Origin of the sequence: uncultured Kocuria sp., from assembly GCF_947500125.1 — a bacterium.
Classification (GTDB): Bacteria; Actinomycetota; Actinomycetes; order Actinomycetales; family Micrococcaceae; genus Kocuria.
Map to the genome: position 1 here is coordinate 1 of NZ_CANMRA010000017.1, position 90210 is coordinate 90210.

Consider the following 90210-nt stretch of genomic DNA (forward strand, 5'->3'; position numbering starts at 1 on the left):
TGCCGTTGCCGTTGCCGTTGCCGTTGCCGTTGCCGTTGCCGTTGCCGTTGCCGTTGCCGTTGCCGTTGCCGTTGCCGGAAGAGTGTGCCGCGGTCATGGCCTCATTCTGGCAGGAGCCGCGCTCAGATCTCCGCGGTGGCCAGCACGGGCAGCGTGGGTGTCTCGGAGCCGCCGGCGGGCTCCACGGTCATGGCCACGGCCCCGGCGCGGTCGACGTCGCCGTCCAACCAGACCTGCACCTGTCCTCCGCCGAAGTGCACGTCCGGCACCGGGGTCTCGTCCTGCAGGAGCCACAGCTGGTACTCCTGCCCCTCCCCCGGTCCCGCGAGGTCGGAGGCGACGAACAGGGCGGCGTCCTCCTGCGCCGAGACCACCAGGGTGGCGGGGCGGCCGTCCACCTCGAGCTGGCGGGTGGTGACGTCCGGGGCGCTCAGCAGCCGGTTCTGCCGGTCCTGCTCCTGGGCGACGAGCTGCTGCTCCCGCTGCTCGGTCTGCGTGCCCACGGACCAGCCGCCGAGGGCGGCGGCGGGCAGGAGCACGGCGGCCGCGGCGGCGGTCAGCCACCGGCGCCGTCCCCGGCGCCGGTCCGCCAGGGACACGACCGTGGCCCCGGACGCGTCCCCGGCCCGGTGCTCCGCCGGGTTCTCCGCCCGGTGCTCGGACTGCTGCTCGGGCTGCTGCTCGGGCCGCGTCCCGCGCACGGCGGCGAGGACGTTCTCCCGCAGCGCCGCCGGCGGCGGCTCGGCGACGGCGGAGGCCAGGTGCGCCCCGACCTCGCCGAATGCGGCCACCTCCTCCTGGCAGGCCGCGCAGCCGCGCAGATGGAGCTCGAACGCGGCTCGCTCGCCGGGCTCGAGGGCGTCCACGGCGTAGAGCACCGCGTCGGCGTGGACGTCGCCGGTCCGGCCGTCCCCCTGGATGTCCTTCACTGCCGCACCCCCAGTGCCGATCTCAGATTGTTGAGCCCGTCGCGGATCCTGGCCTTCGCCGTGCCCAGCGGGACGTCCAGGTGCTCCGCGACCTGGCGGTGACTGTACCCCCGGTAGTACACCAGGCAGACGGCCTCCCGCTGGATCGGGCTGAGCGCGCCGAGCTCCGCCCGCACCTCCCCCGAGTCCAGGGACTGCTCCACCTCGCTCCAGGTGGAGTCGGACGGGGTCTCCGCCTGGCGGAGCTCGTACTGCTGGTCCCGGTCCCGGTCCCGCTGGTTCTGCCGGATCCGGTCCACCGCACGGCGGTGGGCCATGGTGCACAACCACGCCAGCGCCGTGCCGCGGCCGGCGTCGAAGCGCTCCGCCTGTTGCCAGGCCATCAGGTAGACCTCCTGCACCACCTCGGCGGCCAGCTCCGGGGAGCGGACGAGCCGCACCACGAGACCGTGGACCGTCGCCGAGGTCGCGTCGTACAGCCGGGCGAAGGCGTCCTCGTCCCCGTCCACGACACGGCGCAGCAGCTCGGCCTGTTCCTCGCTCCGTCCGGGGGCGGGAGCCGGGGTGCCGGCACCGCCGCTCCGGCCGGTCGGTCCTTCGCTCACACCATCTCGCAGTTCACTCGGGGAGCAGCACCTCGCCCGGGACCCGGGCGAGAGCAGTGTCGAACTGCACCCTGCCACACCGGGCCGATGTCTTGCCATCGACACACTCGCCGTCTCCATGACTCCTGTTCGTCGCGGGACCGGCACCGGACGGGTCCACGGGCCGTCCCGGCGCGGCGAGAAGTTCTTCGCCTCCGCACCCATCCGGGAGCCGACCGGCGGCGAACTCCTCGTGCACACACCGAAAGTGCGCACACGGCACGACCCCCGGTACGACACAGGAGAGAATCTGATGCGCAAGTCCATGTTCCTCACGGTCCCCACCCTGGCCCTCGGCGCGCTCACCATGGCGGCGGCGCCCGCCGCGGCCCACGAGTCCGACATGTGGTCCACCCAGGCCACGCTGAGCGCCCTGAACGGCTCCGGCACCACCGGTGACGTCATGGTCGACGTCCACGGCTCCGAGGCCACCGTCACGATGAACGTCTCCGGCGCGGCCGAGACGTTCATGGACGGCCCGTTCCCGCACGCCCAGCACATCCACATCGCCGCCCAGGGCGTGTGCCCGCCCGCCGACGCGGACACCGACGGCGACGGCGTGGTCTCCACCCCGGAGGGCCACCCGTTCTACGGCATGATCGGCACGTCGCTCACCACCGAGGGCGACAGCAGCCCCGACTCGGCCCTGGCCGTGGAGCGCTTCCCGGGCGGGTCCGCCTACACCTACGAGCGGACCCTCCAGCTGGACGGGGCCACCGCCGAGGCCCTGCAGAACGGCACCGCGGTCGTGGTCGTCCACGGTGTGGACCCGGCCAAGATGCCGGCCGCTGCCGCCGAGAAGATGAGCCCGTTGAACGAGGAGCTGCCCCTGGCCGCCACCCTCCCGGCGGCGTGCGGCACCCTGACCGCCTCGCAGATGGGCGCGATGCCGGAGGGCGGCGCCGACACCGGCGTGGCCCAGGAGACGGGCTCCGGCACCGAGGCCGTGGCGCTCGGCGGCGGTCTCCTGGCCGCCGTGACCGGCGCCGCCTGGACCCTGCGCCGTCGCGCCGCGCGCGCCTGATCCGGCGAGGACGGCTCCTGCCATGACGGGATCGACCCCCGGTCGCCGCGGAGGCCTGCTGGTCTCCGCGGCGACCGCCGTCCTGCTCGCCACCGGCTGCGTCGCCGGCTCCGGTGGCGGCTCCGGTGGAGGGACCCCGGCCGCTCCCGGCGCCACGCCCCCGGCCGCGTCGGCCGCGGCGCCGAGCACTGCCCCGTCCACGCGCCCGAACACGGAACCGGACGCGGGACCGGACGCGGCACCGAGCGCGGGACCGACCTCGCAGCCGCCCGTGCTCGACTCCTCCGCCCCCGTCTCGCTGACCGTCCCGGCCATCGGCGCCGGGTCCGAGCTGCTGCACCTGGGCCTGCGCGAGGACGGCTCCCTCGAGGTCCCGCCCGAGGGGCCCGGCGCCCCGGCGAGCTGGTACACGGCCTCTCCCACCCCGGGAGAGCGCGGACCCGCGGTGCTGCTGGGGCACGTCAACGCCACCGGCGGCGGCCCCGGGGTCTTCGCGGGCCTCCGCGCCCTGGAACCCGGGGACCGGATCGAGGTGGCCCGCGCGGACGGCACCACCGCGGTCTTCGCCGTCGAGCGCGGGGAGCAGTACGGCAAGGACGACTTCCCCACCCTCGAGGTCTACGGCAACACGGAGGAGGCCGAGCTGCGGCTCATCACGTGCGACGGCTACGACCCGGCCACCGGGGAGTTCGACGACAATTACGTGGTCTACGCCGCCCTGGTCACCTGAGCGGCGGGGCCGCCGGCGGTCATGGCGGCCCGCACGAGCACCTCCGCGGCCCTGCGCGCCTGCGCCGCGGCCTCGGGGTCCCGGCGATCGCGGCGTTCGTCCGGGCGCCCTGCGCGAGGAGGCACGGCCGGGGAGGGAGTCCTCGGCGAACCGGTCCGCGTGGTGGTCGTGGACCGCCTGCCGCCGCGCCCGAGGGGTGGCCGCGCGGTCGACGCGCTCGCGCGGGGAACGACCGTTCCCTAGGCTCTCCAGCAGAGAACGACCGTTCTCTGCAGCCATCGCTCCAGCGAGAGGAAGCACATCCATGGGTCACATCACCGTCGGCACCGAGAACAGCACCGACATCGAGCTGTACTACGAGGACCACGGCAGCGGTCAGCCCGTCGTCCTCATCCACGGGTACCCCCTGGACGGCTCGTCGTGGGAGAAGCAGACCGACGCCCTCCTCGGGGCGGGGTACCGCGTGATCACCTACGACCGCCGCGGGTTCGGCCGCTCCAGCCGCCCCACGACCGGCTACGACTACGACACGTTCGCCGCGGACCTCGACACGGTCCTGAGCACCCTCGACCTGAACGACGCCGTGCTGGTGGGCTTCTCGATGGGCACGGGGGAAGTGGGGCGCTACCTCGGCACCTACGGGTCCGCCCGGGTGGCCAAGGCCGCCTTCCTGGGGTCGCTGGAGCCCTACCTGCTGCAGACCGAGGACAACCCCACGGGAGTGCCGCAGGAGGTCTTCGACGGACTGACCGCCGCCGTGACCGCCGACCGCTACGCGTTCTTCACCGAGTTCTTCGGCAACTTCTTCAACACGGACACGTTCCTGGGCACGGACCGGCTGAGCCAGGAGGTCGTGGACGTCAGCTGGAACATCGCCAGCCGCTCCGGGGCCGTGGCCTCGGTGGCCGCCCAGCCCACCTGGCTGACGGACTTCCGGGCCGACATCCCCAAGATCGACGTGCCGGCCCTGATCCTGCACGGCACCGCGGACAACATCCTGCCCATCGACGCCACCGGACGGCAGTTCCACCAGGCGCTCCCGGAGGCAGAGTACGTCGAGATCGAGGGCGCCCCGCACGGGCTGCTCTGGACCCACGCCGCGGAGGTCAACGAGGCGCTGCTGGACTTCCTCGCCCGGTAGCCGCGACCGTCCCGAGCGGCACGGCCCTCCGCCGCCCGGGACGACGACGAACCCCGCCGGCCGCGCGCTCCACGCGCGGCCGGCGGGGTCCGGTCCTGTCCTGGGGCTCGGGAACCGTCAGTGGCGGGGGCCCCGGTCCGGCTCCCCGGTGCCGGGCACGTCACCGGGGCGGTCGGTCGCGGCCGGTCCCCCCGGCTGCCCGTCCGGGCGCTCGCCGGCGGCGGGGCCACCCGTGGTCGGGCCGCTCGGAGCGGGCCCGCCCGGAGCCGGGTCGCCGGCCGTCCGGTCACCGGGGGCGTGGCCCCCGCCGAGGAACCGGCGCGCCTTCTGCTGGACCGAGTCCACGTGGCGCTCGTACTTGCGCCCGGTGCGCTTGTCCACGAAGCTGCCGGCCTGGTCGAGGACCTTGTCGACCTTGTCCGGGTTGCGCTGGGCGAGCTGCTTGGCCTTGGCCGTGAGCCCCTTGAAGTTCACCATCACGTCTCCTTCCGAGAGAGGTCACCGCGCGCGGAACCGCCGCGGTGCTGCCACGAGTCCATCATGCGGAGCTGTCCGCCGGCTGGCCGCCGGGACCCGGGCGCTCCTGCCCCACCACGTGCTGGAAGCGCAGCAGGTTCTCCGGGTCGTAGAGCGCCTTGGCCCGGACCAGGCGGGCGTAGACCTCCTCGGACCACGCCCGGGCGTGCTCGCTCTCCCCGCCCGGGACCCCGTGCATGTTCACGAACGCCCGTCCCGTGGACCACGGGGCCATGGCCTGCAGGATCTCGGCCAGCGCCCGGGGCGTCGCCTCGGCCACGTGGGGCGCGAGCCAGCCGATGAGCTCCAGGAAGAACGCCGCGTCCCGTCCCGAGACCGCGTCCTGGGTGCCGTCCGCCCGGGCGAACGCCCCGCCCATCAGGCGGATCCCCACCTCCGGCAGCGGGCACCGGCTGCCGGGCCCGGCGCGCTGCAGCAGCGTCATGACCGCGGCGGCGTCGAACTCCCTCAGGAACTCCCCCGTGAGCACGTAGAGCCCCGGCTCGGTGGCGTCCATGTGCACCTGGTCGATGTCCCGGTAGTCCATGGGCCCCACGAGGTCCAGGACCGGCCGCGAGACCTCCCGCATCGGCGCGAGGACCCGGGCCCCCTCCTCCTCCGGACCCACCCAGCAGAAGCGCAGGTGCACCAGCATCCGCTTGTGCAGCTGCTCGGGGACGGTCGGGTCGTGCGGCATCCAGCGCAGGGCCACGGACGTCGAGGCGTGCTCCGGCAGGGTGGGCGCCCACCGGCTGAACGCGCTCAGCACCTCCTGGGCGTCGCTGCCGGGGTAGAAGATCCCGCCGCCGTAGAGGTCCTCCAGCGGGACGAGGTCGAGGGTCATGGCGGTGACGAGGCCCAGGTTGCCCTTGCCCCCGCGCAGGAGGGCGAACAGCTCCGGCTCGTGCCGGGCGTCCACGTGGCGCAGCCGTCCGTCGGGGGTGACCACGTCGAGGCACAGGAGGTGGTCGGCGGCGAAGCCGAAGACCCGCCCGAGCACCGGCAGACCGCCGCCCAGGGTGTAGCCCACCGCCCCGGCGTCGCTGGCCGAGCCGTTGAGGACCGCGAGCCCGTGGGGCGCGACCGCGTCGATCACGCGGCGCCACCGCACGCCGGCGCCGATCCGTGCCGTCCGGCGGCGGGGGTCGACCTCCAGCTCCTGCATCCGCTGGGTGGTCACGAGCAGCCCGCCCTCCATGGGCTGGTCCGCGCCGTGGCCCGTGGACTGGATCCCCACGGGCTCGTGGTGGGCGGCGGCCCACCGCATCGCGGCCACCACGTCCGCGGTGTCGGTCACGCCGACCACCACGTCCGGGTGGTGCACGCCGGCCAGGTTGAACCCGGCGACCTCCTGCGCGAAGCCGTCGTCGTCCGGCAGCAGGACCGGGCCGCGGACCTGCCGGCGGAGTTCGTCCACGTCCGTTCTCGTGATCATGGCGGGCCCCCTCGGCACCGACGATCCGCGGTGCGGGGCCGGACGGTCCCGCACGCGCCACCGAACGGGTCCATTCTCCCACGCGGACGCGCCGGTGCACCCTCGGAGCGGACACCGGATCGTGCGCCCGACCGCCCCGGAGCGCTTCGGACCGCCTCGCACGGCCAGGCAGGACGGCGAGGCCGGGCGAGGCCGGGCGAGGCCGGGCGCGGCCGGAGCGGCGCCGGCGGACCGGTGCCGCCGGGAGGATCAGTCGCGCTCGAGCGGCAGGGAGGGCGCCAGCCGGCGCAGGGACGTGAACGTGGGCACGAGCGCCTCGTAGAGCTGCTCGAACACCGGCTGCAGGGACGCGTGGACCGCGGCGTCGGCGGGGTCCGGGCGCACGGTGGACTGCACCTCCACCAGGTCCGCGGCCACGTCGACGGACTCGATCAGCCCGAGCGCCTGCATCCCGAGCAGCGCGGCGCCGAACCCGGAGCCCTCGTGCCCCGAGGCGAAGGAGATGTCCGTGCCGAGGACGTCGGCGAGCAGCTGCCGCCACAGCGGGCTGCGGGCGAAGCCGCCGGTGGCGCGGATCTGCTCCACGGCCAGACCGGCCGAGCGCATCGACTGCAGGACCAGCCCGAGCTGCTGGCACACCCCCTCCAGGGCCGCGCGCACCAGGTGCTCGCGGCGGTGGGCGCGGGTCAGCCCCACGTAGGCGCCCTTGGGCAGGGAGCTCCAGTGCGGGGCGCGCTCGCTCAGCAGGTAGGGCAGCATGAGCAGCCCCCCGGAACCGGCCGGGACGCTCGCCGCGAGCGCGAGCAGCTCCTCCTCCGGCTCCTCCCCCAGGTCCGGGGCGAGAGCGTCCCCGGCCCAGCCCAGGACCACGCCGCCGTTGTTGATCGCCCCGCCGACCACCCAGCGCCCCGGGGTCAGGGCGTAGCAGAAGACCCGACCCAGCGGGTCCACCACGGGACGGTCGACGACGACGCGCAGCGCGCCGCTCGTGCCGATCGAGCAGGCCGCCACCCCGGGCCGGACCGCACCCAGCCCGAGGTTGGCCAGCGGCCCGTCACTGGCCCCCACCACGACCGGCGTGGTGGTGGGGAGCCCGGTGGCCCGGGCGCCCTCGTCCGTGAGCCCGGGCAGGACGTGGGTGGTGGGCACGAGCTCGGGCAGCTGCTCGGGCAGGATCCCGGCGTGGGCGAGGGCCTCGCCGTCCCAGGCGAGCTCGTGGATGTCCATGAGGCCGGTGGCCGAGGCCACCGAGTGGTCCACCACGAGCGCGTTGCACAGCCGCAGCAGCACGAACTCCTTGATGCCGGCCCAGAACGCGACGCGCTCGCACAGCTTGGGCTCCTGGTCGTGGAACCACACGAGCTTGGGCAGCGGGGACATCGGGTGCACCGGGGTGCCCGTGCGCCGGTGCAGGGCGAGCCCGCCCGCGCTCGCCCGCAGCCGTTCGGCCTGGACGCTGGCCCGGGTGTCGGCCCAGGTGATGAGCGGGGTGAGGGGCTCGCCCTCGGGCGAGAGGCCGAGCAGGCTGTGCATCGCGGCGCTGAAGGACAGCCCGGCCACCCGGTCCGCGCCGACCTCCTCGACCACCGCGCGGACGGTGTCCAGCACGGCCTGCAGGATCAGCTCGGGGTCCTGCACTGCGTGGCCGGGGTGCGGCTCCTCCAGCGGGTAGCCGGCCGAGGCGGCGGCGAGCTGCTGCCCACCCACGGCGAAGGCCACGGCCTTGGTGCTCGTGGTGCCGATGTCGACGCCCACCACCACGGGATCCGGGTGCCCGGTCGCGGCCCGCCCCGGCATCAGTGCCGCTCCCCGGCCCGCAGGGACACGAGGACCTTGCCGGAGACCGCGGAGTCCCGGGCCGTGGCGAAGGCCTCGACGGCCCGGTCGGCGGGGAACTCGTGCGTGACCACGTCCTCGATCCCGGGGCGCGCGGCGAGCAGCTCGATCGCCTCGTCGATCTCGTCGTCGAAGCGGAAGGAGCCGCGCAGCTGGAGCTCCTTGGAGACCAGCGGGGCCAGGTTCACGGGGCGGGCCTGGTCCGGCACCATCCCCACCTGGACCACGACGCCGCCGCGGCGGGCGCCCACCAGCGCGGGCCCCACGGCCGCGGGCACGCCGGAGCACTCCAGCACCACGTCGAACGCCCCGGACGGGACCTGCTCGGTCCCCACCCGGACGGTGCCGTGCACGCCGAGCCCGCGGGCCCGCTCGAGCGGGCCCTCGAGCACGTCGGTGGCCACGACCTCGGCCGCGCCGCGGGCCAGGGCCGCCGCGGCGGTGAGGAGGCCGATCGGTCCGGACCCGGAGACGAGCACACGCCGGCCGGTCACGTCCCCGGCCACGGTGAGCCCGTGCAGGGCCACGGCCAGCGGCTCGGCGAGCGCGGCCCGGCGCAGCGGCAGACCGGCCGGGAGCAGCCGGACCATGTCCCGGCGGACCAGCAGGTACTCGCTCATCCCGCCCTGGGTGTGCGGCCGGGTGGAGGCGCTGCCCAGGTAGGCCCCGCCGGGCCACAGGTGGCGCCGGTCCTCGATCCCGGGCTGGGGCGTGCCGAACGTGGCCGGGTGGACCGTCACCGGGGTGCCGGGGGCGAGCTCGCCGGCGGGGTCCAGGTCCACCGTGCCGGAGACCTCGTGGCCGGGCACGAGGGGCTCCCGGACCACGTACTCGCCGTTGGCGCCCTCGGCCCAGTAGTGCAGGTCCGATCCGCACACCCCGCCGTAGGCGATCCGGAGCCGGACCTGCCCCTCGGCGGGTTCCGGGGTGGGCACCTCCTCGACGCGCAGGTCGTCCTTGCCGTGGATCACGATGGCCTTCATGAGCTCTCTTCCTGGTGCGTCCCGGGGCGCCGCCGCGGTGCTGCGGGGCGCCGCCGGGCGGTGCTGCGGTGCGGTGCGGTGCTGCAGGTCCGGGTCAGAGGACGGAGGTCATGCCGCCGTCGACCAGGACGTTGTGGCCCGAGACGAAGCTGGAGGCGTCCGAGCACAGGTAGACCAGCGTGCCCACGAGCTCCTCGACCTGTCCCCAGCGCCGGGCCGGGGTGCGCTCGACCACCCAGTGGTTGAACGCCTCGTCCTCGATCAGCGCCTGGTTCATCTCGGTGGCGAAGTAGCCGGGCGAGATCGCGTTGACCTGGATGTTGTGCCGGGCGAGGTCCGCGGCCATCCCCTTGGTGAGCATGACCACCCCGCCCTTGGTGGCCGAGTACGGGGCGATCGTCTGCCGGGCGAGCACCGACTGCACGGAGCCGATGTTGACGATCTTGCCCGAGCCGCGCTCCTGCATGCCGGGGACCACGGCCCGGGACACGTGGAACACGCTCGAGAGGTTCGCCGCGACGATGTCCTCCCAGTCCTGGGCTGCGAACTCGGCGAAGGGGGCGCGGCGCTGGATCCCGGCGTTGTTCACCAGGATGTCCGGGACGCCGTGCTCGGCCAGGACCGCGTCGATCCCCGTCCGCACGGCCCCGGCGTCGGTGAGGTCGAAGGCCGCCGTGACCGGGTCCGTGCCCGTGCGGCCGGCGATCTCGTCGCGCACCCGGGCGAGCGCGTCGCCGTCGCGCCCGTGCAGGACCACGCGGGCCCCCGCCTCGGCGAGGCCCGTGGCCAGGGCCCGCCCCAGTCCCCGGGAGGAGCCGGTGACGAGGGCGAGCCGGCCGGTGATGTCGAAGACGTTGCGCACGGCGGCCTCAGGCGATGTAGAAGATGACGAGGACGATGGCGAAGCCGACGACGGACTCGAGGGCCTGCTGGACCGTCCAGGTCTTCAGCGTGGTCTTGACGTCCATGCCCATGAGCCGGCCGACGAGCCAGAAGCCGGAGTCGTTGACGTGCCCGGCGAAGACCGAGCCGGCGGCGGTGGCCAGGACCACGGCCGCGACCTCCACGGAGTTGAAGCCGCCCGCGGCCACGGCCGGGGCCATGAGGCCGGCGGCGGTGACGAGGGCCACGGTGGCCGAGCCCTGGGCCAGGCGCAGGACCACGGCGATGATGTAGGCCGCGAAGATGACGGGCAGCCCGATGCCGTCCAGCGAGGACGCGAGGGCGTCGCCGATGCCGGAGGCGCGCAGGATGCCGCCGAACATGCCGCCGGCGCCGGTGATGAGGATGACGGAGGCGACCGGGCCCAGGGAGGAGTCGATGACCTTCTCCAGGGCGGTGCCGTGCTCGCCGCGGCGGGTGCCGAGGACGAACAGGGCCACGAGGACCGAGATCAGCAGGGCGACCGGGGACTCGCCGAGGGCGGAGAGCACCTGGAACCATTCGGCGTCCGCCGAGACGGTGCCGGCGGCGCGCAGGAAGTCCAGCCCGGTGTTCATGAAGATCAGCACCAGGGGCAGCAGCAGCAGGGCGATGATGGTGCCGACCCGCGGCGGGTTGGTGGGCTGGTCGGGGTCGACGTCGCCGAAGAAGCCCGGGACGGGCAGGACGTACTTGGTGCCCACGCGCTTGCCCCACAGGTACGCGGAGACGTACCAGAGCGGGAAGGCCAGCAGCAGGCCGATGAGCAGGACCATGCCGAGGTCGGCGCCGTAGAGCTCGGTGGCGGCCACGGGCCCCGGGTGCGGCGGGACGAAGACGTGCATGACGGAGAACGCGCCGGCGGCGGGGATGCCGTAGAGCAGCACGTTGTTGCCGCTCACGCGGCGGGCGACCGCGAAGATGATCGGCAGCATGACCACGAGGCCGGCGTCGAAGAAGATCGGGAAGCCCATGATCAGGGAGGCGATGCCGAGCCCGAAGGGCGCGCGCTTCTCGCCGAAGACGTCCACGAGCTTGTCGGCGAGCGCCCGGGCGCCGCCGCTGTGCTCCACGAGCTTGCCGAGCATGGCGCCCAGGCCGATGAGCAGGGCCACCGAGCCGAGCGTGCCCCCGAAGGCGGTGACCGCGGTGTCCACGATCAGGCCCGTGGGGATGCCGGTGGCGAAGGCCGTCAGCAGCGCCACGAGGATCAGGGTGAGGAAGGCGTGCAGCTTGAACCTGATCACCAGGACCAGGATCAGTGCGATGGCGGCTGCTGCGATCGCCAGCAGTGGCGCGGTGCCGAGGGTCTGTGTCCAGTCTTCCACTGAGCTTCTCCGTTGATCTCGTGCCTGCGGACAGGCCTTGGGGTCTCGTCGTGAGCCACGACACACGCTAGGCTGACAGAAAGATCATACTTTTGGCAACAGGGTGCGGCGCGTCGGGGTCGCACAGGACGGACGGAGCGGCCATGCACGGGGTGGAGCAGCACAGCGGGGTGCTGGACCGGCTCGGCGAGAGCATCGCCTCCGGGGCGCGGGCGCCGGGCACCGTCCTGACGCTCGCGGCCCTCGAGGAGGAGTTCGGGGTCTCCCGCACGCTCGTGCGAGAGGTCGTGCGCGTGCTCGAGTCCATGGGAATGGTGGAGTCCCGCCGGCGGGTGGGCGTCACCGTCCGTCCGGAGCGGGACTGGAACCCGTTCGACCCCCGGGTGATCCGGTGGCGGCTCGGCGGGCCGGGACGGGACGAGCAGCTGCGCAGCCTCACGGAGCTGCGGGCCGCGATCGAGCCCGTGGCCGCCCGCCTGGCCGCGGGCCGGGCCGACGGGTCCACCCGGCGGCGCCTCGTGGAGCTCGCCGCCCGGCTGCGCGAGCTCGGCGAGGCCCGCCGCGGCACGGACCCCGAGTACCTGGAGGTGGACACCGCCTACCACGCGCTGCTGCTGGAGGCGAGCGGCAACCCGATGCTCGCCGCCCTGCAGGACGTGGTCGCCGAGGTGCTGTCCGGGCGCACCGCGTTGGGGCTCATGCCCCGCTCCCCGGCCCCCGGGGCGCTCGAGGACCACGAGGCCACGGCCGCCGCCGTCGCCGCCGGGGACGCGGCCGAGGCCGAGGCCCGGGCCCGCTCCGTGGTGACGGAGGTGCTCGAGGGGGTCGTCGAGGGGACGGACCGACGGGACGAGCGAGGGGACGGGCCGACGGAACGGGCAGCGGTGACAGGGAGCGGGACCGGACCGGTGCCCTGATGCTTCCCGGCGTGCTCCGGTGCGCCGCCGCCCCGGCCCGTAGGCTGGAGCCATGGGCATCTCGGAGACCGACCGCGGACACCTGCGACGCTGCGTGGAGCTGGCCCGCGAGGCCCTCGACGCCGGGGACGAACCGTTCGGTTCGGTGCTCGTCTCGGCCCGGGGAGAGATCCTCTTCGAGGACCGCAACCGGGTGGCCGGCGGTGACGCGACCCGGCACCCCGAGTTCGAGATCGCCCGCTGGGCGGCCGCCCACCTGACCCCGGAGCAGCGCTCCGCGGCCACGGTCTACACCTCGGGCGAGCACTGCCCCATGTGCGCGGCCGCCCACGCCTGGGTGGGGCTGGGCCGCATCGTCCACGCCTCCTCCTCGGCGCAGCTCGGACGGTGGCTGCACGAGCTCGGCGCCCCGCCGGCCCCCGTCGCGGCGCTGCCGGTCTCCCGGGTGGCCCCGGGCGTGCCGGTGGACGGGCCCTGCCCCGAGCTGGCCCCGGCGGTGCGGGAGCTGCACCAGGAGCTGCACCGGGCACGGCAGCGGGCGCGGCAGCGGAACTGACCCGCGAGGCCGCGGCTGACGGCCACCGCACACGGCCGCGTCGCCGTGTGCCGCATCCTCGGCGAGGGGTGGCCAGGGCCCCCGTCCGGGGACCAGGATGGAGGAGTACCTCCGGCGGGCGGCGCCCGCCGGAACCGCTCGACGAAAGGAAACGGACATGGTGGACATGGGAGGATTCGCGGACAAGGCGAAGAACCTTGCGGACCAGCACCCGGACCAGGTGCAGCAGGGCATCGACCGGGGCGGCGACGCCGTCGACGAGCGCACCGGCAACAAGTACGAGAGCCAGGTGGACCAGGGCCAGGAGAAGGCCGGGGACTTCCTCGGCACCGGCGAGCAGGACCAGAAGGACCAGCAGCAGAACTGATCCGCAGCGCCTCTCGCGCAGCCCCCGCCCGCCGTCCGGCGCGCGGGGGCTGCCCCGTTCCGGGACACCCGCCCCGCGAGGTCGCGGCTGACGGCGACCCGTCCGTGCCCGGTCGCCGTCAGCCGCGACCTCGGCGCAGGAGGGGAGCGCAGGAGCGCGGCGCAGGAGGACGGCGCAGGAGGGACGGGGGTCAGGCGAGGGCGTCGGCCAGGTAGGGGGCCGTCCGGCTCCGCGAGCACCCGGCCACGTCCGCCGGGGTGCCGGCGCACACGATCCGCCCGCCGGCCTCTCCGCCGGACGGGCCCATGTCGATCACCCAGTCCGACGCCGCCACCACGTCCATGGCGTGCTCCACCACCACCACGGTGTTCCCGGCGTCCACCAGGCGGTCGAGCTGGCGCAGCAGCAGCTGCACGTCCTGCGGGTGCAGCCCCGTGGTGGGCTCGTCCAGGAGGTACAGGGTGTGGCCGCGCCGCGCCCGCTGCAGCTCGGTGGCCAGCTTGATCCGCTGCGCCTCGCCGCCCGAGAGCTCGGTGGCCGGCTGGCCGAGCCGCAGGTAGCCGAGCCCCACCTCGAGCAGGGTGCGCAGGCTGCGCGCGGCGGCCGGGACGTCCGCGAGGAACTCCGCGGCGGTCTCGACGCGCATGCCCAGGACGTCGGCGATGCTCCGGCCCCGGTGGGTCACCTCCAGCGTCTCGGGGTTGTAGCGGGCGCCGTGGCAGTCGGGGCAGGGTCCGTAGGTGCCGGGCAGGAACAGCAGCTCCACGGCCAGGAACCCCTCGCCCTGGCACGTCTCGCACCGGCCTCCGGTCACGTTGAAGGAGAAGCGTCCGGCCCCGTAGCCGCGGGACCGTGCCTCGTCGGTGGCGGCGTAGAGCTTGCGGACCGCGTCGAAGAGCCCCGTGTAGGTCGCCAGGTTGGAGCGCGGGGTCCGGCCGATGGGCCGCTGGTCCACGCGGATCAGCCGGTCCAGGTGCTCCAGGCCCTCGACCGCGCCCACCCGCGCCCCGGCCGCCGGTGCGGTCGCGGCGGCGCCCTCCGGCTCGGCCGGCGCCGCCCCGCCGTGCACGTGCCGGCCGACCGTCTCGGCGAGGACCTGGCTGACCAGCGTGGACTTGCCCGAGCCGGAGACCCCGGTGACGGCGGTGAGCACGCCCAGGGGGACCTCCGCGTCGAGGTCCACCAGGTTGTGGCGCGAGACCCCGCGCAGCCGCAGCCACCGCTCGACCGGTCGCGGCGTGCGCTCCGCCGTCGTGCTCTCCCGGGAACCGTCGCCAGAGCCGTCCCGGGAACCGTCCCGGGCGCCGTCCGGGAACAGGAACGGACGCGTGGCGGACTCCGCCACCTCGGCCAGGCCGGGGACGGGCCCGCTGTACAGCACGGAGCCGCCGCGGTCCCCGGCCTGGGGCCCCACGTCCACGACCCAGTCGGCGCGCCGCACCACGGCCATGTCGTGCTCCACCACGAACACCGAGTTCCCGGAGGCCTTGAGCTCCTCGAGCACGGCGAGCAGAGGTTCGGCGTCGGCGGGGTGCAGGCCCGCCGAGGGCTCGTCGAGCACGTAGACCACCCCGAAGAGCCCGGAGCGCAGCTGGGTGGCGATCCGCAGGCGCTGCATCTCCCCCGGGGAGAGCGTGGGCGTGGACCGGTCCAGGCTCAGGTAGCCCAGGCCCAGGTCCAGCAGCACCTGCAGCCGCGCGAGCAGGTCCTTGGCGATGGTCACCGCGGCCTCGCTGCGCTCCCCCGAGGACACGGCCCGCGAGGCGGTGCCGGCGTGCTCCAGGGCGGCCGTGGGCCGGACCACCTCGGCCAGCTCGCCCAGGGACGCCCCGTTGAGCTCGGCGATGCTCCGGCCCGCGAAGGTCACGGCCAGGGCCTCGGGGCGCAGGCCGCTGCCGGCGCACGCGGGGCAGGGACCCGTGACCACGTACTGCAGGACGCGCTCGCGCATCTGCTGGCTCGCGGAGTCCGCGAGGGTGTGCAGGACGTAGCTCCGGGCGCTCCAGAACCGGCCCTTGTACGGCTTCGCCACCCGGTCGCGCTGCGGGGTGATCTCCACGACCGGCTGCTCGTCGGTGAACAGGATCCAGTCGCGCTCCTCCCGCGGCAGCTCGCGCCAGGGGACGTCGACGTCGTGGCCGAGGTGGCTCAGGATGTCGCGCAGGTTCTTGCCCTGCCACGCACCGGGCCACGCGGCGATCGCGCCGTCCCGGATGCTGAGCGCCGGGTCCGGGACCAGGGACGACTCGGTGACGTCGTGCACGGTGCCCAGGCCCGAGCACTCGGGGCACGCCCCGGCGGCGGTGTTGGGCGAGAAGGCGTCCGAGTCCAGGCTGCCCGCGGCGGACTCCGGGTAGGTGCCCGCCCGGGAGAAGAGCATGCGCATCGAGTTGGACAGCGTGGTGAGGGTGCCCACCGTGGAGCGCGAGCTGGGCGCGCCGCGCCGCTGCTGCAGGGCGACGGCCGGCGGCAGCCCGGTGATCGCCTCGACCGCAGGGTTGTGCCCCTGCTGGATCAGGCGCCGGGCGTAGGGCGCCACGGACTCCAGGTAGCGCCGCTGGGCCTCGGCGTAGATGGTGCCGAAGGCCAGGGAGGACTTCCCCGACCCGGAGACGCCGGTGAAGGCGACGATCGCGTCGCGGGGGACGTCCACGTCCACGTGGCGCAGGTTGTGCTCGGAGGCCCCCCGGACCCGGACCATGCCGGTGCGGGTGACGTCGGAGGTGGGGGCCGGGGTGGTGTCGGGGTGGGTGCTCACCGCCTCCACCCTAGCCATCGGCCGGGCCGGGCGTGGACTCAGCCGGTGCGGTGCCGCTCCCGGCCGACCGACCACGCGGTGTCCGCGGGGGCGGGGTCCACCGCCCAGGCCGACCAGTCGTCCAGGCCGGTGAACCAGCGGGCCCCCTCCCGGCCCGCGACCACGAGCGCCGTGGCGAGCACCCCGGCCAGCCGTGCGTCCGGGCCCACGACCGTCGCGGACCGGGCGCCCGCGGCGGGCCGGCCCGTGCGCGGGTCGACGATGTGCGCCGGGCGCTCGTAGGTGCCCGAGGTCGACACCGCGCCGTCGCCGGGCAGCACGGTCCACGTGACGGCACCGGCGTCGTCGGGGTGACGGATCCCGACCGTCCAGGGCTCCCCGGGGGCGGCGGACCCGCGGGTCACGACGTCCCCGGCGGCCTCGACGCAGACGTTCGCGCACCCGGCGCGGACCAGGTCGTCGGCGATCCGTTCCGCGGCCCACGCCGTGACGTAGCCGGAGGGGTCGAAGCCGCCGCGCACGGCCCACGGGTCGAAGCAGCCGTCGGTCAGCTCCCGGCCCTCCCGGCAGCGCTGGAGCACGTCCAGCACGGCGCCCTGGGCGGCGTCCCACCGGCTGAGCCGGCGCTCGTCCAGCAGACCGGACCGGAGCGCCGTCACGAGCGAGTCGGGGCGGTAGGTGGAGAAGACGGCGTCGACCCACTGCATGTTGGCCACGGCCGTGTCCAGCGCGTGCTGCACGGCGCGCTCGGGCGGCAGGCCCTCCTCGCCGGCGCGGACGTCGACGGTCACGGAGGTGCCCCAGATCATCTCCCGGTGGCGGTGCCACCGGCCCTCGGGGCGGCGCAGCTCGACGGCGGGGGCGCTCACAGCCCGGCCCTCTCGAGCAGCTCCCGGCAGGCCGTGCGGTAGCCCTGCACGGCGGGGTCGGCTCCGCTCACGACGTCGACCCGCGCCGGCCGTCTCGTGAGGGTCTCCTCGTGGAGGACGGGGACGGCGCGGTCGTCGAGCCGCTGCGGGGGGCGTGGGGGGAGGTCTGTGCGATCGATGCCTTCGACTATAGATCTGGGGGTGGTCCCGGGCACTGGACTTTCGGACAGAGTTCCCCGGCCGGGTGCGGGGCGCGGAACGGCCCCGTCCCTGCGCCGGCGCTGGGACGGGGCCGTTCCGCGGTCCTGCTAGTCGGTGATCTCGATGACCTGCAGCGGCAGGTTGGTGCCCGTCCCGCAGAACTCGGTCTGGCACTCCTGGATGAACCCCGAGAGCACGGCCGGCCCCTCGTCGAAGGCCATGTTGAAGGCCACGGCCTGGTAGTCCAGCTCGACCTCGCCGCCCTCGCAGACCCACTGCTTGAAGTAGCTGCCGTTGGCGATCCGCCCCTCGGAGACCCGCTGGGTCACGTTGAGGGAGACGAAGATGTTGGTTCCCGCCGTGCAGGACACCGTGTAGGTGCCCTCGACGGCCGCCCCCTCGGCGAGCCGCGTGGCGTTGCTGATGTCGTAGATCTCCATCGCCTGCGCCGGTGCGGCGGCGACGAGGCCGACTCCTGCGGCGAAGGCGGCGGCCGTGACTGCCCTGGTGGTTCTTCTCATGGTTCTGTCCCATCCGGTGGAGAAGCGAGGACCGCTTCGCGACTGGTGCCGGCCCGCGGCGCGGTCCCCCGAACGCCCACGAGCCCCGTGTCTGGTGCGACGTCACCAACGTAGGCGCAGGTCAGGGGTCATCGGCCACCGTGCGCGAAGATGACGGACACGATTCGGACACGGACACGGACCCGGACCCGGACGCGGACCCGGTGCCCGGCGGGCGGGCACCGGCGCGGGACGGGCGCCGCTCAGAACGCGTCGTCGATGGGCACCGGGCGGCCCTGCCGGTCCAGGTAGTAGACCCCCAGAGTCTCCGGCGCCTCGTCGGCGAGATCCTCGGGGGGCGCCGCCAGGAGCGGATCGCCGTCCTCCCGGGCGCCCACCGCGAGCGCGCCGGCGGCCACGAGCAGCAGGAGCACCACCGCGACCAGTGGTCCCACCGGCACGGCACGGACGAGGACGGCCAGGACGAGGGTCAGCGCGAGGAGCAGGAGCAGGACGCCGGTCGCCGCCGGCTCGAACGCGCGGGCTGCGCGCGGCGTCCCCGCAGCGGCCGGGGACTGCCCGGAGAACTCCGGCAGCTGGGGCAGCTCGGGAACGAGTGGGGTGGTCACGGCAGGCCTTTCGCGTCCGGCTCTCCCCGGAGACAGGGTCCCGATGGCGAGCGGCTCCGGGAGCGACCTCGACCGGGGGGTCCCCCGGTCGCTCCCGCGGGAGTTGCTCCCAGCCTGGACCTCCGCACGCTCCGGGGCCTGCCCACTCTTGTGGGGCTGGTGGCACCCGATACCGGCGTTCCGGCGCGGAGGGGTGCGGGAGCCGGTCCGGCTCAGCGGGCGGGAACGGCTCTGCCGACGGGCCCGGCCCGGCGGGTCACGGGTGCCGCACCGTCCGGGGGCGCCCGATCCGGGTCCGGACGCCCGGCGAGAACAGCACCGACTCAGGCGGGCCGCCGACGTCGAGGCCGGCCGAGGCCAGCAGCCCGTCCTCGAGGTGCGTGACCGTGGCGGGGTGCAGCGGCCACGGCTCGTGCGAGATGGGGACGTACGCCGTCCGGCCGGCGAACCGGCTGTGCAGACCGAAGCGCGCGGTGAGCTCCACCGACAGCTCGTCCTCGGCCAGGGCGGCGCGGTCCGGGCGCACGGCGAACGAGGACCGCGTCCGTCCGCGGCGCCGTTCCACGTCGTAGCCGTAGCCCGGGTCCGCCCCGTCGGTGACGACGGCCCGGCACCGCGACCACACGTAGGGGATGCCGGCGGCACGGGCGCCGAGGACCACCGCGAGCCGCGGGGCGTCGAGGGACAGGAACACCACCCCGCGCGTGCCGTCCCGCTCGCGCGAGTACAGGCGCACGTTGATCTCGGGGAAGCTCCCGAGCCAGGGCAGGGGCACCGCGGCGCCGAGCCGGATCCGGTGCATGCGGAACCCGACGAGACCCACCCAGGCGGAGCCGTCGACCACGTCGGCCCGGACCCCCGGCGGCATGCGCGCCGCCGCCGCGGCCACGGGGATCCGCCAGTGCAGGAGGACGGCGTCCTCCCAGCGCTGGTCCATCAGGTGGGGACGGGGCAGCCCCGGCGCCGCCGGCCAGGGGCCCGCCGGCTCGGCCGCCGTCGTCCTGCTCAGCGGGATCCTCGCCTTCTGCGGGGCTCTCGCCCTCGGTCGTGGCGTCGTCGCCACCGGTTCTCGCCCGCCACCGCCGCCATGGCCCCTCCTCGCTGGTTCCGCACGGACCATCACAGGCAAGCACGCGTCCCGGACCGGTGCAACGGACCGGTGCCATAGAGGGGACAGGATTGACGGAACATGTTCGGACGATTCCCAGGGCGGCGCCGGTACGGTCGAGGTCGGGACCGGCGCCGTCCGCCGGGGCGTTCCGCCCAGCGTTCCCGTCCGTCCGGGAACGAAAGGCCCACCGTGCGCACGAGCTCTCGAGAGGCCCGAACCGGCCGCACCGCGGTGCTGGGCCTCGCCCTCGTCCTCCTGCTCGGCGCCTGCGGCGGGACCGGGGAGGTGACGACCGCCGCCCCGACGGCCGAGGCCGCCGCCGTGGACCTGGAGCGGAGCCTGGAGGATCTCGCCGACGAGGTGCCCGGGGAGCTCGGGGTCGTGCTGCTCGACCCCGAGGGCCGGGAGGTGGTGGCCCGCGAGGCCGACCGTCCGTTCACGAGCGCGAGCCTCTACAAGCTCTTCCTCGCCCACGCGGTCCTCGACGAGGTCGAGCGGGGCGCCCTCGCCCTCTCGGACGCCGTGCCGGAGCTGGGCCTCACGGTCGAGCAGGCCCTCGACGTGATGATCAGCTGGTCGGACAACGCCTCCGGCGCCGCACTGGGCCGGTGGCTCGGGTGGACGGACGTCGAAGCCTTCGCGCACGAGCAGGGCTTCGAGGCCACCACGTTCGACCCCGGCACCGGGTCCGAGGACATCGTGGCGATGACCACCACCCCCGACGACGTCGCGGACTTCCTGGACCGCCTGCGCCGGGGCGAGCTGCTCTCCGGCTCCTCCACCGCCCTGCTCCTCGGGTACCTCGAGGAGCAGCACCTCGACTACGCCCTGTCCACGGGCTTCTCCCCGGACGTCGCGTTCGCGCACAAGACCGGTCTGCTGCAGGACGTCTCGCACGACGCCGGGATCGTCGAGCTCGGCGGCCACGACTACGTCGTCGCCGTGCTGACCGACGGGTGGTCCGACTACGAGGAGTCGGCGCCCTGGTTCGGGGACGCCGGACGGGAGATCGAGGCGTACGTGCGCGAGGACGCCGCCGCCTCTCCCCGCCCGGCGGCGGCACCGTAGCCGGGCGCCGGGGCCCTCAGTCCGTCCCGGGCCGCACCGGGAGGACCCGGCCCCGCCAGCGCCGCCGGGCCCACCGGTCGTGCGTGGCCAGCACCACCGTGCCCGGGAAGTCCTCCAGGGCCCGCTCGAGCTCCTCGGCCAGGGCCAGCGACAGGTGGTTGGTGGGCTCGTCCAGGAGGAGCAGCGGGGCGGGCTCCGCGACCAGGGCCGCGAGCGCGACCCTCCGCCGCTGCCCGGGGGAGAGCTCCCCGAGGGGCCGGGCGGCCTCGCCGTCCCGCAGCAGACCCAGCTCCTCCAGCGTCGGGGCACGGTCCCCGGCGCGCAGCCGGGAGCGGAAGGCCGCCTCGGCCGTGCACGTCAGGTCCGGCCAGGAGTCGTCCTGGGCCAGGCGGCCGACGACGACGGAGCCCTGCCGCTCCACGGCCCCGCCGTCCGGGCACAGCTCCCCCGCCAGCACGGCGAGCAGCGTCGACTTCCCGGCGCCGTTCGGGCCCTCGACCAGCAGCCGGTCCCCGGCGCGCAGCTCGAGATCGGTCGGCGCCAGACGTCCCGCGACCCGCACCCCGGTCAGCCGGACCAGCGGGTGGCCGGCGTCGAACGGGGCGACCGCGTCCCGGGCGAACCCCGCGAGGCGCAGGGGCTCCGGCGGGGCGCCCACCGCGGTGCGCTCGAGCTCGGCCAGCCGGTGGCGGGCCGAGCGCACCCGGCCGCCGACGGTCTTGGCGGCGCGGTCGCTGTAGAACTTCCGGGTGATCCGTCCCTCGGACTTCGGGGCCGTGGTGTGGAAGATCTCCCGGCCGGAGACCTCGGCGATCTCCTGCAGCCGCTCCCACTCCTGCGCCTGGGCGGTGAAGCGCTCGGCCCAGCGCCGGCGGGCGAGCTCCCGCTGCTCGAGGTAGGAGCTGTAGCCGCCCGTCGTGGAGGTGCCCTGCCGTGGCGGTCCTCCGGCGGACTCGTCGGGCCCCAGGGCGGGGTCGAGGTCGACGAGCCCGGTGGCCACGTCGTCCAGGAACCAGCGGTCGTGACTGGCCAGGAGCACCGGACCCCGCCAGGCGGCCAGCTCGCCCGCCAGGAAGTCGACGGCGTCGTCGTCGAGGTGGTTGGTCGGCTCGTCGAGCAGCAGCGCCGTGGGCCGGGCCAGCAGCAGGGCCGCGAGCGCGAGCCGGCGGCGCTGCCCGCCGGAGAGCTCACCGACCGGCCGGCCCCTCGGCAGCCGGGCCAGCCCGAGACCGCCCAGGACCGTCTCGACGCGGGCGTCGAGGGTCCACAGCCCGTGGCGCTCGGCGTCCCGCAGCACGGCGTCGTAGGCGTCCGCCGTCGCGGGGTCGTCGGGTGCCCGGGCGATCGCGGCGGCGAGCCCGGTCAGCCGGTGCTCCAGGGCGCGGACCTCTCCGACGGCCTGCTCGACGACCTGCCCCAGCGTGGTCGCGGCGGGGAGGTCGAGCTCCTGGTGGAGCAGCCCGGTGCGCTCGGGCCGGTGCACGGTGCCCGTGCCCGGCACCAGGAGTCCGGCGGCCACGTGCAGCAGCGTGGTCTTGCCGGCGCCGTTCTCCCCGATCAGGCCGATGCGCTCACCGGCGGTGACGGTCAGCGACACGTCGGTGAGGACCCGGCGGCCGGGGTGGCTGACGCCGATGCCGTCCAGGCGCAGGTGGACGGGGCGGCGCGGGGCGGCGGTCGCCGCCCAGGGAGCGGCGGAGGAGAAGGTGGAGGGGGAGGTGGAGGTCACGGTGCGGTCCTGTCGATGCTGGGGATCGGACCCGCCGGGCCGGTGCGGCACCGGATGCGCGGAGCCCCCTGGGCTCGGCTCGACGGTGCCGGCCGCGGACGCGGGCCGGGGCATCAGGACAAGAACATGGCCACCAAGCTACGCCCGCCCGGGCGCTGCGGGCAAGGGTCGCGCCGGCCGGGGCGCCCGCCCGTCGCGGATCCGGCGCGCGGGAAGCGGTGGGACGCTCTCCCGCGACCCGCCCGATCACGCCGCCCGCAACAGGGGGTACCTGATGTCGACTCCGTCCGCGCTCGCGCGTAGCCTGCGAACCATGGACTCCCAGGTGCGACGGTCGGTGTTCACCACCCGGGACCCGGCGGAGGGCATGGCGGTGCTCGACGAGGTCTTCGCCATCCGAAGCGTGCGCAGGGCCCCGGAGGGCGCGTTCGACATGCGACTGGCCGCGACCGGCCTCGGTCCCGTGGCGTACGAACGCGTGCGGCTGCGGGGCTCCTCGTGCGCCGGCCGGACGGACGGCGCCGACGTGCTGCGGGTGTGCCACGTGACGTCGGGCGTGCTGAGCGCCACCAGCGCCGGCGACCGCTTCCCCCGCACCGGGCCCTTCCTGTTCCCCCAGCGCACCTTCACCAGCTGCTGGGACGAGCTCGAGGCGATCACCGTGTCCCTGGACCCCGCGGCGGTGGAGGACCACGCCCGGCGGCTGCTGGGGGACGAGACGTTCCGGCTGGCGTTCGCGGGGACCCGCCCGATCTCGACCGCCATGACCCGGTACTGGCTGGGCACGGTCTCCCACCTGGCCCGCGACCTGCTGCCCGACGACCAGGCGATGAGCAGCCCCCTGCTCCGGTCCGAGGTCGCCCGCTCCCTCACCACCGCCCTGCTGCACGCCTTCCCCAGCACCTTCCTGACCCGCGGCGAGGCACCGGCCGGGCAGTCCCGTTCGGCGCCGGCGGGGGTGCGACGGGCGGTCGCCTTCATCGAGGAGCACGTGGACGCCGACATTGGCCCGGCCGACATCGCGGCGGCCGCCAGGATGAGCGTGCGCGGGCTCCAGGCGGCCTTCCGCCGGGAACTGGACACCACCCCCACCGCCTACCTGCGCGCCGCCCGGCTCGACGCCGTCCACCACGACCTGCTGGCGGCCGACCCCGTCACCGGCGCCACCGTGGAGGCGGTCGCCGCGCGCTGGGGCTTCGCCCACCGAGGACGCTTCGCCGCAGCCTACCGGGAACGGTACGGCCAGGCCCCGGCCACGACCCTGCGGAGCTGAGACGGGATGCCCCAGGAACCGGAGACCCCGATCGACCTGCACGTGGCGACCACCGACCCGGAGGTGGCCAACGAGGCGCTGCAGCAGGTCTACACCAGCGCGCGCATGGGCACGGTCGCCGACCGGTCCTCGTTCCTGTACCGCCAGGACGTGCACGGGGACGCCGACCTCAATCTGGGGCGGCTCACCTTCCGCGGCAGCATCGCCGGCCGGATGGTGCTGGACGAGGTCTTCTCGGTCGTCGTGCCGCGCGCCGGAGGCGTCGACTGGACGATCGACGGCCGGTCGGGCACCGGGCTCGGAGTGTTCCTGCTCCAGCCGGAGCAGGAGTACTACGGCGAGGTGGACCAGCTGCTGGTCGACTCGGTCAACATCGGCCTGACCACGATGCAGGAGACCGCCCGGTCGGTCTACGGGCACGAGACCCTCGAGGTCGCCTTCCACGACCCGCGCCCGCGGTCCCCCGCTCAGGAGAGGTACTGGAGGAGCACCTTCGCGTTCGTGCAGCAGGTCCTGGCCGATCCCGAGCTCTCCTCCCTCCCGCTGCTGCGCGCCGATCTGCGGCGGCGGATGGCGGTGGCGACCCTGGAGGCGTTCTCCCTCGCCGGGGACCCCGAGGCCCGGCGGGCGTCACCCGCCGGGCAGCACACGGCCTACCGGCGCGCCGTCGAGTACCTGCACGCCGCCGCGTCGTCGCCGATCACGGTCGAGGACGTCGCCCGCCACGTGGAGCTCAGCACCGTGGAGCTCACCCGGGCCTTCCGCTCCCACGCCGGGACCACCCCGGGCGCGTACCTGCGCGAGCTGCGGCTGGTGGCCGCCCACGACGACCTGGTGCGAGGGGACCCCGCCCGGGGCGACACCGTGCGCGGCATCGCCCGGCGCTGGGGCATGGCCCACCCCGGTGACTTCGCGCGCCGCCACCGGCAGGCCTACGGCGAGAACCCGGCCACCACGCTGCGCCGCTGAGCCGCACTGCGGACGCCCGTGCGGCGCAGGCGGGCCTGTCGACAGGGGGCCGCGTGGTGGTGCGGCGGACGGCTCAGGCGGGCTCGTCCTCGTACTCGGTGACGCCGGCGGCGTCCCGCCCGGCCACGTAGCCGAAGGTCAGGGCGGGGCCGAGGTTGATCCCACCGGCCGGGTAGTGGCCGCCCATGACGTTGACGTGGTCGCTGCCGGCCGCCCAGAGGCCGGGCACGGGCTCGCCGCGGCGGTCGAGCACCCGGGCGCGGGGGTCCGCGGCCAGCCCGGCGAAGGTGCCGAAGCTGCCCGGGACGATGCGCACGGCGTAGAACGGGCCCCGCTCCAGCGGGGCGAGGGACGGGTTGGGGCCCACCCGGGGGTCCCCGCCGCAGCGGTTGAACTCGGTCTCCCCGCGCCCGAAGTCGGGGTCCTCCCCGCGGCGGGCGTGCTCGTTGAACCGCCGCACGGTCTCCCGGAGGCCCACGGGGTCGATCCCGCACTCGCGGGCGAGCTCCTCGAGGCTGCGTCCCTTCTTCAGGTAGCCCGAACGCACGTAGGGGAACAGCGGGACGGGCCGGGGCTTGGCCATGCCCAGCGGGTATCGGCGCACGAAACGGGAGTCGGCGATCTGCCAGGCCTGCACGGGCTCGTCCTCCGGGGTGGCCCGGATCATGGCCGCCACGTAGTCGTGGTAGCCGTCGGCCTCGTTCACGAAGCGCCGGCCGTCGGCGCGCACCCCGATGCTGCCCGGCTTGGCGCGGTCCATGATGTGCGGGAACGTCCCGACCCGGCCGCTGCGGTAGGGCACGAGCGAGACCGGGCACCAGGCGGCGGGGGACGCGACGTCGGTCCGGAAGTCCGCACCGACCTGCTCGCCGAGCCGGATGCCGTCCCCGTCCGCCTCCCGCGGCGCCAGGGTCCGGTGCTCGCGGCCGGTGGGGGTGCGGGGGAACAGCGTCCGGCGCCGCTCGACGTCCTGCGGGAAGCCGCCCGCGGCCAGGACCACGCCGCGGCGGGCTCGGACGGTGCGCTCTCCGCCGGCGCCCTCGACGACGGCGCCCGTGACGCGTCCGGCCCCGTCGGTCACCAGCCGCCGCGCCGGGGTGGACACGCGGATCCGCACGCCGAGGTCGTCCGCGGACGTCAGCAGCCGCCCGGTCAGCGCGGTCCCGTTGACCAGCTGCATGTTCCGGCGGTGCACGAGCAGATCCAGGAGGTGCAGGCCGAAGCGCCGGGTGGCGTGGACCAGGCCGCGCGGGTCGCCCCGGGACGCGGAGAGGAACCCGGCGAGGTCGGGCCCCGCCATGATCCCCATGCCGAGGAACGACGTCTCGTAGAGCTGGTGGCGCATCAGGGCCCGGATCGCGGGGCGGATGCGGCGGGCGTTGATCGGCCGGGGCCCCACGGAGCGGTGGCCGGTGCCGGCGCCGGGGACCGTGCCGTAGACGTCCTTGATCCTCGCCCCCGGCACGAACTGCAGGGAGGTCCTCCCGGAGAAGAAGCCCACCATGTGCGGGGCGGCCTCCAGGAAGGCCTCGACCTTGTCCGCCCGGTAGTCCGCGCCGAGGCAGTGGCGCAGGTAGGTGCGGAAGAGCTCCCGGTCCTCGTCCACCCCGTCGGCCGCGGCGAGCGGGTTGCCGGGGGCCCACGCCCAGCCCCCGGACCAGGAGGTGGCCCCACCGCACACGGGGGCCCTCTCGACCACGAGGACGTCCAGTCCGTGGTGGGCCGCGGTGACGGCGGCCGAGAGCCCGCCGGCCCCGGAGCCGACGACCAGCAGGTCGCACTCCTCGGGGACCGGGCCGTGGCCGGCGTCGGCCGGGGTGTTCTGGTGGGGGTTCATGCTGCGTCTCTCTCCGGTGTCCGTGGGTCGGTGGGTGTCAGGGGTGGCTCAGTGGCCGTCCGCGTCCGGGTGCACGGGGGTGCCCGGGTCGGCGACGTCCCCGGCCGTGGTGGTGCGGGCGGTGCTGCTCATGCGGTGTCCCCCGGGCGGCCGGCGCGGGCGAGCACGGCCTGCGCGGCGTCGTGGAGGCGACGGGCCCAGCCCTGTTCACCGAGCTCGGCCAGGTGCCGCTCCGAGGGGGTCTCCACGCTCACGGGCACGTCCGGCGGGAGCGCGGCCACGAGCGCCGGGAGGTCGAGCTCCCCCTCCCCCGGGATGCCGCGCTCGGCGCGGGACTCGTGCACGAGGTCCTCCCGGGTGGCGGGGCGCCGCGCCGGGCCGTCGCACAGCTGGAGCATCTCGACGACGCCCGCGTGCTCACGCAGCTGCTCGGACGTCCCCCCGCCGCGGTGGAAGTGCAGGGCGTCCAGCACGATCCGGCAGCCGGCCCGCCGGGCGAGCTCCGCGGCGGCGGGCACGGAGCGGACCGCCTGGTAGGAGATCGGCTCGAGGGTCGGGACGACGCCGAAGGCGCGGCCGTCCTCGGTCATCCGGGCCAGGGTGTCAGCGGCGCGAGCGGTGTCCTCGTCCGCGCAGGCCACGGTCAGGGACGTGGCGCCCAGCGCCTGCCCGGCCTCCATCATCCGCAGCCAGGCCTCGCGCTGATCGGTCCCGTCGAGGAGCAGGAACTCGATGTCGCGCACCACGACCCCGGTGTCCCGCAGGCGGGCCAGGGTGGCCAGCAGCAGGGGCGAGCCCGGCGAGAGGTCGTAGGGGCGCTCGGCCGGGGTCACCGGGCGCACGCGCACCCCGATGAAGTCGAAGCCGGCCCCTGCGGCGACCAGCACCAGGTCCGGCGGGGCGGTGCCGACGAGGGAGAGCTGGGCCAGGCCGAGTCGGGGCCGGCCGGCGGGGGCCGCGGCGCCGGTCATCGTGCCGCCCCGGTCCCCGGCGCCGGGCGGTGCCGGTCGTCCGGGGTGCGTCCGGGCCGCGCAGCGCCGGGGTCCGGGACGGACGCCTCCGGAACGGGCGGGGCCGCGCAGCGGCTCGTGGTGTCGATGGCGCCCACGGGAGTGTTCCTTCCGGAGTCGGGGTGAGGGGTGCCCGCGCGGCCTGGGCCGACGTGATGCGGGGCACTCCTGACTCTCCCATCAGCACTGTGCCCCGTCCAACACAGAATTGGTCAATCACTGTGTGCTCAGAACACACAGTCTGGTTCCGGGCCGGTGTCAGTCCCCGGGTGTGGGCAGGACCTCCAGCGCCACGTCGAGCACCGCCCCGAGCACCCGGGAGGTGTTGCCGGCGGCCCACGCGAGAGCGTGGTCGTGGAAGCGCGGTGTCCCGGCGAGCGGCCGGAAGACCGAGCCGGCCGGCACGACGCCGGCCACGCCCTCGGTCACGATGCTCACGCCCACACCCGCCGAGACCAGGGTCATCATGATGAACGGGTCCGGCACCTCCTGGACCACGCGCGGGCGGAAGCCGCTGGCCGTGCAGGCGCGCAGGGCGCTGTCGTTGAGGGCGGAGCCCGAGAGGAGGGGCATGGTGATGAACGCCTCCTCGGCCAGCTCGCGGAGGTCCACGGCCGCACGCTCCGCGAGCCGGTGGTCGCTCGGCAGCACGACCCCCAGCCGCTCGCGGGCGATGCGTCGCGTCGCGACCGCTCCAGGGTTCAGCGGCAGCCCCACGAAGGCGAGGTCGAGCGTCCCGGCGACCAGGCGGTCGACCGCCTCTCCGGACATGACCCGCCCGACCAGGTGGAGCGAGATGTTGGGGTGCCGCTGGCGCAGAGCCCGTGCCAGCGGGGGCAGGGTGAGGTGGTTGAGGGCTCCGGAGAAGCCGATCGAGACCCGCCCGTAGACGCTGCCCGGCGCCGAGGTCGGAGCCTTCCGGGCCAGGCCGACCTCGTCGAGGATCCGGTAGGCGTGCGGGAGCAGGGCGCGGCCGGCGGCGGTGAGGTCCACGCTGCGGGTGCTGCGCTCGAACAGCTCGGCGCCCACGTCCTTCTCGAGCTTGCGGATCGTCTGGCTCAGGGGCGACTGCGCCATCCGCAGCCGGGTGGCGGCACGGCCGAAGTGCAGCTCCTCGGCCACGGCGACGAACGCCTCCAGCCACCTGATCTCCATGGTCCGCCACTGTACGACGTCCGGTCGGGGAGAAAACCTCCTGCCGGGTTCCGGGAGGAGGCGCCGGTGGCCCGGCGCCTCCTCCCGCGGCGGGCGGGACGGTGCTCAGACCTGGGTGATCTCGTCGTCCGGACGGGTGGTGCGGCGGCCGCGATGAGCCCGCCACAGCGGCACGGCCAGGGAGATCACCGCGAGCACCAGCAGCACGAACGGGATCGGCTCCAGGGCCCAGGCGAAGGTCCCTCCGGACTGGATCATTGCCAACCGGTAGTTGTCCTCGGCCAGGGGGCCGATGATGACCCCGATCAGGAACGGCGCGACCGGGTAGCCGCCCTTGGTCATGAGATAGCCCAGGACGCCGGCGATCAGCATCACGAACACGTCGAAGGGATTCGTGCGCACGGCGTACGCGCCGATGATCGACAGGACGAGCACGACCGGCCACAGCAGCATCGGCGGGATCCGGATGACCTGCGCCCACGCCCTGATCCCCACGGCCCCCACGAGCAGCAGAAAGGCGAACCCGAGGAAGATCGCGATGAACGACCCGTAGACCAGCTCCGGATCGGACTCGAACAGCTGCGGGCCCGGCCGCAGGCCCTGCACGAGCAGCGCCCCGATCAGCACGGCCGCGGCGGTGTTGCCGGGGATGCCGAGGGTCAGCGTCGGGACGAGACCGCCGACCTGGGCCGAGTTGTTGGCCGATTCCGCCGCGGCCACGCCGCGGGGCTCGCCCTTGCCGAAGTTCTCCTTGCCGTGCCGGGCGAAGCGACGGGTCTCGTTGTAGGCCACGTAGCCCCCGATGTCACCGCCGACCCCGGGCAGCGCGCCGATGAAGAAACCGGCCACGGAGGAGGCGACGGTCGTGGGCGCGATGGAGCGCAGCACCTTCTTCCCCAGCCGGAAGCTGCCCATCGAGGAGACGTGCTCGGTGCCGTGCATGCGCTCGATCTGCACGAAGGCCTCGGCGGCCCCGAACAGCCCCACGAGCAGCGGGATCAGCTCCACGCCACCGGTCAGCTCCGGGGTGCCGAAGGTGAACCGGCTGGCCCCGGAGATGCTGTCCAGCCCGACCATGGCCACGAGCACGCCCAGCGCGGCGCTGAGCACGCCCTTGACCAGGGAGTCCTCGCCCAGGGACGCGATGATGGTCAGCGCCACCACCGCCAGCGCGAAGTACTCGGCCGGCCCGAAGGTCAGCGCGAACTCCGCCACCGCGGGCGCGGAGAAGATGAGCATGACCGTGGCGATGAGGCCGCCGACCACCGAGGCCACCAGGGACACGGCCAGGCCCAGCCCGGCCTGCCCCTTCTGCGCCATGGGGTATCCGTCCAGGACGGTGGCCGCCGAGGCCGGTGTGCCCGGGGTCCGCAGCAGGATGGCCGGGATCGACCCGGCGTAGCAGGCACCGTTGTAGATGCCCAGCAGGAGCACCAGGCCGGGGAGCGGGTCCAGGGTGAAGGTGAACGGCAGGAAGATCGCGATCCCCACGGTCGCCGAGAGCCCGGGCATGGCACCGATCAGCACCCCCAGGAGGATCCCGAGCGGAATGAGGACCAGGACGGTGGGATCGAGGACGGCCTCGAACCCGGAGAACCATGCGGTCATATCGGCAACCCTCCCCACCCTGCCGTCGGCAGGGGAACGTCGAGCACGCTGCGGAACAGGTAGAACAGCCCCAGCGACACTCCCAGCGGCATGAGGACCAGCGTGAGCGGTTTCCGGGCCCCGAGCAGCAGCAGCTCGGCCAGCACGAAGACCACGGTGGTGATCACGAAGCCCAGGGTGTCGATGGCCAGGGCGTAGAAGAACAGCAGCGCCGCCGTGCCGAGGACGTGCCAGGCGATGACACCGCGCGGCATCCGCTCCCACTCCTGGGGCCGCAGCAGCGGCACGAGGGCCAGCACGCCGATCAGCACCGCGAGCATGCGGGGGAAGTAGCCGACCCCCGGGTCGAGGTCCTGGATCGGCGCCGGCAGCCGGCCGCTGTACACGTACACGAACACGGCCAGTCCCAGCAGCAGCAGACCGGCTATCCGGTCACCCAGTCGGGTGCTCATGGTCGGCCCCTCCCTCCGTCGGTCGCCGGCGGATCACTCTGCTTCGGCAACGATGCCCACCTCACGGATCACCTCGCCGTACTGCTCCGACATCTCAGCGAGGTACGCCTCGAACTCCTCCGGCGGCAGGTACGACAGGTTCAGGTTCTGCTCCTCCATGGCCTGCTGGAACTCCTCCGACTCGATGGCCGCGTGCAGGCACTCGTCCAGGGCCTGGACGCGCTCGTCGGGGGTCTCCGCGGGCACGGCGAGACCGAGGTGGGACGACGAGTTCCAGTCGATCCCGAGCTCCTGCAGGGTGGGGGTGTCCGGGAGGTCCTCGAGACGCTCGTCGGCGGCGACGGCGAGCGGACGCAGCCGGCCCGCCTCCACCTGGGAGACCGCTTCGTTGAGCACCACGGCCGTCATGTCGGCCTGGCCGCCGATGGTGGCCTGGACGGCCGCCGATCCGCCGTCGAAGGGCAGGTTCCGGAACTGGTCGGGCACTCCCGCGGCAAGCCCCAGCCCCGCCGCGGCGAGGTGGTAGACCGAGCCGGTACCGCTGGAAGCGGTCGAGATGGTCTCCCCGTTCTCCGCCGCCTCCAGGAGCTCCTCCATGGTCTGGTACGGGGAGTCGGCCGGCACGAAGTACACGTGCGGGTTGAGGGCGTAGCGCATCACGCCCTTGAGGTCGTCCGGACCGATGTCGGTGAAGCCGAGATCCTGCAGGTAGGCCACCTCGGTGGCCGTGGCGCCCACGGTGTACCCGTCCGGCTCCGCGTTGGCCGTGGCGGTGAAGCCCACGGCCCCGGCGCTGCCGGTCTGGTTGCTGGCGATGACGTCCGTGCCGCACGTCTCCTCGGCCGCCGACGCCATCTGCCGGACACTCACGTCGGTGCTGCCACCGGCGGAGTAGGGAATGATCATCTCGATGGTGTCCGAGGGGAACGCCTCCTCGCCCCCGCCCCCGCCGCACGCGGTCGTGGCCAGCACACCGACGGCGGCAACGGCAGCGCCGACCGCTCGGAGGGGACGCCTCCCGCCCACGGGGACGCGTCCACGCGTCGCGCTGTCGGAACCGTGGTTCTGATCCTGTGTCATTTCCTCTTCCTTCCAGAACGGGACGGCATCGGTGCTGACGGGACCACCCGTCCCGCACTCCTCGTCCACTACTTCCACATAATGAAAACGTCTGCTGTTTATTGGAATATCAGCATGAAGTGAGTCACACTGGGATGTCAAGGAGGAGGCAGAGATGGCGACAGAAGGTTCAGGGACCGTGGGCAAGGCCCTGGGGGTGCTCACCCTGCTGGGAGAGCACCCGCACGGGGCGACCGCCGCCGAGATCGCGGAGGAGGTCGACTATCCCTTCAGCACGGTGTACCGGTTGCTGACCACGCTGGTGCGCACCGGGTTCGCGGCCTACGACGCCCGCGAGAAGCGCTACCAGCTGGGCCTGCGGGTCTACCAGCTGGGGCAGAAGGTCGCCAGCGCCCACGGGTTCGAAGGGGCGGCGCTGCCGGTCCTGCAGCGGCTGACCGAGGTCACCGGGGAGAGCTCGGTGCTGCACGTGCGGGACGGCGACCACAGCCTGACGGTCCACAAGGTCGACGGGCCGCAGTTCCGCACCACCACCGACCCCGGGGACCTCAGCCCGTTGCACACCACCGCCTCGGGCAAGGTCCTGCTGGCCTTCGCCGACCGCGCGACCCGGGAGCACCTGCTGGCCACCCTCGAGCTGACCCCGCGCACCGAGCACTCCATCACCGACCGCGAGGAGCTCGCCCGGCAGGTGGAGCAGATCCGGGCCCAGGGGTGGGCCGGGCAGTCCGAGGAGAACGACATCGGCATGGTCGCCGTCGCCGCCCCGGTCCTGTCGGGCTCCAACCGGCTGATCGCGGCGGTCACCCTGGCCGCCCCGAAGTTCCGCGCCGATCTCGAGGACCTGCGCCGGCACCTGGCCCCCTTGCAGGACGCCACCGCCGAGCTCAGCGTGAAGCTGCCCCAACGACCGTGACCGGCCCCGCCCCTGCGCGGATGCCCACCACCCACCCCAGCAGCCACCGGCAGGGCAGTCCCTGCCCCGTTTCTAGAGGAGTTCCATGAGCACCCCGTCCGAGTCCTACCTGGTGGGCCTGATCGGTGAGGGCATCACCGCCAGCCTCTCCCCCGCCATGCACGAGGCGGAGGCCCGCCGGCACGGGCTGCACTACCTCTACCGGCCCATCGACCTGGAGGTCATCGACCGCCCCGCCACCGATGTGGGCGAGCTCCTGCGAGCGGGGCGGGACCTGGGCTTCAACGCCTTCAACATCACCCATCCCTGCAAGCAGCTGGTCCTGGAGCACCTGGACGAGGTCAGTCCGGCGGCGCGAGCACTGCGGGCCGTCAACACCGTGCTGATCCGGAACGGGCAGTTCATCGGCCACAACACCGACCAGTCCGGCTTCGCCGCCGGGCTGACCACTCAGCTGCCGGATGCGTCCAAGGAGCAGGTCGTGCAGATCGGCACCGGCGGGGCCGGCTCAGCAGTGGCCGCCGCCCTCCTCTCCAGCGGGACCCGCACGCTGCACCTGTTCGACATGGACCCGGAACGGGCAGCGGAACGAGCCGCAGCCATGACGGCGCTGTTCCCCGGCCAACGGGTCCACGCCGCCACCGCGGAGGAGCTGCCCGACCTCATCGGCGCCGCCGACGGTGTCGTCAACGCCACGCCCGTCGGCATGCACCATCACCCCGGGACCCCCTTCGACACCGATCTGCTCACCGGCTCGCAGTGGGTCGCCGATGTCATCTACCTCCCCGTGGACACGCAGCTCATCGTCGCGGCCCGCGCCGCCGGCTGCCAGGTCCTCGACGGCGGGCACATGGCCGTGGGCCAGGCCGTCGACGCCTTCCGGCTGATCACCGGCGTGGAGCCCGACCGGGCACGGATGCGGGCGCACTTCCTCGAGCTCGTCGCCGCCCGGCGGAACTGACCGCGCGGACCGTGTTCCCGCGGGGCCGCGGGGCCCGCCCGGTGCCCGCAGGACTCACAGGAGCGGCCAGGGGATCCGGCGGCCGGTGACGTCCACCGGCAGGACCGCCTCGTCGAGCAGCCGGCGCACCCGCCGCCGCAGCGCGGCCACCTCCGTGGCGTCGAGGAGGTCGGTGAGCTCGGCGGGGACGTCGTCGGCCAGAGGGGCGATGTCGCGGAGCAGGTCCTCGGGCACGGGCTCGCCGGAGAAGTCCCAGACGACGGTCCGCAGCTTGAACGCCGCCGCGAAGCACAGCCCGTGGTCGATCCCCCAGATCCGGCCGTCGGCCCCCCGCAGCACGTGGCCTCCCTTGCGGTCGGCGTTGTTGGCCACGAGGTCGAACAGCGCGATCCGGCGCAGGGCGTCGTGGGTGTCCGGGGCGGCGTCGTAGAGGGTGAAGTAGTGCTGCCGCGGGTCGTGCTCCACGAACCGCTGCAGGGACCCCGCCCCGAACGGGCCGTCCTGGCGCAGGACGGTGGGCGGGACGATGCCCCAGCCCAGGAACTCGCTCAGCACGTACGCGGCGCGCTCCCGCCGGTGCAGCCCCGGGCGGAAGTCGATCAGCGGCCGCTCGCCCTCCAGGGGCTTGTAGATCCCCCAGGCCGTCTCCTCCTCGAGCGTGACCTCGACGAGCAGCGCCGAGTTGCTGCTCTCCCGGATCAGTCCGAGGAGCTCGATCCGGCCCTCCGTCAGGAGCACGAGCTCGCCCATCAGCGTCCGCTCACGACACCCTCAGGCCGGCCAGCGGCTCGTCGGTGGAGTTCACCGTGAGCACGGCCGGCGCCTGTCCGGGGGCGTACGAGATCGCCGAGACCGAGCACGGGCTGACCACGATGCGCTGGAAGAGGTCCAGGTGCGTGCCCAGGGCGTGGGCGAGCGCCGCTTTGATGGGGTCTGCGTGCGAGAAGCAGACCACCACCCCGCCCTCGTGGGCCGCCCGCACCCGGTCGACGGCGCCGACCGTCCTGGCCTGCATCTCCGGGAAGCTCTCACCGCCGGGGAACCGGAAGGTCGAGGGCGCCCGCTGGACGGTCGACCAGGCCTTGAGCCGGGAGAGGCGGGAGAGCTCCTCGCCCGTCCACTCCCCGAAGTCGCACTCGAGCAGCCCCGGCTCCACGACCGCCTCCCGGCCGGTCCGCGCCTCGGTGGGCGCCGCGGTCTCGCGCGTGCGCTCGAGCGGGGAGGTGTAGAGCGCGTCGACGCGGACCCCCGCGAGCCGCTCCGCGAGCCGCTCCGCCTGGGCCCGGCCGCGCTCGGACAGGTGCAGACCGGGGGCCCGCCCCGGCAGGACCTTGCCCGTGGTGGGGGTCTCCCCGTGCCGCACGAGCAGGACGAGGGTGCTCCGTGGTGCCTTGCGAGTGACCATGATGCACCAGCGTACTGTCGGGGCCCCCGCGGCCACAGGGGCCGCCGTCGAACGCTCCTGTCGAGGACGCCGTCGACGACGCCGGAACCCTGCGCACGGGCACCCCCTTGACGCCGGGGTTAGGTTGGCGCTGTGACTGATCGGACCGATCACCCCGACATCCGCACGCTCGGCGAGCTCCGCGCCGCCCGCGTCGCCCACAGGACGCTGCGCGAGGAGATCCGCGAGAACCTCCTGCGCACGCTGGCCGAGGGCGGTGACCCCTGGCCGGGCCTGCACGGGCTCGGGCGCACCGTTCTGCCCCAGCTGGAGCGGGCCCTGCTCGCCGGTCACGACGTCGTGCTGCTGGGCGAGCGCGGCCAGGGCAAGACCCGCCTGTTGCGCACCCTCGCCGGCCTGCTCGACGAGTGGTCCCCCGCCATCGAGGGCTCGGAGCTCAACGAGCACCCGCTGGAGCCGCTGACCGAGGCGTCGCGGCGGCGGATCCTGCTCGAGGGCGACGAGCTGCCCGTGGTCTGGCGGCACCGCTCGGAGCGCTACGTCGAGAAGCTCGCCACCCCGGACACGTCCGTGGCGGACCTCATCGGGGACGTCGACCCGATGCGCGTCGCCGAGGGCCGGCGGCTCGGGGACCCGGAGACCATCCACTACGGGCTCGTGCCCCGCTCGCACCGCGGCATCGTGGCGATCAACGAGCTGCCCGACCTCGCCGAGCGGATCCAGGTGGCCATGCTCAACGTGATGGAGGAGCGCGACATCCAGATCCGCGGCTACGTCCTGCGGCTGCCGCTGGACGTGCTCGTGGTGGCCACGGCCAACCCCGAGGACTACACGAACCGCGGCCGGATCATCACGCCGCTCAAGGACCGGTTCGGCGCCGAGATCCGCACCCACTACCCGCTCGAGCTCGAGGACGAGATCGCCGTGATCCGCCAGGAGGCCGAGCTGATCGCCGAGGTCCCGGACACGATCCTCGAGACCCTGGCCCGGTTCACCCGCCTGCTGCGGGAGTCCTCCGCGGTCGACCAGCGCTCGGGGGTGTCGGCGCGGTTCGCGATCGCGGGCGCGGAGACGGTCGCGGCGGCGGCGCTGCGGCGCGCCACGATCCGCGGCGAGACGGAGGCCGTGGCGCGGATGGTGGACATGGAGACGGCCACCGACGTCCTGGCCGGCAAGATCGAGTTCGAGTCCGGCGAGGAGGGCCGCGAGCGCGCGATCCTCGACCACCTGCTCCGCCGGGCGACCGCCGAGACCGTCCGGGGCCGCTTCCGCGGCATCGACCTCGGACCGGTCGTGGAGGCCTTCGACGGCCGCACCACGGTGTCCACCGGCGACGACGTCTCCGCCCAGGACTTCCTCGCCGGGCTCCCCGAGCTGGCGGCGCCCGACGACCTGTCGGCCCCCGACGACGGCGATGACAGGGCCGGGACCACCTACGACGAGATCGCCGCGCGCCTCGGCGCGACCACGCCGGGACAGCGCGCCAGCGCGATCGAGCTGGCGCTCGAGGGTCTCTACCTGGCCCAGAAGATCTCCAAGGACGCCGACGAGGGCGGCACCGTCTACGGCTGACCGCCCCACCCGCGCGCCGGGGACGAGCGCCGCGCCGACCGCGCGACCACGACACAGCCACACAACGGCACAGCAACACAGCGACACCGCGACACCGCGACACCGCGACACGAAGACACAGGGCCGCAGAAGACACAGAGGGGGCGTCATGCCCGCACACCACCGGTCCTCGAGATACGGCCGGTACACCGGAGGACCCGATCCGCTGGCCCCGCCGGTGGACCTGGCCGAGGCGCTCGAGGCCGTCTCCGAGGACGTCATGGCCGGGTACTCGCCGGAGGAGGCGCTGCGCGAGTTCCTCCGGCGGGGCGGCCGCGGCCGGGACGGCCTCGACGACCTGTCCTGGCGCGTGCAGCAGCGGCGGCGCGAGCTCCTGAAGCGCCACAGCCTGGGCGGCACGCTCGAGGAGGCGAAGAAGCTGCTCGAGAAGGCGCTGCGCCTGGAGCGCGAGCAGTTCCTGCGGGACGCCCGGATGGACCCGATGGACCGCTCCTTCCGGGAGATGCAGCTCGACGGCCTGCCGAGCTCCACGGCCGCCGCCGTCAGCGAGCTCGCGTCCTACGACTGGCAGTCCGACTCCGCACGGGAGGCGTACGAGCAGATCAAGGACCTCCTCGGCCGCGAGATGCTGGACCAGCGCTTCGCGGGCATGAAGCAGGCCCTGGAGCACGCCACGGACGCCGACCGGGAGGCCGTGGCGGAGATGCTGCGGGACCTCAACGAGCTGCTCGAGAAGCACGGGCGGGGCGAGGACACCGACCAGGACTTCCAGGACTTCATGGCGAAGCACGGGGACCACTTCCCCGAGAACCCGCAGTCGGTCGAGGAGCTGATCGACGCCATGGCCCGGCGCGCGGCGGCGGCCCAGCGGATGCTGAACTCCATGTCCCCCGAGCAGCGCCAGGAGCTGATGCAGCTCTCCGCCCAGGCGTTCGGCTCCCCCGAGCTGATGGACCAGCTCGGCCGGCTCGACGCGAACCTGCAGGGGCTGCGTCCCGGGGAGAACTGGGGCGGATCGGAGGACTTCGGGGGTCAGGACGGACTGGGACTCGGCGACGGCACGGGCGTGCTGCAGGACATCGCCGAGCTCGACGCGCTGGCCGAGCAGCTGGCGCAGCACCACCGGGGCGCCAACCTGGACGACATGGACCTCGACGCGCTCGCGCGCCAGCTGGGCGACGACGCCGCGGTGTCGGCCCGGACCCTCGCCGAGCTGGAGCGGGCGATGCGGGACAGCGGCTACCTGCAGCGCGGCGCGGACGGCGACCTGCGGCTCTCGCCCCGCGCGGTGCGGCGGATCGGCAAGGCGCTGCTGCGGGACGCCGCCCAGAACCTGTCCTCCCGGAGCGGTCAGCGCGACACCCGCCTCGCCGGAGCGGCCGGCGAGCCCTCCGGCGCCACCCGGGAATGGCAGTTCGGGGACGCCGAGCCGTGGGACACCACCCGCACCATCACCAACGCCATCCGGCGCACGGCGGCCGAGGGCGGCGACGCCCGGCAGGGGCTGCGCCTCGACGTCCGGGACATCGAGGTGGCCGAGACGGAGGCGCGCACGCAGGCCGCCGTCGTCCTCCTCGTGGACACCTCGTTCTCCATGGCCGCCGAGGGACGCTGGGTGCCCATGAAGCGCACGGCCCTGGCGCTCCACCACCTCGTCTCCACGCGGTTCCGCGGGGACCAGCTGCAGATCGTCGCCTTCGGCCGCTACGCCCGCGCGCTGCCGGTCGACGAGCTCACGGGGCTGCCGCCGGTGCGGGAGCAGGGCACCAACCTGCACCACGGACTGCTGCTCGCCACGCGGTTCTTCCGCAAGCACCCGTCGATGCAGCCCGTCCTGCTCGTGGTCACCGACGGGGAGCCCACGGCGCACCTGCTGCCCGACGGCGAGAGCTGGTTTTCCTGGCCCACGGCGCCGGAGACCCTGCGCGCCACGGTCGAGGAGCTCGACCGGCTGGGACGCATGGGGGCGCAGGCGACGTTCTTCCGGCTCGGCGACGACCCCGGGCTGGAGCGGTTCCTGCGGCGGATGGCCGAGCGGATCGGCGGGCGCGTGGTGGCCCCGGACCCGGGGGACCTGGGCTCCGCCGTCCTGGACGAGTACCTCAGCGCCCGCGCCGGGGACCCCGACGACCTCTGACGCACGGCGTCGGCCGGTGAGGGGTGAGGTCGCGGGCCGCGTGCGACCCCCGGCGGCCCCGGTGGTCGGCAGGCCACGATCGGGGGCCGAGGACAGCGGGCCCGATCAGGGCCACGGACAGCGCGCCACGATCGGGGGCCGCGGTCACCGGGCCGCGGTGGAGCCCCCGTCGGCCGGAGGGGTGGGATCGGACGGGCCGGCCGGGGCGCCGCCGGACTCCCCCGGGGCGGCCGCGGCGGAGTGCTTCCCGTGCTGCTCGCCCTGCGCCTCGTGCGCGCCGTGGGCGGCGTGCTCGGCCTCGTGCTCGCCCTTGCCGAAGGGCAGCAGCTCCCACACCAGCACCAGGACGGCGCCCCAGGCGAGGCCCAGGACCGCGGAGAAGAAGGTGTTCGTGAGCCACGCGAGCGCCGCGCCGAGACCGCCGGGGACGGCGTCGTGCACGAGGACCTCGAGGTGGTGCACGGCCTCGTAGGGGGCGTGCCAGCCCAGCTCGTCGAGGCCCACGAGGATGATGTGCCCGCCCACCCAGAGCATGGCGGCGGTGCCCACGACCGAGATGACGGTGAGCAGTCCGGGCATGCCCTTGACCAGGCCGTGGCCGATCTTCTGCGTGGTCGGCGAGGACCGTTCGGCCAGGTGCAGACCGAAGTCGTCCATGCGGATGATCAGGGCAACCACCCCGTAGACCAGGACGGTGATGCCGATGGCCACGACCACCAGGATGGCCGCCCGGGAGAGCAGCGGTTCACCGGCCACCTCGTTGAGGGAGATGACCATGATCTCGGCCGAGAGGATCAGGTCGGTGCGCACCGCGCCCCCGACCATCGTGTCCTCCGCGTCCTTGCCCTTCTCCACCACGGGGGTCTTGGTCTTGGCCCCGTGGCCCGAGAGCTTGGACCAGATCTTCTCGGCGCCCTCGAAGCACAGGTAGCTGCCGCCGAGCATGAGGATCGGGGTCAGCAGCCACGGGGCGAACTGGCTCAGCAGCAGGATGACCGGGAGGATGAAGATCAGCTTGTTGCGGAACGAGCCCTTGGTGATGCGCCAGATGATGGGCAGCTCGCGCGCCGGGGAGACGTCCTGGACGTACTGCGGGGTCACGGCGGTGTCGTCCACGACGACGCCCGCCGCCTTCATGCTCGCCCGCCCCGCGGCCGCGCCGATGTCGTCCACGGAGGCGGCGGTGACGCGGGCCAGGGCGGCGACGTCGTCCAGCAGGGCGATCAGACCGCCGCTCATCGGAGGACCTCCGGCGCGGTCTCGGCAGGGGCGGGCGGCGCCGCGGTGGTGATCAGCATGTTGACAGAGTAGAGCTTCGAAGGCCCGGATGCTCCCGTGCGGGTCGAACGGGCCGGTGTCCCGCCGTTCCCGCCGGCGTCGGGTCGAGGTCCGGGCGCGGCGCGGGCCTCAGGCCTCCGGGTCCACGACGCCGACGGCGACGGCGAGGTCCTGCCAGGACATGCCCACGCCCTTGAAGACGTTGGGGGCGTCGTCGCGGCGGGCCACCGCCCCGGTGACCACGTCCCGCACCGGCACCAGGGCGTCCCCGGCGAGCGTCCCCTCCTCCACGGCCAGGACGACGTCGCCGGCCTCCCGCAGCGCCGTGGCGACGTCCTCGACCACCACCAGGGACCGGCCCATGAGACCGGCGTCCAGCTCGCGCCGGTCACTCTCGTGCGAGCCCATGGCCACGACGCAGGCGCCGTCGCGGACCAGGGAGCCGTCGAAGAGGGGTGCGGGCGCGGACGTCGCGCACACCACGATGTCGGCGCGGGCGACGTCGCCGGTCGTGCCGGCCACGATCTCGGGCCCCAGGGCGGAGAGCTCCTCGAGGACGGCACGGACCTTCCCGGGGCTGCGTCCGACCACCGTGACGCGGGCGAGGTCGCGGATCCCGGCGAACGCCCGGACGTGGCCGACCGCCTGCGGTCCCGTGCCGAGGACCACCAGGTGCGCGGCGTCCGGCGGCGCCAGGGCGTCGGCGGCCACGGCGGAGACGGCCGGGGTGCGCAGGGCCGTGAGGGCCGAGCCCTCCAGCAGCGCCCGGACGGTCAGGGTCGCGGTGTCCATCAGGACGTAGACCGCCTGGATCCGCGGCAGGCCCCGGGCCGGGTTGTCCGGGGCCACGGAGGCGACCTTGACACCGGTCCAGGCCGAGATCGTCGAGGGCATCAGCAGCAGGTGCCCGGATCCGGCCGGGGCGCTGGTCCGGGCCGGGTCCGTCGCGGGGTCGAAGCCCTCGACCAGGGCCTTCTGGATCAGCCGCCGGGCGCGGTCGGCCGGGACCCGTTCGGCGATCTGCGCGGCGGTGTACCAGGTGGGCTGGACGTCGTTCATCGGGGGACCTCCGCAGCGGTCGGGTCGGGACGTCGCCGGCGGCGCAGCGGCGCTGCCTCGAATGCCGTCCCGCTCCGTCGGCCGTGCGCCCGTCCGTGCCGCGGCAAGGGCCTGCGCGGCACGGACGGGCGGCGGGACGGGTTCACGCGGCCACCAGCGAGACCTCCGGGGTGCGGTGCCGGGCGGAGCCGGCGTGGTCCACGAAGGCGGAGAACAGTCTCCGTCGATCCGCCCCCGGAGCGTGGGAGTCCTCCGGGTGCCACTGCACACCGATGGTCCAGGTGCGGTCACGGTGCTCCGTCGCCTCGACCATGCCGTCCTCGGCCACCGCGGTGACCCGCAGACCGGGGGCCACGACGCCCACCGCTTGGTGGTGGTGGGACCGGACGGTGAGCCGCCGGGCGCCGTAGACACCCGCCAGCATGCTCTCCGGCTCCAGCGTGACCTCCTCCTCCGTGCACACGGCCTCCCCGGGCTCGCCCCGGTGCCGGTGCCAGGTGTCCAGGTGGGCGATGAGGGTCCCCCCGCAGGCCAGGTTGAGCAGCTGGGATCCCCTGCCGACGGCCAGCAGCGGGACGTCACGGCCCAGGCTCTGGTCGATGAGCTGCAGGGTGTAGAGGTCAGCGCGTCGGTCCACCCCGTACTCGTGGGGCACGGGGCCCTCCACGCCGTAGAGGGAGGCGTCGACGTCCCCGCCTCCGAGGACCAGCACCCCGTCCGCGGCCGCGGTGACGGCGGGATCGGGCAGCTGCCGGGCACTGGAGTCGACCAGGACCGGGCGGGCCCCGGCGTCGACCAGGGTCTGCAGGGCGGTGCGGGTGAGGCGGCGCATCAGATCCCGGGCCTCAGGAGTGAGGCCGGGGAAGTTCAGCGAGACCACGACGGCCACGGTGGGCGCTGCGGCCCGCAGACTCCACAGCCCCACGGGGGTCACCTCGTGCTCATTAAGACGAACAGTCCGGTGGTTCATGCGATCATCTCCTGTTCGATCATGAGGTCTTCGTTCTGGGTGAAGGGTGGTCGTCCTCGTGCTGGCACCTCGGACAAATTCGCCTGTCGAAGGTGATGCGGATCACTCTGCCCGAGCCGACAAGGCCGCGTCCCCCCTCGGGGAAAAGAAGATTCCCGAATATTCGCGGTCGACGAAAATCGGCGTCACCGCCGCGGACACCGGTCACGAGCGGCGGCCACGCCCCTGTGCGCCCGGTGTCAGCACCGGGGAGGACAGCTCATCGTCACACTGTTCAATGCACTTCCACGGACCTCGGCCACATGCCTAGTCTGAGTGATCATCGCCGGACCCCCCCCGGTCCGGCGATGCGGCCCAGCCCCAGGCCGCCCCCTCCCCCTGCGCACAGGAAGAAGGCATCATCCCCTCCGCCTCCGGGGCGCTGGCCGTCGAGCTGCACCCCCACTCCCCCACCCGATGGATCGCCACCTACTACCCCATGAACGAGACCCCGGCGGGACGCTGGGCCGAGGTCACCTGGCCCCTGCACCAGGTGCTGGTACCCCTCCCCGTCGATCCCGCGGAGACGGCACGGTGGCTGGAGGTGCGCAGCGCCGATCCCGACCACCCCTGCTACGCCCGCCACCAGGCCTGGGCGCACCGCCTGGCCGCCGGGTACACCGCGGCGCTGGCCGCCTTCGACGCCGACTCCGCCGACGGGCCGCGGTCGCTCCACGAGGCGTTGCGGCGCACCGACGTCACGACCGTCGTTCCCGCCGGGCAGCTGTCGGAGTGGGTGCTCGACGACCTCGAGGACGAGACCTCGGACGCCCGCCGCTAACCGGGACGGCACCGTCCGCCGCGGTGGTGCGGGTGCCGCAACCACAGGGACGCACCGGACCCTCGTCCGGTGGGGTACACTCTGGTCCTTCCGTGCAGAACCACCCTGCACAGCACCACCCCGTTCCAGGAGGACGCACCACATCATGGCCACCGACTACGACGCTCCGCGCACCCGACCCGAGGACGAGCCGGCCAACGAGTCCCTGGAAGCGATCCAGGTCCAGCGCAGCGCCACCACCCAGACCGCGGTCATCGACGCCGAGGACTTCGACACCGCCGAGGGCATCGACCTGCCGGGGGCGGATCTCTCCCACGAGGAGCTCACCGTGGCCGTCGTCCCCGAGCAGGCCGACGAGTTCACCTGCGGCTCCTGCTTCCTGGTCCGCCACCGCTCCCAGCTCGCCCGTCAGAAGAACGGGACCAGCTACTGCACCGACTGCGAGGGCTGAGCCCGGCCCCCTCCGGCAGGACCGGCGGCCCGGGGTCCTCGGGGAACTCCGGGTGCTGGGGCGCCGCGGCGGGTCACGATGGCCGCCGCGACCTCCCGGGATCGCCGGTCGAGGCCGGGACAACCGTGGGTCCTTTCCTTCGGGACGCCCACCGTGAGGCATCCCTGGTGTCGTTCCTATCGCGGCCCGGCCTGAGGTGACAAGAGCCGCGGTCGCTCCGGATCCGGCTCTGCCGTCCCCGGGTGGGGAACCCGACGGCGCCGCGGCCGGGCCACGGTCCGTCCCCGCCCACCCGTGCCCCGGGCCGGGACCGATGCTCTCGCGGTCCCCGACCGCCCGGGGCAGACCGCGGTCGGCGGGCCCCGGCCGCGGTCGGCGAGGAGCGGATACGCTGGGCTCAACAGCACGCTGTGGCGACGACCGGTCGAATCCACCCCTCCGAGAGGCAGGGGTCCACAGGATCTCGGGCCGGGCCTTCCGCCGGATCGGACCGAGGAGTTCCGGACCAGCATCCAGGCCGTCGAACCAGCGGAGCGGCCGCGTTGCACCACTCACTTGACGGGAGTCGAACCATGGCAGACGGCAGGACAGTCCTGGAGGCCTCCGCGGACCTGTTCCGTGCGCACGGAATGACCCTGATCTTCGGCAACCCGGGGTCCAACGAGCTGCCCTTCCTGGCCGGGTTGGGCGAGGACTTCGACTTCGTGCTGGGACTGCACGAGCAGGTGGTGGTGGGCATGGCCGAGGGCTACTCCCGTGCCACCGGCAAGCCGGTCCTGGTCAACCTGCACGCCGCGTCCGGTACCGGCAACGCCATGGGCGCGCTGACCAACGCCCGGTATGCGCACGTGCCGCTGGTGCTGCTGGCGGGCCAGCAGGTGCGGCGCACGGTCGGGCAGGAAGCCATGCTCGCCAACATGGAGGCGGGGATGCTGACCTACCCGCTGACCAAGTATGCGCACGAGCCCCTGTCCGCCACGGATGTGCCGCGCACGCTCTCCCAGGCCGTGCTCGAGGCCACCACCCATCCACGAGGTCCTGTCTACGTGTCGGTCCCCCTGGACGACTGGGGCGAACCGGCCCTTGCCGATGACGCCCTGCTCCTCGAACGCACGGTGACCACCGCGGGTGGGCTGCCCGATCGGATCGCCCGTGAGCTGGTCGCCGCCGTCGACGACGCCCGGAGCCCGGCGCTGGTGCTGGGCCCCCAGGTCGACGCGGCCGCGGTCGCGGATCCTGCGGTCTTCGCTGCCGTGCTCCGGCTGGCCGAGCACGCCGACGCGACGGTGTACGTGGCGCCGTCCCCGTCCCGGGCACCGTTCCCCACCACCCACCCCAACTTCGGCGGCGTCATGGTCCCGGGCATCGACTCGGTGCGCCGCCAGCTGGCCGGGCACGACACGGTGCTCGTGCTCGGCGCACCGGTGTTCCGGTACCACCGGTGGGAGCCGGGGGACTACCTCGAGCCGGGCACGCAGGTCTGGCAGGTGACGCAGGACCCGTCCGAGGCCACCCGCGCCCCCTTCGGCCGGGCGGTCGTCGCCGATGTCGCCGACGCCGTCACCGTGCTGGCCGAGGGCGTGCGGGACCGCGGTGCTCGGCGTCCGGAGCGCCGGTTGCCCGCGGCGAGGACCTCCCCCGAGGGGATGACGGGAACAGAGATCCTGGAGGTCCTGAACCAGCACGTCGACGACCGCGTCGTCTACGTCAACGAGACCACCACCCTCGACCTGGAATATCTCGAGCGGGTCGCCGTCGACCGACCGGGCGGGTATCACTTCCCAGCCTCCGGCGGCCTCGGCTTCGGCCTGCCGGCCGCCGTCGGGATCTCCCTGGCCGTGCCGGCGGCGACCGTCGTGGCCACGGTCGGCGACGGGTCCGCCAACTACGGCATCACCGCGCTGTACACGGCGGCGCAGCGGGCCACCCGCACCGTGTTCGTGATCGTCAACAACTCCGGATACGGCGCGCTGGCCGGATTCGCCCAGCGCATGGGCGTGCCCGACGTGCCGGGCCTGGTCCTGGGCGAGATCGACTTCGTGTCCCTCGCCCAGGGATACGGGGTGCCCGCCACCCGCACCACCACCCGGGCGGAGTTCGAGGAGGCCTACCAGAAGGCTCTGCGGGCGGACGGCCCTGCCCTCATCGACGCCCGGGTGGTGTGAGGCCCGGGACCGGCTCCTTCAGCTCCTGGAATCACTCATCCGGCGGGGCCGGGCCGGCATCGGACGCTTGTCGAACACCGTGCTCCCGATCTCCTGCTCGGTCTGGTTGTTGATGGACAGGTCGATCCCGGAGCGGTCCCGGACCAGGCTGACGGCGACCAGGGCCACCACGCACATCCCGATCAGGTAGACGGCGATGGCGGGCGTGCCGCCGGTGGCGTCGAGCAGGGCCTGGGCGATCATCGGCGCGAAGGCACCACCGAGGATGGCGCCGATCGCGTAGGAGATCGACACGCCGGAGAACCGGATCGATGCCGGGAACAGCTCCGAGTACAGGGAGGCCTGGGGGCCGTAGGTCAGGCCCGTACCGATGCAGATGAGGCCCAGTCCGATGTACAGGTTGAGCAGGGAGCCCGAGTCGATGAGCAGGAACAGCGGCCAGATCGTGAGGATCAACCAGACATAGCCGATCTGGTAGGTGAGCTTGCGTCCGATGCGGTCGGAGACGATCCCGGCCCCCAGTGTGGAGACCAGCCATACGGTGGCGGCGAAGGTCATGGCGACCAGCACGTCGGTCCGGGAGAGCCCGACCGCGTCCGAGGTGGCGTAGGCGGGGATGAAGCCGCCGGTGGACATGTAGCCCACGGCGTTGTTGCCCACGAAGATCAGGGCCGCGATGGCCACGAGGTGCCAGTACTTGCGGAACAGCTCCACGATCGGGACGCTCGCCTGCTCCTTCTTGGCGGCGATCTCCTGGAAGACGGGGGACTCGTCCACGGCGATGCGGACGAAGTAGCCGACCGCGATGAGAACGATCGAGGCGGCGAACGGAACGCGCCAGCCCCACTCGAGGAACTGCTCCCCGGGGGAGATCACCCCGGTCATCAGGGCGGTGACGGCGGTGGCCAGCAGCAGGCCCAGGGGCACGCCCAGTTGGGGCATGGAGCCGGCCAGCCCACGGCGCTCGGCCGGCGCGTGCTCCACGGCCATCAGGGCCGCCCCGCCCCACTCGCCGCCGGCCGAGATGCCCTGGATGATGCGCAGCAGGACCAGCAGCACCGGGGCGAGCACCCCGACGGACTGGTAGGTGGGCAGCAGGCCGATCAGGGTGGTGGCCCCGCCCATCATGATCAGCGTGGTCATGAGGATGACCCGGCGGCCGAGCTTGTCGCCGTAGTGCCCTGCCAGGAAGGCACCCAGCGGACGGAACAGGAAAGAGATCCCGACCGAGGCGAAGGCCAGCAGCAGGCCGACGGATTCCCCCGCGGGTTCGAAGAACAGCTGGGAGAACACCAGGCCGGCCATGGTGGCGTAGATGAAGAAGTCGTACCACTCGACGGTGGTGCCGATGAGCGTGGCGGCGGCGACGCGGCGCTGGTTGGCCCGGTCGGAGTGTCGGGATTCGGTCACGGTTACCTCGGAGTGTCGGTGGTGGGGATCGTGGTCGGGGGTGGCCGTGACCGGTCAGGAGCTGAAGATCGGCGTCAGGAAGTCCGACAGCTCGGCGGTCGCGGTCAGCGGCAGCACGTGTGCGACGTACTGGTCCGGTCGGACCACCACGACCACGCCGTCCCGGCTCAGCCCCCGGGCCGCGTAGATGTCGTCGGCCGGGTCCGTGCCCCACACCTTGTTCAGGTTCGAGATCTGGAACGGGCCGACCTTCGGGCGGAACACGGACGGCACCTTCATCAGTTCCACCTCATCGTGCGGCTGCTGGTAGACCACGTTGAGGTCGAACAGGGCGTCGAGGTCCTGGCCCTCCGGGGTGAACCGGCGCACCGGGGACTCCGCGGAGTCCATCCACTCGGCCCAGGCCCGCAGCGCCGAGTCCTCCGCGGAGGACACGGCGGCGTCGGCGAAGGCGTAGATGCGCCACCGCCCGTCGGCGGTGTGCTGGTGGCCCAGGAACTTCGGGTTCGTGTCCGAGACGCGCTTGACCGGATGCGCCTTGAAGCGCTTGCCCAGGGGGAAGCCCGTGGCGAGGTCCTGGTGCACCGCCTCGCCCACGAGCAGCCCGGCCGGGTACTCCGTCATGAAGCCCGCCGGGAACTCGGCGGTCTTCTGGTAGAAGTCCTCCAGCGCGGACGCGCTCCCCAGCTCCTCCGGCTTGGCGGCCATCATGGCGGACCACTCCCGGTCGAAGTCGATGAGGTTCTGGGCCACGGGCTGGCGCTCGGCCGAGTAGGTGGACAGCAGCGACGCCGGGCTCAGCCCGGTCAGCACGTGGCCCAGCTTCCAGCCCAGGTTGAACGCGTCCTGGATGGAGACGTTCATGCCCTGACCCGCCTTGGCCGAGTGGGTGTGGCAGGCGTCGCCCGCGATGAACACCCGCGGGCTGCGCTGTCCCGCCTCCTCGGTGGGGACGTCGTCGAAGCGGTCCGTCACCCGGTGGCCGACCTCGTAGACGCTCCACCACGCCACGTCCTTAACGTCCACGGTGTAGGGCGAGACGATCTGGTTGGCCTGGGCCACGATCGACTCGATCGGGGTCCTGCGGACGGCGCCGGCGTCGTCCGCGCTGACCTCGCCCAGGTCCACGTACATGCGGAACAGGAAGCCGCCCTCGCGCGGGATGTGCAGGATCGATCCGTGCTTGGACTGGATGGCGCACTTGGTGCGGATGTCCGGGAAATCGGTCTCGGCCAGGACGTCCATGACGCCCCACGCGTGGTAGGACACCGCACCCACGTGCTGGGCACCGATGTCCCGGCGGACCTTCGAGTGCGCGCCGTCGCCCCCCAGGACGTACTTGGTGCGCACGACGCGCTCCTCGCCCGGGCTCGTGCCGCCCTCCGGCTGGTCACCGGTGCGCTTCAGGGTCACGGTGACCGGGTACTCGCCCTCGCCGACCTCGAGCTTCACGAACTCCCAGCCGAAGTACGGTGCGGTCCGGGACGGGGCGTTCTTGGCGAAGCGGGCGAAGTAGTCCAGCACGCGCGCCTGGTTGACGATCAGGTGCGGGAACTCGCTGACGCCCGTGGGGTCGTCCACGGCCCGTGCGGTCCGGACGATGTGCTCCGGGTTGGCCGGGTCCGGCTTCCAGAAGTTCATCTCGCTCAGGTGGAACGCCTCGGCGGTGATCTCCTGGGCGAAGCCGAAGGCCTGGAACGTCTCGACGCTGCGGGCCTGGATGCCGTCGGCCTGGCCGATCTCCAGCCGGTAGGGGCGGCGGTCGACGAGGCAGGTCATGACGTCCGGGAAGCTGGCCAGCTGGGCGGTGGCGGTCATGCCGGCAGGGCCCGCGCCGACCACGAGCACGTCCATGGTCTCGGGCAGCTCGGGGGAACGGTCGATGCCCACACCGGCGGCGGGCTGGACACGGGGGTCCGTGGACACGTACCCGTGGTGGTGGAACAGCATGGGGGCCTCCTGGCGGAATCAGAGAAAGGAGAGGGAGGAACGATCTGTGTGTTCTATAGTGGAACACGTCGTTCTTTTATCGAACTCTTGATCAGGATCATATACGTTGGGTGATCGTCCTCACAAGACCCTGCGATGCCGCTCACTCCCCGCTGCGGTGGAGGCATGGTCGTCCCCGGGCCGAGACCCGTCAGGCCTCCGGTGCCGCTCCGCGACCCGGCCCGGGGAACCTCGTCAGACCGCCCACAGAAAGGGGCCACGGTGAACGCTCAGGGACGTCCTTCCGCCCAGGTGCCGGCGAGCAGGACGCCGGCCGCGCAGTCGACCGGGAGCATGCAGGGCCGGGCCGCCGCTGCGGCAGCGCCCTCGCAGACCCTCTCCCGGGGGCTGCGCATGCTCGAGCTCGTGGTCTCGGCCGAGGAGGCGCCCACGATCGCCGACGTGGCCGCCCAGCTGGGCGTGCACCGGTCGATCGCCTACCGGATCCTGCGGACCCTGGAGAGCTACGGCCTGCTGACCCGGGACTCCACCGGCCGGCTGATCGGCGCGCCCGGGCTGGCGGTGCTCGCGCGGGGAGTGCAGCAGGACCTCCAGTCGGCGTCCCTGCCGGAACTGACCGCGCTGGCCAACGAACTGCAGATGAGCGCCTTCGTGGCGGTCTGGGGCCAGGAGGAGTGCATCACGCTGGTGACGGTGGAGCCCTTCCGCGGTCACGCCGTCACCCAGCGTCCAGGGACCCGCCACCCGCTGGACCGTGGCGCCCCCGGGCTCGCCGTGCAGGCGGGCATGGACCCGGACGAGCTCACCGAGCTGACGGGCGGCGTCCGCCCCCGCGCGGAGGTGGAGCAGGCCCGGGAACGCGGATTCGCCGTCAGCAGCAACGAGGTGCTGGACGGGGTGTCCTCCGTGGCCGTTCCCCTGCGTGTTCCCGGCCACCTGCCGGCGGCACTGGCCGTCGTCTACGCCACCCGCCAGCTCGACGTCGAGGCGCTGGGCCGGCGGCTGGCGCACAGCGCCGGGCTGGTCGCCGCCCGCCTCGGGCAGCGACCCGCCCCGTCGGATCAGTAGGACCCGCGCGGCGCCTGCTCCCCTGCTGCCGGAGCGCACCAGGCGTCGGCGAGCGCCTCGGTCCCGCGGGCCAGCAGCGCGACGTCGGCGCCCACGTTGACGAAGTCGGCGCCGGCGTCGAGATAGTCCTGGGCCTGGGACGGCGCGAAGGCGTTGACTCCCACGAACTTCCCCGCCTGCCGCACGGCGGCGATGACGTCCTTGACGGCGAGCACCACGTCGGGGTGGCCCTGCTGGCCGAGCAGGCCCATGGAGGCGGCCAGGTCGGAGGGACCGATGAAGATGCCGTCGATGCCGTCGACCGCGGCGATCTGCCGGGCGTTCTCGACGGCGGCGGCGGACTCGACCTGGACGACCAGGGTGACCAGATCGGCGGCTCGGTCCAGGTAGTCCGGGATCCGGTTCCACCGCGCCGAGCGGGCCAGTGCGGAACCGACCCCCCGGACCCCGCGCGGCGGGTAGTGCATGGCGCGCACCGCCGCCTCGGCGTCCCCGGCGCTGTCCACCATCGGGATGACGAGGGACTGTGCGCCCAGGTCGAGGAACTGCTTGACCAGCACGGTGTCCAGCGCGGGCACGCGCACCACGGGGACGGCCGGGTAGCCGGCCATGGCCCGCAGCTGGGACTGGACGGTCTCGAGTCCCAGCGGTGAGTGCTCGGCGTCGAGCAGGAGATAGTCCAGACCGGCCGAGGCGCAGATCTCGGTCGCAGTGGGGTCACCCGAGCTGACGAACATGCCGGCCGCCGGCCGCCCGCCGCGCTCTGCGCGGGCGGCCTCGGTGAACAGGTCCTTGAAACTGGGCTGCGGTTCTAGGCGAATCGGCATGTGATGGTCCCCAGCTCTCCGTAGTCGGCGTACACGGTGTCCCCGGCGTGGACCCACATGGGGCGGGTGAACGACCCGGCGAGGATGATCTCCCCGGCCTCCAGCCGGTCCCCGTGGCCGGCGATCCGGTTCGCCAGCCAGTGCACCCCGTTGGCCGGGTGGTTGAGCACCCCGGAGGCCACCCCGGTCTCGATGATCTCCTCGTTGCGCCACAGCGCCCCGGCGACCCAGCGCAGGTCGACGGCGTCCGGGGCGACCGGGCGGCCCCCGATCACCATGGAGCCGAGCGCGGCGTTGTCCGAGATGGTGTCGGTGATGGTCCGGCCCTCCATCTCGATGCGCGAGTCCAGCACCTCGAGGGCCGGCACCACGTACTCGGTGGCGCGCAGCACGTCGAAGAGGTTCACGCCGGGGCCGGCGAGGTCCTCCTTCAGGACGAAGGCCAGCTCCATCTCGATGCGCGGGTGGGTGTACCGCGCCCACTCGTACACGTGGCCGGACTCGACCACCTGGTCGTCGAAGATCACCCCGTAGTCCGGCTCGTCGATGCCGGTGGCGTCCTGCATGGCCTTGGAGGTCAGCCCGATCTTGTGCCCGGCCTTGGTGCGGCCGGCCTCCTCCTGCCGCTGCGCCCAGATCCTCTGCACCGCGTAGGAGTCCTCGATCTCCATCTGCGGGTACCGCTTGGTCAGCCGCGGCACCGGCGTGCGGTCCAGTCCCGCCCGGTGCAGCTCGTCGGCGATCTTCACATGGGTCTCGTGGTCCAGCATGTCCTCTCCTGTGTTCTGCGGGTGCTCTGTCTCCGAGACGGCGGCGGCCGGCCGGCTCCATGCATGGAGCCGGGCCGCCCCCCCACCGCCCCGGGGGGGGGGCAGCGGGTTTCGGGGCGGGATGCCGCCGGGGGCCCCCCCCCCTGGGGGGGGGGGGGGGCGCGTTGTTCCCGGGGGTTGGGGGGTCCTGGTTGCCCGGGGGGGGGGGGGGGGGGGGGTGTGTGGGGGGGGGGGGGGGGGCGGGCGGGCCCCTGGCGGGGCGCGGGCCGGCCGCCATCGCTCCGGGGAGGGTCAGAGCTGGTTTCCGAGCTTGAAGCCCTTGGCGGCCTCGCCCTTGTAGGTGCCGTTCGCGTCGCCCTCACGGGTGTAGGAGAACCCGTCGGCGCCGATGGTCACCTCCATCTCGGAGTCCTCGGTGCGGGCCACGACCTGCTGCGGGTTGCCGTCCAGGTCCAGGACCAGGGAGGCCTCGGTGTACCAGGACGGGACCACCGGGTTGCCCCAGAAGTCACGGCGCTGGTTGTCGTGCACGTCCCAGGTGACGACCGGGTTGTCCGGGTCGCCGGTGTAGTAGTCCTGGGTGTAGATCTCGATCCGGTGGCCGTCCGGGTCGAGGATGTACAGGTAGAACGCGTTGGAGACGCCGTGGCGGCCGGGTCCGCGCTCGATGCGGTCGGAGATGCGCAGGGCGCCCATCTTGTCGCAGATCGCCAGGATGTTGTGCTTCTCGTGGGTGGCGAAGGCGACGTGGTGCATGCGGGGGCCGTCGCCGCCGGTCATGGCGGTGTCGTGCACGGTCGGCTTGCGGCGCATCCAGGCGGCGTACACGGTGCCCTCGTCGTCCTGGATGTCCTCGGTGACGCGGAAGCCCAGGTCCTGCATGAACTTCGTGGCGCGCGGCACGTCCGGGGTGACCTGGTTGAAGTGGTCCAGGCGGACCAGGGCGCCCGGGGTGTACAGGTCGTAGCGCCAGGCCAGCCGCTCGACGTGCTCGACGTCGTGGAAGAACTCGTACGGGAAGCCCAGCGGGTCCTGGACGCGCACCGAGTCGCCGATGCCCTTGGTGAAGCCCTCCGGGCGGCGCTCCACGCGGCAGCCGAGCTCCTCGTAGAAGGCCACGGCCCGGTCCAGGTCCTCGGGGCTGCGCACCCGGTAGGAGAAGGCGGCGACGGCGGCCACCGGGCCCTTCCGCAGCACGAGGTTGTGGTGGATGAACTCCTCCAGGGACCGCAGGTAGACGGTGTTCTCGTCCTCCTCGGTCACGGTCAGCCCCAGCACGTCCACGTAGAACTCCCGCGAGCGCTCCAGGTCGGTGACCACGAGCTCCATGTAGGCGCAGCGCAGGATGTCCGGCGCGGGCGCCTGCGGGGTGGGGATCGGGTTGTCGGAGCGGATCGGGGCTTCCTGCGAGACGTAGAAGCCGGAGGACGTCATCGTCCGGTCGTCGAGGTGGGTCATGGTGCTGTCCTTTGTGCTGAGTGGTGGGTGTCGGCAGGGGCGGAGGATCAGGCCTGGAGCTCCTCGGCGGCCTGCTCCTGGCGGCCGAAGACCGGGTTGTGCACCTCGCCGAGGTTGATGTGCACGGCCTGCTGGTCGGTGTAGAAGTCGATCGACCGGTAGCCGCCCTCGTGGCCCAGCCCCGAGGCCTTCACCCCGCCGAAGGGGGTGCGCAGGTCGCGGACGTTGTTGGAGTTCAGCCACACCATGCCGGCCTCGACGTTCTGGGCGAAGTTGTGGGACCGCTTCAAATCGTTCGTCCAGATGTAGGCGGCCAGGCCGTACTTGGTGTTGTTGGCCAGCGCCAGGGCCTCCTCGTCCGTGTCGAACGGGGTGATCGACACGACGGGGCCGAAGATCTCCTCCTGGAAGATCCGGGCGTCCGGGGCGACGTCGGCGAAGACGGTCGGCTGGATGAAGTTGCCCTCGGGGAACTCCTCCGGACGGCCGCCGCCGGCGGTCAGGCGGGCCTCCTGCTTGCCGATCTCCACGTAGGACATGACCTTCTCGAAGTGCTCGGGGTGCACCAGGGCGCCGACCTCGGTGGTCTCCTCGTGCGGCAGGCCGACCTTCACGCGCTGGGCCTGGGCGGAGTAGCGGGACACGAACTCGTCGTAGATGCCGCGCTGGACCAGGATGCGCGAGCCCGCGGTGCAGCGTTCGCCGTTGAGGGAGAAGACCCCGAAGATCGTCGCGTCGATGGCCGCCTCCAGGTCCGCGTCCTCGAAGACGACGGCGGGCGACTTGCCGCCCAGCTCCATGGACAGGCCCTTGAGGTACGGCGCGGCGTTGCCGAAGATGATCTGGCCGGTGCGGGACTCGCCGGTGAAGGAGATCAGCGGGACGTCCGGGTGCTTGACCAGGGAGTCGCCGGCGAAGCCCTCCTCGCCGTAGCCGTGGACGATGTTGAACACACCGGCCGGCAGACCGGCCTCCTCGAAGATGCCCGGCCACAGGGAAGCGGACAGCGGGGTGAACTCGGCCGGCTTGAGCACCACGGTGTTGCCGGTGGCCAGCGCCGGACCCAGCTTCCAGGACTCCAGCATGAACGGGGTGTTCCACGGGGTGATGAGCCCGGCCACGCCGATCGGCTTGCGGTTGACGTAGTTCATCTGGCGGCCGGGGACCTTGTAGGTGTCGTCGGCCTGGGCGACGATCAGATCCGCGAAGAAGCGGAAGTTCTCGGCGGCGCGCTGTGCCTGGCCGAGCGCCTGCTTGATCGGCAGACCGGTGTCGAAGCACTCCATCTCGGCCAGGTCCTGGCCGCGGGACTCCACGATGTCGGCGATCCGGTGCAGCACCCGGGACCGCTGACGCGGGAGCATGCTCGGCCACGGGCCGTTCTCGAAGGCGTCCTTGGCGGCGGCGACGGCGGCGTCGATGTCGGCGACCTTGCCGGAGGCGGCCTGCAGGTAGGGCTGGTTGGTGACCGGGTCCAGCACGTCGAAGGTGTCGCCGTCGATCGAGTCGACGTGCTCGCCGTTGATGTAGTGCTGGATCTTCTCCGGCAGATGGGCCGGGACCCAGCGCTGTGCGGTGTCGGTGGTGGTCTCGGTGCTCATGGGGTGTCCTTTCGGCGTGCAGTGTCCTGAGGTGTGCTGTGCGACGCCAGGTAGGCGTCGAGCGTGTTGAGTCGGTGCTGTCTCGCGGCTGCCTCCACGGCGTCGAAGGGCGCGCCCTGGGCGATGAGGTCCAGCAGGTGGTCGTGCTCGTCCACGGAGGCACGGGCCCGGCCGGGGACGTAGGCGAAGGTGGACGAGCGCAGGGCGGCCAACCGGTTCCAGCCGCGGTGCACCAGGTCCAGGATGTGTGGATTCTGGTGGTGCTCGTAGAGCGTGGAGTGGAACTGCTTGTTCAGCGCGGTGAACTGCACCGGGTCGAAGTCGTCCAGCACCCGGCGCATCCGGTCGTTGATCTCCCGGGCCCGCTGCAGCTCGGCTCCGGTGACCAGCGGCGCGCACTGGGCGGTGGAGAACCCCTCGACCAGGGCGAGGGTCTCCATGGTGTAGCGGTACTCCACGGGATCGATGCCCACCACGGTGGCGCCGACATTGCGCTCGTAGGCCACCAGCCCGTCCTGCTGGAGCCTCCGCACGGCCTCGCGCACCGGGACCACGGACATCTCGAGCTCGGCGGCCAGCTGGGCCAGCACCAGGCGGCTGCCCGGGGCGAAGCGGCCCTGCTGGACCCCCTCGAGGATGGCCTGGTAGGCCGTCTCCGACTTGGACGGGAGGACCTCGGTGCTCACCGGGCGTCCCGGTCGGCGTGCAGCTGCTGGTGCTCCTGGTACTTGCGCTTCCACTCGGCGTTGGGCGGGAACAGCCCGTCCACGGGGTGCCCTTCGGCCACCCGGTCGTACACCCAGGCGTCCTGCTGCTCCTGCTCCCAGGCGTCGGCGATCGCCTCGGTCAGCAGCTGCGGGGGGACGACCACGACGCCGTCGTCGTCGCCGATGACGATGTCGCCCGGCTGGACGGTGGTCCCTCCGCAGGCGACCGTCCCGCCGACCTCCCAGGGGATGTGGCGGCGGCCGAGCACGGCCGGGTGGACGCCGCTGGAGTAGACCTGGATGCCGACCTCGGCGACAGCGGCGCTGTCCCGCACCCCGCCGTCGGTGATCACCGCGTTGGCGCCCCGCACCTTGGCGCGCAGGGCGAGGACGTCGCCGAGGGTGCCGGTCCCCTTCTCGCCGCGGGCCTCCATGACCACCACGTCGTCCGGCTGCACCGTGTCCATGGCGCGCTTCTGGGCGTTGAATCCGCCGCCGAAGGCCTTGAACAGGTCCTCCCGGTTGGGCACGTAGCGCAGCGTCTTGGCGTAGCCGAGGATGCGGTGGCCGGGATGGGTGGGCCGCACGCCGTCGATCGTGGCGTTGTCGATCCCCCGCTTGCGCAGCTGCGCGGTGATGGTGGCCACGGCCGTCTCGTTGATCTTCGCCCTGAGCTCGTCGGTGAGCAGGGTGCGGTCGGGGACCGGGGCGGCCGGCACGTAGTGGTACGGCTCGGCGTCGGCCGCAACCGGCGCCAGCCCGGCGGCCTCCCGTGAGCCCCAGGCCTCCTCCCGCTGGGTGTCGTCCACCTGCGGGCCGTGTCCGTAGGACGCCATCGGCGCCTCGCCGGCCACCACGCGGGTGACCAGCCGTCCGCTGGAGGGAGCGCCGGGCGCCTCGGGCGCATCGACCTCGACCTCGACGACGTCGCCCGGCTGGGCCACGGAGGAGCCGGCCGGGGTGCCCGTCAGGATGACGTCGCCCTCCTCCAGTGTCATGAGCTGGGACAGGTCCGCCACGAGCTGGCCGAAGGGGAAGACCAGCGCCTCGGTGGTGTCGTCCTGGACGAGGTCCCCGTTGACCCAGGTCCGGACGCGCAGCGCGGCCGGGTCGAGCCCGGCGGCCGGGATGACGTTCGGCCCCAGCGGGGTGTAGCCGTCCCCGGACTTGTTCTTGACGTTGGAGCCCTTGTCGGCGTGGCGCAGGTCGTACAGGCCCCAGTCGTTGGCCGCGGTGATGCCGGAGACCTTGGACCAGCCCTCCTCGGGGCCCACCCGGCGGCACGTCTGCCCGATGATCAGCGCGATCTCGCCCTCGTAGGCCAGCAGCTCGGTGCCGGCCGGGCGCTCGATCGTGGCGCCGGTCCGGGCGATGGAGGTCCCGGCCTTGAGGAAGTAGCCGGGGAACTTCGGGGAGCGGCCCCGCTGGGCGATGCGGGAGGGGTAGTTCAGGTGCAGCGCGATGACCTTCCCGGGGCGGCTCGCCCTGTCGGTGAAGTCAACGGGCCCGGTGGCCCCGGGAGGAGCCGGTGTCGTCTCTGCCATGCCGTCCTGCCTTCGTGGTCTGCGGAGGTGGCCCGGGTCCAGCACGTCCAACGGTGCGGCCCGGGTCTCTTGCTGGCGATCGTATACGATGTGACGTGATCGACGCCACCCCATGAAGGGAATCCGCCTGATGGCCGCCGGACCCTGGAGCCGGTTCGGGACCAGGTCCTACGATGGCCGCATGGCCCGCACGGACACCGCCTCACGGGTGGTCCCCGCCTCCCCCGAGCGGGTCTACGCCGCCCTGACCGACCCGGACGCGCTCACGGCCTGGCTGCCGCCGGAGGGGATGACGGCCCGCTTCGAGCACTTCGACGCCCGCCCGGGCGGGTCCTACCGCATGGTTCTCACCTACGACGACGCCGCGGGCGCCCCCGGCAAGACCACCGCCGCGTCCGACGTCGTGGAAGCACGCTTCGTGGACCTCGTCCCCGGCGTGCGCGTCGTGCAGACCGGGGACTTCGTCTCCGACGACCCGGCCTACGCCGGCACGATGACCATGACCTGGGAGCTCACCCCGGTCGAGGACGGCACCCGCGTGGAGATCCGCGCCGAGAACGTCCCCGACGGGATCTCCGCCGAGGACCACGCCGCGGGGTTCGCCTCGTCGCTGGCGAACTTGGCCGATTACCTGCGGGCCGGCACCGGCCACAGAAACTCAGGGAGCCTGGACTAGCCGACGCGGAAGACCTGGATCAGCACGCCGTCCGGTCCTCGTTCGCCGGTGCCGATGAACAGGGTGCGGTTCATCCACGCGTGCGGACCGGCCTCATCGGCGGTCAGTCGTGGCACGCAGCAGAAATAGATTCTGGCGGGGTCGACGGTGCCACCGGCCATCACCGTGCGCAGGTCCTCCGGCGTCCCGGCACGCAGGGCGCGGTTCTGCACCAGGATGTGGTGGCCGTCGTCGAGCTCCAGGACGTAGTCGGCGGCCAGGTAGGCCAGATCGTCGGTGGGGTACTGCTGGAAGTCCGCCCCGACGTCAAGCACCCGGCCGGCGACTCCGGGGCCGTGGACCCGGCCGCCGCGGATCGGGACCACGCGCCGCACTCCGTCCACGGTGGCACCGACAGTGATCGGGGCGTCGACGTCGACTTCGATCGTGGCGATGTACTCGAGCGGCGGCGCAGGTGGCGTACCAGGGGCGGGCGGGTTCTTCTGGTCGCGGGTATTCATACGTGGTCCTTTCCTTGATGGGCTTCCGGTGACCGGTTCGATGTCCTCAGCACGTCGATGGCCGCGGCGACCCGGCGGGGTGGGCGGTGACCCGCCGGCACGACTGCCACCACGGAGTTGGTCGGGACGTCGTCGGCCACGAGGCGGTACACCACCTCGGTCTCGTCGAATGTTGCACCGGTGGCCGGCAGGCTGTTGGCGAACGAGTAGCCGAGGCCGCGGCCGACGAGGGTGCGGATGGTGTCCATGCTGGCACTGCGCCAACCGACCCGGATGCTCAGCCCCACGGACTCGACGATCGCCGTCATCCGCTCCGCGGTAGGAGGGACGTCCAGCAGCACGGCCGGTTCCTCGACGACCTCACGGAGCCACACCGACTCGGCTCCGGCGAGCCGGTGATCGGCGGGCAGCATGAGATGCAGGCGCACCGGGGCGATCTCGACTCGGTCGAGGTCGGTGTCGGCCTGCTGGGAGTAGAGAAACACGACGTCCAGGCGCCCGGTGCGCACCTGCTCCTGCAGCTCGTGCGGCGCACCCTCCTTCAGGCGCAGGTCCACGAGCGGGTGCTGGTGCGTGAAGTACTCCACCAGGGGCGGCACCAGCCGCGGCGACAGCGTCAGGCTCATCCCGACCCGCAACGGTCCGCGCATGCTGCCCGCGCTCTCCGCAATCGCTTCCTGCGCCTCAGCCACCCGCTCCAGGACGCCACGGGCATGGGCAGCGAACTCCACCCCAGCAGGAGTGGGCGCAACCTTCCGGGAGCGGCTGCGCACCAGCAAGGGTGTGCCGACAGCCTTCTCCAGCTCCGCCACGGCCATGGATGCGGCGGCCTGGGAGATGTGGCATGCCGCGGCCGCGGCTGTGACCGATCCCAGGTCCACGGTGGCCACGAAGTACTGCAACTGTCTCAGGGTCAGCTCTGGCATCAGTTCCTCTGATGAGACAAATCGATTCAATTGAATTTTCATATCTAGTGACCCAGCTCACACTAGAGGTTATTCCCAGTCCCACCACTTTCCCTGGAGGACATTCGTGAGCATTCCGGACACCGACTCCTTGCAACCCCGCATCGTCACCCTCGGCACCGCCGGCGGACCGCGCTGGTGGCGTGCCGAGCCAGCGAGCCGGCGCACCGGCATCGCCACCGCCGTCGTAGTGGGCGAGGCGGTCTACCTGGTGGACTGTGGCCACGGCGTGGGCCGGCGGATGGCCGAGGCCGGCTTGGAGATCCGCGACCTGCGCGGCATCTTCCTGACCCACCTGCACTCGGACCACACCGTGGACCTGGCCAGCCTGGCCATTTTCGGGCTCTACGAGCTGCTGGACCGGGTCGGTGACCCGGTGCGGATCATCGGCCCCGGCAACCGCGGGGCGCTGCCGCCCGCCTCGCCGCGGGCCGTCGTGGCGCCCACCCCGCTTGCCCCGGACTGCCCGACCCCGGGGACGCAGGAAATGTTCGAGACCCTGATGCGGGCCCACGCCACGGACCTCAACGACCGGATCATCGACTCGCTGCGCCCCTCCCCCTTCGAGCTCTTCGAGGCCCAGGACATCGTCGTCCCAGCCGGCACCGGCTACCACCCCAACGACAACCCGACCCCGGACATGGACCCGTTCGAGATCTACCGCGACGAGCTGGTCACCGTGTCCGCGATCCTCGTCGAGCACCCGCCGATCGCCCCGGCCTTCGGCCTGCGCTTCGACACCGCCGAGGGCTCGGTCACCTTCTCCGGCGACACCGCCTACACCCCGAACATGATTCGGCTGGCGCGCGACACCGACCTGCTGCTGCACGAGGCCATCGACTTCGGCTACGTCGACCGGCTCTACGGCGACAAGACCGACGAGGGCTCCCGTGCCGCGCGGGACCACCACTACAAGTCCCACACCTCCGTGACCGACGCGGCCCGTGTCGCCCAGCAGGCCGGGGCCCGCCAGCTGGCCCTGCACCATCTCGTGCCCGGCACCGCACCGGATGCGGTGTGGCAAGAAGCCCGACTGCACTTCGACGGCGTCTTCCACGTGCCCGACGACCTCGACGTCATCGACCTGCATCCCGCCCTGGACCGTATCGCTCTCTGACCCACATCATCCTCTGAGGAGCCACTGTGACGACCACACCCACCACCACCCAGCAGAGCCCGCCGCCTTCCGGTCCGGCGGTCCAGGAATCGCTGAACACCAAGGACATGCGGCGCATTCTGGCATCGAGCTTCGTCGGCAGCGCCATCGAGTACTACGACTTCATCCTCTACGCCACCGCCGCTTCTCTGGTGTTCAATCACGTCTTCTTCGCCAACCTCGACCCCGCCGTCGCCTTGTTCGCCTCGTTCGCGACCATGGCCGCCGGCTACCTCGCCCGCCCCCTCGGGGGCATCGTCTTCGGGCACTACGGCGACCGCATCGGGCGCAAGAAGATGCTGGTGCTGTCCATGCTGCTCATGGGCGGAGCCACCGTGCTCATCGGCCTGCTGCCCACGACCGCGCAGATCGGCCTTGCGGCCCCAGTCATCCTCGTGCTGCTGCGCCTAGTCCAGGGCGTGGCCGTCGGTGGCGAGTGGGGCGGGGCCGCCCTCATGGCCCTGGAGCACGCCCCACAAAGCAAGCGCGGCTTCGCCACTGTCTTCGCCAACGCCGGCGGCCCGGCCGGCGCCATCCTCGCCACCCTGGTCGTCTCGGCCGTCTCGGCCCTGACCGGTGACCAATTCCTGGAGTGGGGCTGGCGCATCCCGTTCCTGCTCTCCGCGGTCCTGATCGTCGTGGGCATGGTGATCCGCCTGAAGGTCACCGAGACCCCCATGTTCGCCCAGCTCACCGAAGTCGGCGAGAAGCGCCGCCTGCCGCTGACGGACGTGCTGCGCAACCACCCGCGCGCGGTGGTCCTGGCACTGGTCGCCGCCACGAGCTTCTACTGCTGCCAGGGCCTGCTCACCGTCTGGGGAGTCTCCATCGCCGCCGCAGAAGGAGTCGACCGTGAAGCGCTGCTGAACTGGAAGGCCGCCGGCGCGGTCGTGACCCTCCTCGTCACCTTCTGGGCCGCCCGCATGAGCGACCACATCGGCCGCCGCAAAATGCTGACCATCGGTGGGGTCATGGGCATCGTGGCCGCCTACCCGCTGATGCTCCTGCTCAACAACGGGACACTGTGGGGCTTCGCCGTGGCCATCATCATCGGCCAGGGCGTGATCCAAGGCCTGCTGTACGGCCCGATCGGCGCCTTCATCGCCGAGCAGTTCCCCACCCGCGTCCGCTACACCGGTGCGTCGCTGGCCTACCAGGGCGCCTCAGTGCTCGGCGCCGGCTTCACCCCGATGATCGCCACCGGGCTGATGATCGTCGGTGGCCTCACCCTGGTGGCGGTGTTCTGGATCACCGTCCTGGCTGCGGGCGTGGTCGCTGTACTGCTGACCAAAGAAAGTTCCCGCACGGCCCTCAGCTGAGCACCCCCTCCCGCGGCGGCCACCCCTCGCAACGACGCAGGGATGGCCGCCGCTGGACGGAACGGGGACTGCCGGCAGACCAGCGGCACCCGCAATGAGTGCACACCGGGACCGCCAGCACGGTGGGTTGAGGCTCCTGATTCATCTGCCACTGTGACGAAGCATCCCCGCGACCACTTCATCCCAGACACCTCCGCACAACTACTCATCGATCGGGGTCCTGTGCGCTGGCACCGAGCCAGGGCCTTGGATCATCCTGGCCAACAAACGCACCTTTGTGGCCTGGATTCTCCGTGAGCCGTCAATGACGACGAATCTGTTCCTGCTCGTCCTACTCGCGGTCCCCTAACCGGCCATATGTAAACCAAACGGCCCCTTGTTGGCCGTTTGCCGGCGTGATTCCGTCCCCACTTGTGCAGCACAGCACGCAACCATGCATTTGCATAACTAAACTCGTGCTCGGACGGGTGGGGGCCCGGGGTCACATCTGCTCCTGCACCCGGCGGACCGACCACATCCTGCAGCAGACCACAACGGCCGCGCTGCCCGCACACTTTCGGAAGGCAGCTGCCGTGGCCACGACTCTCCAAGAACGCTTGAGCGACCGTCACAACCGCCTCAACGCCATCCGCCTGGGCCTGGCGTCCCTGGTGATCCTCGGGCACGCCTGGCCGCTGACCGGCGCGGACGGCCCGACCCTCGTTTTCCTCTCCGACGTAGCCGTCAACGGCTTCTTCGTGCTCAGCGGCTACCTCATCGCCGAGAGCAGGGTGCGGACCACCCTGGTGCCCTACCTCTGGCGGCGGTTCCTGCGCATCTACCCGGCCTTCCTGGTGAGCCTGCTCGTGGTGGCCGCCGTCTTCGCCCCACTCGCGGCCGTACTCGAGGGCAGGCCGCTCGACCTGGCCTCCGCCGCTGGCTTCGTACTGAACAACGCCGACCTGAAGATGTCGCAGTGGGGCATCGACGGGACCCTGGTCCGGGTCCCGGCCCCGGACTCCTGGAACGGCTCGCTCTGGACGCTGTTCCACGAGGCCCTCGCCTACCTGCTGATCGGGCTCGTCCTCAGCCTCGCCGTCGCGGCGCGGCACGCCCGGTGGGTGCTGCCGGGAATGTTCCTCGTCGTGCTCGTCCTGCGCCCCCTGCTCGAAGGGCCGCTGGAGGTCACGACCAGCATCTATTTCAGCGGCGCCCGGCTGGTGGGTTACTTCCTGGCGGGCGCGGCGGTCTGGGCCTGGGCGGGGACGTGGCGCCCCACCTGGGTGCACGTCGCGGGCGCCGGCGTCGTCTACGCCGTGCTGACGGACCAGGGCTGGGCGGACCTGTACGGGCAGCTGCCGCTCGCCGTGCTGCTCCTCGGCCTCGGCGCCGCCCCGTCCCGGAACTGGACCACCCGCACCGACCTCTCCTACGGCGTCTACATCTACGCCTACCCGGTGCAGCAGCTCCTCGTGCTGCTCGGCACCGCGTCGTGGGGCGTGGCCGTTAACTCCGTGCTCGTCCTCGTGCTGACGCTGCCCCTGGCGCTGCTGTCCTGGAGGCTCGTCGAGAAGCCCGCCCTGCGGGCCAAGGCGTGGCTGGATCCCCGCGACCGGCCCGACCGACGGGTTCCCTCCCCCGGCGCAGAGGACCCACACGCCGCGGCCGTGACGGGTCGCCATCCGGACTGACCCGGCCAGGCCGCCAGCGACCTGGCGATGCACCCGCCCCCGGGAAACCCCTACTGCAACATCGCCGCGCAGAAAATGGCCGATAGCTGGCCAGGTGTACAGGTGATGCTTGCAGGTGCTCTTTTGGCACAGCGCGGGAGCGTCCCGCCGTGGCCTTCGCGACTGCCCTGCATGCAGTTGGCGGTTCGCGCCTCGGGAGACGTGCTCAGGGTGAGACCAGGTCCCCGTGGTCTCTTTCGCGGAGGGCGTCGAACACGGTCGAGGTGCTCCGATCCTGGGTGGAAATGGTCAAGGTACAGCGCCCGTCTTCCAGGTGCAGTGTGAAGGTCGTGCCATGGTCGTTGTCGTGCTCGATCCGGGCCAGGGCTGAGACCTCGAGGAGCCGCTCGACGGGTACCTCGACCACCAGGGAGTCGCCGTCGTCCGACACCGGGCAGTGGCGAAGGATGTCCTGCCAGTGGCTTCGGCGTCTGGCGCGGCCGCCGTCATCGATCCACCGCTGACCCGGGGAGTCGGAGAGCACCAGGAACGCGCACTCTGAGCGGCATCGCTGAGGGCTGTCGGGACAGGCCATGACGTGTCTGCTGGCGGCGTTGAGGTGCTCGTGGAGTCTGTTCAGCTTGGCCAGGCTGTCCTGGACCTGCCGCAGTTGCTCGGTGAGCAGTGGATGCAGGGCGGCTTTGACCTTCGTGCAGGTCCCCGTATCGGCCAGCTCCAGCAGGTCCTTGATCTCCGGCAGCTCCAGGCCGAGTTCTTTGGCGGCATCGATGAACGCCAATTGCTCCAGCGTGTGCTCGCTGTAGACCCGGTAGCCGTTGTCCGTGCGCTGCGGGGCGAGCAGCCCGACGGACTCGTAGTACCGCAGTGTTGTGGCCGGCACCCCGGAACGGGCGGAGACCTCGGAAATGCGCACACCCCCACCCTAGGCACCCCCGGCTTGACCTTCTACCAGGCTCGAAGGTTTACGGTCCTCCCATGGCTTCCGTAACCACCGCGCCCCGCGTGGACATAGCAGACCGCCCCTGCCGCGAGAAGTCTCCGGCGGGCCGCCTGGACGAAGCCCGGCGGATGCCCGGCATCGATCCCCACGAGAAGTAGGAGCACCACATGTCCTGGTGGGAACGGTTGCAAAGTGTGCTGGTGGCGGTCGCCGCCGTGGCCGGCCTCGCCGCAGGCGTGGTCTGGCCGGTTGGTGCGGCCGCCCAGCATGTGGTGCTGCCGGCGCTGATGGTGATGCTCGTGGCGGTGTTCGTACAGATGGACGCCACCCAGCTCGCCCAGGCCAAACGTGCCCGGGTGGTGGTGGCGGCCAGTCTGGTGCTCAACTTCGTGTTCACCCCGTTGCTGGCCTGGGCCCTGGGGACCGGGTTGCTGGGTGGGTCCCCGGATCTGCGGATCGGGCTCCTGCTGCTGCTGGTGACTCCGTGCACGGACTGGTATCTGGTGTTCACCGCGATGGCCCGCGGCCACGCCGGGATCGCCGCGGCCCTGTTGCCGGTGAACCTGATCCTGCAGCTGGTGCTGCTGCCGGTCTACGTGCTGCTGCTGGGCGGGCAAGCGGCGATGGTCGATGTCGCCACCCTGGCCGAGTCGGTGCTGCTGGTGCTGGCCGTGCCCCTGGCCGTGGCCCTGTTCGCCCGTTGGGCGGCCGCCCGGTACCGCGGCGAGGCCTGGCGGGAGCAGATGGTGCTCAACCCGGCCGGGCGGCTGGTGCTGCCGCTGCTGTACCTGGCGGTGTTCGCGATGTTCGCCTGGCAGGCCCGCACCGTGCTGGCCCACCTCAACGAGCTGGCGTTGCTGCTGGTGCCGCTGGCGGCGTTCTTCGTGCTCGCCCCACTGGCCGCCACCGCCACCGCCCGGGCCCTGCGCCTGCCGGCCGACCAAAGGGTGACCCTGACCATGACCACCACCGCCCGGAACTCCCCGATCGCCCTGGCCATCGCGGTCGCCGCGTTCCCGGACCGGCCGCTGATCGCTGTGGCCCTTGTCGTGGGTCCTCTGGTGGAGCTGCCTGTGCTGGCGGTGCTGGCCCAGATCGTGCGCGCCCCACAGCAGGTGGAGCAGCCGGCCACCAGCACCTGAGCGGGAGCCAACCCCGGGCTGCGTCGTCGCTTCTTTTGGGTGTGGCCGCTAGCTCGTCCCAGGTAAAGCAGGGACCTCGTGTCCTGGATCCATCACAGGGCCGGCAACGGCGCAGGGGCCCTGCTGGATTCAGGGCCCCTGCGTGCTGGGCAGTGGTCATGGCCACCGAGGCGGTGGGGAGGTCGATCAGTCCTCGTCATCGTCGTCCTCGACGAGTTCGCCTTCCCAGGCTTCCTTGCCCTCGTGGATGGCGAAGGCCGCGATGATGAATCCGGCCACCGGGTCCACCCAGGCGGCCCCGGTGAGGGCGAAGATGAGCAATCCGGTCAGGGTGGACACGGACAGCAGCACGCAGATCCTGGTCTCGGCCGCGTCAGCGAGGATGAGGTTGTCGCTCAGGGCCGTGCCGACCTTTTTCTTGGCCGCGGCCAGGATCGGCATGATGATCAGCGAGGCCACCAGGATGATGATGCTCACCGGGGAGGACTCCGGGGCTTCGCCTGCGAGCAGAGAGCGGATGCCTTCGACGGTGACGTAGGCGGCGAGGATGAAGAAGGTCACCGCCACCAGGCGCAGGGCGATCTTCTCCTTGCGCTCATCGGTTTCACCGTGGCGCAGCCGGGCGGAGAGGCGCAGGGCGACCAGCACGGCGGCGATGGATTCGATGCCCGAGTCGATGCCGAAGCCGACCACCGAGACCAGCCCGGCCAGCACACCGGCGGTGACGGCGACGATGCCTTCGATGACGTTGTAGCCGACGGTGAACTGGGCCAGGCGCAGCCCGCGCCGGGTCAGCCGTTCGGTCTCGGCCGGGGACAAGACAGTGGTGGTGGGGTTGCTCATCGATCTTCTTCCGTGGGAGTTCCATAGGTGGGGCACAGCGCGACCTTCGCCCCGGTCGCGGCCAGCAGGCTCTCAGCAGTAGCCAGCAGGTCCAGCAGCTCCGGGCGGGCCAGGGCGTAGAAGGTCTGCCGGCCCTCGGTGCGCCCGGCCACCAGCCCGCACTCGCGCAGGCACCCCATGTGGGCGGAGACGGTGGACTGGGCCAGACCGGTCTGCTCCACCAGATCCCGCACCCTCGCCTCACCGGAGGCCAGGCGGGCGACGATGGCCAGGCGGGTGGGGTCGGACAGCGAGTGGAACAGGGCCACGGCCGGGTCCAGGGCGGTCACAGTCGCATTGTTCGTCATATCCCGATGGTATCGCCAAATAACGATTATTGCGGGGGTGGTGATGGTGACGGCGCACACCAGGGGCTGGGCGTGATCGGGGTCCTGGGGGGGGTGGAGTCGTCTGGCGGGCTGCGCCGGCGTGGCCTGTCGTTGCGCCGCTGGCGGCGATCGGCGTCTCCAGCGCCCCGCCTTGTCATTGACATCGGCGCTGGGGGCGCTTCAATGGAAGCCATCTGGCTGTTCGTCGTCACCGTCCCGGGGGTCTGTCATGGGAGTTCGTATCGCCGAGAGCATCGCCATTGTGGTCATTGGTGACGGTGTGGTCGGGGCGCTGTTCCCGGCCCGCCACGCCGCCCGGTGGGTGCGCGGCCCCGGCCCGTGGCAGCAGGCGATGCGCCCGTTCCTCGAGCATCCCGGACTGACCCGGGGCCTCGGGATGGTGCAGGTCGCCGCGGGCGTGGCCTGGGTGGCGACCCTGCCACCGACCGCCCGGTAGTCGCCGTGTCGTTGGGGCCCCGGTGGTGATCTCCGGCTGGGCAGGGGCCGGGGTGCGGCCAGGGCCTCCCCTGTGCGGGGGCCGGGTGGGTCAGAGGCCGGTGAAGGCGGTGAAGAAGCGGAAGAACACCGAGGCGGCCACCGCGACGTAGGTGATGGCCACCAGGGTCCAGGCCCATTCGGCGGCGAAGCGGGCCAGCCCGGGCGGGGCAGGAAGGATCCCGTGGACCAGGTTGCGGATAGTGAGCAGGATGGTCAGCGGGATCATCGCCGCCCATACGATCATGCAGTACAGGCACAGGATGTAGATGGAGAACAGCGCCTGGGACCACAACCAGATCGCGAACACCGCCCCGGCCGTGACCCCGACCTGCAGCCCGATCCAGTACCAGCGCCCGAACCGTGCCCCCGAGAGGGCCGCCATGGCGGTGGTGATGACCACGGCGAAGGCGACGATCCCGATCAGCGGGTTGGGGAACCCGAACAGTTCCGACTGCCAGGTGCCCATGACCTGCCCGCAGGAGACCCAGGGGTTGATGTCGCAGCTGGTGACGTGGCCGGGGTCGCGGTAAAGGGCCAGGCGCTCGAGCACCAGGACGCCGGAGGCGATCCAGCCGATCACCCCGGTCACCAGCAGCAGGACCGCGAAGGGCCGGTGCCGGGCGAAGCCGGGCAGGTGCGTCTCGGTGGCCGGGGAGGCGTCGGTGTGATGGGTGGTGCTGGTGGTGGGGTCAGCCATGGTGGGTGTCCTTGACGGTTCCGTTGTCGATGACAGGGGTGCCGGACTGGGGTCTTCGGGCCAGGACGGCCAGGGCGGTGGCCAACAGGGGCAGGACCCCGGCCAGGAGGATGGAGCTGGCCGCGGATTGCTGGTCCGCCAGCGGGGAGGGGCCCCAGTCCCTTCCCAGCCCGGAGAACCACTCCGGTTGGATCAGCGCTGGGGACAGGGCGGTGGCCACCGCCCAGAGCCCCAGGGCGGTGGCTGTCCCGACCAGCGTCAGAGCCTGGGCGCGCACCGCGGCCCGGTCGCGTGGTGGGATCAGCACGGCGGCGGCGAAGATCAGGCCCAGGACCAGGGCGGTGGTGTTCATCAGTTCGTGGCCGACGTGGGTGTGCAGGGCCAGGGCGAAGGCGGGGGTGTAGTAGAAGACACCGAGCCCGGCCAGGACCAGGACCGCGGCCGGGATCGGGCGGGCCATCAGCACCCCGGTCCGGGAGGTGCGCCATGCGGTGGTGAGCTCGCGCGCCCCGGTGGAGCCGTCGGTGCGGGCCGGCACCAGGGCCGCGGCCAGAAGCCCGGGTCGCCCGGCGATCAGCAGCAACGGCACCGGGAAGGCCAGCAGCAGGTGGGCGGTGGTGTGGATGCTGAACAGGATCGGGGCGTAGACGGCCGGCAGCCCGCAGGTGACATAGACCAGCAGCACGAGTCCGGCCAGGAACGCCACCGTGCGCGCCACCGGCCACGGTGTCCTGGTGCAGCGCAGGCGTCGCGCTCCGGTCAGGTAGAGGCAGGCTGCGAGGATCGCCACGGCGATCCACAGCCAGTCAAACCGCCACTGGGTGACCCACCCGGAGGCGCTCAGCGGTGGGGGCAGCAGGTAGCCGGTGAGGATCTCGGCGGGCGTGATGTCCGGTTCCCGCTCCAGGGGCACCGGGGTGGGGGTGCGCCCCAGGGCCACGCCCAGGGCCATCACCGCGCACAGGATGAAGACCTCCACGGTGATCAGCCGCCACACCCTGCCCCGGCTCGCAGGCCCAGCGGTGATCGCCCGGCGGTTGAGGTACCCGAGCACCCCCAGAGCCACAGTGGCGATCGTCTTGGCGATCACCAGTGCCCCGTAGCCGGAGTCCAGTCCGTCCCATCCTCCGATCCGGTAGACGGTGTTGATGACCCCGGAGACGGCCACCAGGACGAAGGCCACCGCGGCCAGGGCGGAGAAACGTACCAGCACGACGTGCGTGGCCTGCGGGATGGTTAGCAGCGGGACGAGCAGGGCGAGCACGATGATCCCGCCGGTCCAGATTCCGGCCCCGAGCAGGTGCAGGGCCAAGGCGTTGACGGCCCCGTTGTGGTCATCGACCCCGGCCACGTGCCCCAGCTGGGACAGCGGAATGACGGCGGCCAGGGCCACCACGGTGGTGGCGGCCACCGGCCCCGGGGAGCGGGCGAGCACGGCCAAGGTGGTGGTGAGCGCGGCCATCACCGCGGTCACCGCCCACGCCTGGCCGGGAATCAGGCGGGTCACGTAGTAGCCCAGCTGTCCGGTGAACTCGGTCGAGCCCGAGACGGGGGCACCGATGGTGTCGGCGTAGCTGAGCACGATGATCGCCACCGCGGCCAGCGTCCACACCGCCGCCGCCACCGCGGCCACGCTCATCACCCGGGCGAAGGCCGGGGGCTCGGCCCCGGGCGTTCCCGCGCCGTGGGCCGGGGTGGACCGGGGCACGACGGTGGTGGCGAAGACCAGCCCGGCCCAGGTGATGGACATGGCCAGATGGTGCACGGTCGTGGCCGCCGGCAGTCCCCAGCGCACCATCGCCCCGGGATCGAGCACCTCCCGGGCCGCGGTGGCCCCGGAGGAGCTCAGGGCCACCCACAGCACGGTGAGGGTCATCAGTCCGACACCGATGACAGCAGCGGTGGCGACGCCCCGGCGCCGCCCAGCCGCTGCCGGCGCCGACGGCGAAGGTGGTGGGGTGGTGGTGCGGGATGGACTGGTCATCGGGTCAGTCGGTGGCTGCGGTCTCGACAGCGGCCCGGAAGGCTTCCAGGGACTCGGGGTTGAGCACTTCTCCGTCGAGGTAGAACGTCGGGGTCCCGGCCACGCCCAGGGCTTCACCGTCGGCCACATCGAGCTTGACCCGCTCTTCGGTGGCCGGATCGGCCACCGCGGCATCGAAGGCGGCCATGTCCAGGCCGAGGTCCTCAGCGAAGCCGCGGAAGAGTGCGCTCTGGTCCTCGGCCGATTCCCCCCATTCGGCCTGGGTCTCGAACATGCGCTGATACATGGCCTCGTACTGTCCCTGCTGGGCGGCGGCCTCCACGGCCACCGCGGCGTTGACGGAGTTGCGGTGGCCCGGCAACGGGAAATACCGGTGCACGAAGGTCACGGTGTCGCCGTACTCGGCCCGCAGGTCTTCGACGAAGGGGTAGGCGGCCCGGCAGGCCTCGCACTCGTAGTCCAGGAACTCCACCAGCACCGCCTGCTCATCCGGGGCCTTCGAGAGCACCCGGCTGTTCTCCCGCACCAGCTGCCCCACGTCCTCGGGCACCGCTGGGGTGGAATTGGCACGGGCGATGAGGATCGGGATGGCCACGGCGGCCACGATGGCGACCAGCAGAATCCACACGAGGATCTTGGCCTTCGAGGGTTTCCGCTGGGGGGTGCTCGTGCTGGCAGTAGTGCTCACAAAGGGTTCCGTTCTGTCTCAGGCAGTAGGGCGTACCGGGAGTGGAGGGGTTCTAGTGGCGGAGAGTCTCGTCCCGGCGGTGGGAAGCCGGTTCGATCTGGAAGGTGGAGTGCTCGATGGTCACGTGGAAGTCCCGGGCCACGCAGGCCTGCAGATCCGCCAGCACGACACCGGCGTGCTCAGCGCTCAGGCAGCCGTCGTGGACGGTGACGTGGGCCGAGAGCACCGGGGTGTCGGAGTCGATGCGCGAGGCGTGCAGATCGTGCACGCCGACCACGTGCGGCAGGGCTTCCAGGCGGGTGCGGACCTCCTCCAGGTCCAGGCCTTTCGGGGTGGTCTCCATGAGCACCTCGATGGTGTCGCGCAGCAGGATCAGGGCCCGGGGCACGATCAAGGCGGCAATCAGCAAGGACACGATCGCATCCGCCTGGGTCCACCCGGTGGTGGCGATGACAATCGCCGAGACGATCACCGCCACCGAGCCCAGGGCGTCGTTGGCGACCTCCAGGAACGCGGCCTTCATGTTCAGGTTCTCTCCCCGCCCCGAGGCCAGGATGATCAGCCCGATGACGTTGCCGACCAGACCGATCACCCCGAACCACAGCATCGCCGAGGACTCCACCTCCGGGGGCTCCAGCAGCCGGCGGACACCTTCGACGGCGACGAACCCGCCCACGGCCAGCAGCACCGAGGCCTGGGCGGCCGCGGCGACGACCTCCGCCCGCTTGTACCCCCAGGTGCGTTTGTCCGTGGCCGGCTTCAACGCCAGGGTCGCCGCGATCAGCGCAATCAGCAGCCCGGCCGAGTCGGTGAACATGTGCCCGGCATCGGCCAGCAGCGCCAGACTGCCCGAAATCACCGCACCGATGATCTCGGCGACCATGATCGTGGCGGTGATGGCGAAGACCACCGCCAGCTTGCCCCGCCGACCGGTGGCGGCGTGGGCGTGATCGTGCTCCCCACTCACGCCGGAACCTCCTGGATGCTGGCCGCACCGGCTGTCGTCTCGGCGGCGCACTCGGGGGTGCCGCACCGGCACACCGCCTCGACGGTGAGAATCGTGCCCAACAGGTCCTCCAGGGCATGGGCCAGCTTCGGGTCCGAGAGCTCATAGCGCACATTGCGCCCGGCCGGCACGCCCACGACCAGCCCGCAGTCACGCAGGCAGGCCAGATGATTGGACAGGATCTGCCGGCTCACCCCGATCCGGGCCGCCAACTCCGAGGGCACCGCCGGGCCCTGCTGCAGCTGCAGCAGCACCGCGGCCCGGGTGGGATCGGCCAGTGCTTTGCCGAACCGGGACATCACCTCGACCGGGAACAAGATCCTCATGCCACAACCGTACAGCAGAATCTGTATCAAATGGGATGGGGGTCGACTGACGGTCGGGCAATATCCAGCTTGCGTTCCTACGGTGTGGGCGGATGGGGGTGCCGTCCGCCACTGCGGCACCCCCATCCTCGAACCATCACGGCACTCCGTGCGGCCGTTGCCGCAATGCCCCTGCGGGGTGGGAAGGCGATAGACTGCCTCCGGCAGGAGACGGGTCGAGCCCATGATCACTTTCTGCGCTGCTGCGCTGGGCAGCCCGCCCGTGCGCCGTTTCCCAACCGGGTGCAAAGCGGCCGGGCCGTGGCGATCGATCGACTCTGCGATCCAGGCACGAGGTACCCCATATAGGTCGCCGATGACGATCCTCTCGGAGCACTTCGCACCTGGCGGACGGCCTCCCGTCAACCGGCCACCACCGGCGGGGGGAGGCTCAGCGGTAGGTGTAGTACGCATCGAGGGGCATGGCGTTGACGGAGTGGACGAAGGTGCCCTGGGTCGGGTTCAGCGCAGAGACCATCTTGCCGCCACCGAGGTAGATGCCGATGTGGTTGCCACCGTTCTGAGACACCAGGTCGCCGGGCTGCGGGTTGGAGGTCGGGGTGGCGGCTGCGATCTGCTGGAAACTGGTGCGGGGGATGTCGATACCCTGCTGGGCGTAGACCCACCCGGTGAATCCGGAGCAGTCCCAGGCACCGAAGGAAGTGCCACCCCAGACATAGCCGGTGCCCACACCCTGCATGGCCGTACCCACGATGCCGCCAGCGGCCGGGGCGATCTCGGTGATCGCGGTGGACTGCGGGGTCACGCTCGAAGCCGAGGCGGTCTGCGCCGCCATCGGGGCCGGGGTGGTGTAGGAAGCCTGGCTCCCCAAAGAGGACGAGGCCGGGGCCCACGACGTGGCGGCCGGGGCAGCCGGCAGCTCCGCATAGGCCTGGGCCGGGGCCACGGAGCCAAGGATTGCCACGCCAGCCGCAGCAGCGATCGTGGTGTTACGCGCCCGGTACGAGGGGGTCTCGGCGCGGTGACGAGCAGAGGTGTGCTTGAAGAATGCCATGGATGTACTCCTCCCTTTGCCTACGAGGTGAGCTGTCGGATGCGGGTGGGAGACACCCGGTCGCAGGGCGTGATGCTCTGGCGACTTAACCCCTAGGACCCGAATCATCGGGACCGCATGTGGTTCCCCCGCTTCTGCCAAGCAGTTTCTGTGTAATGAGCCGCGGGCACCGGCAGAATTCGGCGATGTGCCCGAAGGCGCCGACAGGATCAGTGGCCGGCACGCACTGAAGAGTACAAGAAGATCACGAAACAATCACAATCCCATTCGGGAATGTATAGGAACCATAAAGAAAACGATCAAGATTTGATGAAGTTGTAAATTTTTTTCGACTTTTTCCTATTAATGTTCTGCGAATTGTGGTGCTCTGCGGCGGGCGGCAAGAGCCTCCCTAGTGGCCCGTCTTTGAAGTCGTTGAGCGGTTGGCTTTCTTGAGGATTTCGGTGCTGGTCTTGGTCCACACGAAGGGTTGGCAGCGGTCGTTCCAGCCGGTGACGAAGGCCCGGATCTTGGCGTTGAGCTCGGGCACCGAGGCGGCGTCGGCCCGGTGCAGGGCCTGGCGCTCGATGATCCCGAACCACACCTCGACCAGGTTCAGCCACGAGGCCGAGGTCGGGGTGAAGTGCACCTGGAAGCGGGGGTTCTGCCCCAGCCACGCCTTGACCTCAGGGGTCTTGTGGACCGCGTAGTTGTCCATCACCAGGTGCAGTTCCTGGTCCGGGTAGGCCCGGGCGACCTGCTTGAGGAAGGCCAGGAACTCCTGGCGCCGGTGCCGCGGCTTGCAGGCCGCCGTGACGTGGCCGGTGGCGATCTCCAGGGCCGCGAACAGGGTGGACGTCCCGTGGCGGATGTAGTCGTGGGTGCGGGCCGCCGGCTTGCCCGGCTGCATCGGCAGGCCCGGGGCGGTCCTCTCGAGTGCTTGGATCTGGGACTTCTCGTCCACACAGAGCACGATGGCGTTCTCCGGCGGGGCCAGGTAGAGCCCCACCACGTCGACGACCTTCGCCACCAGTTCCGGGTCGGTGGAGAACTTGAAGGTCCCCTCCCGCCACGGGGCCACCCCGTACTCGCGCCAGGCCTTGGCCACCGTGGTGTGATCGATGCCCAGCCGGGTCGCCAGCAGCCGGGAGGACCAGTGCGTGACCCCGAGCTTCTTCGGCGGAGGGGTCAAAGTGGCCGCCACGATCGCCCGGTGGTCGATCCGCCGGGGCCGGCCCGACCGGTCGTGGTCGGCCAGCCCGGCGATGCCGGCCTGGGTGTAGCGGGCCCGCCAGGCGATCACGGTGTTGCGGGTCGTGCCCACCTTCTCGGCGATCTCGGTGTTGGAGACCCCGTCGGCGGCCAGCAGCACGATCCGCGCCCGCTGGGCCAGCCCGGCCCGCACCGAGGTGGAACGCACCAGCCGCAGAAGCTTCTCCTGGTCGCCCTGGCGCAACAGCAGCGGGGCCGCAGGATGGTTTGCCATAACCCATGATCCCACCCCGCCAATCGCTGAGGTACTTCAACCCCTCGGCACTAGGTGCGCTACGGTAATCGGCGTTTGAAGACGTACGGCATTTGGGCCCGAGGAGACCGCATGGCTATTTATGACTACACCGCCGACCAGCTCCAAAACACAGCCCAACCAACGGTCGTGCCGCGTTCCAAAGGCCGGATGGTCGTCAACTGGATCACGTCCACCGACCACAAGACGATCGGGTACATGTACCTGATCTCCTCCTTCGCCTTCTTCTGCATCGCCGGGGTGATGGCGCTGCTGATCCGCGCCGAGCTCTTTGCCCCGGGCATGCAGATCCTGGAGACCAAGGAGCAGTACAACCAGCTGTTCACCATGCACGGCACCCTGATGCTGCTGATGTTCGGCACCCCGCTGTTCGTCGGCTTCGCCAACGTCATCGTCCCGCTGCAGATCGGCGCCCCCGACGTCGCCTTCCCGCGGCTCAACGCCCTGGCCTTCTGGTTCTTCCTCTTCGGGTCCCTGATCGCCACCGCCGGGTTCCTCACCCCGGCCGGCGCAGCCTCCTTCGGCTGGTATGCCTACGCACCGTTGAGCAATGCTTCCTTCACCCCCGGCGCCGGCGGTGACCTGTGGGTGTTCGGTCTTATATTGTCCGGTTTCGGCACCATCATGGGCGCGGTCAACTTCATCACCACGATCATCGCGATGCGCGCCCCGGGCATGACCGTGTGGCGGATGGGCCTGTTCACCTGGAACACGCTGATCACCTCGCTGCTCGTGATCATGGCTTTCCCGCCTCTCACCGCCGCTCTGTTCGCCCTGGGCATGGACCGCACCTTGGGAGGCAATATTTTCGATCCGGCCAATGGTGGTCCGGTGCTGTGGCAGAACCTGTTCTGGTTCTTCGGCCACCCCGAGGTGTACATCTTGGCGTTGCCGTTCTTCGGCATCGTCTCCGAGATCATCCCGGTGTTCTCCCGCAAGCCGCTGTTCGGCTACAAGGGCCTGGTCTTCGCGACCATCACCATCGCCGCGCTCTCGGTGACCGTGTGGGCCCACCACATGTACGTCACCGGTGCGGTGTTCTTGAGCTTCTTCGCGTTCATGACCATGATGATCGCCGTGCCCACCGGGGTGAAGTTCTTCAACTGGATCGGCACCATGTGGCAGGGCTCGATCACCTTCGAAACCCCCATGCTGTGGGTGCTGGGCTTCATGTTCACCTTCCTCTTCGGCGGCCTCACCGGGGTGATCCTCGCCGCCCCGCCGCTGGACTTCCACCTCAATGACTCCTACTTCGTGGTCGCCCACTTCCACTACGTCATCTTCGGCACCGTGGTGTTCGGGATGTTCGCCGGGTTCTACTTCTGGTGGCCGAAGTTCACGGGCAAGATGCTCAACGAGCGGATCGGCAAGATCCACTTCTGGCTGCTGTTCCTGGGCTTCCACATGACCTTCCTGATCCAGCACTGGCTCGGGGTCTCGGGGATGCCCCGGCGCTACGCGGACTACCTGCCGGAGGACGACTTCACCTGGATGAACCAGATCTCCACCGCCGGGGCGATGCTCCTGGGCGTGTCCATGCTCCCGTTCTTCTGGAACGTGTACACGACCTGGCGCAACGGCACCAAGGTCGAGGTCGACGACCCCTGGGGCTTCGGCGGCTCCCTGGAGTGGGCCACGTCCTGCCCGCCGCCGCGGCACAACTTCACCTCGCTGCCGCGGATCCGCTCGGAGCGCCCTGCCCTGGACCTGCACCACCCGGAGCTGGCCGCGGAGTCCCCGCAGCAGTCCCCGGTCGACGACGCCGCCATCGCCACGCGAAAGGAATGATCTTCTCGGTGCCGGGGTCTTTATCGGTGCGGTGACGGCCACGGAGACCCTCGAAGTGCTGCGGCACAGGATGGACGGATTGGCCCTGCCCCGAAAAGGGACGCTGCTTCTGCTGGTCGCCGGCACACCGCGGCGCCTTTCCGAGAAAGGGAGACTGCATGTCCGTTTCGCCTCCCGGCCAAGTTCTGCTCGTCGACGACGAAACGGACCTGGCGCAACTCTTCCAGAGGTATCTACTCAACGCCGGTGGTGAGATTGCGGCACGGCACACCGAGGCCGACGCCGTGGAGGCGGTACGGGAACCGGCGCCGGCGGTTCTCGCACTGGATCTTGGCCTGCCTGGTTGGATGAGGTGGACAAGCTCGTGGGCCTGTCGGTGGGCACAGATGGCTACAAGGCAAAATCTTTCAGCCTGCAGGAACAGGCCGCGCGTGCAGGCCATGATGCGGCGGGCACATCTTCTGATGGCCGGCCGGACCGCGGTATTCGTGGCCACCGCTCTGGTGAGTCCCGTGATGCTTGACCGGGAACTGTTGCTGGCGGGACACCCTGAGGAGGCCACCAGCCCGGCCAGCCCGAGGACCACCTGGCGGTGTGAGGCGGGCCCTGGTCGCCGGTCCGGAACCGACACTGCAGCAACTGTGCAGGCTGGGGCATCCGATCCCCGCCTGTAAGACTGGATCGACACCTGATTCACCGCAGACGACATGGCTCGAGCCGGTCGAGGCAACCATGGTCGGCCCCACCCCAGGAGGCGCGTTATGGAAGGTTTCGTTCTGGTGCTCGTTCTGGCGGCGCTGCCGGCGGCAGGGAACTTCCTAGGCGGCCTGGCCGCGGAGCTGGTGGACGTCTCCGAACGCACCCTGTCCCTGGCCCTGCACTTGGCCGCGGGCATCGTCATGGCCGTGGTCGGTCTGGAGCTGATGCCCGAAGCCCTGGCCGCTTCCTCGCCGTGGATCCCGATCCTGGCTTTCGTCGGTGGTGGGGTGTTCTTCATGGGCATCGAACGGATCATCGGCTCCGTTCAGCGGCGCCTTGGCAAAGGAGCTGGGGAGAGCGGGCCGTTGGCGATCTTCACCAGGGTGCCTCTGGACCTGTTCAGCGACGGAGTGATGATCGGCACTGCCACCGTCCTGAATCCGTCCCTGGGATTGCTGCTGGCCCTGGGCCAGATTCCGGCCGACGTACCAGAGGGCTTCGCCGCGATCGCCACGTTGCGCCGGGCACAGATCGCCCGCCGCACCCGGATCCTGATGGCCCTGGGATTTGCCGCGCCTAATCCTGATCGGGGCCACCCTCGGGTATTTCGCGCTGCGTCAAGCACCGGAAATCTGGACTCTGTCCGTGCTCGCACTGAGCGGTGGAGCGCTGACCAGCGTGCTGGTCGAGGAGATACTCACGGAGGCCCATGAAGGCGACACCAGCCTGTGGGGCCCGATCCTGCTCACCGGCGAATTCGCGCTGTTCGCCGCGATCTCCGTCTACCTCGGCTCCTGAAAAGCCGTACCTTCCAGCATCCTCGCCTCGGGGCGCCGACGTGTGCCGACCGTGCTCAGTGGGCGCAGCAGGTGCAGTCGTGACCGCATCCATCGCAGTCTGCACCGTTGTGGGTGCCGTCCTCGGCGAGGACCGCGACGGGGGTGCAGCAGGCGTCCCCGCGCCAGGCCTCCAGCTCCTCCTTGACCGCCACCGCGGCGATCATCAGGGCGGCGATCGGATCGGCCCAGGACCAGCCCAGGGTGCTGTTGAGCAGCAGGCCCACCAGCAGCACCGCGGAAAGGTAGGTGCACAACAGGGTCTGCTTGGAATCGGCCACCGCCGAGGCCGAGCCCAACTCCCGGCCGGTGCGCCGCTCGAACCAGGACAAGAACGGCATGATCACCAGACTCACCGCCGCCAGCACGATCCCCACCGGGGAGTGCTCCGGCTCTGCCGCCCCAGCAGGGTGCGGATCGCGTCGATGGTGACGAAGGCGGCCAGGCCGAAGAAGGAGAAGGCGATCACCCGCATCGCGATCTTCTCCCGGCGGTGCGGGTCGGGCGCGGCGAACTGCCAGGCCAACGCGGCCGCCGAGAGGACCTCCACGACGGAGTCCAGCCCGAAGCCGATCAGCGCCGACGATGAAGTAACGCGCCCGGCGGTGATGGCGATGATCGTCTCGAGCACGTTGTAGGTGATGGTGGCGGCCACGATCCAACGCGCCCGCGGGTGCAGGGCCACCTGGCGCGCATCGGTGATGGGCGTGGGCCCCAGGTTCAGGGAGCTCATGCGCAGGTGCATCCTTCCGGGGAGCAGCAGGTCAGGTCCACGGTGACCACCAGCACAAGCAGCTCCCCCAGGGCCTCTCCGAGGCGGGGATCGGCCAGGGAGTACCAGTTGTTGCGGCACTCCGGGGTGGCCGTGATCAGTCCACACCCGCGCAGGCACCCCAACTGGTTGGACATCACCTGCTTGGACACCCCCAGGGCCTGGGCCAGCTCCGAGGGCCGGGCCTGCGCGCAGGGCCAGCAGAATCCGGGTGCGCGTCTCATCTGCGAGGGCATGGCCCAATCGGGACAGTGCCGAGGTGTGGGTAAGGGTCACCGTGCTCATACCCCCCCACCCCCGACAATACACGAATCTATGTACTGTAAGGGGTATGGCCTTGAGGGTCGATGCCGGCTCACCGGCTCGGTTCGCTCTCGCCCATCGCCGGGTGGGGGCATACAGCCCGTGCCGCCCACGAGAGCCGCAAGACGGGGCCAGCGCATCCGATTGAGGAGAACATCGATGATGAGTGACCTGGCCCCGGCCCTTGCCCTGGGGCTGTATCTGGCCGGTTTGGTGGCCGCGTTCGGTGTGCGGTCCTGGCTCCACCGGGCCCGCACCGGCTCCACTGGCTTCCGGGGTCTCAGCGGGGCACCGGGCTCGGCTCAGTGGTGGGGCGGGATCCTGTTCGCGGCCGCCCTGGTCCTCGGTGCGGCCGGGCCCGTTCTGGCGCTCACCGGCACCGTGGCCGCACCTCGACTCCCGCAAGCACTGTCCTGGGCCGGGGCGGTCGTCACCGTGGTGGGTTTCCTCGGTGTCCTGGCCGCCCAGGCCGGCATGGGCGCCTCCTGGCGGGTGGGTGTGGATGCCACCGAGCGGACCGAGCTGGTCACCACCGGGGCCTTCGCCGTGGTCCGCAACCCGATCTTCACGGCGATGCTCACCACCCTGGCCGGCTTGACCCTCATGGTCCCCACCGTGGTCAGCGCGGCAGCCCTGCTGTGCCTGCTGGTGGCGGTGGAGCTGCAGGTCCGTCTCGTCGAAGAGCCCTATCTACTGCTCACCCACCGACGGGCCTACGCCTCCTACGCCGCTCGTGTCGGCCGGTTCCTGCCCGGCCTCGGTCGGCTCCGCTACGCGCCTCGGGGCAGGATTTCCTAAGCGGACACCACCATGGCCTCGAGTCGAACTGCTTGCCGGTGGGGCCCTCGGGCGGATACCAGGACATTTTTTGTCCGACACGGCACTTGACGCGCTCCCTTGTAACACCGGAGAGGGATCGCACCGAGGCGCTGTTGTGCTGGCGTCGCGGAGCCGGGAAGTCGCGACAGTGTTTCTCCAAGGTCTTATCCGCATCGTGTGGTCATGACCACCACCGTTACGGTCCACAGCCTTCCCGCCACCCAGGGCATCCGCAGGCGACGGCGCTGGGTGGGGCCGGCAGTTTTCCTGGTGGTGCTGTTGGCGGTGCTCGGACGCGGGGTGTTCACCCAGGAGGCACCGAGCACCATGTTGGGGGCCTCCGGCTATGTGCCTGGCGGACTGGCCCGCCTCAACGGTGTCCTTCCCTATGCGCAGGCGGGTCCGCGTCAGGGCGAGGTGCCGCCCGAGCTCACCGGGCCTGTTGCCCCCGGCAACCACCGGGTGCAGGTGCTGCTGGAGCTCACCGCCATGGAGCCCGAGGGCCTTGAGTTCGATGCCGAGGATTACCTGGTGGAGCGGTTGGGCGGAGGCCAGTCACCGGTGGTGTGGACCTCCATCCGCCAGGCCTCCCTGAAGCAGGGCGAGTCCGTGATGGCGGAGCTGGTGTTTGAGCTGCCAGACCAGGCCGTCGAACTGATTCTCGAAGGCGCCGGCGACGCACGCCTGTCGCTGGGGGCGGAGCATCACAGCGGCAGCACCAGCGGCCGCTGATCCCGGTGACGGGCTGGTGGGGGCTGGTCCGTCCGATCACCGGGTGCTGTTCATGAACACCGGGGCGCGCTGCAGGTAGTGGTCCTGATCCAAGGGGGAAAGACGATGACCGTTTCGAGGCGCAATGTGCTTCTGCTAGGGGGTTTGGGGGTCGCAGGCGTGGCCGCGGGCCTGCCCATGACGGCGGTGAACGCCCGATCCGCCAGTCGGTTGCGGGACTCCGAGATGCCTCGACCGTTTCGCACGGAGCTCGTCCAGGCGCCTTTGCTGAACCCGTACAAGAGCGAGATCGATCCCGCGGACGGGAAGCCGGTGAACTACTACAAGGTGGAGCAGAAGGCTGGGGCGGCCCAGATCCTCCCCCGGGCAGGGCTCACGACCCCGATCCTGGGTTACAACGGGATCTTTCCCGGGCCTACCATCAGCCTGGACCAGGGCACCAAGTCGGTGCTGCGGGTGAGCAACAAGCTGCCGGCCACCCATCCCATCGACGGGCACGTCCTGGCCACCTCGACCCACCTGCACGGCTCCGCGTCGTTGCCGCAGTACGACGGCTACGCCAGTGACGTGACGAACCGGGGGTTCTACAAGGACTACTACTACCCGAACTTCCAGCCGGCGCGGACCCTGTGGTACCACGATCACGGCGTGCACCACACCGCCCTGAATGTCTACGCCGGTCTGGCCGCCCAGTACCACATGCACGATCCCCTGGAGCGGCAGCTGCTTCCGCAGGGGCGCTACGACCTCGCCCTGACGATCTCGGATGCGATGTTCGCCGCCGACGGTTCGCTGGGCTACGACGACAACAGCGATTCCGGGTTGTGGGGCGACGTCATCTTGGTGAACGGGCGGCCGTGGCCGGTGATGAAGGTGCAGAAGCGCATTTACCGCTTCCGGGTGCTCAACGCCTGTATCTCCCGCTCCCTGCGCCCTACCCTGTCCACCGGGGAACCGCTGATCATGGTCGCCACCGACGGCGGGCTGATGCCCACCGCCCAGTCCACGAAGAACTACCGTCACGCCGGGGCCGAGCGCTATGAGTTCCTCATCGACTTCCGCAACTACAAGACCGGGCAACGGATCGAGATGCGCAATCTGTCCAACGACAACAACCGGGACTACGACTACACCGGCAAGATCATGGCTTTCGACGTCGTCGACGAACCCGTGGACACCTCCGATCCGACCTGGAACCGGGTCCCGACCCAACTGGCCCCGAATAATGAGGTCATGGCCCTGAAACCGGCCCAGTCCACCAAGACCCGTCGGTTCCGGGTGAAGCGTGATGACAACATGTGGACGATCGACGGCGTCACGTGGGCCGATGTCATCGCCAGCCAGTTCCGCAAGGTCGCCGCCGAGGTGCCCCTGGGGGCCACCGAGATCTGGGAGTTCGAGAACAGCTCCGGCGGGTGGTTCCACCCCATGCACATCCACCTCGTGGACTTCCAGGTCCTCACTCGCAACGGCCGAGCCCCCTTCAACTACGAGAAGGGACCGAAGGACACCGTCTACGTGGGGGAAGGCGAGACCGTGCGCCTGCTCATGAAGTTCGGCCCCCACCAGGGCCGGTACATGATCCACTGCCACAACCTGGTCCATGAAGACCACGACATGATGGTGCAGTTCCAGGTCGGCAAGCCCCCCACCCCGGACCCTAACGATCCCATGACCTCGGATGTGCCCAAATGGGAGGGCTGAGCGCCACGGCCGCCCCGGCACGAACACCCCGCCCCGGAAGAGCACACCGCCCCCCGCGGGGTCCGACGCTCGTGGCGGTCCTGGTCGGTGTGGGGTTGATCATCGCCTGCCGGCTGTGGTTGCTCGCCCCCGTGATCGTGGCCTCCGACAGCATGGACCCCGCCCTCAAACGCGGAGGCTTGGCCTTGTTGCTCAAGCCCGATCCTGGCATCGACCGGGCCGGCCCCGGGAGCCTGGTCGTCTTTCCCCACCCGGATGACGGCAGTCCCACCGTGAAGAGGGTGGTGGCCATCGGTGGGCAGTCGGTGGCGATCGAGGATTCCGTGCTGGTCGTCGATGGGCAAAGCGTCGATGAACCGTTCGTGGATTCCAGTCTGATCGACGGCACCTGGTTCGGCCCGGTCGCCGTTCCGCCAGGACACGTCTTTGTGATGGGCGACAACCGGGGCGTGTCCATCGATTCTCGGCACTTCGGGAGCATTCCCGTCGAAGACCTGGAGGCTACGGTTTTGCTGCCCCAGAACTAGCTGGGCTCGCGCAGGCGCCGGGAGGTGAGTATGACAACCCCATATGGCCCCACTGTGATGGTCTGATTTGGCCCCACCCGCGGGGTGTTGGTTGTGCTGGCCGGCTGTCGGTGACGTCCGGCTCTGCGTCGCGGGGTGTAGTCGGGGATCAGGGGCCGGCGGCTCCTTTCCGGGCGCGGGTGGTGCGCAGCCGGTAGGAGCTGGTGCCGGTGTTGATGATGTGGGCGTTGAAGGTCAGCCGGTCCACGACGGCCGCGGCCAGCCGGGGGTCAGTGAACGTCGCGCCCCACTCGCTGAACGGGGCGTTGGTGGCGCAGGCGATCGAGGCGCGTTCCTCGCGTTCGGTGATGATCTGGAACAGCAGCTCGGCCCCGCGGGCGTCGAGGTGGACGTAGCCCAGTTCGTCCAGGCAGAGCAGGTCCAGGCGCCCGTAGCGGCCCACCACCCGGGAGAGCTGCTTGGCGTCGGCGGCCTCGGCGAGCTCGTTGACCAGCGCGGCGGTGCTCACGTAGCGCACGCGTCGTCCTTGCTCGGCCGCGGCGGTGCCCAGCCCGATGAGCAGATGGGTTTTCCCGGTGCCGGAGTCCCCGAGGAGCACCAGGGGTTGACCGGCCTCGATCCAGGCCCCGGTCGCCAGGTGCGCCAGGGTTGCCGGGGGCAGGTCGGGGATCGCGGTGGTGTCGAACTCCTCCAGGGTCTTGGCCCGGGGGAACTTCGCTTCCTTCGCCCTGCGGATCCGGCGGCGGGCCTCGCGGTCGTCGCACTCGGCGGTCAGCACCTCGGCGAGATAGCCCTGGTGGGTCAGCCGTTCCCGGGCTGCGGCCGCGGCCAGCGGGGCGGCCTGGGTGCGGATCGTGGGTAGGAACAGGGCCCGGCAGGCAGCGCTGATCGCCGCCTGGGCAGCGGCCTCGCTGACCCTGCTCACCGCCGGGGGTGGGCTCGGTGGCGTGGCGGGGTTCATGCTCCCACTCCGATGCCGGCCAGCTCGTCGTAGGCGCCCAAGCACGGGGGCCGCCGGTGCTCCAATGCCGCCGGCGGGGCGGTGGCCGGCAGGACCACGGGCAGGGCCGCGGCGGGTTGGCCGAGCCGGCGTGCCTCCACGGCCACCAGGTCGGGGTCGAAGCGGCTCATCGCCACGGCCGCTTCCATTCCAGCGACGATGCCGGCGGTGCCCAGGGTGCGGTGCAGCAGCAGCACCCCGATCAGCGCCCGGGTCCCGGCCCTGTCGCCGAGATCCGCTCGGGCGGCGTCCCAGAAGCGCTGATGGGCCGGCGTGAACGCCCCGCTCCTGCGTGCCGCGGCCAGGGCGGTGGCCCCGGCCAGGGCCCCGGGTTTGCGGGTGAGCACCTCGAGGTAGTGATCCAGCACCAGGTCCTCGGTGTACTTGTGCAGGGACCGGGTGTGGGTGGCCACGACCGTCCCGGCGGCGATCACCGTGACCGTGGTCGCCCCCAGCCTCACGTGCAGGCGCCGTCCGGCGTAGCGGGCCGGCACTTCAGTAGTAGGACTGGCGAACGCACACCCGCGCCCGGGCATCCACCCGGCACGACAGCGACTGGGCCGGGTCGAAGGCCTCGACCGGCAACGGACGCAGCCCGGGGGCTTCCCGCGCGGCGGCGGCCCCGACGGTCTCGGTGCGCCCGGTGATCCGCCGGGCGTCGTCGGCGGCATCGGCGGCGGCCATGACCGTGTTGAGCTCGGCCAGGGTGGCGACCGCAGGCAGCGGGACGAGGTGACGGCGGCGGAACCGGCCGACCTCGCCCTCGACCCCGCCCTTCTCATGGGCGCCCTCGATCCCGGGCTGGCAGAAGAAGCTGTCGAAGCCGTAGTGAGAACGCAGTGCGATGAACCGCGGGTTCTCCACCCGCTCACGCCCCAGCACCACGCGCACTACCGCCGGGGTGAGGAAGGCGCGCGCGGATCATCCCCGCCGGCACCCCGCCCAACCGCTCGAAGGCGGCCACGTGACCATCCAGGAAGGACTCCTGGGCCTGATTGGCGTAGGCGATGTGCACGGCCTTGCCCGAGTACGACAGGCGCAGGATGAACATCCACAACTTCATCCGCACCCCGCCGATCACCGCGGCGAACTCTCCGAAGTCGACCTCAGCCTCCTGGGCCGGGGCGTGGGTCTGGGGCACTTTCACTTGCAGGGACTGATCGAAGATCTCCCGGCGCAGCTCGCCCACCAGGGCCCGCACGCTGGACTCGGCCACGACCACCCCTTCCTCCTCGACCAGCCGTTGCCACACCCGCCGGGCGGTGTGGCGCTGCTTGGGCGGCACATCCTGGTCGGCGATCAGCCATCGGCGCACCGTGGCCACGTGTGGCCCCAGCACCGGGGCCACCCGGACGGGGACTTTCCGCGCCGGCGGGGTCGCATCAACCAGCGCCTGGCGCACCGTGCGCCGGTGCACTTTGTGCTTCTCGGACAGGGCCCGGATCGAGAGGCCTTCATCGCGGCGGTCTCGTCGGATACGTTCGAACTGCTCCACTCTCGACATCTCCTTCAACGCTTCTACCCCCAAAATCGCCTTGCCAGACGATTCGAACGGTAGAGCTGGTGGGTCGAGGGTGGGGCCCAATCAGAGCATCAAAACCGCTTCAGGTGGGGCCACTTCAGATTGGCACACTCAGGGAGGGGTCGCCTCAGCTAGCTAGCCGGTCTTCAACCCGGTGATTGAGGGGTAGAGGGGGAACCTGCACAGCGGGCAGTCTCGGCACGGGACACAGCGGAGGCGTGGCGCGCTGCACCACGCATGGACCACCCGATCCCCCGAACGGTGAGCACCCCCTCCACACCGCTGCTGGTCGCCACAATCGTCGACGCCTCTGCGCCTCGTGGGGCAGCTCATCGCGCATTTTCCCGCGCTGACCCATTTCCTCGAGCGCAAGGTGACGTGCGCGCAGACATCAAGGGGTCACGATTGCGCCCTGCGTCGTGCAGGGCGCTTCCCCTCCGCAGAAAGTTCGCCTAGCTTAACTTCTATGAGAGCGAAGGCCGGTCGCACCGGCTCCACCGGCATCGCCGCCTCTGGCTCAGGAGAGCGGTGGGTGCGCCGCCAGCCCCTGCCGTGGTTGTTGGGCCCGGCCTTCGTGGCCGCGGTCGCCTACGTGGACCCGGGCAACGTCGCGGCGAACCTCACCGCCGGCGCCCAGTACGGGTACCTGCTGGTGTGGGTGCTGGTGGCCGCCAACGGCATGGCCGTGCTCATCCAGTACCTCTCGGCCAAGGTCGGGCTGGTCACCGGATCGAGTCTGCCCGAGTTGCTGGGCGACCGATTGCCCCGGGGCCGGCGGCTGGGGTACTGGGTCCAGGCCGAGCTGGTGGCCGCGGCCACTGACCTGGCCGAGGTGATCGGCGGGGCGATTGCCCTGCATATCCTCTTCGGGATCCCGCTGCTGGCCGGGGGCGTGATCGTCGGGGTGATCTCGATGCTGCTGCTGGTCCTGCAGACCCGCCGGGGCCCCCGGTTCTTCGAGTTCGTCGTGACCGGATTGCTGGCGATCGTCACCGCCGGTTTCGTCACCGGCCTGTTCTTCGGCCCCGTGTCCTGGGGTGAGGCCGTCGCTGGGATCGTGCCGCGGTTCGAGGGCGCCCCGACGGTGCTGCTGGCCGCGAGCATGCTCGGGGCCACGGTGATGCCCCACGCCATCTACGCCCACTCCGCCCTGGCCCGGGACCGCCACGGGCACTCGGTGCCCACCGAGGCCCTGCCGCGGCTGTTGACCGCCACCCGGTGGGACGTGCTGCTGTCCCTGCTCGTGGCCGGGTCGGTGAACATCGCGATGCTACTGCTGGCCGCCGGCAACCTCGCCGGGGTGCCCGGTACCGACAGCATTGAAGGAGCCCATGCGGCGATCACCGCCGCCCTGGGTCCGGCCGTCGGGATCGCCTTCGGCATCGGGTTGCTGGCCTCCGGACTGGCCTCGACCTCGGTGGGCTCCTACGCCGGGTCGGCAATCATGGGCGGTTTGCTGCACCTGCGCATCCCAGTGTTCGTCCGTCGGCTGATCACTTTGATCCCCGCCTTGGTCATCATCGCGGTCGGAGTGGATCCGACCTGGGCGCTGGTGCTGTCCCAGGTGCTGCTGAGCCTGGGCATCCCTTTCGCCCTGACCCCGTTAGTGCGGCTGAGCAGCAACCGCGCCCTGATGGGGGTCTTCGTGAACAAGGTGGCTCTGACCGTCGCCGCCTGGGTGGTCGTGGCCCTGATCGTGTCGTTGAACGTGGCGCTGATCATCCTGACCGTCGCCGGAGCCGATTGAATGGGCCCGGCAGCTGCGGTGCGGCACTCGGTAGCGTGGGTCCTATGGACTTGAGTGAGATCACCCCGGTCGCCCAGGACTATCTCAAGGCGATCTGGTCGGCCACCGAATGGGGCGACCCGCCGATCACCACCACAGCCTTGGCGGCACGGATGGGGACCTCTGCCCCCAACGTCACCGACACGGTCAAGCGATTGGCCGGCCAGGGGCTCGTCGAGTACCAGCCCTACAAGCCCGTCACCCTCACCCCTCAGGGGCGTGCGTACGCGGTGGCGATGGTGCGCCGGCACCGGCTGCTGGAGACCTTCCTGGCCACCACGCTGGGGTATCCGTGGGAGGAGGTTCATGATGAGGCCGAACGTCTTGAGCACGCCGCCTCCGACGCCATGATCGAACGCATCGACGCCCGGCTGGGTCGCCCCACGGTGGATCCACACGGGGACCCGATCCCCACCGCGCAGGGACGCACCCGCCGCCCGCTCAATACCACCCGACTCACCGAGGCGAAGCCGGGACGATACGAGATCATTCGTCTTTCCGATGCCGACCCACACCGCCTCACCCGGTTCCGCGACTGCGGCCTCGTGCCGGGTGGGGCTTTTCGTGTCATCGCTCAGGAAGCCAGCGGAACGACCGGTGTACCGGGGTATCACCACACCGCGATCGAGCTGGCACCGACGGAAGCCGAAGCCATCTGGGTGACACCCACCCTCAATACTCACCGGAGCCTCTGAAAGCTGCGCCCACCGGGGAATGCCCCGGTGGGCGCCGCGCTCAGCCGGCGGAGAGAACCTCGACCATGCGCTCCGGGTGACGGGTTGAGGTCAACCAATACGGGGTGGGGTCCACGGGATCGGTGATCTGGATGCGCACCACCGGGCCCACGGAAACGCGGAAGTTCATGTAAGCGCGGGCGTCCAGTTCAGGGCCGCGCACTCTTTGGACGGCGCTGCCGCGAAACGCTTCAGCCTCACCCACGAATCGGCGCTCAATACGAGCGCGCCCCACTTGCAACGACTCCCCGGTGATCACGATCCCGGTGCTCGAGGCAATCAATGCCACGGCAGTGCCGCCGGCGACCACAGCCCCCACCGCCGCCCCGACCCACATGTTGATCGGAGCCAGGGCGATCAGACCCACCAGACCCGCGAAGAGCACGAGCAACCACATCCACCACGCGGCAGACAATCTCTCCTCGTACAAGACCGTTTTCGGGTCGACCTTCGCGGGAGGGTCCTCGACAAGTCCGTCCGGCGACGTCCCCTGGGCGCCGCGGGATTCATTGGGCGGGAAGGCGCCGAGCGTCGCAGGGTAGGACATGTTCCAATCCTCTCATGACAGCGATCCGGTGGACCGGCTGGTCCGCCATCACGGGGCGCAGACCCAGTGCATGCTGAGGCTCCTGGGCTGATCGGACAGTCCAACCGTGTGCTCCGTGGCACAGGCGATGGTCACCACCCGGCATCCGTGGTTGGCAGAGTGGAGTACCTGATCTAGCACCTCGCCCAGGACGGCCTGGTCCTTGGGGACCGGCTGTGCAGAGGGGCCCGGCGGGGTGACCCCCTCCTGCCCCTCCATCTCGTGGGCTTCAGCCCTCACCCGTAACGGGGAAGCTTCCCTCCCTTCATCTTCGCGACGGCGCGAAGGACACCCTCTACGTGGGGGGACGGAACCGTGCCGCTGCCCACGGAGTTCGACCCCCGAGACCGGGACGGTTCAGTCATGGTTCCGTCGCCCCAGAACTAGTTTTCGCGAGTGGTGCAAGACGGGATGCTGCGGGGCGCCGTGATCCGCTACGGCGGTGTGCGGAGAAGGCCCTCGCCGCGGTCGAAGAGTGAGGGCCAGCCGCGAGCCGGCTGGCCCCCACCAGAGCCCGATCAGTGCCCGAGGCTGGTCTTGTGGCTCACATCCTTGTACCAGTCCGACCAGCCGTGACCGTCCCAGTAGCGGTACTTGACCACGTGGTACACCTTCTTGTCCTGGTGGTGATTGACGTGGCGCCAGTGTCCCCCGCCCCAGGTTTCACCGCCGTGGTGGTTGAAGCTGTACTGGTAGTAGTCGCTGCCGTGCTCGTGGGAATTACCGTGCTTGTCCTCGGCGTAGTAGTACTGCTTCACCTGCACCTTGGTGTAGCCCTTGTCGCACTTCACCTTGAAGGGGAACGCGGCGTAATGCTTCCCCTGATACTTCTTGTAATGCGGCTTGTAAGCATCCACCTCACAGCCCTTCTGCTGCTGTTGACCCTGGGTCTCCACCGCGGCGGATGGCACCTGGGTGGTCGGCGTGAGCGCGGCTTGGGCCGGTGCACCGAGGGTGGCGAGGCCGCCTGCGGCCAAGGTGAGCGAGGCCATGGACAAAATAGCCTTGGAGAAGTAACGCCGGCTGTTGAGATTGGCGGTAGGCGTGGACGATGCGGGAGTGGAAGACATTTTGATCTCCTGGCGAGATGCGGGGATTGAGTGTGCCAGAGTCCCTGCCCCCGATGTGGGGGCTAATTCTTGGTGGGCCGACATATAAAGCATGTCGGCCAGGTCGTTGCGCAACGTCCACCCGGAGGTTGATTTCCCCGGTACACCCAGGGGTGCACACGAGCCAATCCGAAGGCCTGCCGTACGGCGCGACGAAACTTACTGACCCACCACGTTGTCGACGCGGTGTGAGACCCGTGGGTCCGGTGTGGAGTTGTCCAGAACTCCGTCCGCCCAGACCTCCCCCTGGCGCAGCACCGGCAGGCGGTGGGTGGCCTGACGCTGGCGCACGACGTCCTGCCGAGTCATGCGAGTCCCCTTGAGCTCGGAAGACCCGGGTGACACCAATCTTTGTCGGGTCTAGAACGAGCTGGTTCAAACCGTTAGGGGCATGACCCTAGCTCGCGATCAGAAGGGAGAAGTAAAATAAGAGGGCAAGACTGGCGTTGGTCCCGCCAAGGACCGGGAAGTATCTAGATGGACATTGCTCCCCGCCTGGGGCGATGTCAGGAGCTCGGGGGCACTGCGGAAACCGCTGTGCCCAGTGCAGACTGTGCGCGGCGGAGAGCCCCGGGGCTGAGGGCGTGAACCATCCTTTCGTGGATGGGCACGCCCTTCTTGCGTGTCCAGTCCGTTATGGCCGACACCCCCAATAACAGGTCAGGCGGATGGACGGGTGGCTTTCGGTGCGGGGATGACCGTCGGTGTCGACCCAGCCGGTCCTGGCATGGCTGGACGAGGGCGGCGGCCACGGTCGGCCTCCCGGATTCACCTCGGTCGCCCCACCAAAAGTTGCGGCGATGCTGGGCATCCCCCAGCAGCTCGCCGACCTCGAGGACGCTGAGAGGGCAGAGGCCGGAAGAGGGGACCTGTAGTTGAGGATCCCACCACCGGGCCGGCCCCGGCGTGGCTGCCGCCATCCCGGTGTGCACGGAGGATCCTGCTGTGACCTCCTTGGCGTTGTCGATCGTCACCAGCCAGCCGCCCGAGATCCAGTACTTGGAAAAGTTTCTGGTCACCCGTTGACCTCCGAGCCGCCCAGAGGCTGCGTATGGGGTGGCGAGATTCCCGGCGCAGCCCCGGAGGCCTGTGCTGAGACTTCCTGAGGGGCGGGGCCGATCCTGTGGGGCTGGGGTGGGGTGTCCGGCAGGGACAATGGAGGCAACCCGCGTCCCCTTCTGCAGAGGCGGGTGAAGGAGATCAGCTCATGAGTACGAGAACGCCCGAGCACACTGGGTGAATCCCCCCAAGTTTGATGCCGCATCTTTTCCGGTCAGGAAGGATGTTGTCATGCCGAAGAATTTCGATCCCG

At 71.5% G+C, this 90210-nt stretch carries 88 protein-coding genes, 1 pseudogene and 1 riboswitch; of the genes and pseudogenes, 33 read left to right on the forward strand and 56 right to left on the reverse strand.

Translation table 11 applies throughout. The features are described from left to right. Positions 1-122: 122 nt before the first annotated feature. Positions 123-929 (reverse strand): anti-sigma factor, encoded by an 807-nt coding sequence (locus tag Q0817_RS12020; protein WP_298587750.1) that lies wholly within the window; start codon positions 927-929, stop codon positions 123-125. Beyond that, entirely contained in the window at positions 926-1534 is a 609-nt protein-coding gene (sigK, locus tag Q0817_RS12025) for an ECF RNA polymerase sigma factor SigK (RefSeq protein WP_298587753.1), read from the reverse strand. The genes Q0817_RS12020 and sigK overlap by 4 nt, the downstream gene beginning before the upstream one ends. A 118-nt stretch (positions 1535-1652) precedes the next feature. On the opposite strand from sigK, the gene Q0817_RS12030 reads away from it, so the two are divergent. Then, positions 1653-2597 carry a hypothetical protein gene (locus Q0817_RS12030; RefSeq protein WP_366139874.1) on the forward strand — a complete coding sequence of 315 codons (945 nt, stop codon included), beginning with the start codon at positions 1653-1655 and terminating at the stop codon, positions 2595-2597. A gap of 22 nt (positions 2598-2619) precedes the next feature. Then, a complete protein-coding gene (locus Q0817_RS12035) occupies positions 2620-3327 on the forward strand; it encodes a class F sortase (RefSeq protein WP_298587756.1) in 708 nt (235 codons plus the stop codon). Here the strand turns inward: Q0817_RS12035 and Q0817_RS12040 are convergent. After that, positions 3306-3452 (reverse strand): hypothetical protein, encoded by a 147-nt coding sequence (locus tag Q0817_RS12040; protein WP_298587759.1) that lies wholly within the window; start codon positions 3450-3452, stop codon positions 3306-3308. The two genes, Q0817_RS12035 and Q0817_RS12040, sit on opposite strands and share 22 nt — an antisense overlap. A gap of 179 nt (positions 3453-3631) precedes the next feature. On the opposite strand from Q0817_RS12040, the gene Q0817_RS12045 reads away from it, so the two are divergent. Then, positions 3632-4468, forward strand: a complete 837-nt coding sequence (locus Q0817_RS12045; protein ID WP_298587762.1) for an alpha/beta fold hydrolase — start codon at positions 3632-3634, stop codon at positions 4466-4468. 117 nt (positions 4469-4585) lie between these two features. Here Q0817_RS12045 and Q0817_RS12050 read toward each other — a convergent pair whose 3' ends face one another. From Q0817_RS12050 to Q0817_RS12075, 6 genes are all read right to left on the reverse strand, one after another. Next, on the reverse strand, positions 4586-4945 hold the full coding sequence (locus tag Q0817_RS12050; RefSeq protein WP_298587765.1) for an antitoxin: 360 nt from the start codon (positions 4943-4945) through the stop codon (positions 4586-4588). A 61-nt stretch (positions 4946-5006) separates the two neighbouring features. Continuing rightward, a complete protein-coding gene (locus Q0817_RS12055) occupies positions 5007-6419 on the reverse strand; it encodes an FAD-binding oxidoreductase (RefSeq protein ID WP_298587768.1) in 1413 nt (470 codons plus the stop codon). 249 nt (positions 6420-6668) lie between these two features. Further along, positions 6669-8216, reverse strand: coding sequence for a gluconokinase (locus Q0817_RS12060; protein ID WP_298587771.1), 1548 nt, complete (start codon positions 8214-8216; stop codon positions 6669-6671). Further along, positions 8216-9238: an L-idonate 5-dehydrogenase gene (locus tag Q0817_RS12065; RefSeq protein ID WP_298587774.1), complete on the reverse strand. Its 1023-nt coding sequence runs from the start codon at positions 9236-9238 to the stop codon at positions 8216-8218. Before Q0817_RS12065 ends, Q0817_RS12060 begins: the two co-directional genes overlap by 1 nt. Before the next feature lie 94 nt (positions 9239-9332). Further along, positions 9333-10100, reverse strand: coding sequence for an SDR family oxidoreductase (locus Q0817_RS12070; protein ID WP_298587777.1), 768 nt, complete (start codon positions 10098-10100; stop codon positions 9333-9335). A 7-nt stretch (positions 10101-10107) separates the two neighbouring features. After that, the gene (locus tag Q0817_RS12075) at positions 10108-11487 is read right to left on the reverse strand and encodes a GntP family permease (RefSeq protein WP_298587779.1); all 1380 of its coding nucleotides are present in this window, start codon (positions 11485-11487) and stop codon (positions 10108-10110) included. A gap of 143 nt (positions 11488-11630) precedes the next feature. On the opposite strand from Q0817_RS12075, the gene Q0817_RS12080 reads away from it, so the two are divergent. From Q0817_RS12080 to Q0817_RS12090, 3 genes are all read left to right on the forward strand, one after another. Next, positions 11631-12404, forward strand: a complete 774-nt coding sequence (locus tag Q0817_RS12080) for a FadR/GntR family transcriptional regulator (RefSeq protein ID WP_298587781.1) — start codon at positions 11631-11633, stop codon at positions 12402-12404. 52 nt (positions 12405-12456) lie between these two features. Continuing rightward, positions 12457-12960, forward strand: coding sequence for a nucleoside deaminase (locus Q0817_RS12085; protein WP_298587784.1), 504 nt, complete (start codon positions 12457-12459; stop codon positions 12958-12960). 157 nt (positions 12961-13117) lie between these two features. Further along, the gene (locus Q0817_RS12090; protein ID WP_298587787.1) at positions 13118-13327 is read left to right on the forward strand and encodes an antitoxin; all 210 of its coding nucleotides are present in this window, start codon (positions 13118-13120) and stop codon (positions 13325-13327) included. A 190-nt stretch (positions 13328-13517) separates the two neighbouring features. On the opposite strand, the gene uvrA is transcribed toward Q0817_RS12090, so the two are convergent. The 6 genes from uvrA to Q0817_RS12120 form a co-directional block, all read right to left on the reverse strand. Next, complete coding sequence (gene uvrA, locus Q0817_RS12095; protein WP_298588005.1) at positions 13518-16028, reverse strand: excinuclease ABC subunit UvrA; 2511 nt, start codon at positions 16026-16028, stop codon at positions 13518-13520. Between the two features lie 95 nt (positions 16029-16123). After that, positions 16124-16954, reverse strand: a complete 831-nt coding sequence (locus Q0817_RS12100; protein ID WP_298587790.1) for an FAD:protein FMN transferase — start codon at positions 16952-16954, stop codon at positions 16124-16126. Next, entirely contained in the window at positions 16951-17169 is a 219-nt protein-coding gene (locus Q0817_RS12105) for a hypothetical protein (RefSeq protein ID WP_298587793.1), read from the reverse strand. Before Q0817_RS12105 ends, Q0817_RS12100 begins: the two co-directional genes overlap by 4 nt. A gap of 93 nt (positions 17170-17262) precedes the next feature. Beyond that, complete coding sequence (locus Q0817_RS12110) at positions 17263-17676, reverse strand: hypothetical protein (RefSeq protein WP_298587796.1); 414 nt, start codon at positions 17674-17676, stop codon at positions 17263-17265. 242 nt (positions 17677-17918) lie between these two features. Beyond that, entirely contained in the window at positions 17919-18284 is a 366-nt protein-coding gene (locus tag Q0817_RS12115) for a hypothetical protein (RefSeq protein WP_298587799.1), read from the reverse strand. A gap of 256 nt (positions 18285-18540) precedes the next feature. After that, entirely contained in the window at positions 18541-19221 is a 681-nt protein-coding gene (locus tag Q0817_RS12120; protein WP_298587802.1) for a YqjF family protein, read from the reverse strand. A gap of 363 nt (positions 19222-19584) precedes the next feature. Between Q0817_RS12120 and Q0817_RS12125 the strand changes: the two genes are divergently transcribed. Beyond that, positions 19585-20463, forward strand: coding sequence for a serine hydrolase (locus tag Q0817_RS12125; RefSeq protein ID WP_298587805.1), 879 nt, complete (start codon positions 19585-19587; stop codon positions 20461-20463). Between the two features lie 16 nt (positions 20464-20479). Here the strand turns inward: Q0817_RS12125 and Q0817_RS12130 are convergent, their stop codons facing one another. Then, positions 20480-22192, reverse strand: coding sequence for an ABC-F family ATP-binding cassette domain-containing protein (locus Q0817_RS12130; RefSeq protein WP_298587808.1), 1713 nt, complete (start codon positions 22190-22192; stop codon positions 20480-20482). Between the two features lie 313 nt (positions 22193-22505). Here Q0817_RS12130 and Q0817_RS12135 point away from each other — a divergent pair, with 313 nt between their 5' ends. Both Q0817_RS12135 and Q0817_RS12140 read left to right on the forward strand, forming a co-directional pair. Further along, the gene (locus Q0817_RS12135; protein ID WP_298587811.1) at positions 22506-23465 is read left to right on the forward strand and encodes a helix-turn-helix domain-containing protein; all 960 of its coding nucleotides are present in this window, start codon (positions 22506-22508) and stop codon (positions 23463-23465) included. A 6-nt stretch (positions 23466-23471) separates the two neighbouring features. Further along, positions 23472-24434 (forward strand): helix-turn-helix transcriptional regulator, encoded by a 963-nt coding sequence (locus Q0817_RS12140; protein ID WP_298587814.1) that lies wholly within the window; start codon positions 23472-23474, stop codon positions 24432-24434. A 73-nt stretch (positions 24435-24507) separates the two neighbouring features. Here Q0817_RS12140 and Q0817_RS12145 read toward each other — a convergent pair whose 3' ends face one another. The 6 genes from Q0817_RS12145 to Q0817_RS12170 form a co-directional block, all read right to left on the reverse strand. Then, positions 24508-26271, reverse strand: coding sequence for an FAD-dependent oxidoreductase (locus Q0817_RS12145; RefSeq protein ID WP_298587817.1), 1764 nt, complete (start codon positions 26269-26271; stop codon positions 24508-24510). 128 nt (positions 26272-26399) lie between these two features. Beyond that, complete coding sequence (locus Q0817_RS12150; protein WP_298587820.1) at positions 26400-27242, reverse strand: sugar phosphate isomerase/epimerase; 843 nt, start codon at positions 27240-27242, stop codon at positions 26400-26402. Between the two features lie 297 nt (positions 27243-27539). Continuing rightward, positions 27540-28436 carry a LysR family transcriptional regulator gene (locus tag Q0817_RS12155; RefSeq protein ID WP_298587823.1) on the reverse strand — a complete coding sequence of 299 codons (897 nt, stop codon included), beginning with the start codon at positions 28434-28436 and terminating at the stop codon, positions 27540-27542. A 105-nt stretch (positions 28437-28541) separates the two neighbouring features. Continuing rightward, on the reverse strand, positions 28542-30044 hold the full coding sequence (locus Q0817_RS12160) for a tripartite tricarboxylate transporter permease (RefSeq protein ID WP_298587826.1): 1503 nt from the start codon (positions 30042-30044) through the stop codon (positions 28542-28544). Beyond that, complete coding sequence (locus tag Q0817_RS12165) at positions 30041-30496, reverse strand: tripartite tricarboxylate transporter TctB family protein (RefSeq protein ID WP_298587829.1); 456 nt, start codon at positions 30494-30496, stop codon at positions 30041-30043. Before Q0817_RS12165 ends, Q0817_RS12160 begins: the two co-directional genes overlap by 4 nt. Before the next feature lie 33 nt (positions 30497-30529). Next, positions 30530-31468: a tripartite tricarboxylate transporter substrate binding protein gene (locus Q0817_RS12170; protein ID WP_298587832.1), complete on the reverse strand. Its 939-nt coding sequence runs from the start codon at positions 31466-31468 to the stop codon at positions 30530-30532. 262 nt (positions 31469-31730) lie between these two features. On the opposite strand from Q0817_RS12170, the gene Q0817_RS12175 reads away from it, so the two are divergent. After that, the gene (locus Q0817_RS12175) at positions 31731-32492 is read left to right on the forward strand and encodes an IclR family transcriptional regulator (RefSeq protein ID WP_298587835.1); all 762 of its coding nucleotides are present in this window, start codon (positions 31731-31733) and stop codon (positions 32490-32492) included. An 85-nt stretch (positions 32493-32577) separates the two neighbouring features. Then, positions 32578-33453 (forward strand): shikimate dehydrogenase, encoded by an 876-nt coding sequence (locus tag Q0817_RS12180; protein WP_298587838.1) that lies wholly within the window; start codon positions 32578-32580, stop codon positions 33451-33453. A gap of 54 nt (positions 33454-33507) precedes the next feature. Here the strand turns inward: Q0817_RS12180 and Q0817_RS12185 are convergent, their stop codons facing one another. Beyond that, positions 33508-34203 carry an SCO1664 family protein gene (locus Q0817_RS12185; protein ID WP_298587841.1) on the reverse strand — a complete coding sequence of 232 codons (696 nt, stop codon included), beginning with the start codon at positions 34201-34203 and terminating at the stop codon, positions 33508-33510. Positions 34204-34213: 10 nt separating this feature from the next. Further along, positions 34214-34858, reverse strand: coding sequence for an MSMEG_4193 family putative phosphomutase (locus Q0817_RS12190; RefSeq protein WP_298587844.1), 645 nt, complete (start codon positions 34856-34858; stop codon positions 34214-34216). Positions 34859-34990: 132 nt separating this feature from the next. On the opposite strand from Q0817_RS12190, the gene Q0817_RS12195 reads away from it, so the two are divergent. Together Q0817_RS12195 and Q0817_RS12200 are read left to right on the forward strand one after the other, a co-directional pair. Next, positions 34991-36430 (forward strand): AAA family ATPase, encoded by a 1440-nt coding sequence (locus Q0817_RS12195; RefSeq protein ID WP_298587847.1) that lies wholly within the window; start codon positions 34991-34993, stop codon positions 36428-36430. A gap of 148 nt (positions 36431-36578) precedes the next feature. Next, the gene (locus Q0817_RS12200; protein WP_298587850.1) at positions 36579-38567 is read left to right on the forward strand and encodes a VWA domain-containing protein; all 1989 of its coding nucleotides are present in this window, start codon (positions 36579-36581) and stop codon (positions 38565-38567) included. Between the two features lie 144 nt (positions 38568-38711). On the opposite strand, the gene Q0817_RS12205 is transcribed toward Q0817_RS12200, so the two are convergent. The 3 genes from Q0817_RS12205 to Q0817_RS12215 all read right to left on the reverse strand — a co-directional run bounded on the left by Q0817_RS12205 (position 38712) and on the right by Q0817_RS12215 (position 41874). Next, entirely contained in the window at positions 38712-39806 is a 1095-nt protein-coding gene (locus Q0817_RS12205) for a DUF808 domain-containing protein (RefSeq protein ID WP_298587853.1), read from the reverse strand. 168 nt (positions 39807-39974) lie between these two features. Further along, positions 39975-40904: an ornithine cyclodeaminase family protein gene (locus Q0817_RS12210; protein WP_298587856.1), complete on the reverse strand. Its 930-nt coding sequence runs from the start codon at positions 40902-40904 to the stop codon at positions 39975-39977. Between the two features lie 142 nt (positions 40905-41046). Continuing rightward, positions 41047-41874: a gamma-glutamyl-gamma-aminobutyrate hydrolase family protein gene (locus Q0817_RS12215; RefSeq protein WP_298587858.1), complete on the reverse strand. Its 828-nt coding sequence runs from the start codon at positions 41872-41874 to the stop codon at positions 41047-41049. Between the two features lie 478 nt (positions 41875-42352). On the opposite strand from Q0817_RS12215, the gene Q0817_RS12220 reads away from it, so the two are divergent. The 3 genes from Q0817_RS12220 (at position 42353) to mdlC (ending at position 45310) form a co-directional block, all read left to right on the forward strand. Beyond that, complete coding sequence (locus tag Q0817_RS12220; protein WP_298587861.1) at positions 42353-42694, forward strand: hypothetical protein; 342 nt, start codon at positions 42353-42355, stop codon at positions 42692-42694. Between the two features lie 145 nt (positions 42695-42839). Beyond that, positions 42840-43145, forward strand: a complete 306-nt coding sequence (locus Q0817_RS12225; RefSeq protein ID WP_298587864.1) for a DUF4193 domain-containing protein — start codon at positions 42840-42842, stop codon at positions 43143-43145. A 572-nt stretch (positions 43146-43717) separates the two neighbouring features. Next, positions 43718-45310, forward strand: a complete 1593-nt coding sequence (gene mdlC / locus Q0817_RS12230; RefSeq protein WP_298587866.1) for a benzoylformate decarboxylase — start codon at positions 43718-43720, stop codon at positions 45308-45310. A gap of 18 nt (positions 45311-45328) precedes the next feature. Here the strand turns inward: mdlC and Q0817_RS12235 are convergent, their stop codons facing one another. Next, on the reverse strand, positions 45329-46720 hold the full coding sequence (locus Q0817_RS12235) for an MFS transporter (RefSeq protein ID WP_298587869.1): 1392 nt from the start codon (positions 46718-46720) through the stop codon (positions 45329-45331). 54 nt (positions 46721-46774) lie between these two features. Continuing rightward, positions 46775-48670 carry an FAD-binding monooxygenase gene (locus tag Q0817_RS12240; protein ID WP_298587872.1) on the reverse strand — a complete coding sequence of 632 codons (1896 nt, stop codon included), beginning with the start codon at positions 48668-48670 and terminating at the stop codon, positions 46775-46777. Positions 48671-49003: 333 nt separating this feature from the next. Here Q0817_RS12240 and Q0817_RS12245 point away from each other — a divergent pair, with 333 nt between their 5' ends. Further along, positions 49004-49738: an IclR family transcriptional regulator gene (locus Q0817_RS12245; protein WP_298588008.1), complete on the forward strand. Its 735-nt coding sequence runs from the start codon at positions 49004-49006 to the stop codon at positions 49736-49738. On the opposite strand, the gene Q0817_RS12250 is transcribed toward Q0817_RS12245, so the two are convergent. The 6 genes from Q0817_RS12250 to Q0817_RS12275 form a co-directional block, all read right to left on the reverse strand. Next, a complete protein-coding gene (locus tag Q0817_RS12250) occupies positions 49732-50565 on the reverse strand; it encodes an HpcH/HpaI aldolase/citrate lyase family protein (protein WP_298587875.1) in 834 nt (277 codons plus the stop codon). The genes Q0817_RS12245 and Q0817_RS12250 overlap by 7 nt on opposite strands. Continuing rightward, on the reverse strand, positions 50550-51335 hold the full coding sequence (locus tag Q0817_RS12255; protein ID WP_058872784.1) for a 2-keto-4-pentenoate hydratase: 786 nt from the start codon (positions 51333-51335) through the stop codon (positions 50550-50552). The genes Q0817_RS12250 and Q0817_RS12255 overlap by 16 nt, the downstream gene beginning before the upstream one ends. Positions 51336-51626: 291 nt before the next feature. After that, on the reverse strand, positions 51627-52793 hold the full coding sequence (gene hpaD, locus Q0817_RS12260) for a 3,4-dihydroxyphenylacetate 2,3-dioxygenase (RefSeq protein WP_298587879.1): 1167 nt from the start codon (positions 52791-52793) through the stop codon (positions 51627-51629). Positions 52794-52840: 47 nt separating this feature from the next. Then, positions 52841-54394: a 5-carboxymethyl-2-hydroxymuconate semialdehyde dehydrogenase gene (hpaE, locus tag Q0817_RS12265; protein ID WP_298587882.1), complete on the reverse strand. Its 1554-nt coding sequence runs from the start codon at positions 54392-54394 to the stop codon at positions 52841-52843. Beyond that, positions 54391-55080, reverse strand: a complete 690-nt coding sequence (locus Q0817_RS12270; RefSeq protein WP_298587885.1) for a GntR family transcriptional regulator — start codon at positions 55078-55080, stop codon at positions 54391-54393. The genes hpaE and Q0817_RS12270 overlap by 4 nt, the downstream gene beginning before the upstream one ends. Beyond that, on the reverse strand, positions 55077-56645 hold the full coding sequence (locus Q0817_RS12275; protein WP_298587888.1) for a fumarylacetoacetate hydrolase family protein: 1569 nt from the start codon (positions 56643-56645) through the stop codon (positions 55077-55079). Before Q0817_RS12275 ends, Q0817_RS12270 begins: the two co-directional genes overlap by 4 nt. 181 nt (positions 56646-56826) lie before the next feature. On the opposite strand from Q0817_RS12275, the gene Q0817_RS12280 reads away from it, so the two are divergent. Next, on the forward strand, positions 56827-57321 hold the full coding sequence (locus Q0817_RS12280) for an SRPBCC family protein (protein ID WP_298587890.1): 495 nt from the start codon (positions 56827-56829) through the stop codon (positions 57319-57321). Here Q0817_RS12280 and Q0817_RS12285 read toward each other — a convergent pair. Both Q0817_RS12285 and Q0817_RS12290 read right to left on the reverse strand, forming a co-directional pair. Continuing rightward, positions 57318-57821 carry a DUF3237 family protein gene (locus Q0817_RS12285; RefSeq protein WP_298587893.1) on the reverse strand — a complete coding sequence of 168 codons (504 nt, stop codon included), beginning with the start codon at positions 57819-57821 and terminating at the stop codon, positions 57318-57320. The two genes, Q0817_RS12280 and Q0817_RS12285, sit on opposite strands and share 4 nt — an antisense overlap. Continuing rightward, positions 57818-58747, reverse strand: a complete 930-nt coding sequence (locus Q0817_RS12290; RefSeq protein ID WP_298587896.1) for a LysR family transcriptional regulator — start codon at positions 58745-58747, stop codon at positions 57818-57820. Before Q0817_RS12290 ends, Q0817_RS12285 begins: the two co-directional genes overlap by 4 nt. 106 nt (positions 58748-58853) lie before the next feature. Between Q0817_RS12290 and Q0817_RS12295 the strand changes: the two genes are divergently transcribed. The 3 genes from Q0817_RS12295 (at position 58854) to Q0817_RS12305 (ending at position 62931) form a co-directional block, all read left to right on the forward strand. Further along, complete coding sequence (locus Q0817_RS12295) at positions 58854-59903, forward strand: MBL fold metallo-hydrolase (protein ID WP_298587899.1); 1050 nt, start codon at positions 58854-58856, stop codon at positions 59901-59903. A 26-nt stretch (positions 59904-59929) separates the two neighbouring features. Further along, a complete protein-coding gene (locus Q0817_RS12300) occupies positions 59930-61261 on the forward strand; it encodes an MFS transporter (protein ID WP_298587902.1) in 1332 nt (443 codons plus the stop codon). Between the two features lie 596 nt (positions 61262-61857). Beyond that, entirely contained in the window at positions 61858-62931 is a 1074-nt protein-coding gene (locus tag Q0817_RS12305) for an acyltransferase (protein ID WP_298587905.1), read from the forward strand. Positions 62932-63136: 205 nt separating this feature from the next. Here Q0817_RS12305 and Q0817_RS12310 read toward each other — a convergent pair whose 3' ends face one another. Beyond that, a complete protein-coding gene (locus Q0817_RS12310; protein WP_298587908.1) occupies positions 63137-63844 on the reverse strand; it encodes a MerR family transcriptional regulator in 708 nt (235 codons plus the stop codon). A gap of 194 nt (positions 63845-64038) precedes the next feature. Here Q0817_RS12310 and Q0817_RS12315 point away from each other — a divergent pair, with 194 nt between their 5' ends. Then, a complete protein-coding gene (locus Q0817_RS12315) occupies positions 64039-65013 on the forward strand; it encodes an arsenic resistance protein (protein ID WP_298587912.1) in 975 nt (324 codons plus the stop codon). A 186-nt stretch (positions 65014-65199) separates the two neighbouring features. Here the strand turns inward: Q0817_RS12315 and Q0817_RS12320 are convergent, their stop codons facing one another. Next, a complete protein-coding gene (locus tag Q0817_RS12320; protein WP_298587915.1) occupies positions 65200-65856 on the reverse strand; it encodes a cation diffusion facilitator family transporter in 657 nt (218 codons plus the stop codon). Continuing rightward, positions 65853-66203 carry a helix-turn-helix transcriptional regulator gene (locus tag Q0817_RS12325; RefSeq protein WP_298587918.1) on the reverse strand — a complete coding sequence of 117 codons (351 nt, stop codon included), beginning with the start codon at positions 66201-66203 and terminating at the stop codon, positions 65853-65855. The genes Q0817_RS12320 and Q0817_RS12325 overlap by 4 nt, the downstream gene beginning before the upstream one ends. A 250-nt stretch (positions 66204-66453) precedes the next feature. Here Q0817_RS12325 and Q0817_RS12330 point away from each other — a divergent pair, with 250 nt between their 5' ends. Further along, positions 66454-66681 carry a hypothetical protein gene (locus Q0817_RS12330; protein WP_298587921.1) on the forward strand — a complete coding sequence of 76 codons (228 nt, stop codon included), beginning with the start codon at positions 66454-66456 and terminating at the stop codon, positions 66679-66681. Positions 66682-66771: 90 nt separating this feature from the next. Here the strand turns inward: Q0817_RS12330 and Q0817_RS12335 are convergent, their stop codons facing one another. The 7 genes from Q0817_RS12335 to Q0817_RS12365 form a co-directional block, all read right to left on the reverse strand. Beyond that, positions 66772-67419, reverse strand: a complete 648-nt coding sequence (locus tag Q0817_RS12335; RefSeq protein WP_298587924.1) for a vitamin K epoxide reductase family protein — start codon at positions 67417-67419, stop codon at positions 66772-66774. After that, a complete protein-coding gene (locus tag Q0817_RS12340) occupies positions 67412-69295 on the reverse strand; it encodes a cytochrome c oxidase assembly protein (protein WP_298587928.1) in 1884 nt (627 codons plus the stop codon). The genes Q0817_RS12335 and Q0817_RS12340 overlap by 8 nt, the downstream gene beginning before the upstream one ends. Before the next feature lie 112 nt (positions 69296-69407). Continuing rightward, entirely contained in the window at positions 69408-70091 is a 684-nt protein-coding gene (locus Q0817_RS12345) for a thioredoxin domain-containing protein (protein ID WP_298587931.1), read from the reverse strand. Positions 70092-70143: 52 nt separating this feature from the next. Further along, entirely contained in the window at positions 70144-71058 is a 915-nt protein-coding gene (locus Q0817_RS12350; RefSeq protein WP_298587934.1) for a cation diffusion facilitator family transporter, read from the reverse strand. Further along, complete coding sequence (locus tag Q0817_RS12355; RefSeq protein ID WP_298587937.1) at positions 71055-71423, reverse strand: helix-turn-helix transcriptional regulator; 369 nt, start codon at positions 71421-71423, stop codon at positions 71055-71057. The genes Q0817_RS12350 and Q0817_RS12355 overlap by 4 nt, the downstream gene beginning before the upstream one ends. 430 nt (positions 71424-71853) lie before the next feature. Continuing rightward, complete coding sequence (locus Q0817_RS12360; RefSeq protein WP_298587940.1) at positions 71854-72477, reverse strand: C40 family peptidase; 624 nt, start codon at positions 72475-72477, stop codon at positions 71854-71856. 2 nt (positions 72478-72479) lie between these two features. Next, a riboswitch (cyclic di-AMP (ydaO/yuaA leader) is annotated at positions 72480-72672 on the reverse strand. 196 nt (positions 72673-72868) lie between these two features. Beyond that, positions 72869-73942, reverse strand: a complete 1074-nt coding sequence (locus tag Q0817_RS12365; RefSeq protein ID WP_298587943.1) for an IS630 family transposase — start codon at positions 73940-73942, stop codon at positions 72869-72871. A gap of 111 nt (positions 73943-74053) precedes the next feature. On the opposite strand from Q0817_RS12365, the gene ctaD reads away from it, so the two are divergent. The 3 genes from ctaD to Q0817_RS12380 all read left to right on the forward strand — a co-directional run bounded on the left by ctaD (position 74054) and on the right by Q0817_RS12380 (position 77181). After that, complete coding sequence (gene ctaD / locus Q0817_RS12370; protein ID WP_298587946.1) at positions 74054-75769, forward strand: cytochrome c oxidase subunit I; 1716 nt, start codon at positions 74054-74056, stop codon at positions 75767-75769. A 343-nt stretch (positions 75770-76112) separates the two neighbouring features. Beyond that, the gene (locus Q0817_RS12375) at positions 76113-76292 is read left to right on the forward strand and encodes a hypothetical protein (RefSeq protein WP_298587949.1); all 180 of its coding nucleotides are present in this window, start codon (positions 76113-76115) and stop codon (positions 76290-76292) included. Between the two features lie 238 nt (positions 76293-76530). Then, a complete protein-coding gene (locus Q0817_RS12380; protein ID WP_298587952.1) occupies positions 76531-77181 on the forward strand; it encodes a ZIP family metal transporter in 651 nt (216 codons plus the stop codon). Positions 77182-77321: 140 nt separating this feature from the next. Here the strand turns inward: Q0817_RS12380 and Q0817_RS12385 are convergent. Both Q0817_RS12385 and Q0817_RS12390 read right to left on the reverse strand, forming a co-directional pair. After that, positions 77322-78037 (reverse strand): annotated as a pseudogene (locus Q0817_RS12385) (cation transporter). Beyond that, a complete protein-coding gene (locus Q0817_RS12390; RefSeq protein WP_366139876.1) occupies positions 78034-78300 on the reverse strand; it encodes a helix-turn-helix domain-containing protein in 267 nt (88 codons plus the stop codon). The pseudogene Q0817_RS12385 and the gene Q0817_RS12390 overlap by 4 nt, the downstream one beginning before the upstream one ends. Positions 78301-78538: 238 nt before the next feature. On the opposite strand from Q0817_RS12390, the gene Q0817_RS12395 reads away from it, so the two are divergent. From Q0817_RS12395 to lepB, 4 genes are all read left to right on the forward strand, one after another. Then, a complete protein-coding gene (locus Q0817_RS12395; RefSeq protein ID WP_298587955.1) occupies positions 78539-79177 on the forward strand; it encodes an isoprenylcysteine carboxylmethyltransferase family protein in 639 nt (212 codons plus the stop codon). Between the two features lie 204 nt (positions 79178-79381). After that, complete coding sequence (locus tag Q0817_RS12400; protein WP_298587958.1) at positions 79382-79930, forward strand: hypothetical protein; 549 nt, start codon at positions 79382-79384, stop codon at positions 79928-79930. Positions 79931-80155: 225 nt separating this feature from the next. Then, a complete protein-coding gene (locus Q0817_RS12405) occupies positions 80156-81634 on the forward strand; it encodes a multicopper oxidase family protein (protein ID WP_298587961.1) in 1479 nt (492 codons plus the stop codon). A 71-nt stretch (positions 81635-81705) separates the two neighbouring features. Next, positions 81706-82161, forward strand: a complete 456-nt coding sequence (lepB, locus tag Q0817_RS12410) for a signal peptidase I (RefSeq protein WP_298587964.1) — start codon at positions 81706-81708, stop codon at positions 82159-82161. A 148-nt stretch (positions 82162-82309) separates the two neighbouring features. Here lepB and istB read toward each other — a convergent pair whose 3' ends face one another. The 4 genes from istB to Q0817_RS12430 are packed head-to-tail and all read right to left on the reverse strand — an operon-like array spanning position 82310 to position 84656. Next, a complete protein-coding gene (gene istB / locus Q0817_RS12415; protein ID WP_298587967.1) occupies positions 82310-83122 on the reverse strand; it encodes an IS21-like element helper ATPase IstB in 813 nt (270 codons plus the stop codon). Then, positions 83119-83655, reverse strand: a complete 537-nt coding sequence (locus Q0817_RS12420; RefSeq protein WP_298587970.1) for a Mu transposase domain-containing protein — start codon at positions 83653-83655, stop codon at positions 83119-83121. Before Q0817_RS12420 ends, istB begins: the two co-directional genes overlap by 4 nt. A 1-nt stretch (position 83656) precedes the next feature. After that, positions 83657-84046 carry a hypothetical protein gene (locus Q0817_RS12425; protein WP_298587973.1) on the reverse strand — a complete coding sequence of 130 codons (390 nt, stop codon included), beginning with the start codon at positions 84044-84046 and terminating at the stop codon, positions 83657-83659. Next, positions 84030-84656, reverse strand: a complete 627-nt coding sequence (locus tag Q0817_RS12430; protein WP_298587976.1) for a hypothetical protein — start codon at positions 84654-84656, stop codon at positions 84030-84032. Before Q0817_RS12430 ends, Q0817_RS12425 begins: the two co-directional genes overlap by 17 nt. A gap of 493 nt (positions 84657-85149) precedes the next feature. On the opposite strand from Q0817_RS12430, the gene Q0817_RS12435 reads away from it, so the two are divergent. Further along, entirely contained in the window at positions 85150-86430 is a 1281-nt protein-coding gene (locus Q0817_RS12435) for an Nramp family divalent metal transporter (RefSeq protein ID WP_298587979.1), read from the forward strand. A gap of 44 nt (positions 86431-86474) precedes the next feature. Next, complete coding sequence (locus tag Q0817_RS12440) at positions 86475-87164, forward strand: metal-dependent transcriptional regulator (RefSeq protein WP_298587982.1); 690 nt, start codon at positions 86475-86477, stop codon at positions 87162-87164. A 40-nt stretch (positions 87165-87204) separates the two neighbouring features. Here the strand turns inward: Q0817_RS12440 and Q0817_RS12445 are convergent, their stop codons facing one another. From Q0817_RS12445 to Q0817_RS12455, 3 genes are all read right to left on the reverse strand, one after another. After that, positions 87205-87750: a DUF3093 domain-containing protein gene (locus Q0817_RS12445; RefSeq protein WP_298587985.1), complete on the reverse strand. Its 546-nt coding sequence runs from the start codon at positions 87748-87750 to the stop codon at positions 87205-87207. 557 nt (positions 87751-88307) lie between these two features. Further along, positions 88308-88859 carry a hypothetical protein gene (locus tag Q0817_RS12450; RefSeq protein WP_109222870.1) on the reverse strand — a complete coding sequence of 184 codons (552 nt, stop codon included), beginning with the start codon at positions 88857-88859 and terminating at the stop codon, positions 88308-88310. Positions 88860-89057: 198 nt separating this feature from the next. Next, positions 89058-89207, reverse strand: coding sequence for a hypothetical protein (locus Q0817_RS12455; RefSeq protein WP_298587996.1), 150 nt, complete (start codon positions 89205-89207; stop codon positions 89058-89060). Between the two features lie 395 nt (positions 89208-89602). Here Q0817_RS12455 and Q0817_RS12460 point away from each other — a divergent pair, with 395 nt between their 5' ends. Further along, on the forward strand, positions 89603-89773 hold the full coding sequence (locus Q0817_RS12460; protein WP_298587999.1) for a hypothetical protein: 171 nt from the start codon (positions 89603-89605) through the stop codon (positions 89771-89773). The last annotated feature ends 437 nt before the right edge of the window (positions 89774-90210 follow it).

Excerpts from the sequence above, each read along its gene's own strand:
- Q0817_RS12030 (WP_366139874.1), top strand. The coding sequence starts at position 1,653 with ATGACTCCTGTTCGTCGCGGGACCGGCACCGGACGGGTCCACGGGCCG.
- Q0817_RS12035 (WP_298587756.1), top strand. The coding sequence starts at position 2,620 with ATGACGGGATCGACCCCCGGTCGCCGCGGAGGCCTGCTGGTCTCCGCG.
- Q0817_RS12045 (WP_298587762.1), top strand. The coding sequence starts at position 3,632 with ATGGGTCACATCACCGTCGGCACCGAGAACAGCACCGACATCGAGCTG.
- Q0817_RS12050 (WP_298587765.1), bottom strand. The coding sequence starts at position 4,945 with ATGGTGAACTTCAAGGGGCTCACGGCCAAGGCCAAGCAGCTCGCCCAG.
- Q0817_RS12055 (WP_298587768.1), bottom strand. The coding sequence starts at position 6,419 with ATGATCACGAGAACGGACGTGGACGAACTCCGCCGGCAGGTCCGCGGC.
- Q0817_RS12060 (WP_298587771.1), bottom strand. The coding sequence starts at position 8,216 with ATGCCGGGGCGGGCCGCGACCGGGCACCCGGATCCCGTGGTGGTGGGC.
- Q0817_RS12065 (WP_298587774.1), bottom strand. The coding sequence starts at position 9,238 with ATGAAGGCCATCGTGATCCACGGCAAGGACGACCTGCGCGTCGAGGAG.
- Q0817_RS12080 (WP_298587781.1), top strand. The coding sequence starts at position 11,631 with ATGCACGGGGTGGAGCAGCACAGCGGGGTGCTGGACCGGCTCGGCGAG.
- Q0817_RS12085 (WP_298587784.1), top strand. The coding sequence starts at position 12,457 with ATGGGCATCTCGGAGACCGACCGCGGACACCTGCGACGCTGCGTGGAG.
- Q0817_RS12090 (WP_298587787.1), top strand. The coding sequence starts at position 13,118 with ATGGTGGACATGGGAGGATTCGCGGACAAGGCGAAGAACCTTGCGGAC.
- uvrA (WP_298588005.1), bottom strand. The coding sequence starts at position 16,028 with ATGGTCCGGGTCCGGGGGGCCTCCGAGCACAACCTGCGCCACGTGGAC.
- Q0817_RS12110 (WP_298587796.1), bottom strand. The coding sequence starts at position 17,676 with ATGAGAAGAACCACCAGGGCAGTCACGGCCGCCGCCTTCGCCGCAGGA.
- Q0817_RS12120 (WP_298587802.1), bottom strand. The coding sequence starts at position 19,221 with ATGGACCAGCGCTGGGAGGACGCCGTCCTCCTGCACTGGCGGATCCCC.
- Q0817_RS12135 (WP_298587811.1), top strand. The coding sequence starts at position 22,506 with ATGGACTCCCAGGTGCGACGGTCGGTGTTCACCACCCGGGACCCGGCG.
- Q0817_RS12140 (WP_298587814.1), top strand. The coding sequence starts at position 23,472 with ATGCCCCAGGAACCGGAGACCCCGATCGACCTGCACGTGGCGACCACC.
- Q0817_RS12145 (WP_298587817.1), bottom strand. The coding sequence starts at position 26,271 with ATGAACCCCCACCAGAACACCCCGGCCGACGCCGGCCACGGCCCGGTC.
- Q0817_RS12150 (WP_298587820.1), bottom strand. The coding sequence starts at position 27,242 with ATGACCGGCGCCGCGGCCCCCGCCGGCCGGCCCCGACTCGGCCTGGCC.
- Q0817_RS12155 (WP_298587823.1), bottom strand. The coding sequence starts at position 28,436 with ATGGAGATCAGGTGGCTGGAGGCGTTCGTCGCCGTGGCCGAGGAGCTG.
- Q0817_RS12160 (WP_298587826.1), bottom strand. The coding sequence starts at position 30,044 with ATGACCGCATGGTTCTCCGGGTTCGAGGCCGTCCTCGATCCCACCGTC.
- Q0817_RS12165 (WP_298587829.1), bottom strand. The coding sequence starts at position 30,496 with ATGAGCACCCGACTGGGTGACCGGATAGCCGGTCTGCTGCTGCTGGGA.
- Q0817_RS12175 (WP_298587835.1), top strand. The coding sequence starts at position 31,731 with ATGGCGACAGAAGGTTCAGGGACCGTGGGCAAGGCCCTGGGGGTGCTC.
- Q0817_RS12180 (WP_298587838.1), top strand. The coding sequence starts at position 32,578 with ATGAGCACCCCGTCCGAGTCCTACCTGGTGGGCCTGATCGGTGAGGGC.
- Q0817_RS12185 (WP_298587841.1), bottom strand. The coding sequence starts at position 34,203 with ATGGGCGAGCTCGTGCTCCTGACGGAGGGCCGGATCGAGCTCCTCGGA.
- Q0817_RS12190 (WP_298587844.1), bottom strand. The coding sequence starts at position 34,858 with ATGGTCACTCGCAAGGCACCACGGAGCACCCTCGTCCTGCTCGTGCGG.
- Q0817_RS12200 (WP_298587850.1), top strand. The coding sequence starts at position 36,579 with ATGCCCGCACACCACCGGTCCTCGAGATACGGCCGGTACACCGGAGGA.
- Q0817_RS12205 (WP_298587853.1), bottom strand. The coding sequence starts at position 39,806 with ATGAGCGGCGGTCTGATCGCCCTGCTGGACGACGTCGCCGCCCTGGCC.
- Q0817_RS12210 (WP_298587856.1), bottom strand. The coding sequence starts at position 40,904 with ATGAACGACGTCCAGCCCACCTGGTACACCGCCGCGCAGATCGCCGAA.
- Q0817_RS12215 (WP_298587858.1), bottom strand. The coding sequence starts at position 41,874 with ATGAACCACCGGACTGTTCGTCTTAATGAGCACGAGGTGACCCCCGTG.
- Q0817_RS12220 (WP_298587861.1), top strand. The coding sequence starts at position 42,353 with ATGAACGAGACCCCGGCGGGACGCTGGGCCGAGGTCACCTGGCCCCTG.
- Q0817_RS12225 (WP_298587864.1), top strand. The coding sequence starts at position 42,840 with ATGGCCACCGACTACGACGCTCCGCGCACCCGACCCGAGGACGAGCCG.
- mdlC (WP_298587866.1), top strand. The coding sequence starts at position 43,718 with ATGGCAGACGGCAGGACAGTCCTGGAGGCCTCCGCGGACCTGTTCCGT.
- Q0817_RS12240 (WP_298587872.1), bottom strand. The coding sequence starts at position 48,670 with ATGCTGTTCCACCACCACGGGTACGTGTCCACGGACCCCCGTGTCCAG.
- Q0817_RS12245 (WP_298588008.1), top strand. The coding sequence starts at position 49,004 with ATGCAGGGCCGGGCCGCCGCTGCGGCAGCGCCCTCGCAGACCCTCTCC.
- Q0817_RS12250 (WP_298587875.1), bottom strand. The coding sequence starts at position 50,565 with ATGCCGATTCGCCTAGAACCGCAGCCCAGTTTCAAGGACCTGTTCACC.
- Q0817_RS12255 (WP_058872784.1), bottom strand. The coding sequence starts at position 51,335 with ATGCTGGACCACGAGACCCATGTGAAGATCGCCGACGAGCTGCACCGG.
- hpaD (WP_298587879.1), bottom strand. The coding sequence starts at position 52,793 with ATGACCCACCTCGACGACCGGACGATGACGTCCTCCGGCTTCTACGTC.
- hpaE (WP_298587882.1), bottom strand. The coding sequence starts at position 54,394 with ATGAGCACCGAGACCACCACCGACACCGCACAGCGCTGGGTCCCGGCC.
- Q0817_RS12275 (WP_298587888.1), bottom strand. The coding sequence starts at position 56,645 with ATGGCAGAGACGACACCGGCTCCTCCCGGGGCCACCGGGCCCGTTGAC.
- Q0817_RS12280 (WP_298587890.1), top strand. The coding sequence starts at position 56,827 with ATGGCCCGCACGGACACCGCCTCACGGGTGGTCCCCGCCTCCCCCGAG.
- Q0817_RS12285 (WP_298587893.1), bottom strand. The coding sequence starts at position 57,821 with ATGAATACCCGCGACCAGAAGAACCCGCCCGCCCCTGGTACGCCACCT.
- Q0817_RS12290 (WP_298587896.1), bottom strand. The coding sequence starts at position 58,747 with ATGCCAGAGCTGACCCTGAGACAGTTGCAGTACTTCGTGGCCACCGTG.
- Q0817_RS12315 (WP_298587912.1), top strand. The coding sequence starts at position 64,039 with ATGTCCTGGTGGGAACGGTTGCAAAGTGTGCTGGTGGCGGTCGCCGCC.
- Q0817_RS12320 (WP_298587915.1), bottom strand. The coding sequence starts at position 65,856 with ATGAGCAACCCCACCACCACTGTCTTGTCCCCGGCCGAGACCGAACGG.
- Q0817_RS12325 (WP_298587918.1), bottom strand. The coding sequence starts at position 66,203 with ATGACGAACAATGCGACTGTGACCGCCCTGGACCCGGCCGTGGCCCTG.
- Q0817_RS12330 (WP_298587921.1), top strand. The coding sequence starts at position 66,454 with ATGGGAGTTCGTATCGCCGAGAGCATCGCCATTGTGGTCATTGGTGAC.
- Q0817_RS12335 (WP_298587924.1), bottom strand. The coding sequence starts at position 67,419 with ATGGCTGACCCCACCACCAGCACCACCCATCACACCGACGCCTCCCCG.
- Q0817_RS12340 (WP_298587928.1), bottom strand. The coding sequence starts at position 69,295 with ATGACCCTCACCGTGCTGTGGGTGGCCCTGAGCTCCTCCGGGGCCACC.
- Q0817_RS12355 (WP_298587937.1), bottom strand. The coding sequence starts at position 71,423 with ATGAGGATCTTGTTCCCGGTCGAGGTGATGTCCCGGTTCGGCAAAGCA.
- Q0817_RS12360 (WP_298587940.1), bottom strand. The coding sequence starts at position 72,477 with ATGGCATTCTTCAAGCACACCTCTGCTCGTCACCGCGCCGAGACCCCC.
- Q0817_RS12365 (WP_298587943.1), bottom strand. The coding sequence starts at position 73,942 with ATGGCAAACCATCCTGCGGCCCCGCTGCTGTTGCGCCAGGGCGACCAG.
- ctaD (WP_298587946.1), top strand. The coding sequence starts at position 74,054 with ATGGCTATTTATGACTACACCGCCGACCAGCTCCAAAACACAGCCCAA.
- Q0817_RS12380 (WP_298587952.1), top strand. The coding sequence starts at position 76,531 with ATGGAAGGTTTCGTTCTGGTGCTCGTTCTGGCGGCGCTGCCGGCGGCA.
- Q0817_RS12390 (WP_366139876.1), bottom strand. The coding sequence starts at position 78,300 with ATGAGACGCGCACCCGGATTCTGCTGGCCCTGCGCGCAGGCCCGGCCC.
- Q0817_RS12395 (WP_298587955.1), top strand. The coding sequence starts at position 78,539 with ATGATGAGTGACCTGGCCCCGGCCCTTGCCCTGGGGCTGTATCTGGCC.
- Q0817_RS12400 (WP_298587958.1), top strand. The coding sequence starts at position 79,382 with ATGACCACCACCGTTACGGTCCACAGCCTTCCCGCCACCCAGGGCATC.
- Q0817_RS12405 (WP_298587961.1), top strand. The coding sequence starts at position 80,156 with ATGCCTCGACCGTTTCGCACGGAGCTCGTCCAGGCGCCTTTGCTGAAC.
- istB (WP_298587967.1), bottom strand. The coding sequence starts at position 83,122 with ATGAACCCCGCCACGCCACCGAGCCCACCCCCGGCGGTGAGCAGGGTC.
- Q0817_RS12435 (WP_298587979.1), top strand. The coding sequence starts at position 85,150 with ATGAGAGCGAAGGCCGGTCGCACCGGCTCCACCGGCATCGCCGCCTCT.
- Q0817_RS12440 (WP_298587982.1), top strand. The coding sequence starts at position 86,475 with ATGGACTTGAGTGAGATCACCCCGGTCGCCCAGGACTATCTCAAGGCG.
- Q0817_RS12445 (WP_298587985.1), bottom strand. The coding sequence starts at position 87,750 with ATGTCCTACCCTGCGACGCTCGGCGCCTTCCCGCCCAATGAATCCCGC.
- Q0817_RS12450 (WP_109222870.1), bottom strand. The coding sequence starts at position 88,859 with ATGTCTTCCACTCCCGCATCGTCCACGCCTACCGCCAATCTCAACAGC.
- Q0817_RS12455 (WP_298587996.1), bottom strand. The coding sequence starts at position 89,207 with ATGACTCGGCAGGACGTCGTGCGCCAGCGTCAGGCCACCCACCGCCTG.